The organism is Microvirga terrae, from assembly GCF_013307435.2.
Taxonomy (GTDB): Bacteria; Pseudomonadota; Alphaproteobacteria; order Rhizobiales; family Beijerinckiaceae; genus Microvirga; species Microvirga terrae.
In genome coordinates this window covers 3,647,847-3,759,671 of record NZ_CP102845.1, presented here as the reverse complement: position 1 = coordinate 3,759,671, position 111,825 = coordinate 3,647,847, and the positions used below count along the sequence as shown (strand labels likewise).

The following is a 111,825-nucleotide window of genomic DNA, read 5'->3' as shown; positions in this document are numbered from 1 at the left end:
AGCTTCCGGACGAATTCTCCCGGCTCGCCTCCAGCTCCCCGCCTCGGGACAAGACATCCGTGGCCTCCATGCTCAGCGGAATCATCCCGGTCTGCTCGCAGGACGAGGTCACCTGTCCGCTGCTGCTGAGGAGGCATCTTCTCGTTCCCGCCTTGCCGCATGTAGTGCCGACGGGAAGCCGCCCGCATATCTGAGGTCTGTTCTCTGATGCTTGAAGTGCTCCCATGCTCGAATGCGCCACGGACCGTTGCGGTCCTGCTCCATCCGAGCATCGTACCCGTCATCGACGTTTTCCGGTCGCTCGACCTCCTCGAGGATCAATATGACTTGGCTCTTCTCGACGGGCCCGAGCATGGACTGACCGCCCACACTGGGCCTGACGCCGCCAAGGCCATCGTCTCGGACGCCCTTCTGCTGGCCTTCGCCTTGACGCGCCAGCGCGGCAGACCGTTCTCCTATCGTCCTGTCGGATCCCGTCATGGGAGCCTGGACGAGTTCTGCCTGCTCACCCTGATCGCCTCCTCGCGCAACCTCGCGTCCGACTTGGCCGTCGACGCCGCGACGCTCCTGGATGTCGCGTCGCTCCATTTCATGGGAGCTCTGACCGGGGAGATCGTTCGACACATGGATGCAGGGGGGCTGGTGTTCGTGCTTCCGAGCCTGCCTGAATTCAGAGCCATGATGGGGACAGGATCTTCCGAGGAGGTCCTTGTCGAGGCCGCCCCGGGCAAGGTGGGGCGCAACCTGAGGCACTAGCCCAGGGTTCTGGCTCCAAACCGGTGTCTTCCTACAAAGACTCCTGCCGTCCATCTGTTCAAATCGTTCTCCCGCTGCCACGATAACGGTCTTCGCAGCCCAATCTTCCGGAATCAGGAATGGCCGTCATCGGGTCTCTCGCGTGAGGCGCATCGCAGCTTTCGCCCTGATGGCGCTCATCTGGGGTTTGACCTGGCTGCCGATGAAGGTTGCCTCGGAGGTGGTCCCGCCGATCTTTCTCGCGGCGATGCGCTTCCTCCTCGCAGCACCCTGCTTTCTCCTGGTCGCGCAGATTCAGGGCCTTCCTGTCCGGTCCGGCGGGTTCAGCCGCATCGTGGCTGCCTCCCTGCTGATCACGACCGGCTGCTACGGCTTCCTGTTCTGGGGCGTCGCGAGGGCGCCGAGCGGTTTGTCCGCCATCGTGAATCTGTCCCTGATGCCCATCTTCCTGGTGATCATCGGAGCGCTCTACGGGCAGGAGCGGATCACACTGCGAAGGGTCGCGGCTATCGGGTTCGGGATTGTGGGTCTTGCCCTTCTCTTCTCCGGTCGAACGGGCTCCGCTCAGGATGGCGCCACGCCGGTTTTCGGCCTCATCGCCGTTGCCATCGGGACCGTGTCCTACGCATGGGGTTCGGTGATCAGCCGGCCGCTGACCCTGGCCATGCCGCCGCTGATCCTCGCCTTCTGGCAGAGCCTCATCGGCGGCGTTGCGCTGGTCCCGGTCTCCTTCGCGATCGAGGGATATGATCCCGCATATTTCGCGGCGCTGTCCGACCCGAGGGCCCTTTCCGGCCTGGGGATCCTGGTGCTGGGCGGCTCGCTGGTCGCTTTCTGGATCTATCTGGGGCTCGTGCGTGACTGGGGCGCCTTTCGGGCGGGACTTTATTCTTTCATCAGTCCGATCATCGCGGTTGCCGCCGGAGTGGCTTACGCCCATGAACCGTTCGGCTGGGCGGAAGGTCTCGGCATGGGCATCATGCTGGCCGCTACGGCCCTGTCGCTGTTGGAGAAGAGGGCCGTGTCAGCGGCGCGATCCGGTTGAGATTGCGGTAAGCCAATGAAGACCTCAAAAAGTAAAGGGGCCGTCCAGCGGCCCCTAAACCAATCGTTGTCGGAAAAGAACTACTCCTGGTTGCCGCGGGTGTTGCCCGAGGCCTGACCGCCCTTGCGGCCAGCTTCCGAGGCGAGTTCGCGATCCTGGGAGAAAGACCGCTTCTCGGCCGGAACGCTTTTACCGCCTTTGCTTGCGATCTCGCGCTGCCGGTCAGAGTCCATCGACGCGAAGCCACGCTTCGAGGTCGAACCACCTGCCATTTATGCCTCCTTATCAATGGTGTCCGTGTTTCTTCAACCGCAAGGGGATTCGATGGTTCCGGTAGGTTTGATCGAACCTTTGCAAAAATTTTCACGAAAATATTCAAATGCGTCGAATTGTTACGCTTAGCAGAGAGATTTAAGCCGCGGAAACGTGGCAACAACTTGTCCGTGGGAATAAGAACCAAAAAGGTACTTACCTCGATACCAGTTCCTCCGATGCGTTCTATTTGCGAATAAGGTCGTGGCGAAGGTAAGTAGTAGATCCTCGCCTGTCCGGAACTGAGAAGGGTCCTTTTGCGCAAGACGGTGAGGACTCTCGGAGGGACCGTCCTCGCTGTGACCGAAAGAGATGATTATCACCCGTGATGCCTGTAAAAGGCTCGTCGCGGGTGTTCGTGGGCGGGCGCCTGCAACCTTCGTATCGCAGGAAGAGAGGGCGGGATGACCTACGACGACAGCAATGTGTTCGCGAAGATCCTACGGGGCGAGCTTCCCTGCCACAAAATCTACGAGACAGACCGGATCCTGGCCTTCATGGACGTCATGCCCCGAGGGGACGGGCACGTGCTGGTCATCCCGAAAAACAAGGCCCGCAACCTCTTCGACGTCGATCCCGACGATCTGGCCGAGCTGGCGAAGGCCGTTCAGATCGTCGGGAAGGCTGCCAAAACGGCGCTCTCGGCCGACGGCCTGACGATCCAGCAGTTCAATGAGAGCGCCGGCGGACAGGTGGTCTTCCACATTCACTTCCATGTGATCCCCCGCTTCGAGGGCGTGGCGCTGAAGCCCCATACGGGCCAGATGGAAAAGCCCGAGATCCTGACCGAACTCGCGTCCAGGATCCGTGCCGCGCTGCCCGCGGCGTGACAGGCGGCGGCCCTGCACGTCGTCGCTGCCGCTTGAACCCGGCCCGTAACAGCGCTCACTTCATGTCGTTGCCGGCCTTGTGCCGGTGATGCAGATACGACTGGCGGTGCGCGTCAGATGACTGGTGTGGCCGGGACAGCCCGGCCATGACAAGACAGGGCTCCAACAGGATGCTCGAAGCTCAGTCCGTCCAGTCGAGCGAGCGGGCGACGGCCCTGTCCCAGACGGCGTTCAGCCGCTCGCGCCGGGCCGCGTCCATGGCCGGATTCCACCGCCTGTCGACGGCCCAATTGCGCACCAATTCATCCGTCCCGCTCCAGAAGCCCGTCGCCAGGCCGGCCGCATAGGCGGCGCCCAGGGCCGTGGTTTCGATCACCCTGGGCCGCACCACGGGCACATTCAGGATATCGGCCTGGAACTGCATCAGAAGCTCGTTGACGACCATTCCGCCGTCCGTGCGCAGCTCCTTCACGGCGATGCCCGTGTCCTTCGTCATGGCGTCCAGCACCTCGCGGGTCTGGAACGCGGTCGCTTCCAGCGCCGCGCGGCCGATGTGACCCTTGTTGGCGAAGCGCGTCAGGCCGCCGATGAGGCCGCGGGCATGCGCGTTCCAGTGCGGCGCATAGAGGCCCGAGAAGGCCGGCACGATCGTCACGCCGCCATTGTCGTCGACGCCGCGGGCGAGGGTCTCGATCTCGGCACTCGACCCGATGATCCCGAGATTGTCGCGAAGCCACTGCACCAGGGCACCGGCGATCGCGATGGAACCCTCGAGGGCATAGACGGTCCTGGCCTGGCCGAACCGATAGCCCACGGTGGTGAGCAGGCCGCATTTCGAAGGGTAGGGGGTCTCGCCGGTGTTCATGAGCATGAAGCAGCCGGTGCCGTAGGTGTTCTTCGCCTCGCCCTGCCGGAAGCAGGCTTGCCCGACGAGGGCCGCCTGCTGGTCGCCGAGGATGCCCGCGATGGGAACGCCCGCGAGTCCGTCGGCCGCCTCCCCATAGACCTCGCTTGAGGAGCGGATCTGCGGGAGGCAGGCCCTCGGGATGTCGAAGAGGTTCAGGATCTCCTCGTCCCAGGCAAGGCTCCCGAGGTTCATGAGCTGGGTGCGGCTGGCATTGGTCACGTCGGTGATGTGGCAGCCGCCCCTGACGCCGCCAGTGAGATTCCAGACCAGCCAGGTGTCGATATTGCCGAACAGCACATCCCCGGCGGCCGCCCTCTCGCGCGCGCCCGGAACGTTGTCGAGCAGCCAGCGCAGCTTCAGGCCGGAGAAATAGCTCGCCAGCGGCAGGCCGGTCCTGTCGCGCAGGCGATCGTGCCCGCCGTCGCGGGCGAATTCCTCGACAACGGGATCGACACGGGTGTCCTGCCAGACGAGGGCGTTGTAGAGCGGCCGGCCGGTGCGCCGGTCCCAGATCAGCGTCGTCTCGCGCTGGTTGGTGATGCCGATGGCGGCGAGGTCGCGGGGCGACAGCCCTTTCCTCGCCAGCGCCTGCTCGATGACCCCCTGCGTGTTGCGCCAGATCTCGAGCGGATCGTGCTCCACGTGGCCGGGCCCGGGATAGATCTGCTCGTGCTCCTTCTGGGCGACCGACACGATGGACCCGACCTTGTCGAACACGATAAAGCGCGAGCTGGTCGTGCCCTGGTCGATGGCGCCGACGTAGTGAGCCATGTCCTTCCCCAACCCTTCTTGCCCCAACCCTTATTGCGCGGCGACGGAGGCCGCGTTCTTCGTGGTCAAGTAGGCATCGATCCTGGCTGGGGCGTCAACCGGCACATGCAGGCCGAGCTTGGAGCGGCGCCAGAGGATGTCTTCGGCCGTGCGGGCCCATTCGCGGCGCACGAGATAATCGACCTCCGCGGCCGTTAGCCCGCCGCCGAAATCCTCCCCGAGATCGCCCATGGACGTCGCGGAGCCCAGAAGCTCCTCGATTCGCGTGCCGTAGGCACGGGCCAGGCGATGGGCGAGGGGCTCCGGCAGGAAAGGCCAGCGCTGACGGACCGTGGCGAAGAAGCGGTCGAAATCCGCATTCGGCATGTCGCCGCCCGGCATCTTGGCGTCTTCCGTCCAGGCGGGCTTCATGGTCGGGAAATAGGCCTTCAGCTCGTCGAGAGCGTGCTCGGCGAGCTTGCGGAACGTGGTGATCTTGCCGCCGAAGATCGACAGCACCGGCGCCTGGCCCTGTGGAGCGTCCATGTCGAACACGTAGTCGCGGGTCACGGCGGAGGCGTTGGAGGATCCGTCGTCGAAAAGCGGCCGCACGCCGGAATAGGTCCAGACCACGTCGGCCGGCGTCACCTGCTTCTTGAAGAAGTGGTTTACCACGTTGCAGAGGTACTGGATCTCGTCCTGGCTGATCTCGACCTTCTTGTCCGGAACCGACTCGACCGGGATGTCCGTGGTGCCGATCAGGGTGAACTTCTCCTGGTAGGGGATCGCGAAGACGATCCGCTTGTCCGTGTTCTGGAGAATGAAGGCTTCCTTGGTGTCGAAGAGCTTCGGCACGACGATGTGGCTGCCCTTCACCAGGCGCACGTTCTTCGTAGTGTTGAGGCCGAGCTTGGCGTTGAGCACGTCGGCCACGAAAGGCCCGCCGGCATTGACGATGACCTTGGCGCGGATGTCCTGGACCTCGCCCGTGTCCACGTTCTGAAGCTTGGCGACCCAGAGATCGCCGTCGCGCCGGGCGGAGACGAGCTTGGTCCGGACCCGGATGTCGGCACCCTTTTCGAAGGCGTCGAGGGCGTTGAGCGCCACCATGCGGCTGTCCTCGACCCAGCAATCCGAATAGACGAAGGCGGTGTCGAAGCCGGGCTTCAGGGCTTGGCCGGCCGGGTGCCGGGTCAGCTTGATCCCCTCGGTGCCCGGCAGCTTCTTGCGCGGCGCCAGATGATCGTAGAGGAACAGGCCCAGGCGCACAAACCAAGCCGGGCGGATGCCCTTCTCGTAGGGAAGGATGAAGCGCAGCGGCCAGATGATGTGGGGGGCGGATTCCAGCAGGCGCTCGCGCTCGAACAGGGCCTCGCGCACCAACCGGAACTCGTAATATTCCAGGTAGCGCAGGCCGCCATGGATCAGCTTGGTGGAGGCGGATGAGGTGTAGCCGGCCAGGTCGCCCTGCTCGCAGAGCACGACCGAGAGTCCCCGGCCCACAGCGTCGCGCGCGATGCCTGCACCGTTGATGCCGCCGCCCACAATCAGAAGATCAGTCACTGTCGTCACGAAACTCGTCTTTCATCAAAGCCAAGCGATTCTGCCGCTCAGCACATGAGTTCTTTAGCCGTCTAACGCAAGGGGTTTCTCAGGGCTTTCAGGCCCCTTTTGAAACACCAATACAAGGATGAAGAAGCCGAGCGCAAGACAGGACATGCCCAGGCAGAGAGCCATCACGGCCGCATAGCCTCCCCACCAAGCCCAGAGCGCCCCGAAGACGAAAGGGGCGGCCGCCGTGGTCAGCCGGACCGGCATGGCGATCATGCCCTGGACCGTGCCGTAGCTCTCGCGCCCGAACAGCTCGGACGGCAGCAGGGCCCGGACGATCGTCATCATCCCGTTCGAGGCCCCGAACAGGAGGGCAAAAACCGCCACGAGCCAGAAGCTCACCGGAGTGAAGGGCAGAAGCGCGAAGGCAAGAAGGCCCAGGGTCAGCACGATGATGCCGAGACCCTTCATGCCGAAGGCGCGTTCCCCGAAGGCCATGGCGAACCGGCCGACGACCTGCGCGGGCCCGATGAGCGAGAACGCGGCGACGGCCATCTCCAGCGAGAAGCCCTTCTCGACGAGAAGTGGAATCAGGTGGATCGGCAATCCCGCCGCGATGACCCCCTGCAGGACGGACGAGGCGACAAAACACCAGAAGGACATTCGCCGGAGGACCCATCGGGCGTGTGCCGGAGAAGGATGGGCCGGTCCGGCATCCGGATGAGGCGGCGTCCTGGGCGGGGCGCTCGGGATCGTCAGGGCATGCAGGGCCGCGCAGATGACGATGTTGAAAGCGGCCAGAACGAGCAGGGCATTGCGCCAGCCCAGATGCTCGATCAGCAGATGCGTGATGGGAATGAAGACCGTGCTGGCGAAGCCCCCGACCAGGGTCATGAAGGTGATGCCGCGCCGGGCCATGAATCCGAGCCTGCGGGTCAGGACCGCAAAGCCCGGTTCATAGAAAACAGTGCTCATGGCAATCCCCATGCCGATCCAGATCAGCACGAAGGCGGGGTAGCTTCCGACCCATGACCAGAGCATCAGAAGGGTTCCGGCGAGGAGGGACCCGCCGGTCATCACCGCCCGGCCATAGCCAAGGTCGATGAGCCGTCCCACCGGCACGGCGCAGAAGGCCGAAGTCCCCAGCGCCAGGGAATAGGCCGCCATCAGCTCCGACTTGCCCCAGCCCAGCTCCCGGCCCATGGGTTCGACGAACAAGGCGAAGGCATAGAATATCGTGCCGTAGGAGATCAGCACGTTCAGAGACAGAGCGGAGACAAAGGCCCAGGGCATGCGGGCGGGGGCGGACATGAATCCAGTCTTATCCCTGTCGAGACCTCGGTGTCAGCCCTAAAGCATCAGACCCAAAAGTGAACTTTGGAACGATGGGATGCACCTTCTCAGGCCCGCGCCCGTCCTGGGCAGGCCAGGAGGGCCCGCCGGCGAAAACCGGATCCTTTTCCCTCCCGATGCGCCAGAGGTTGACGGATAGGCTTTTAGCCCCCATATGCACGGCAGGCGACGGCGTCCGGCAATCGGAACGCTTGAGCGGGACTGCGTGACGGATATTCGCGGAACGGCGAAGACCCCGGTCCCCTTCTTCAATCGCTCAATCATACGACGGCCCCATCACGCGGGCTCTCGCCTCAAGAGCCCTGAAGCGCCTTTGCTTTATCAAGCCGAACCTGCTTTGCGGCTCACCGCATCCGTTCGAAAGACGTTACCACTTTGACACTCTTCACCGATTTCGGATTGGCCCAGCCGATCCTGAAGGCCCTGGCGGCCGAGGGCTATGAGAAGCCCACCCCGATCCAGGCCCAGACCATTCCCTATGCCATGGACGGCCGAGACGTCTGCGGCATCGCCCAGACCGGCACCGGCAAGACGGCCGCCTTCGCACTGCCGATCCTCCACCGCCTGAACGCGAACCCGAAGCCGCGCAAGCCCAAGAGCCCCCGCGTGCTCGTGCTCAGCCCGACCCGCGAGCTCTCGGGCCAGATCGCCGACAGCTTCAAGGCCTATGGCCGGAACCTGCGCCTCACCACGGAAGTGGTGTTCGGCGGCGTCACCATCTCCCGTCAGGAGAAGGCGCTCGCCCAGGGCGTCGACGTGCTCGTGGCCACGCCGGGCCGCCTGATCGACCTGGTGGACCGTCGGTCCCTGTCGCTCCGTGATATCGAGATCCTCGTCCTCGACGAGGCCGACCAGATGCTCGATCTCGGCTTCATCCATGCCCTGAAGCGCATCGTGACCCTGCTGCCGAAGGAGCGCCAGAGCCTGTTCTTCTCGGCCACCATGCCGAAGACGATCTCGACGCTGGCCGATTCCTTCCTGCGCGACCCGGCCCATGTGGCCGTCACCCCGGTGGCGACGACCGCGGAGCGCGTGGAGCAGAGCGTCATGTTCGTGCAGACCAACCGCAAGCAGGTGCTGCTCGAAACGCTCCTGCGCGATCCGTCCATCGACCGCGTCCTCGTCTTCACCCGCACCAAGCACGGCGCGGACAAGGTGGTGCGCGGCCTCGACAAGGCCGGCATCGCCGGAGCGGCCATTCACGGCAACAAGTCCCAGCCGCAGCGCGAGCGTGCGCTCGCCGGCTTCCGCGACGGCTCCTGCCGGGTGCTGGTGGCGACTGACATTGCCGCGCGTGGCATCGACGTCGAGGGCGTGACGCACGTCATCAACTACGACCTGCCGAACGTGCCGGAGTCCTACGTCCACCGCATCGGCCGCACGGCCCGCGCTGGCGCGACGGGTCTCGCCATCTCGTTCTGCAACGACGAGGAAAAGGCGTATCTCAAGGACATTGAGAAGCTGACGCGGCTTAAGGTTCCGGTCATGCCGCTGCCGGAGGGCCTGCCGGCCGCGCCGGCGGCCGGCGAGGCGTCCGAGCAGCGTCGCGAGCAGCCGCAGCGCGGACGTCCGGCACCCCATGCCCGCGGGCATCAGGGCCACGGCCAGCCGCGCAGCGCCGACCCGAACGCCGAACGCGGTCCGAAGCGCCGTCGTGGACGCGGCGGAAAGCCGGGTGGCACCGCTCAGCCGCAGGGCGGACAGCCGACCGGGAATCAGCAGCGGCCCGCGCAGGGCCAGCGCCCGGCCCAGGGCCAACGACCCGCTCAGGGCAAGCCGGCCTCCAACCGCCAGGATGGACGCCGCGGTGACGGAGCCCAGGTGGCGTGGCTCGAAAAGAGCCCCCGCCGCCGGTAACAATCGTCAAAGGCGCCTTCGGGCGCCTTTTTCTTGCGCAATGGCCCATCGCGTCCAGCCCATGGCATAGAATCTGCGGTACGAGCCACGCCCAAAGGAGAGACACTTCATGGCCAAGCGCGCTGGAAGCGCCGATCTGCCGCTGCATTCCGGCCATGTGCCGAAATGGCTGGCCGACCGCATGACGCGCCTGGGCGGTGTGGTGAGCGAGGCCATCGTGCATCACTACGGACGCGACGAACTGCTGCGCCGGCTCGCTCATCCGTTCTGGTTCCAGTCGTTCGGCGCCGTGATGGGCATGGATTGGCATTCCTCGGGCATCACCACCAGCGTCATCGGGGCCCTGAAACGCGGACTCACGCCGCTCTCAAAGGAACTCGGGATCCATGTCTGCGGCGGGCGCGGCAAACACTCGCGCCAGACGCCCCATGAGCTGATCGCCATTGGTGAGCGCGTCGGCTTCGACGGCGCGGCTCTGGCGGACGCCAGCCGGCTCGTGGCCAAGGTCGATAGCGCGGCGATCCAGGACGGTTTCGACCTTTATCTTCACGGCTTCATCGTCACGGACGACGGCCGATGGGCCGTGGTCCAGCAGGGCATGAACGATGCCTCGCGGCAGGCTCGCCGCTACCATTGGCTGTCCGAGGATCTGGAGAGCTTCGTCGACGAGCCGCATTCGGCGATCGACGGCAAGGGGCAGGGCACGATCGTCAACCTCACCGACCGCCGCGCGGCGGCCTCCCGAAAGGCCCAGATCGACATTCTCGATTCCCTCGGACCCGACGGCATCGCCCGCAAGTTCCTGGCTCTCGAGGAGCGTGAGACGGAGCCTGCGCCACAACCCCTTTTGCCGCATCTGGTGATGCCCGAGCACCACGACGTTCGCGCCAAGGACGTGGTGCTGCGACGGCTGCACGGGAGCCTTGCGGCGGCAGCCGATCGAGGCCCGGCGGATTTTCCCGATCTTCTGATGACGCCGGGCGTCGGGCCGCGGACCGTGCAGGCGCTGGCCATGGTGGCCGAAGTCGTTCACGGCACACCCTGCCGCTTCAGCGATCCGGCCCGCTTCTCCTTTGCCCATGGCGGCAAGGACCGGCATCCCTATCCGGTTCCCGTCCGGGTCTACGATGAAACCATCCGGGTGCTGAAATCGGCCGTCCAGAAGGCAAAGCTCGGGCAGCAGGAGGAGCTGTTCGCCCTGAAGCGCCTCGACGATCAGGCTCGCGAGCTGGAACGCCATGCCAGCGGGCCCGATGTGGAGGAGCATATCCGGCAGGAGCGCGCCAAGTCGCATGCCTACGGCGGCCGCTCCGTGTTCGGGGACGAACCGCCGCCTGCATGATGCACTGGCTCACCATCCGGCGAAAAACGCGAAGTCCCGACGTATGGGTTTCCAGGTCTGGATCTGCCGCGGCTCGCGCAGAAGCTCGGGCAGCCGTTCCCAATAGGCCTTGCGGTAGTCCCGGTGCATCTGGACTTCGACCACGTCGTCGAGGTCGGACCAGGTCTCGTAGATCATGAACCGGGTCGGATCCTCGGGATCCTGATGCAGAACGGCATTGATGAAGCTCGTCTCGTGGCGCATGGCATCGAGCACCGGCATCAGAAGGTCGAGAAAGGCCTCTTCGCAATCGGGCTTCAGGCTGATCGTCACCACGAAGGTCACCGGATCACTCTGGTTTCCGCGATTGGCGGCCGCCTTGAGAGTGTCGCTGAGCTTCATCGTCGTCTCCTCCGCTTCGATTCTGATGACCAGAATGGCCGCGCACGGAAGCGAAGGAAATTACCCGGCAGGTAATGGAGTCCCTGAGGGATCAGCGCTGCGCCTTCTGCAGCAGGCTCTTGTCGAGCATCACGTGGACGCCCTTGTTGCCGTTGACCACCTGGGTGATGCGCAAGTCCGCCGCGAGGCTGCACAGGGCGTAGGCTTCGGCCTTGGCGATGCCCGTGCGGGCGGCGATCAGGTCGATCATGCTGCGCAGCGCGATGACCACGCAATCGTCGAGATCTGGGTCGAACGCCATGGTCATGACATGCGTGGGCGTCTCGGCCATGGGCCAGGTGAGATGCATGTCCTCCCGCAGGTGCAGCTCGAAGGTACCGATCAGGCCCGTCTCGATCGCCGTCACGCAGACCTCGCCGTCGCCCTGAACGCCGTGCCCGTCGCCGACGGAGAACAGGGCGCCGTCCATGTGGATCGGCAGGTAGAGGGTCGTCCCCGCAACGAGCTCTTTGTTGTCGAGGTTGCCGCCGTTGCGCCGTGGGGGCAGGGTGCTGAGCGCCCCCCAGGCGGCGGGCGGCGCGACCGCCATCACGCCGAAGAACGGTTTCAGAGGTAGGTCGAGGCCCCACGGCAGCCGGCCGGTCATCCGCCCCCGGTCGAGCGGGATATTCATCACGTGGATCTCGTCGAAATCGTCCGGCAGGGCTCCTTTCTGGGGCGCGGAATAGGTGAAGCCCCAATCGTAATGCAGCGCGATGTCCTTGATGCGGACTTCGAGAACCTGACCGGCCTTGGCACCCCGCACGGCGACAGGCCCCGTGCAGATATGGCCCGGCAGTTTCGGCCTGTGGGCCGCATGGATGTCGGTGAGTGCCTGCGGGATCACGAACGGCGCCGGTGGCATCGCCTCCGGGCCGCCCGACACGGTCGAGATCGTGACCGTGTCGCCGGGATCGACCGTCAGCAGCGGCTTGAGATTCGCGTCGAAATAACCCCAGTGAATGGTCTCCGGGGAAGCCTCAATCCGGTACTCGGCCACGAAACACCTCTGCCATCGCTATGGATTCAGGGTGTCTCGCATTCCTATACGTCAAGGACAACTGGCTAATGGTAGGGATCCGCCGCGTCCCTGAGGCCGTCGCCCATGAAGTTGAAGGCGAGCACCACGATCACGACCGGCACCATCGGGAAGAGCAGCCAGGGATGCAGCTGCACGGCTGCCAGGTTCTGCGCCTCGTTGAGCAGCACGCCCCAGCTCGTCACGGGCGGGCGCAGGCCCAGGCCCAGGAAGGAGAGGGCCGTCTCGCCGAGAATCATGGAGGGAATCGAGAGGGTCGCCGAGGCGATGAGGTGGCTCATGAAGTTCGGGATGAGGTGGCGCGCGATGATGCGCTGCTTGGACGCTCCCATCAGTTCCGCCGCCTTGACGAAATCCTCCTCGCGCAGGGAGAGCAACTTCGAGCGCACCGCGCGGGCCAGCCCCGGCCAGTCGAGCAGGCCGAGGATGATCGTGATGCCGAAGAACACCAGGATCGGGCTCCAGTTCGCCGGGAGGGCGGCCGAGAGCGCGAGCCACAGGGGCAGCTCCGGGAGCGAGCGCAGGATCTCGATCATGCGCTGGATGACATGGTCGACCCATCCGCCGAGATAGCCGGCAAGACCGCCGAAGAAGAGGCCGAGTGCGAACGACACCGCGATGCCGACGATCCCGATGGTGAGCGAGATTCGCGCCCCGTAGATGATGCGCGAGAGCAGGTCGCGCCCGAGCCGGTCGGTGCCGAGCAGGAACATGGTGCCGTTCTCAGGCGGGCAGACGACATGGACATCCATCTGCCAGAGGCCCCAGAACTGATAGGCGTCGCTCCTGCACAGGAACCGGATGGGCTGTGGCTTCGACGTATCGGGCGTGTAGACGCGCCGGAAGCTCTCGAGGTCGAAGCTGTAGCTGTAGGGATAGGTGAAGGGGCCGACGAAGCGGCCTTCATGCATCAGATGAATGCCCTGCGGCGGCGCGTACAGAAAATCCCCGTGGCGCTTGGTCTGGTTGTAGGGCGCGATCACCTCGACGAAGGGCACGATCGCGTAGAAGAACAGGAGCACGAAGGCCGCCGCCACCGCCACCTTGTGGCGACGGAACTTCCACCACATCAGCTGCCAGGACGAGGCGCGGTAGAAGCTCTCGTTCTCGGCCCCGACAGGCTCGGTCTTGCCGGGATCGAAGGGCGCCGGATCGACGTAATGGCGCTTGGAGGTGATGGCCGTGTTCATCGCCCGCCTCCCATCCGGATGCGCGGATCAAGCCAGGCGAGCAGGAGGTCGGAGATCAGCATGCCGACGACCGTGAGCATGGCGACGAACATGAGGATGAACCCGGCCAGGAACTGATCCTGGCTCTTCAGCGCGCTCAGCAGGATCGGCCCCACGGTCGGAAGACTCAAGACCAGGGACACGAGAACCGAGCCGGATACCAGATGCGGCAGGAGATTGCCGATATCGGCGATGAAGGGATTGAGCGACATGCGGAAGGGATATTTCAGCAGGGCCTTGGTGGGGCCGAGGCCCTTGGCCTTCGCGGTCACATAATATTGCTTGCCGAGCTCGTCGAGCAGGTTCGCCCGCATGCGCCGGATCATGGCGGCCGTTCCGCCGAGCCCGATCACGACGGTCGGGACAAGGAGATGCGAGAACAGGGACTGCGTCTTGGCCCAGGTCCAGGGCTCGCCCGCATATTCTGCGTCGTAGAGCCCGCCGATCGAAACGCCGAACCAGCGGTTCATGTAATAGAGCAGGATCAGCGCGAGCAGGAAGCTCGGGGTCGCAAGTCCGATATAGCCGATGAAGGTGGCGAGATAGTCGCCCACGGAATATTGCCGCGTCGCCGAGTAGATCGCGATCGGGATCGACACCACGTGGATGAAGATCACCACCGCGAGATTGACGAGGAGCGTCAGCCACAGGGCATCGCCGACCACCTCCACAACGGGCTTGTCGTACTCGAAGGACCAGCCCCAGTCGCCCTGAAGCAGGCCGGAGAAGCCGTTCGGTCCCGGCATGACGCCGACCCAGACCAGGTATTGCTGCCAGGCGGGCTTGTCGAGCCCGTACTGCTTGATGAGGAATTCGGCCTTCGCGACGGAGGCCGATTCGCCCTGGGCCCGCAATTCGGCGATCTGGTTGGACAGGAAGTCCCCAGGCGGCAGCTTGATGATGAAGAAGATCAAGGCCGATATGATCAGCAATGTCACCGCCATGGTGACGATGCGACGCAACAGGAAGCGGATCATCGGCGGGCCTCTTTGCCGGCGGCTTTGTTCCAATGGATCTCGTCCAGGCGATAGATGCCGAGCATCGCGGTCGGCTCCCAGCTGTAGAGCGCCTTGGCGGGGAGCCCCTGCAGGCCGTTGCGGACGACGATCGGCTGCAGGGCGCCGGAGATGGTGCCGATCGACCATTGGTTCTCGGCGTGGTTGCGCAGCATCTCGGTCCAGACGTCCCGTTGCACGGTCCGGTTCCCGGTGTTCATCCAGGTCGTGTAGAGATCGAGAAGGCGCTGCGCCTCCGGGATATCGACCTGCTCGCCGTTCTTGCCTTTCGTTTCCACGTGCTGGCCCCATTTCGGCCAGGTGTAGTTGTCCTGGCGCATGGGAGCGAGTTCGGTCGGCGGCATGATGGCCGTGGGGATCGCGTTGTCGAGGCCGGGGGCCGCGACCATGACGGTCAGGCCTGCATAGGAGCGGTTGCGCAGGACGGTCCGGTCCTGGGGCTTCACGAAGAGCCTGACGCCGATCTCGCGCCAGAATTCGCCGATCAGGGTCAGACCGTCGACCACGAGGCTGCTCTCGCCGTCGGTTTCGACGATGATCTCCAGCTCGCGTCCGTCGGGCAGCAGGCGGATGCCGGCGCCGTTGCGCTTCGTCAGGCCGATCTCGTCGAGAAGCCGGGAGGCCTCGCGCGGATCGTACCCGGCGTTCTCCGTGCGCAGCTCGGCCGAGAAGAGCGGGCTTTCCGCCACGATCGTATTGTTACCCTCGGTGCCGAGCCCGAACAGCAGCGCGTTGTTCAGGGTCCTGCGGTCGATGCCGAGCGACAGGGCGCGGCGGAAGCGGATGTCCCGGTTGAGCTGGCGCCAGACCGGATCCACCGTGTTGAGATTGGGATAGAGGGCAAGTTCCGTGCCGCGCGCATAGGGCCAGAGCAGGGTGGTGTATCCCTTGGCCTTCTCACCCTCCTTCAGGACCGGAATGTCACTCATGGAGAGGCCGCGGAACAGGAGATCGAGCTCGCCCGCATTGGCCTTGGCCGCGAACAGGCCGGGGGCCGAAACATCCATGATGAGCCGGTCGACATAGGGCAGCTGCTGTCCCTGGTGGTCGACCCGGTGATAATAGGGATTGCGCTCGAAGATGAAGCGGTTGGCCGGCGCCGCGTTCATGACGCGCCAGGGCATGAGCGTGGGCAGGGCCGGGTTGGTCTGCTCCTTCATGTCGTCCATGCGGTTGTGCAGGGCGGCCCAGGATTTCAGCTTCTGCTGCTTGGCCTTCTCGTCGAGGGCCGCCTTGTCGGCATATTTGGCGTGGAACTGCTTGAGATAGGTGGAGGCGCGGTAAATTCCCGGATCGAGGGATCCGGCGAGCTGCGGCAGGAATCGCGGATTGGGCTTGTCCCAGGTGAAACGCACCGTCCGTTCGTCGAGGACCTCGAAGCGCGGGGGCTTTCCGTCCACGAGCATGAATTCGGGCGGGCCGGCGGGCGAGAGATCCGCGTTCTGGGCCACGTCCTCCCAGTAGTAGCGGAAATCCTCCGCCGTGAAGGGCGAGCCGTCCGACCAGCGGTGACCGGCGCGCAGGGTGAAGGTGAAAACCCGGTCGTCCTCGTTCTCGTATTTTTCGAGCAGGTCGGGCTTGAGATGCAGGGTGCGGTCGTAGCCGACGAGCCGCGTGTAGGTGTAGGTCGAGATGTAGCGGATGTCGCGCGGCCGCGGCACCAGGGTGACCATGTCGCCGCCATACTGGCCCGCCGCGTCGACCACGATGGGGGTTTTCGGCAGCCGCTCGGCCAGAGGCGGCAGCTTCTTGTCCTTCACCTGCTCGGCGAAGAAGGGAGCGTCCTTGAAATCCTGCGCCAGGGCCGGCAATGCCAGCCATGCGAGAGCGGCAGCGAGGACGAACGGTCTTGGTCTGATACGGATCAGCATCACGCAGCCTCCCGGGCTGTCAGGTGCCCCAGACGAACCTTGTGGCCAGGTTCGATCTCTTTCATGTGGCCGAACTCGCCGGGTTTGATGCGGAACGGCTCGGGCCATTCCGACGGCTGCGAGAAGCGGCCGGTCCGCAGTTTGGCGAAGTCCAGCGGGCGATCGATGTCCGGATCCGGCACGGCGGCGAGAAGCGCCTGCGTGTAGGGATGAACCGGATTGCGGAAGAGGGAGGATTTCGGCGCCTCCTCGACGATATAGCCCCGGCACATGACCGCGATGGTATCGGCGATGTAGTCCACCACGGCGAGATTGTGGGACACGAAGAGGTAGGACAATCCGAGGGCCGATTGCAGATCCTTGAGCAGGTTGAGCACCTGGGCCTGCACCGACACGTCGAGAGCGGAGACGGGCTCGTCGCAGAGCAGCACGCGAGGCTCCAGGGCAAGCGCCCGCGCGATCCCGAGGCGCTGGCGCTGGCCGCCGGAGAAGGAATGCGGGTAACGTCTGAGCGAGCGCTGATCGAGCCCGACCATGTCGAGGAGCTGCTTGACCCGCTCGTAGCGCTGGTCCGAAGTGCCGATGTCGTGGATGCGCAGGGGCTCCGTCAGAAGCTCGTAGACCGTCATGCGCGGGTTGAGCGACGAGAACGGATCCTGGAAGATGAACTGCACCGAACGACGGTAGGCCGTCAGCGCATCGCCTTCCAGCTTGTGCACGTCTTTCGGACCCGTGCCGTCGTCGAAGAGGACGCGGCCCGCATTGGGCGTCAGGGCCCGCATGATCATCTTGGACACGGTGGTCTTGCCGCATCCGGATTCACCCACGAGCCCCAGGGTTTTCCCGGCAGGAAGGGTGAGATCGACTTCGCTGACCGCGCGGATCTGCTGCGTCTTGCCGGAGAACCAGCCCGACCGGAGCGTGAAGCATTTGGTGAGATGCTCGGCCTTCAGGATGGGGCCGTTGGGCTGGATGCGCTGCGGAGCGCCGGCGGATGCGAGAGCCGCGCTCTTCACCTCGCGGATCGGCGTCAGCCGCTCGTTCTCGCCCATGGCGAAGCGCGGGACGGCCCGCATGAGCGCCTGGAGATAGGCATGCTGCGCGTTGCGGAAGATGTTCTCCCGGGAGCCGGCCTCCATGATCTTCCCGCGATACATGACCACGACCTCATCGGCCACGTTGGCGACCACGCCGAGATCGTGGGTGATGAGGAGCACCGACATGCCCGTCTCGATCTGGAGTTCCTTGATGAGATCGAGGATCTGAGCCTGCGTGGTCACGTCGAGCGCCGTCGTGGGCTCGTCCGCGATCAGGAGGGCCGGGCGTGTGATGAGCGCCATGGCGATCATGGCACGCTGGCGCAGCCCGCCGGACAGCTCGAACGGGTAGGTCGTCAGGGCCCGCTTGGGATCGGGAAAGCCGACCCGGGCCAGCACGTCCACGGTCCTCTGGTTCGCCTTGGTCTGATCCACGTCCGAATGGATCATCAGCGCCTCGGAGATCTGGTCGCCGATGGTGTGGAGCGGCGACAGGGATGTCATCGGCTCCTGAAAGATCATGGCAATGCGCCCGCCGCGCAGGGCATGCATGGCGTCGCTCTCGGGCGCGAGCGCCGCGATATCGACGCTGCCCCCGTTCGCCGGATCGTTGAAGAGGATCGATCCGTTGGTGATCCTGGCCTTCTTCGACAGGATCTGGAGGATGGCCTGCGCGGTGACCGATTTGCCCGAGCCGGACTCGCCGACGAGCGCCACCGTCTTCCCCTTGGGAATGTCGAACGTCAGGCCGTCGACCGCGCGGAAGTCCCCGGCGTCGGTGTTGAAGTCAACTGTCAGCTGGCGAACCGACAGGAGTGGCGCTTCCATATGCTCCTCCAGGATCTATGAGCATAACGCATCAGATCCCATTAGATCTCAATTGTGATCTTGTTTCCAAGTCGAAACAGGCATCTGGACACAGGAAACGTATGCCTCTGGCGGCGAGATGGGCGATAAGCCTTTCGCATAACGACCAGATGACGTCGTCATGAGCGAGATGATGGGTCAGGAACCCGATCGGCTCGCCGCGGTCCGCCCGGCCCATCGCGCGCCGCTCGACCGCGTTGGCGAGATTGGCGATGATCAGGGCCGGATCGGCCAGGCTTCTCGTCCCGTGCCAGTCGATGGGATCCACGTGGGTGTTGATCTGAAGGAGACCTGACACGGGATAGGCGGACATCCGGTCGTTGAAGGTCGATATCGCCCGAAATCCCTGGCCCGGCAGGATCGCGACGAGATCCCGGGCGATCCGGTTCCAGGGTGGCACGAAGACGGGCAGGAGCCTCGATCCGAGGAGCTGGCGCGCCGCGTGCAGGGCCCGTTCCAGTTCCGCCGTCATCTCGTCCAGCGTGCGGTGAGGGCCGAATTCCGCCTTCTTCTCGCCCGCTGGCGCATGATCGGCATGGCTCCATCCGTGGACGAGCGCGAAGGCCTTGTTCTCCTCCGCCAGTCGGACCGCAAGGGAAGCCTCGATGCCGCTCGGGATGACCGCGAGGCCGATCCCGGCATCGTACCGGCGGGCAAGGCCGAGGAGCCGGTCGAGTTCGGGCGTATCGGCCACCGCATCGTCGTCCCGCCACCAGAAGCCGACGGGGCAATCCCGATCCTGGGCTCGGTCGAGCGCCTGGTCGAGAGGCGACCAGTCGATGGCCCGGTGAAGGGCTGGCCGGGACTGCACGAGGCTCTCGGCCAAGGCGACCGTCCGGCGGGCGCCGTCGCTGGACACGGCCGGCCTCCGGGACGATGGCCATGACAGCGCGCGCCCGATCGCCCGAACGAGGTTCGGCGGCGACAGATCCGCCTCGGGCAGGATTTCAGCCAAGCCCAGGGCCGCCAAGCGCTCGGCCCGCAGACGCTGTTCCGTCTCCTGGCCGGCCTCGAAAGGCACGAGGACCGACCTCACGCCGCACCGCAGCAGGTCGACGGTGGTGTTGTACCCGGCTTGGCTCACGGATAGTTCGGCGCCGGCGAGCAGAGTCCGGAAGTCGGGCCGCGCGAGCTCGACGGCGACATGAGCCGGAGCGCCGGCCCGAAGCTCACGGAAGTTGGAATCGGCGACGCTCCGGCCGACGAGGATACGCCAGGGCCGGTCGGTGATCTCCTGGGCTGCCTCGAGGGCGGCGCGGTAGAGCGGCAGGCTCGCCGCGCTCGACCCGCCTGAGACGACGATCCCGTGCCGGCGGGTCTCCGGCACCGGGCTCTCGTTCTCGTCCACGTAGCCGGTGTAGCGGATGAGGGGTCTGACCTGCTCGTCCAGGGGCCACGAGGCTTCCAAGGGAACCAGCTCCGGGTCGCCGTGGACGAGGACCGCGTCGTAATGCCGGAGCACGCGTTCATGGGCTTCGGCGATCCGCGACGCCTTGGAGGACGGCACCAGCACGTCCCGGATTGAGCACACGATCCGCGGGCTCGGATCCGCGCCGCGCGCAGCCTCGATCAGCGCGCAGAACTCATCGGCCAGAACGCGCCGCCCGAAGGGAAACAGTTCGGTGATGAGGATGTCGGGCCGGACGGTCGTCAGGGTGTCGAGAAGGAGGGTGCGGCGCCTTTCGAGATAGGCTGCATCCACGGGTTCGAGGTCTTCGTCGAGCAGCGTCCTGAAATCCGTTCCGACCGTTCGCACGGGAGGCAGCTGAACGAGGGTGACGGTGCCCAGATCGGGCAGCCGGGCTGGGCTTCCGCCCGTTACGAGGGTGGTTTCGTGCCCTTCCCGTGCGAAGGCCCGTGCGAGAGCGGCGGCCCTCGTCAGGTGGCCTGCGCCCAACAGATGCGTGACGGCGATCAGAACGCGCACGGTCATTCTCCCGCCTCATCCGTGAGCGGTTGGAGCGCATTGCGCAAGCGCAAAGAAGCATGATCGAGGCCGCGTTCCTGCCGGACGAACCGCAACGCGTTGGCGCCGAGATCCCGCAGCCGTCCGCGGTCCCCTAGAAGATCGCTCAACGCTCCCGCGAGGGCCACGGGGTCGCCCGGGGGCGTGAGAGTTCCGGTTTCGCCGTTCCGCACGACGCTGGCGACCCCGCCATACGCACCTGCAGCCACCGTGCAGCCCAGAGCCTGCGCTTCCAGCAGCACCATGCCGTAGGCCTCGTTGACGGCCGGCCAGACAAAGAGATCGGCCGCCCCGTAGAACGCCGCCAGATCGGCCTTGCTGTCGATCCGCCCATGGAAGCGCACGCGCTGCGCCATGTCGGAGAAAAGCTGTGCGACCTCGTCGCGGGCCTCGCCGTCACCGACGACGTCCAGGGTCCAGGGCAGGTGCCGGAGTCGCTCCAGGGCAACGGCCAGAATGCGGTAGGAGGCGAGCTTGTCGCCCTCCCGCATCATCGCCACCGTCAGGAGGCGCGGCGCGGCTTCCGGCAATGGGCGGGAGGGCGGTGCCGGCCAGTCCTGCAGGTCGAGAAACGGCGGCAGATCCACCAGACCCTGCCGCTGCGGCTTCGCCCGCTCCAAGGCCTCCCGATCATGCGCGGTCATCACGAAGACCACATCGGCCCGGTCGAGGGCCGCTTCCGCCCCTTCATGTCCGAGCGTCCAGGATCCCCGGGCGCGCTTGGCCGCCCGCGAGCCTTCGGCAACGGCGTAGGGAATGCCGAGAGCCTCGGCGACGCGTGGGCCGATCCAGTCCGGCGCCTTGTAATAGACGTGGTAGGTGAACCACAGACGCGGTCGCATCGCGCCGGGCATTGCCCTGTAGCGGGCGATGAGGCGATCGGCTTCCGCCAGCGAGCGCCGTCGGAGATCGTCCTGGCACTCCCGGTCGCCGGCCTTATCGAGGGTCCGCAGCTCGCTGGCGAGGAAAGGCGAAAAGCCCGCCCCGCCGAGAGCTTTCATCAGCAGGCGCGCCATGGTGCGGTCGCCCGAGGGCAGGGGGTGGTTCGGGCTCTTCAAGGGAGCGTAGAACGCAATGGGCCGCGCGGGGGTCACACGCGCTCCGGTTCTCGTGTCGGGCTCTGCGTCACGGCGCGCAGCCGGGCTTCCAGCACGTCGATCCCGCCTTCCATGGAAAACTCCCGCCGCAGGCGCGAGAAAGCCGCGTCGCCAAGGGATTTCCGGCGCTCGGGATCGCGGGCGAGGAGATTGACGGCGTTGGACAAGGCCTCCCAATCGCCCGGCGGCACGAGCCGGCCTTCCAGGTCGTCGCGGATGAATTCCGGGATGCCGGCGAAGTCCGTCGCCACGATGGCAAGCCCCTGGCTCGCCGCCTCCATGATCACGTTCGGCAGACCGTCCCGATCGCCCGATCGGGCTTCTTTGGAGGGCAGTACGAACAGGTCGGCCTCGCGCAGAAGGGAAATGATGTCGGGCTGCGCCTTCGCGCCCAGAAACGCCACCCTGTCGGCGATTCCGGCCTCCTGGGCCTGCTTCTTCAGGCTGGCGAGCAGCTCTCCGCCGCCCACATGCGCGAAGCGCCAGTGGAGGTCCTGCGGCAGGGCCGCGAGCGCCTTGATCAGGTCGCCGTAGCCCTTCTTCGCCACGGCCCGCCCGACGGACACGATGCGCACCGGATCGCGCGGGTTCACGCCGTTCCTGGCGGGGCGGCCTTCCGGAGGCGACGGAAAGCGCGAGAGATCGAGCCCGTGATAGACGAGCGAGACGCGCTCGGGCCGGGACAGCGATTGGAGATTGCCGGCACCCTGCGCCGTGCAGGTGACACCCCAGAGTGCCTCCGCGATCTTTTCGCGCTTCTCCCAGTCGGGGGTCGTCCAGATGTCCTTGGCATGAGCCGAGAAGGTCCAAGTCCGGCCCGTGAGCAGCGCGGCGTACCGGACGACGGACGCCGGCGTGTGCAGGTAATGCACATGCAGGTGACCGACATCCTCCGGCATCTCCCTGGCCATCACGAACGCTTGGCCGAGGCGGCGCACCCGGTTGGCGGTGAAATCGCGCTTCAGATCGCCCCAGAATGCCCTCATGGCGCGTCCGAAACCCTTCTGCCTCAGGCTCCAGACGCCGCCACGCAGCACGCGCAGGGGCTCCTCGTAGAGATATTCCGGCAGATAGGTCACGGGCGCCTTGATCGCCTTGTGCATCGGATGCACGGCCCGCTCCGTCGGATGGCGGAGCGACCAGATCTCAAGGTCAAGACCGCGCTGCTCCAGGGCCAGAATCTCCTGGGCGATGAAGGTTTCCGAGAGGCGTGGATACCCTTTCACCACGATGGCGATGCGCCGGGCTTTCATTGAGGCGAGCATGGGGGCGATTACTCGGCCGCCTGGTGATAGGTGGCGAACGGCGCCCGTGGATCCGTCAAGGCCCTGAGGCGTTCCTGGACCCGGTCGAGTCCGTCGAGAAGGCCCGGGACGGTCACCTCCGACGGGCGCGGCTGCGATGACAGGGATCGAAGGGCGGCGGCCATGCGCTCGGGCGTGCGCGGCTCCTTGTAGTCGCTGAGCATGCTCACCAGCCCGAGCCGCTCGCCTTCGACGGCCCGGATATACTGCTCGAGGCGGGGACGCGTGCGCGGAACGATGAGTGTGCGCTTGTCGAACGAAAGGGCCTCGCAGAAGGTGTTGTACCCGCCCATGGCCACGATGGCGTCCGCCTTCTTCATGAGCCGTTCGATCTTGTTGTCGAACGACATCACGTCGAGCTTCGGCTGCTTGGCGATGCGTTCCACGAAGGACCGGCGCTTGTCCCGGTCGATGAAGGGGCCGAACAGGATCAGAGCCGGCTGATCGAGCTCCGCGTCGGCCTCGTAGGCCGAGATCACCCAGTCGATCAGGTCGTCGCCATCGCCCCCGCCGCCGGTGGTCACCAGGACGAATGGCTGCTTCGTGATCTTGGGATAGCGGGTCAGGGACGGGGTCGGCGGCACGTCCCGGCGCAGATAGCCGGTATAGGTGATGCGCTCCTCCACGTGAGCGGGGAGGTTGAGGGCCTGGAGGGGCTGATAAACGTCCTTGAGGCCATAGACCCAGATCTCGTCGTAATAGCGGATGAGGGCGTCCTTGGCGTCCTTGCGCTCCCATTCCGGAACGAGAAGAGCCGGTTCGTCCATCACGTCGCGGATGCCGAGCACGAGGCGGCATCCGGCTGCCTTGAGGTAATCGAGCGCCGGCACGACCTCGCCGCGAAATCCGGTCGGCTCCTTGTCGACGATGAACACGTCCGGCTTGAAAGCCTTGGCGGCTTGAAGGATGAGGGCCTGGCGCAGGCCGACGGCCTCATCCAGCTCCACATTGAGGTTGAGGCTGCGGTAATCCCCGTCCGGCAGCTTCGTGACCCCCGGGATGCGGATGTAGTCGACGCCGCTGTCGAACTCGAAATTGCCGATGACCGGCGAGCCCGAGATGATGACCACCGAGGTGTCTGGATGGCTCTGGACGATGGCGTTCGCGATCGCCCGCGACCGGCGAAGATGCCCGAGGCCGAAGGTGTCGTGGCTGTAGATGAGAACACGGGTTCCGCGGCCGCTCACGGGCTGCACCGGGGAAGGACCTGCGTCCTGATCGAAGTCCTTCACCAGGTCTGCCATGCGGCTGCCCCTACGGTCAGTCTGCCGGGTCGAACGCCGACCCGTCCGCCTTCTCTACCTTCAAGAGTATCGGATCCAAAGGTGATTTTGCACGCTTGGGATGGATTCCGATGCTCCCTCCTATAAGTAGCACATCGCTGGGGGCGGACGACCGGATCCACTTTTCCGCACGACGCGCTAAGGTCCCTATCGATCAAATAAGGCATTGCCCGAGATCGGAAAGAGGTTCATCCAGGCGTACAGAAGTGGTAACCGTTGGGCAATGGAAAAGAGCCTCTTCAGGTATATTTGGACACATTCCAAGCGCGACCAGCTCATCGTCTGCGCCGTAGTGCTCGCTTCTCTGCCGTTCTACTTCATGTCCCTGGATCTGCCCCGGCAGATCGTCAACCAGGCCATCCAGGGCGAAGCCTTCAGGGACGGCAACGCCACCGCTCCGTTCCTCCATCTCAGCTATGGATGGCCGAAATGGCTCGGGGGCGGCACTCTGGAGATCTTCCAGGGCTTCCAGGTCGGCCGGCTCGGTCTGCTCTTCGGCCTCTCGACCCTGTTCCTGTTCTTCGTCATCGTCAACGGGGCGTTCAAGTACTGGATCAACGTGGCCAAGGGCGTGCTGGGCGAGCGGATGCTCCGGCGGATGCGCTTCGACCTGTTCTCCATGGTGCTCCGGTTCACCCCGGATGCCCTGCGCACGGTCAAAGCCTCAGAGACCGCAACGATCATCAAGGATGAGGTCGAACCGATCGGCGGCTTCATCGGGGATGCGTTCATCACCCCGATCTTCCTGGGCATGCAGGCGATCACGGCGCTCGCCTTCATCATGATCCAGAACGTGTGGCTCGGACTGATCGCCCTGGCGGTGATCGCCGTCCAGTTCACGATCATTCCGAAGCTGCGGCGCGAGCTCCTCCGCCTTGGAAAGCAGCGCCAGATCGCCTCCCGTCAGCTGGCGGGGCGCATCGCCGAGGTCCAGGACGGCATCGAGGTCGTTCATGTCCACAATGCCTACGATTGGGAGCGGGCGGAGATCGGACACCGGCTGTTCAATCTCTTCACCATCCGGCTCAAGATCTATAACCGGAAGTTCTTCGTCAAATCGCTCAACAACTTCCTGGCGCAGCTGACGCCTTTCTTCTTCTACGCCATCGGCGGCTATTTCGCCCTGCGCGGCACCCTCGACATCGGCCAGCTCGTCGCGGTCATCGGCGCCTATCGGGAGCTGCCTCCGCCCTTGAAGGAGCTGATCGACTGGGACCAGCAGCGTCTCGACGTTCAGGTGAAATACGATCAGGTCACCCAGCATTTCGCCGAGGAGCGGCTCGTGCCGCAGCTCGAGGCTCGCGAGGAGGCGGAGGAGGATCAGCCCCTGGTCGGCGAGCTCGTGGCCAAGGATATCCGCGTGGCGGGCCCCCATGGCGACATGATCATCGAAGGAGGCGCCTTCGCCGTCACTCTGCCTGCGAGCGTCGCCCTGATATCCAACGGCGGGGCGGCCGCGAGCTCCCTGGCGCGCATCCTGGCCCGCCGCATGTCGGAGTTCAGTGGGCAGATCCGGATCGGGGAGCGCGACCTCACCCAGCTGTCCGTTCCCGTGATCGGGCGTCGGATCGCCTATGCGGGGGTTGATCCCATCCTGTTTCCCGGCAGCATCCGCGACAACCTGATCTACGGCCTCCGGACGAAGCCCCTGGCCCGTTCGGAGGAGGAGAAGAAGGAGATGGACCGGCGGATCGCCGAAGCGTTCAAGACGGGCAATCCGATCGAGAGCATCGGCGACCGCTGGGTGGATTACGAGCGGGTCGGCGCAAGGGACGAGAACGATCTCGACCGCATCCTCCTCGATCTCCTGGACCGCATCGGCATGGGAGACACCGTCTACCTGTTCGGCCTCGCGGGCAGGATCGATCCCGAACGCCATCTGGCTCTCGCGGAGCGCGTCGTCGAAGCCCGGCGGCGCCTGCGCGAGACGTTCCTGTCGAACGGCATGGCCGATCTCGTGGAGCCCTTCGATCCGGATCGCTACAACAGCCAGGCCACCATCGCCGAGAATCTTCTCTTCGGGGTGCCGATCTCGGAGGAGTTCAGGGGGCGCAATCTCGCCGAGAACGGCCAGTTCCGCAGCGCCATCGACCGAGCCGGTCTGACCGACGATCTCGTCCGCATGGGCCTGCAGATCGCCGAGACCATGACCGAGATCTTCGAAGGTCTGCCCCCCGGCCATTCCCTGTTCGAGCAGTTTTCCTTCATCGGCGCCGACGAGCTATCCGAATTCGAGGCCATCCTGCGCCGGCACGGCAGGGGCGAGGGCACCCTGAGGCGGGAGGACCGGACGCGGCTTCTGGCGCTGCCGCTCGCCTATGTCGAGGCCCGGCACCGCCTCGGCCTCCTGGACAGCCAGCTGACGGCTCGGATCGTGGAGGCGCGGGCTCTTGTCCGCGAGGTTCTCGAAAAGGCCGGTTCCGATGGCGTGGAGTTCCTCGACCCCGAGCGTTACTGCGCGGCGGCGCCACTCCGGGACAACCTCCTGTTCGGACGCGTCAGCTATCAGGTGGCCAATGCCCGCGCCCGTGTCGCGGAGGCCATCGCAACAGTGGTCCGGGAGCTCGATCTTCTGGAGGGTATCGAGCGGATCGGCCTCGACTACCAGGTCGGCACGGCGGGCAGGCTCCTGTCGCCGCAGGAGCGGGCGAGCGTCAATCTCGTGCGCTGCCTGGTCAAGCGTCCGGACATCCTGGTCATCGACGGGGCCTTCGCGCCCTTCGATGAAGCCCGCAGCCAGCAGCTGCTCGAACTGCTGCTCGAGTTCCTCGACCAACAAAGCCTGTTCATGGTCCTTCCGAATGATCGACAGGCAGGCGCTTTCGATGTTCAGTTGCGCTTCCGCGACGGACAAATCATCACGGACAAGACGGCCGCTCCGGCTCCCAGGCCTGCCAGGCCCGAGTCGGCTGCCGCACAGAGGATAACAGGAGAGGTGGCATGACGCTTGAGACAGAGGTTCAGTCCTTGCGGCAGGTGCCCATGTTTCGAGATGTGGATCCGGCCCGCCTGAAGCTCCTCGCCTTCACGAGCGAGCGGGTGCAGTTCTCCAACGGGCAGCGCTTCTTCTCCCAGGGCGATCCGTCCGACGCCGCCTATGTGATCCTCGACGGCCGGGCGAGTGTCCTGCTCAACACGCCCGGTGGCGACATCCAGGTGGCCGAACTCGGGAGCAACGCCCTGGTGGGTGAGATGGGTATCCTGTCGGACACGCCGCGCTCCGCCACGATCATGGCGGCCGAGCCGACCACGGCCCTGCGAATCGACAAGCGCGTCTTCCTCGAGCTTCTGGCCCAGTTCCCGCAGATGTCCCTGGCGATCATGCGGGAGCTGGCGAAGCGCCTCGAGCGGACGAACGCGCAGCTTGTCGCGCAGTCATCCTAAATTTCCGGCCAACCCCTGAGATTTTTTCGGGGAAAATGCCGACACGGTTAGCAAAATCCTACTTCTTATGGCCAAGCTGACCGATTCTCGTCACATCTACCCGTCAACCCTTGTCCCAGAACGACACAAGGGAAGGCCCGGTCATCAGGTCGGGCTGTTGCGGGATTAGTGATGATGAGTAACGCGAGAACGCTGCTGTGCGCGGTTCCGCAGCCTGTTGCGGATGTGCGCAAGTCCGGACATCGCCGCTTCATTCACCTCACCTTGGCCGCGGGCCTGATGCTGGGCCTTCAGGGCTTGGCAGCCGGACCCGCGGCCGTCGCCACCCTCCCGAGCGCCCTTCTGGCAAGACCCGTCGCGGCCCCGGCCGAGCAGCCGCTCACCACCGGCTCGCTCATCACCGCGTCAATGGACTTCACCCCGAAGCTCCTGAAGGAGCCGGGCCTCTTCAAGGCGATCCTCGAGGGTGCGTTCACGTTCAAGAAACCCCACGCGGTCAAGCCGGCGCCGCAGGAACTGGCGGACGAGACAGCAGGCGATCCGGATGAGCTGATCCCCTTCAACGGTCGCACCGTGCCGCGCTGGCTCGTGCATTCCATCCTGAAGGCCGCTCATGCGACGGGGGTCGACCCGGTCTACATGATGACCCTGGCGGATGTGGAATCGAGCCTCTCTCCCGAGGCCAAGGCGCCGACGTCGTCCGCCCAAGGGCTGTTCCAGTTTATCGACAGCACCTGGATCGAGACCATCTACGCCCATGCGGCCGATTACGGGTTCGGGGCCGCTGCGGACGCGATCAGCTACGTCAACGGTGAGCTGGAGGTGAGTCCGAAGCACCGGGAGTGGATCATGAGCCTGCGCACGGATCCATATTTCTCGGCCCTCATGGCCGGCGAGCTGATCAAGGACGTGGAGCGGGCGTTGCAGGCGGAAGGCGAGCGGGAGCTGGCCGAGGCGGAGCTCTATCTGGCCCATTTCCTGGGCGCCTCCAGCGCCGTGCGCTTCCTCGAGGTCCTCGACCAGGACCCGAACATGAAGGCCTCCAAGCTGTTCCCGAGGGCCGCGAAGGCCAATGCCGGGCTGTTCACGGAAGGCAAGGGGCGCAAGCGCCGTTCGGTCAGCGTGGCGGAGCTCTACAACAAGATCGATTCGAAGATCGTCCGCCGCCTCGACCGCTACGAGGGCATCGGCCCCTATCTGGCCGAAATCTCCCGTCAGACCGAGCGCACCGAGGTGTCGGCCGACGCATCGCCGCTCGTGCAGTAAAGGCTGCGCCCGAACCTCATCCGACCGCGCTGATGGCCGACGACGCGGAGGCCGGCAGCGAGCGCGTGTGAACGAAATCGCCCTTGGCCAGGTAGGTCAGTTCCTCGGGGGTCGAGTGGCGTCCGAGGACTGGATTCCGGTGCGGGAAGCGGCCGAAACGGGCGATGATGTCGAAATTGGCCCGGGCCTGGCTGAGGGAGAACTGCCAGACCGGCTTGAGGTGCTCCGGAGCCTCGTCGAGGGCCTGTTCCGAGATGGCCACGATGCGCCTCATCCGCTCCAGATGGTCCGGACCTTCCGCATGGGCCAGCGGAAGGAAATAGAAGAACCTTTCGTAAGGGCTCGTCAGGGCGTCGTAGTGCCCGTTATCGAACCCTTCCTCGGCCAACCTCACCGTCTCCGGATCGGAGGAATAGGCGTCCGGCGCGCCGGCGAAGAGGCCGCGTGGGAACTGGTCGAGCACGATGATCAGGCACAGCCGACCGAGCGGCGTGGATCGCCAGCGGTCGAGTTCGCCGGCCCTGGCCGCACGCACCAGGGGGGCGAACCGATGCAGCTCCGCATTGGCTCCGCCGCGCATCCACCAGGCCAGCATCTGCCAGTGCGCCGCGACGTCGGCCTCCGAGAGGTCGACAGGAAACCAGAAGTCGTAGACCTCGCGCCAGTCCGTATGAGATGCCATCGGCTCCTCCTTGAAGGAGCCTCTATCCTATCGCGGGTGCCGTCTCCGGGCTGTGCTTGGAATCACCTGGCAGGGCCAGGGTTTCAGAACGCCTTGAACGTGATGATCGTATGCGTGTCGGCGATCTCCGGGATGACCTGCACGTTCTCCGCGATGAAATGGCCGATATCGACCCCGTCATCCACATGGAACTTAGCGAGAATGTCGTAATTGCCCGCCGTCGAGTAGATCTCCGACGCGATTTCCCGGTCGGCGAGGGCATTGGCGACCGCGTAGGTCTTGCCGAGCTTGCATTTGATCTCGACGAAGAAGGTCTGCATGGGGTCTCCGGAGCGTCGTCTGAAACGTGAGGATCAGGGAGATATGGCACGGGAGCACGCCGGTGAGAACCTCTGTGGTTCAACCTGACACGGCGTCATGGCCGGGCTTGTCCCGGTGAGGACGGGGAGGGCCCGGCCGGCCGAAGGTCCCAGGGGCTGCGCTCAGAGGCGTCCGATGCTGACATAGGTGAAGCCGTGGCGGCGCATCTCCTCGGGGCGGTAGACGTTGCGCAGGTCCACCACCACCGGGGCGGCCAGCGTCGCCTTCAGGCGCGACAGGTCCAGGGCCCGGAACGTGTCCCATTCGGTCACCAGCACCAGGGCGTCGGCCCCGCGGGCGCAATCGTAGGCATCCCGGGCATAGGCCACGTCGGTCAGCACCGACCGGGCCGCCTCCATGCCTTCCGGATCATAGGCTTTCACCCGGGCCCCGGCGTCCTGCAGCGCCGTGATCACGTCGATGGAGGGCGCATCGCGCATGTCGTCGGTGTTGGGCTTGAAGGTCAGGCCGAGCACCGCCACGGTCTTGCCGCGCACCGAGCCGCCGCAGGCGGCGATCACCTTGCGGCCCATGGCGCGCTTGCGCTGGCTGTTGACCGCCGCCACCGTCTCGACGATGCGCATCGGCGCCTCGTGGTCCTGCGCGGTCTTGATCAGGGCCAGCGTGTCCTTGGGAAAGCACGAGCCGCCATAGCCCGGGCCGGCATGAAGGAACTTCGCCCCGATCCGGTTGTCGAGGCCGATGCCGCGGGCCACGTCCTGCACGTTGGCGCCCACCTGCTCGCACAGATCGGCGATCTCGTTGATGAAGGTGATCTTGGTGGCCAGGAACGCGTTGGCGGCATACTTGGTCAGCTCGGCCGTGCGCCGGGACATGCTGAGCAGGGGAGACTGGTTGAGGTAGAGCGGGCGGTAGAGCTCGGTCATCACGTCCTTGGCGCGCTCGTCCTCGGTGCCCACCACGATGCGGTCCGGGCGCTTGAAATCGGCGATCGCTGCACCTTCGCGCAGGAACTCCGGGTTCGACACCACGGCGAACTCGGCCTCGGGCCGGGTCTCGCGGATGATGCGCTCGACCTCGTCGCCGGTGCCCACCGGCACGGTCGATTTGGTCACCACCACGGTGTAGCCGTCCATGGCGGCCGCGATGTCGCGGGCGGCCTGGTAGACATAGGACAGGTCCGCATGGCCGTCGCCGCGCCGGGACGGGGTGCCGACCGCGATGAACACGGCCTGTGCGCTCTTGACGGCCTGCGCCAGATCGGTGGTGAAGGTCAGGCGGTCCTCGCGCACGTTCTTGGCCACGAGATCGTCCAGGCCCGGCTCGAAGATCGGGATCGCGCCCCGGTTGAGCGCCTCGATCTTGGCCGGCTCCTTGTCGACGCAGCAGACCTCGTGCCCGAAATCAGCAAAGCAGGCGCCCGACACCAGCCCCACATAGCCCGCTCCGATCATCGCAACACGCATCAGAGACTCCCTGTTTGTTCCAACCTTGGGTTTAGAGTGGCGCGGGCTTCACAGCAACCCGCGCCGGCAGACCATTCCGGGGCACCATTTTTGGCTTTTGCAACAATGCCCCCTTTGACTTCTGGAATAAGTGCCTCCACAACACCGCCGCTTTTCAAACGGGGCATTGATGAACAATCCTTTTCTTGTCGAGGTCACCCGCGGGAACCTGGTCGAGTCGCGCCACAGGGGCAGCGTCTCGGTGGTGGATTCCGAAGGGGCCACAGTTCTGTCGATTGGCGATGTCGACAGGCGCGTTTTTCCGCGCTCCGCCGTGAAAGCGCTTCAGGCGATGCCGCTGGTCGAGAGCGGCATTGCGGACAAATACGGGCTGACCGACGAAGAGATCGCGCTGGCCTGCGCGTCCCATTCGGGCGAGCCCGAGCATGTGGCGACCGCCAAGGCCATGCTGGCCAAGGCCGGGCAGGATGCCGGCTGCCTGGAATGCGGCGTGCACTGGCCCATGGGTGAGGCGGCGAACCGGGCGCTCGCCGCCTCGGGCGGCACTCCGAGCGCGCTCCACAACAACTGCTCTGGCAAGCATGCGGGCTTCGTCTGCCTGGCTTGCGGTCAGGGGCAGAACCCGAAGGGCTACGTGCTGGCGGACCACCCGGTGCAGCGCAGCGTGCGCGAAGCCCTGGAGGAGATCACCGGCGCCTGCCACACGGTCGAGAAGAGCGGCATCGACGGCTGCTCGATCCCTACCTATGCGATCCCGCTGCCCTCGCTCGCGTTCGGCTTCGCCCGGTTCGGCACCGGGAGTGGCCTTCCGGGTGATGGAAGAGCCGCCTCCGCTTGGATCCGCCGGGCCGTGGCACGCCACCCCTTCATGGTCGCCGGCACGGGCCGCTTCGACACCAGGCTGATGGAGCTTCTCGGCGAGCGCGCCTTCGTGAAGGTCGGGGCCGAGGGCGTCTATTGCGCGTCCTTTCCCGACCTCGGCTACGGAGTTGCCCTGAAGGCCGAGGACGGCAACAGCCGCGCGGCCGAGGCCATGATGGCCGGTCTCGTGCTGCGCTTCCTCAACCTGGACACCGGGGAGCGCCGGGCCGTCGAGGAGCTGGCTCAGCCCGTGCTCAAGAACTGGAACGGGATCGAGGTCGGGCGGATCCGCCTGGCCTCCGAGGTCCTGGGAGCGATCTAAGCCGGGTCTCACGGTCTCGGATTCATCTGCTGGCGGGCGTGGAGGAGGTCGTCGGGCTTGAGCCCATGCGCGCCATGGAACGGCCGGTCGAGGACGCCCACCATGTAGACGACCAGCCCGACGAAGATCATGAGGACGCCTCCCAGCAGGAAATGCGTCGTCCGCTTCAGGTCGAACAGCCAGAGGATGAAGACGTTCAGGGCGGCGCCCGCCAGGACGACCGACCAGATCACTTTGGGCACGCTGGTCCCGGCCGCCTGGATGCGCAGGCGGCGCTGCTCGATGAAGTCCTCAAAGATCCGCAGGGCGGCCTGATGGATCAGGTCCTCGCCCGCATCCCGATTGGGCCTGAAGGCCATGAGTTGGCGACTCAGCTGGTCCACCAGCAGCGTTCCACGGGTCGATGCCTGGTTGCTGCGCTGGAACGACCAGCCCGGGCCGGTTTCCTCGTCCACATATTGGCGAAGATTGTCCGACAGGGCGGTACGGAGGGGTTCCGGATAGCCGCTGAAGGTGCGGTAGAGGGCGATGACGCTGGACGCCTCCCGCCCGACCGCATCCTCCGCCTTACCGTAATTGTCGAAAACCGCGATCGAGAGCAGCGCGAGGAGAACGCCGTAATAGAGGGTGAAGGCGTTCAGGAGCAGACCGACGATCGTGTTCGGGTCCCGCTCGTCGCGCAGGAGGCGTCCGACCGCAGGCTGCAGCAGCACCGAACCGATCAGGGTCGGCACCAGGAAGAAAAGGCACACGATGACGGCGCCCATGAAAATGGGCAGCTGATGCAGCCGATCGATCACGACGCGGTTCGCTCTTGCGGGTGCCCGTCGGGCACCTATCCAGTGAAGCGGTTTTCGCGCGCAAGATCAGGTGGAATTCCGGATAGGGGCGTCAGGATTCATCGGCTCGTCACGTCATGGCCGGGCTCGTCCCGGCTATCCCGCTCGGAAGAGTGCTGCGCCGGAGAGGTGCGGAGCCACCGGCATAAGGCCGGTGAGGGCGTGGACCTGTGAGCATGGCTGGCGCTAGAGTCCCAGCAGCGTCGCGATCTCGATCGCCCCAGCGGTCGGCGACAGGGTGCCGTCCGCGATGGCCCGTTCGAGCTCCGGCACGCGCCGGCGCAGAGCGGGATCGTGGTGCAGGCGCTCGTACAGGCGCTCATGGACGAGGGCCCACATCCATTTCGTGTCTTGTGCCCGGCGTTTGGCGGCGAGCTCCCCCGTGGCCTCCAGGCGTGCGCGATGGTCCTTCACCTTGTCCCAGACCTCGTCGAGCCCTTGGCCTGTCAGTCCCGAGATCGTGAGCACGGGCGGCGTCCAGGTGGCGGAGGCCGGCGCCAGGATGTGCAGCGCGGCCTTGTACTCGGCGGCGGCCGCCTTGGCCTTCGCGCCCGCGTCGTCCGCCTTGTTGACGGCGATCAGGTCGGCGAGCTCCAGGATGCCTTTCTTGATCCCCTGAAGTTCGTCGCCCGCGCCGGGCAGCATGAGCACGAGGAAGAAATCGGTCAGGTCCGCGACCGCTGTTTCGGATTGTCCGACCCCCACCGTCTCGACCAGGATCACGTCGAAGCCGGCCGCCTCGCAGAGCAGCATGGTCTCCCTGGTCTTGGCCGCGACGCCGCCCAGGGTGCCGGAGGACGGCGAGGGGCGGATGAAGGCGTTGGGATCGGCCGCGAGCCGGGCCATGCGGGTCTTGTCGCCGAGGATCGCGCCGCCCGTGCGGGTGGAGGAGGGGTCCACCGCCAGAACGGCAACCTTGTGCCCTCGTTCTGTGAGCATCGCCCCCAAGGTATCGATGGTGGTGGACTTGCCGACGCCAGGCACTCCGGTGATTCCGATGCGCACCGCCCGGCCGGTGCGGGGCATCAGCGTCTGCAGGAGCGCGCGGGCCGCCTCGCGATGATCCTGGCGGCGCGATTCCATCAGGGTGATGGCGCGCGCGAGCGCAGCGCGGTCGCCCCCTGCCACGGCTTCGGCCGTAATCTCCGTCTTTCGCTGCGAGCCCCCGGTCATGGGAGAGCTTTAGCGCATCGTGCGCAAAAGTGGACTCGGATTTCGCTGACGCGGCCCTCCGGGTCTGCGTCGAACGATGCGCTCAGCGAGACGGGAAGCGTCTCGGTGCCGCGTTCACCAGGTGATCGGGTCCATGCCGATTCGTCCCCAGGCGGGAATCTTGACGGCGGGGCGGCGCAGGTCGATGCCGGCGACGAGCCCCATGAAATCGATCTCGATGCCCTCAACCCAGCCGAGCGCGAGGCCCGCATAGCCGCCGAGCGAGATCTGGATGCCTGTGCGGCTTGGCGTCAGGCCGACCATGTCCCGCCACGGCTGCCAGTCCTTGCCGAGGGCCGTCGGCGGGAGCGCCGCGCCGAGTTCCGGGACAGACCGCATCACATGGGCCACGAAGGTGTTCGAGTTCGGACCCGGCCAAGCGTTGTAGGCGCCGAAGGTCTGGTAGGGATAGCTCGCCACCGCCTGGCGCACCTGCGGGATCAGCCGTTCCGCCGCCTCTCCCTCGATCAGGACGACCGGATGCGGCGCGTTGCCGAACCAGCGGCCGTCCGGCGCCCAGCCGTTGGTGCGGACCGGGCTGCCCCAGCCGACCTTGTCGTAGCGGGTATAGGTGCGTGCGCCGGCCTCCTTCACGACCACCCAGGTGTGGTGGGCGAAGATGCCGCGCCAGCGGCCGACCCGCGCCGCATAGACGGCCACAATGGCCTGAGGCGCTTCGGATGCGGCCGGCAGCAGCTTCGCGCTCGACCAATCCGCCGCGCGCCAGCTCGGCGCCACGTCGTCGCGCATCGCCCACCAGAGCGCATGAGCCCCGAGAGGCAGGACAAACAGGCCGACAATGACGAGGAGGACACGGGACAGGAAGGCAAGCATCACGCAAAAGTACGGATGCGCCGGCGCACCATCAAGGCGACACGGGGACGCCGTCGTTCACCATTGGTTTACCGTCTTCCTGCTTGAACGGGTCATCGACGGTCCTCTGCCTTGCGCATGCCATGATCGAGGACAAAACAGCGTTGCCCCCTTGTCTCTTGAAACCCGGCCTCATGCTCTTTCCCTTTTCGCGCCTTGCTCTCGTCTGCCTTGCCGGCCTTGCCCTGTCCGGATGCCTCGGAGAGGACTCGGCCCTCACCAGCCCGGTCTCGTCGCAGGTCGGTCTCGCCCGGGATCCGAAACTCCTCGTGGCGACCACGCGGCTGCCGGTGGGCGATCCGCCGAAGAAGCCCTGGTTCAGCAGCGAGCGCTCGGCGGACCTCGTCTTCGCGGAAGCGCGCCTGAAGCCGCCGTCGGATTCCTTCATCGGGAGCAGCGGCTGGAGCATCGCGAAGGTCGAGAACGTCGATCACAGCAATGCCGCTCAGGCCTTCGCCCAGGCGGCCTTCGGGCACAACCTGCTGCTCTACATTCACGGCTATCGCGAGAGCTTCGAGACGGCCGCGACGTCGACCATCGACCTGTCTGAGGGCATCAAGTTCGCCGGGGTCACGGGCCTGTTCACCTGGCCGTCCGCAGCCTCGACCTTCAGCTATGTGGCCGATCGCGAAAGCGCCATGTGGTCCCGCGACGCCCTCGAGGATCTGCTGACCGCCATCGCCAAGACCCCGAGCGGCGGGCGGATCCACATCGTGGCCCACAGCATGGGCACCCTGCTCACCCTCGAGACCCTGCGGATGCTGCGCGCCTCAGGCGGCGAGAACGCCATGGACCGCATTGGCGCCGTGGTGCTGGCAGCCCCCGACATCGACATCGACCTCTTCGCCCGCGGCCTCGAGCGTCTCGGTCCCGACGCGAAGAAGATCACCGTCATCAGCTCCACCAACGACCGGGCGCTCGCCGTTTCGAGCCGTCTTGCAGGCGGCATCATCCGGGCTGGCGCGGCCGATCGCGAGCGGCTCGAATCCCTCGGCGTGCGCGTGGCCGACGCCTCGGAGTTCGGCGGCGGCATCGTCAACCACGACCTGTTCCTGACGAACAAGGACGTGCAGCAGGTGATCAAGCGGGCGATCGAGCGGTCGTAGCACGACGCCGTGCCCGCCCGCGGCAAGGTCACACGATGAAGAAGTCGTCGTAACCGAGCTGCGCCTTGCTGACGCCCTCGAACGTGATCGAGCCGCCATCCGCCAGCTTGAGGACCGCATCGCCGGCCGGGTTGTCCTTGATCATCCGGTAGAGGCCGGAGAAATTCTTCTGGCCCAGGATGGCCTTCGTGACGCGAACCGCGTCGCCGATCATGGGGTCGAAGTCGACGATGACGTCGTTCCCGCTCGGCCCTGTCCGGTAGAGGAACGTGTCGGCCCCATGGCCGCCCGCCAGGGTGTCGTTGCCTCTCAGGCCCTCGAGCGTGTCGTTGCCGCTATAGGCGAAGACGATGTCGTTCAAGGCATTCGCATTCGCGTCGCCGACGAGAAGGTCGGCCCCGGAGGTTCCCTTCAGGCTGGGCGTGGTCGTCGGAATCGACGATGGCGTGTCGAGCGACCAGGCGCGGATGTAGTCGATCTTGAACTCCGCCGGGAACCGGGTCGTCTCGTCGGGCGCGCCCGGCCAGTTGCCGCCGACGGCCAGTCCGGCGAGCAGATACATGGGCTCGCTCATGCCCGCAGGCATCTGCATGGAGTAGACCGCCGTCCCGTCGAGATAGAAGGTGATGGAATCGGCCGTCCAAAGGGTGCCGTAGGCGTGGAAGTCCTGCGAAAGATCGACCCCGGCGGAGATGCCCTGCGTGTCGTAGAAATGGCCGCCGCGGCTGTCGGTCCAGTGAGACCCGACGTAGTAGGTTGCGGGATCGTGGCCGAGGAGTTCCAGGACGTCGATCTCCGGCGGCCAGTTGCCGCTCTGCGGCAGAAGCCAAAAGGCGGGCCATAATCCCTGGCCCGACGGCACCTGGGCCGAGATCTCGAAGTACCCGTAGGTCTGCGAGAAGGTGCCATGGGTGTTGATGAGGCCCGAGACGTAGGGGAGCCCGTCGGTCAGACCTGGATCGGGCGAGGGCCGCGCCGTGATCGTCAGGACGCCGTCCCCGGCTTCTCTCGGATCCGCCACGATGGAGAAGGGATCGAGTGCCGGGTTCTGCTGAATGACGGGCGTCGAGCGGTCGGCGAAATACTGCATCTCGCCATTGCTCGCGAGCGTGCGGCCACCCCACCAGTATTGCGTGCCCCAGATCGACGTATCGAGATAGGAGCCGGCGAATTCGTCAGAGAAGGTCAGTGAATATCCGTCGAGATTGAGCGACATCGGTGCTCCGCAAAGTAATCGATGAAAAACTTGGTCTTTGAGATATGTTTCTCACGGATGGGAGCACGGGCAATTAGGTGGAAGTACCTATTCGCGGTCGATGATGAAGGCAGTGTTAACGGTGAAGACGTGAGCGATCCGCCAATGCCTGCGGCACCGGGTGCGAGCGCGGTGACGATCCTCCCGGGGCGGCGCTACTCCGCCGCCTGCTTCGGCCCGTAGCCGAGGCGCCGGTTGAGATCGTCGATCAGGTTCACGGCCGCGTCGGCGATGACGGTGCCGGGCGGGAAGATCGCCGAGGCGCCGGCCTGATGAAGGGCGTCGAAGTCCTGCGGCGGGATCACGCCGCCCACCACGATCATGATGTCGTCGCGGCCGTACTTCGCGAGTTCCCCCTTGAGCTCCGGCACCAGCGTGAGATGGCCGGCCGCCAGCGACGACACGCCGATGATGTGGACGTCGTTCTCGATCGCCTGGCGGGCCGCCTCCGCGGGTGTCGCGAAGAGCGGGCCGATATCCACGTCGAAGCCGAGATCGGCGAACGCGGAGGCGATCACCTTCTGGCCGCGGTCGTGCCCGTCCTGGCCCATCTTGGCCACCAGGATGCGCGGGCGCCGGCCATCGTCGTGCTCGAACTGCTCGACCAGAGTGCGAACTTTCTCAACGGCTGGCGACGCCATGCCGACCTCCCGCTTGTAAACGCCCGAGATCGCCTTGATCTCGGCGCGGTGACGGCCCCAGACCTTCTCCAGCGCGTCGGAAATCTCGCCTACCGTGGCCTTGGCCCGCGCCGCCTTTACGGCGAGGTCGAGCAGATTGCCCTCGCCGGACGCCGCGACCGTGGAGAGGGCGGACAACGCCGCGTCCACGTCGGCCTGGCTGCGCTCGGCCTTCAGGCGCTTCAGCTTGTCGATCTGGCTCGCCCGCACGGCCGCGTTGTCGACCTTGAGAATGTCGATGGCGGCTTCGTCCGCGGTGCGGAAGGCGTTCACGCCGATGATCTTCTGGTGGCCGGAATCGATCCGCGCCTGCGTGCGCGCCGCCGCTTCCTCGATCTTCAGCTTCGGGATTCCCGCCTCGATGGCCTTCGCCATGCCGCCGAGTTCCTCGACTTCGCGGATATGCCCCCAGGCCTTCTGCGCCAGCTCGTGGGTCAGGCGCTCGACGTAATAGGAGCCGCCCCACGGGTCGATGATGCGGGTCGTGCCGCTCTCCTGCTGCAGGAACAGCTGCGTGTTGCGCGCGATGCGGGCCGAAAAGTCGGTCGGGAGCGCCAGCGCCTCGTCCAGCGCGTTGGTGTGCAGCGACTGGGTATGGCCCTGAGTGGCCGCCATGGCCTCGATGCAGGTGCGGGTGACGTTGTTGAACACGTCCTGCGCGGTCAGCGACCAGCCCGAGGTTTGCGAATGCGTGCGCAGGGGCAGCGACTTGTCGCTCTGCGGGTTGAAGCCCTTCACGAGCTTGGCCCAGATCAGGCGCGCGGCGCGCATCTTGGCGACTTCCATGAAGAAGTTCATGCCCACCGCCCAGAAGAACGAAAGGCGCGGTGCGAACTGATCGATGGTCAGGCCCGCGGCGATGCCGGCGCGGATGTATTCGACACCGTCGGCGAGCGTGTAGGCGAGCTCGAGATCCTGCGTCGCGCCGGCTTCCTGCATGTGGTAGCCGGAGATCGAGATCGAGTTGAACTTCGGCATGTTCGCCGAGGTATAGGCGAAGATGTCCGAGATGATGCGCATCGACCCTTTCGGCGGGTAGATGTAGGTGTTGCGCACCATGAACTCTTTCAGGATGTCGTTCTGGATCGTGCCCGAGAGTTTTTGGGGCGGCACGCCCTGTTCCTCGGCCGCCACGATGTAAAGCGCCAGAACGGGGAGCACCGCGCCATTCATCGTCATCGACACGCTCATCCGGTCGAGCGGGATGCCGGCGAACAGCGTGCGCATGTCGTAGATCGAATCGATGGCGACACCCGCCATGCCCACATCGCCGGCCACACGCGGATGGTCGGAATCGTATCCACGGTGGGTCGCCAGATCGAAGGCCACCGACAGGCCCTTCTGGCCGGCCGCCAGGTTGCGTCGGTAGAAGGCGTTGGAATCCTCGGCCGTGGAGAACCCGGCGTATTGGCGCACGGTCCACGGCTGGTTCACGTACATGGTCGGGTAGGGGCCGCGCAGGAACGGCGCAATGCCCGGCCAGGTGTCGAGGAAGTCCAGCCCGGCGCGATCCTCAGGCCCATAGGCTCCCTTGACCGCGATGCCCTCGGGCGTCAGCCAGGGCTCGGTGCCGGGCTGGGAGGAGGGCGCCAGGGGAGCGGCGGAGAAGGCGACGCTCGAGAAGTCCGGGATGCTGGTCATGGCCTTGAAACGGGTACCCTTGACGAATGAAACACGGTGATGGGCGTCATTTTAGGGCATCCGGCACAGGGATGCTATCGGCGCATGGTCGGAGACGGGACCGGTGGAGGAACGTCACCCCCGCTTCTCCGCGTTCCAATAGCCCGAGCAGACCCGTCCACCCGAGGTCGACCACGTGCCGCGGCCCGTATTGCCCGACAGACGGCCGGACACGTTGGCCCGGTCCTGGCCGCGCGAGATGCTTGCCGAGACCGAGCCGTTCGGCTGGACCTGGCCGTTCACGTTGAAGTTCTCCGGTCCGCCGTAACGGGCCCGGCCGTTCTGGACGACCACTGCGTAGCGGTAGGCCCGGTCGCAGGCGCCTTTTTCCGTCACGACCTCCACGCTCCAGTTGCCGTCGAACCGGTTGGCCTGTGCGCGGGCCGCGGGAGCGAGGGCAAGGGCGGACAAGGCCGCCGCGCCGAGCCAGGACATCATACGCATGGAACGCTCCACAGCAAGAAGGAATGGGCTGAACCAACGTGAGGCTTTTCAGCGGGTTCCGGCCTGGGGTTTCAGCTTTGCGCGAGGTCAGGAAACGTCCCGCCGCGTCAGGCGCCGGCCTCGTCGAGAGCCTGGCCCAGGATCGTGAGAGCATCGCACCCGGCGAAGATGAAGGTGGTCATCCCGGCCCGGGTCCAGGCATCCTCCCGCTCGCCCGGTCGTCCCGCCAGAGCCACGAGGGTCGATCCTGCGGCGCGCAGAGCTTCGGCCGCCGCGGCGGCATGTTGCTCGTAGATCTCGTCCGTCGAGCAGATGCAGGACAGCCGGGCTCCGCTTTGCGCGAAGGCGTGCCGGAGCCTGTCGTTGTCGGAGAAGCCGTCGTTCGTGACGGCTTCGATGCCGCCGGCCTCGAAGAAATTCTTGGCGAAGGTCGCCCGGGCCGTGAAGGCCGCGATCGGCCCGAGATTGGCGAGAAAGATCCTCGGGCGTTCCCCGGTCCGGGCGCGATAGGCGTCCGCGCGGTCGCGCAGGCGCTCGAACGGCTCGGCCGTCCGGATCGACGGCAGGGGCGCGATGGAGACGGGCGCCGGGCCGGCCGCGGTGCCGACGAGCTGGATCAGGGGCGTGCCCTGTCCGGCCATGGCGACGACAGATGCGAAGTCGGTCTCGGTCGACGCGGGAGACGAGGCCGACGCCGTGGGGGCCGGGTTCGCCTCGGCTGCGGGCATCGGCAGCAGCACGGCCACATCGGCCTCATGGATGTTCGGGAACTCGCTCGTGCCGGTGATCGGCTCCCGGCGGGTGGCGATGGCTTTTTCCCGCTGGGAGCACACGGCCGCGATGCGGGCCTGGAGCATGCCGGCCTTGAGACTTTCCAGAATGCCGCCCTCGCGCTCGATCTCCTGGAACAGGCTCCAGGCCTTCTCGCACAAGGCGTTCGTGAGCGTCTCGAAGCCGCCCGCGCCCGCGGCCGGGTCGGCCACGCGGGCAAGGTTCGACTCGTCGAGCAGGATCAGCTGCGTGTTGCGCGCGATCCGGCGGGCGAAGGCATCGGGCAGGCCCAGCGCGGCCGTGAAGGGCAGCACGGTGATCGCGTCCGCCCCGCCGATGCCGGCGGAGAAGGCGGCGATCGTCGTGCGCAGGATATTCACCCAAGGGTCGCGCCGGGTGGTCATGCGCCAGGCGGTCTCAGCGTGCAGGCGGATCGGCTTCGGCTCGAGGCCGCAGGCCTGCTCCAAGCGTGCCCACAGGCGGCGAAGCGCCCGCAGCTTCGCCACGGTGAGGAACTCGTCCGCATCGGCCACGAGGAGGAAGGACAGCGCCCGGCGTGCCGCATCGAGCGAGTGACCTTGCGCTTCGAGCGCCCGCAAGGTGGCGATGCCCGTCGCGAGCACGGCCGCGAGTTCCTGCGCCTCGCTGGCGCCGGCCTCGTGATAGACGCGCCCATCGGCCAGAAAGGTGCGTCCGGCAAAGCCCCGCGCGGTCAGATGCTCGAGCGTGTCGCCCATGCGCCGGGCCATGGCATCCCAGGACGCGGACATCCGCCCATGCGCCGCCATGGCCCCGATGGGATCGAGGCCGAGATCGAGGGAGAGGTGGGAGAGGTTGTGGCCGCGCCGCTCGGCGAGCGCCAGTATCAGCGCCGCAATCTGGCGGCCGTGGCCGCCCGCATCGACGCGCAGGTGAATGAGGTCGAGCATCACACCCGACAGCACCCGGTCGAGATCGTCGAGGCTCTCGATCCGCACGCCGAATCCGCGGCCCCCGGGAGCCTTGTGGGTCACGAGCGTCAGTGCATCGGCGCCGCCTTCGAGATCGAGGAGAGCCAGTTCGTTGGCCTTCGCGGGATCGGCATGGTCGATCCGCTGCGACACGAGCCAGCGGCCGGGCTGCTCGCGCATAACGGGCGTCGATCCTTCCGCCTTCGGATAGAGGGGCTGGATCGCGATCCCGTCATGGCTGCGCGAGACGAGCTTCTTCTCGAAGTCCGCGCCCTTGAGCACGCCCTCGACCAGCCTGAGCCATTGCTCGCGGTTCGCTTGCGGGAAATCGGCGGCTAAGGTGAGGTCGTCCATGGAGGCTCTCGTCCGGCAGCGGCGGAAATTTCGCGGGACGATACCGGGTCGCGACGGTGGTGGGAATGCCCAAAAGGACGATGAAGATGCGGAGTCGCCTCCGCCTTGTCATGGCCGGCCTCGTGCCGGCCATCTCGATGATGTGGAGCGCTACGCCCTGGTCCGTCGTCATCACCGGCACAGGGCCGGTGATGACGAAGAGGCAGCGTCATACGAACTGCGACAGGCCGGGGATCGAGCCGACGATGGGGCCCATCACGTCCTCGCCGGCCTTTTCGCGGCCATAGGCGAAAAGTTCCTTGCCCAAGGGCTGCATCTGGCCCATGGAGACGCCGACGCCCATGAGCTGGCCGCCGAGCGCCATCACGCCGCCGCCCATGGAGCCCACCATGCCCATGAGGCCGCCGCCGCCGCTCTTCGTCTCCTCGATGGCTTCCTGGGCGCCCGGCAGGGCTCCGATCAGCTGGTTGACCTCGTTCTGCGGCCCTTCCTTCTGAAGGTAGCCCAGGATGATCCCGATGGCCTTCCGGGCGGTCGCCTGGTCGAGGCCGGTCTTCTGGGTCACGCGAGCGATGAGTTCTTCCATCTGATTCTCCTGAGACTGGAACCGGGTCGTTAGTTCACAACTAAACCATTAAATCAAGAAACCCGACAGTGGAAACTCGCCACGGTCTATCTAAGATCCTTGGGAGGATACGGGAGAGACTCGATGCTCGAAGACGGGAAGATCTTCATCGGCAAAAGCACCAAGCCGGAATATCTGGAGCTGCGGCTTGCCAACCGGCACGGCCTGGTCACGGGCGCCACCGGCACGGGCAAGACCGTCTCGCTCCAGGTGTTGGCGGAAGGCTTCTCCAATGCGGGCGTTCCGGTCTTCGCGGCCGACATCAAGGGCGATCTCTCCGGCATGGCGGCGCCCGGCACCGGCAAGGAACCCCTGGTCAAGCGGGCCCAGGAGATCGGCATCGATTACGCGCCCGACAAGTTTCCGGTCGTGTTCTGGGACCTGTTCGGCGAGCAGGGGCATCGGGTGCGGGCGACGATCTCCGAGATGGGGCCGCTGCTCCTCTCGCGCCTCCTCGACCTCAACGACACTCAGGAGGGCGTGCTCAACATCGCGTTCCGCATCGCCGACGAGCAGGGATTGCTGCTGCTCGACCTGAAGGATCTAAGGGCGCTGCTGCAGCTCATCTCCGACAATGCGGGCGAGCTCACCACTACCTACGGCAACGTGTCGAAAGCCACCATCGGGACGATCCAGCGCCAGCTTCTCGTGCTCGAGAACCAGCAGGGCGACGAATTCCTCGGCGAGCCGGCCCTCGACATCAAGGACCTGATGCGACACGACCGTGACGGGCGGGGCGTCGTCAACATCCTGGCGGCCGACAAGCTCATGAGCAATCCGCGCCTCTACGCCACCTTCCTCCTGTGGCTGATGTCCGAACTGTTCGAGGAGCTGCCGGAGGTGGGCGACCTCGATCAGCCCAAGCTCGTGTTCTTCTTCGACGAGGCGCATCTTCTGTTCAACGATGCCCCGAAGGCCCTCGTCGACACCGTCGAGCGCGTCGTGCGCCTGATCCGCTCCAAGGGCGTGGGCGTGTATTTCATCACGCAGAACCCGGTCGACGTTCCCGAGAGCGTCCTCGCACAGCTCGGCAACCGGGTGCAGCACGCGCTGCGCGCCTATACGCCGCGCGAGCAGAAGGCCGTGCGGGTTGCGGCGCAAACGTTCCGGCAGAACCCCGCCTTCGACACCGAGAAGGCCATCACCGAGCTCGGTGTCGGCGAAGCCCTGGTGTCGACCCTGGAGGGCAAGGGGTCGCCGTCCATGGTGGAGCGCACGCTGATCGCCCCGCCCATGGCGCAGGTCGGGCCGATCGCGTTGTCCGAGCGCCAGCAGATCGTGGCTTCAAGCCCCTTGCGGGGCAAATACGACCAGGCGGTCGATCCGGAATCCGCCTACGAGATGCTCGCCAAGCGCGCCGAGCAGGCGGCGGCCGAAGCCAAGGCGGCCGAAGGGGGAGGCGGCATCCTGGACATGCTCGGCGGCCTCTTCGGAACGACCGGCCAGCGCAAGGGATCCATGACCGTGACGCAGCGCGTGACCCGCGAGGTGACGCGCACCATCGTCAACCAGACCGTGGGCAATCTCGCGGCCGAGATCGGCAAGTCCATCGGCGGCCGTCAGGGCAGCTCCATCGGACGCGCCATCGTGCGCGGCACCCTGGGCGGGTTGCTGAGACGCTAACGCCAGTTCGTGTCGCGATTGGCATGACGACGCAGATCATTCGCCTCGCGGTGCCTAGGGATCTCGCCGATGTCGAGGCGATCGTCCAGTCCACCTATGCGGGCTATATCCCGCTCATCGGGCAGAAGCCCGGCCCGATGAGCGACGATTATTCCGCCCTGATCGAGACGCGGTCGGTCCATGTCCTCGTCGGCGAGGGCAGGATTCTTGGGGTGCTCGTTCTGATTCCGGAACCGGACACCATGCTTCTCGACAATGTGGCGGTCAGTCCGGACGCGCAGGGGCGCGGGTACGGACGTCTGCTGATCGCCTTTGCCGAGAGGCTCGCCATCGAACGGGGATTGAAAGCTGTTCGGCTCTACACGAACGAGGCGATGAGCGAGAACATCCGTCTCTACGAGCGCCTGGGATTCGTCGAAACCCATCGCGCACAGGAGAAGGGCTTCCGCCGGGTCTACATGACGAAGCCGCTCGTCTCCTGATTCAGACCGGCAACCCGTACTTGCGATCACCCGGGGGATGAGAGTACGTCTTGGGGCGACCCCGTCACCAAGGCAGATGTTTTCCATGTCCCAGCTCGACCAAGTTCTGCAGCGTATCGATTCCGATCTCGACGCGTCGCTCGACCGCCTGTTCCAGTGGCTGAAAGTGCCGTCCATCTCCACCGATCCGGCCTACAAGGACCATTGCCGCAAAGCCGGCCAGTGGCTCGTCGACGAACTGAAGGGCCTCGGCGTCGAAGCCTCCCTGCGCGAGACCGGCGGCCATCCGGTGGTGCTCGGCCATGCGGGCGGGGAGGGGAAACTGCACGTGCTCTTCTACGGCCATTACGACGTGCAGCCGGTTGATCCGCTGGACCTCTGGGAGAGGCCGCCCTTCGAGCCGCGTATCATCACGCTTCCCGACGGCCGCAAGGCCATCAGCGCCCGCGGCTCGGCCGACGACAAGGGCCAGGTGATGACCTTCGTCGAAGCGTGCCGGGCCTGGAAGGCCGTGACCGGTTCGCTGCCGATCACCGTCACGTTCCTCGTCGAGGGCGCGGAGGAGGACGGCTCCAAGTTCCTGCCCGAGTTCATCGTGGCCAACAAGGACGAGCTGAAGGCCGACGTGGCGCTCGTCTGCGACACGGGCATGTGGGACCAGGATACGCCCGCCATCACGTCGTCCCTGCGCGGCATGGTCTACGAGGAAGTGATCGTGCGCTGCGCGGACCGCGATCTGCATTCCGGCTCGTTCGGCGGCGCGGCGCGCAACCCGATCCATGTGCTCTCCAAGATCATCGCGGCCATTCACGACGACAACGGCCGCATCACGATTCCCGATTTCTACGAGGGCGTGCCGGAAACGCCCACGCAGGTGCTCGAGCAGTGGAAGGGCCTCAACCTCACCGAGGAGGAGTTCCTCGGCCAGGTCGGCCTGAAGCATTCCGCCGGCGAGACGGGCCGCATGCTCATCGAGCAGATCCAGTCGCGCCCGACCTGCGACGTGAACGGAATCATCGGCGGGTATACGGGCGAGGGCACCAAGACGGTGATCGCGTCGGAAGCCCGCTGCAAGGTCTCGTTCCGCCTCGTGGGCGACCAGGACCCGGCCCTGATCTCCGAGAATTTCCAGGCCTTCGTGCGGGAGCGCATCCCGTCCGACTGCTCGGTGGAGTTCATCAAGCACAAGGGCTCGCGCGCTCTCGCCCTGCCGCACGATTTCCCGGCCATCACGGCGGCGAAGTCGGCGCTGCACGACGAATGGCAGAAGGATCCCATCGTCATCGGCATGGGCGGGTCGATCCCGGTCGGCGGTGATTTCAAGCGCACGCTCGGCCTCGATACGCTCTTCGTGGGCTTCGGCCTCGACGACGACCGCATCCACTCGCCGAACGAGAAATACGATCTCAAGAGCTTCCACAAAGGCACCCGCTCGTGGGCGCGAATCCTGGCGGCATTGGCGAGGTAAGTCGCTTTAGGCTCTGTGCTCCGCACGCGTCATCACCGGCCTTGTGCCGGTGATCCAGCTTTTATGGAGCGAAGCGCCCTTCTCATTGGGATGGCCGGGACAGGCCCGGCCATGACGGCGTTTCAAACCAGCTCGCCGAGCGACCCGATCACTGCGCTCGGCGCGAGTTCCACGTACTCGTCCGGCAGCCCGAGCCGGTTGACCCAGACCGCATGAAAACCGAATGCCGCGGCACCGGCGATGTCCCAGCGGTTCGAGGACACGAAGACGACCTCGCTGGCGGCCACCGACAGGCCCTGAAGGACGAGATCGTAAGTGCGCGGGCTGGTCTTGAACACTCCCGCGGCATCGACCGACAGCACTGTGTCGAGATCTCCGGTCAGACCGGCCGACGTAACGGCCGCGTCCAGCATGCCGGGATCCCCGTTCGACAGGATACCGGTCCTGAGACCGCGGCCGCGCAGAGCACGGAGCGTGTCCCGGGCGTCGGGATAGGCATCGAGACGGCGATAGGCGTCCAGCAGGAGCGGCCTGAGCGACCGGTCGACCTGGGGAAAGCACGCAAAGGCATAGTCGAGCGCCGCCTCGGTCAGGGTCCAGAAAGGCTCGTAGCGTCGGGCCAGCGACAGCACCCAGGAATATTCGAGCTGCTTGGCGCGCCAGATCTCGGAGAAGCGCGTCGCGTCCGGTCCGATCGCGGCGGAATGGCGGGCGACGGCCGAATGCACGTCGAACAGGGTTCCGTAAGCGTCGAAGATGACGGCCTTGGCGGCGGGCGGGAGGATCGTCGGGGACATGACGCAAGGGTTGCACCGGCCGCGCCCGATGGCAATCCGACCAATGATCAGTCCTCCTCATGAAATCCATCACAAGTCTTGATGTCCCTATGGCCGAAGGAACGATTGACGGGAACCTCCGCAAGGGATTCGATGCGGCAGGCTTTCTGACCTAAAAGGATTGAGACAAGTGGCTTGGCATTCGCAGACGTGGAACTGGTTCAACGGTGCGTGGCATGAGGGCAATCCGCCCCTGATCGGGCCCCGGTCGCACGTATCCTGGCTCGGCTCGTCCGTGTTCGACGGGGCACGGGTGTTCGAGGGTGTCGCGCCCGATCTCGACCGGCATTGCGCGCGCGTGAACCGCTCGGCCCCCACCATCGGCCTCAAGCCGACCGTCGACGTCGATGCCATGCTCGACCTCGTGCGCGAGGGCGTGAAGAAGTTCGCACCGGGCACCGCCCTCTACGTGAAGCCCATGTACTGGGGCGAAGCCGAGGGCCTGGCCACCATCGCGCCGGATCCGGAATCGACCCAGTTCTGCCTTTCGCTCTTCGAGGCGCCGATGCCGGTGCCGGGCGGGCTCTCGGTGATGAAATCGAGCTTCCGCAGGCCGACCCTCGAGTCGATGCCGACCGACGCGAAGGCCGGCGCGCTCTACCCCAACAACGCGCGCGTGCTGCGCGAGGCCAAGGAGAAGGGCTTCGACAACGCCCTCGTGTGCGACGCCCTCGGCAACATCGCCGAGACTGGCACGTCCAACGTGTTCATGGCCAAGGACGGGGTGGTCTATACGCCGTATCCGAACGGCACGTTCCTGAACGGCATCACCCGCCAGCGCGTGATCCAGCTCCTGCGCGACGACGGTGCGCAGGTGGTCGAAGGCACGCTGCGCTACGAGGATTTCGCCAGCGCCGACGAGATCTTCATTTCGGGCAACTACTCGAAGGTGATGCCGGTGCTGCGCATCGACAGTCGCGATCTCCAGCCCGGCCCGTTCTACCGCCGGGCGCGCGAGCTCTACTGGGCCTTCGCTCACGACAAGGGTCTCCTGAAGGCTGCCTGAGATCATGCCCGCGCGCACGGGCGGCACATGGTGAAAAAACAATGGGCCCGGGACGCTGGAAAAGCGTCCCGGGCCCATCCTGTTCAGGCCGTGCCGACTTCAGGCTCAGGCCGCCTTGACGTCGTGCAGGAAGCTGGACACCTCGCGGCCGAGGTCTTCCGAGTGACGGGCGAGTTCCTGCGCCACGCCCAGCACTTGCGAGGCCGCGGCGCCGTTCTCCTGGGCGGCGTGCTGCACGCCCACGATGTTGCCGGTGACCTGCTCGGTGCCCCGCGCCGCTTCCTGAACGTTGCGGGCGATCTCGGCGGTCGCGGCGCCCTGCTCCTCCATGGCAGCGGCGATCGAGGTCGAGATCTGGCTCATCTCGGTGATGGTGCGGGCGATCTCCTGGATCGCCGTTACCGTCTGGCCGGTCGCCTGCTGGACCGAGGCGATCTGCTGCGAGATCTCCTCGGTGGCCCGGGCGGTCTGCGTGGCCAGGTCCTTGACCTCGCTCGCCACCACGGCAAAGCCCTTGCCGGCCTCGCCGGCCCGGGCCGCCTCGATGGTGGCGTTGAGCGCCAGCAGGTTGGTCTGGCCTGCAATCGTGTTGATCAGCTGCACCACGTTGCCGATCTTCTCGGCCGAGGCGGCGAGCTCCTGGACGGTGGCGCTGGTGCGCTGGGTGCCGGCCACGGCGCGCTCGGCCACGGCCGAGGACTGGCTGACCTGGCTGGCGATCTCGCGGATCGAGATCGACAGCTCCTCGGTGGCGGCCGCCACCGTCTGCACGTTCGACGAGGTCTGCTGGGCGGCCGACGACACGGTGACCAGCTGATCGGCGGCCTGATCGACCCCTGACGACATGGTCTGGGCGGTGGCCTCCATCTCGGTGGCCGCTGAGGACAGCCCCTGCGTCAGGGCCGAGACCGTGGCGTCGAAGCGGCGGGTGAGCTGGTCGAGCACCTCGGCCCGGCGCATGCGGGCATCCGCCTCGCGCGACGCGGTTGCATCCGCGTCCTGCTTTGCGATGAGGGCATCCTTGAACACCTGCAGCACCCGGGCGAGCGTGCCGATCTCGTTCCTGCGATGGGCATCCGTGACCTGAACGGCGAGGTTGCCGCCGGCCAGGTCCTGCATCTGCTCGGTGATGCGGGTCAGCGGGCGGGACACGCCGGCGACGACCGACCAGCCTCCCACCGCGAGCGCGACCACGCCGAGGGCAACGACCGCCATGAACGCGATGGCGATGGTCCCGAACAGGCCGTCCGCCGCATCGGCGCGGGCCTTGGCCGATTCGAGCTGGACGTTCACCAGTTTCCCGATGGCGTCTGACACGGGATCGATGGCGGCATAGAGATCGGTCATCGTGAAGAACGTCAGGCTGACCTTGTCCTCCTCCTTGAGGAACCCGACGAGCTTCTCGACCGCGGCATCGGCTTTCCTCATCAGCGCCTCGGCGTCCTGGGCCGCCTTCTTCTCGGCCGGATCGTCGACCGCCGCCTTGTAGGCGGCCCAGTGCTTGGCGATGTCCGTCTTCGCGACCTCGACGCCCTTCAGGGCATCGGCCCATCCCATGTTGTCGTTGCGCACCTTGTGCGAGGTGTCCACGATGTTCACCGCGTAGAGATCGGCCACGACCTTCAGGTCCCGCAAGGGGACCACGCGGTCCGCATAGATCCTGCCGATGGAATCGTGCATCGACTGCGTTCCGAACCAGCCGCCGCCGACCGCGCAGACGATCAGCAGCGCCAGAACGCCGAAATTGAGAAATAGCTTGGTCCTGATGGACCCGGATCGTAGTGACAATGACACCGTTCTGCCCCGTGAGAATAATTTGCCCTCGCAGGACAATATTTCACGCATTGTGAAACATCCGGTTAACCGTGTTTGACGGATCCATGACGCAATTTCCGACACCGGGTCGACGCAGAACACGATCGGCCACCCGACGAATCAGGACATTCCGCTTCGGCAGGAAGCCGGGACGACATCCCGGCGTCATGAACCTGTCGCCGAAGTGTTAACGGGCAGACATGCGGCTCCTGCATGAGCAGCCTCGCTCGAACAAGCCAACGAGGTTCTCACCATGTCCGTCCGTCTTCTCGCGGCCCTGCCGCTGGCCGTGCTGCTCGGCACAAGCGCCCATGCGCAGCAGCAATTTCCGGCTGTTCTCGCCGGCCATGCCATCCTGCCCGCCCTGAGCTTCGTCGACGCTCCGGCGGATGCCCCGGCCGATCTGAAGGTCTCGGGCAAGTTCACTGCGGGCAAGCGCGTCGAGGCGCTCGGATCCATCGAGGGCACCTCGGGCGATCGCCCGACCGGCGTGAAGCTGCCGTTCCGCGGACAGCCGCTCCAGGGCCATTCCGGCATCAAGTCGAACGGCGACGGCACGTTCTGGGTCATCACGGATAACGGCTTCGGCTCCAGGGCCACGTCGCCGGATTCCATGCTCTATCTCAACCGCCACCGGATCGACTGGACCAAGGGCTCGGTCGAGCGTCTCGAGACCGTGTTCCTGCACGATCCCGACAGGAAGGTGCCATTCCGCATCGCCAACGAGGCGACGGAGAAGCGCTATCTGACGGGCTCCGATTTCGACACCGAAAGCTTCCAGCCCATCGGCGACACGATCTGGATCGGCGACGAGTTCGGCCCCTATCTGATCAAGGCCGACCGCTCCGGCAAGGTCCAGGCCGTCTACGAGACGCTGGTCGACGGCAAGCCGGCGCGCTCGCCCGATCATTATGCCGTGACGACACCTGCGGCTCCCAACGCGACCGTCAGCTTCAACGTGCGCCGCTCGAAGGGCTACGAGGGGATGGCGGCCTCGAAGGACGGCCAGTTCCTCTACGCGCTTCTCGAAGGTCCCGTGTGGGATGCCGACAAGAAGCAGTGGGAGACCATCGACGGGCGCGAATACCTGCGCATCCTCGAATTCGACGTGGCGGGCGAGAAGTGGACCGGCCGGCACTGGAAATACGTGCTCGACCAGAATGGTCTCGCGATCGGCGACTTCAACATGATCGACGGCACCACGGGCCTCGTCATCGAGCGCGACAACGGCGAAGGCACGGCCGATAGGGCCTGCCCGCAGGGCGAGAAGCGTCCCGACTGCTTCCAGGAGCCGGCGAAGTTCAAGCGCATCGTGAAGATCGAGCTGTCGGACGCCACCGTGAACGGCCCGGTCCGCAAGATCGGCACCACCGATCTCATGCAGATCGCCGATCCGGACAAGAAGGCGAGAAAGCCCCTCAACGACACCATGCTGACCTTCCCGTTCTTCACCATCGAGAACGTGGACGTGGTCGACGAGCGGCACATCGTCGTGGGCAACGACAACAACCTGCCGTTCTCGTCGAGCCGCGAGCCCACCCGGCAGGACGACAACGAGTTCGTCCTGCTCGACGTGGCGGACCTGCTGAAGGCCCGGTGAGTGTCTCGTGTGATCACCAGACTTCGATGCCGGTTCTGACCCTCTCCCGTCATCACCGGCCCTGTGCCGGTGAACTCGACTGCTTGAGGCGCGGTGCTCTTCCGATCGGGATGGCCGGGACAAGCCCGGCCATGACGGGGAAGGGCGTCGACCATCATGGGAGAGGCGCCAACAAACTTGTGATCGGCCCGTCGGGCCGTCTCCCCGTCGGAGTGCCCTAAATGGCTCCAGCATCGTGCCCGATCCTGGAGCCATCGATGCGTTGTCTTCTTAATAGCCTTGTCGCCCTCGGCCTTCTGACCGCGCCGGCCCTGGCGGAGCCGGTCGATCTGGAGCTGGTCTTCGCGGCCGACGGATCGGGCTCCATCGACGACGAGGAATTGCGCCTGCAGCGCCGGGGCTGGGCCGATGCGCTCACCAATCCCGACGTGCTCGCCGGCATCAAGGATGGCCCTCTCGGGGCCATCGCGGTCGCCTTCATGGAATGGGGCGGGCCGAGCTCCCAGGTTCTCATCGTCGACTGGCATGTGATCCGCGACGAGGCGAGCGCCAGAGCCTTTGCCGACAGGCTCGTGAGCGCGCCGCGCGGCGCCTACGGGTACAATTCCATCTCCAACGCCATCGACTTCTCCGTCCGCCTCGTGGAGACCAACGCCCATGAGGGCACCCGCAGGGTCATCGACGTGTCGGGCGACGGCCCGAACATGAACGGCCGGTCGCTCGAGCAGGCGAGGGCGGATGCGCTGGCCAAGGGCTTCACGATCAACGCGCTGGCGATCCGCCGCCCCGGCAGCGGCCGCCCGGGCGGTCCCGGCGGCATGGCGCTCGAGGATTATTACGGCCAGAGCGTCATCGGCGGCCCCGGCTCCTTCGTGGAGATCGCCGACGAGGCCCGCCCCTTCGCGGTGGCGGCGCGGCGCAAGCTTCTGACGGAGATCGCCGGAAAGGGCGGAGCCTCCCGTCACGCCAGCCGGTGAGCCGGCGCTCGCCGCTTGAAGACATTCCTGACCGCGATGCTAAAGTGCCCGCCATGGCGAATCTCGAAGACTGGATCATCGAACAGGGCCTGCGCGGCGCGGATGTCGGCTCATTGCTCTCCGGCTTCACGGAACGGCTCGTGGCCGAAGGACTGCCGCTGGTCCGGGTCTATCTCGCACTGCCCACCGTCAATCCGACGATCCGCGTTTACACCCATGTCTGGACCCGCTCGGCCGGCCTGATGGTGGAGGGCGTCTCCCACGAGCGCAACGCCCGCGCGTTCGACCGGAGCCCGTTCAACCATATGATGCAGACCGAGCAAACACGCTGCTACTGGCTGATCGACGATCCGGCGGCTCCTCAATTTGACGTGTTCGACGACGTGCGGCGGCAGGGCGGGACCGATTATCTGGCGCGCCTCTTCAGCTTCGAGAACGAGAGCGCCCCGGATCTGCGGGGGATCGGCCTGTCGTTTTCCAGCGACCGCCCTGACGGATTCCGGCCGGAGGAGGTCGAACGGATCGATTCCCTTCTGCCGCTGCTGGGCCTCGCCGCCTACCGCATGACGCTCTTCGACCTGACGGTGGCGATGCTCGACACCTATGTGGGGCTCTCGGCCGGCCGGCGGGTGCTGAGCGGAGAGATCCGGCGCGGCTTCGGCACGACGATTACGGCCGCGCTCCTGTTCGCGGATCTGCGCGGCTTCACGAGCCTGGCGGACACGGCCGGCATGGACCTGATCGCGCGGCTCGACCAGCATCTCGAGGCCATGGCGGACCCGGTGGCGGAGCAGGGCGGCGAGGTGCTCAAGTTCATGGGCGACGGCATCCTGGCGGCCTTTCCGATCACGGACGAGCGCTCCCGCGAGCAGGCCTGCGCGGCCGCGATCCGGGCCGCCCGGACGGCGCTCGAACGCAATGTGGCCGTGAACGCTCTCCATGCGGGCGAGCCGCCGCTGAGCCTCGACGTGGCGCTCCATTGCGGGGACGTGTTCTACGGCAATATCGGGGCCGCCGGTCGCCTCGACTTCACGGTGATCGGCCCTGCGGTCAACGAGGTCAGCCGCATGGAGGCCCTGTGCAACAGCCTCGACTGTTCCGTGATCGTCTCGGAGAGCGTGGCCTCGGCGAGCCCGGTTGCGCTCCGGTCCCTCGGCCGTCACCGGCTGCGGGGCATCGCGGCGGAGCGGGAGCTGTTCACGCTCGATCCCGTCAGCGTCTGGACGGCATGAATCCGTCCGGGCGGCGTGTCGGAACGGATCCTCAGGTTTCCAGGGTGTCCAGTCGTTCCAGAACAGCCTGCGTGATCCGCGCGCAGCGGGCTCCGGCGAAGGGAAAGGCGTCGCTGAGCGCAGTCGAGAGCGTCTCGTCGAGGCTTTGCCTGAGGAGGCGCCGGGCCCGGTGAAGCCGCGTCTTCACGGTCTCGGGACGCAGGCCGAGATGGGACGCGGTCGCCTCGACGCTCAGCTCCTCGATGTCCCGCAGAACGAACACGACCCTGAACGGGTCCGGCAATCGGTCGATGGCCCGTTCGATGAGGCGGCGGATCTCGGCGCGGGCGGCGGCGGCTTCAGGGTCGCCCTCCTGCCGGGCGCCGGGCAGGAAGATGATGCGGGCCGCCCCCTGGTCGTCGATGGCGTCGATCTTGTTCAGCTCGACGGAAGGGCGCCGGGTGCGAAGCCGGCCCAGGGCCTCGTTGAGCGCGATCCGCGTGAGCCAGGTCGCAAGACGGGCTTCGCCGCGGAAACTCTCGAGGTGGGTGAAGGCGCGAAGATAGGCCTCCTGAACCACGTCCTCGGCCTCGGCATCGTCGCCGAGGACGCTGCGCGCGATGCGATAGAGCCCACGGTTGTGCCGCTCCATAATCAGGCGCAGGGCGCTTCCGTCCCGTTGCCGGGCCCGCTGGACGAGAGCCATGTCGTCCAGGCCTTCAACCGATGGTGCCGCGGCGATCCTCGATGGCATGGACGATCTCCTGTGTCTTGCCCCCGGTGTCTTGCCTCCGGTGTCTTGCCGTTAGATGGCCGGCCGCCTCAAAGGTTCCCGGGTCTTCTCCATCGCGGTCACGCCCTGCGGACGATGCCCCGCTGCACGATCTCGTCGACCGACGGGAAGGCCTGCAGGACGATATCCGGGAGCGTCCCGGCACCGTCCGCAGGAGTGCGGCCCGGACGCCCGACGATGATCCGCCCGACCATCCCGGCGTGTTCGTGCGGGATGCAGAAGAAATCGTACACCCCTCCACCGTGAGCGTGACCGAAAAGGTCTCGTGCGGAAGCAGATAATCCGAGTTCCAGGGCGCCGCGCCCTCTGGGATGCGCAGCGGGTGCTCGTCGTTCTTCGGGTGGTAGGCCGTCGCCGTATGGGAGTTCCCGGGATCGAGATTGAGCCAGCGGATGGTCCGGCCCGGCTCGACGTGAAGGCCGACCGGGTCGAACCACACATGCGAGCCGTCCGCCCGGCCCTGCATCCGGATCTCGACCGGCTCATCCGCCCGGGCCAGGCGGGACCATGCCAGACCGGCGAGGAGACCCCCGCCGATCCGCAGGACATGCCGCCGCGACGGGCTCACTGTCCGGCCACCTTGGTTTCGTCGGCCTTGGGCACGTGCCACAGGACCAGATGGGCATGGGGCTTCTCGACCCCCGGATGGCCGGCGTTGAAATAGACGTCCACGTGGTCGACCTTGCCGCCGGGCGCCGCGAGATCGTCGAAGCGCTTGTCCTTGTTCGACAGGTCCTCGATGGGAAGCATGTAGACCGTGCTGACGAGACGTCCCTGACGGTCGTAGGCGAGGAACGGGCCCGCCGGAAGGGTCTTGGGGTCGACATAGAGCTGTCCAAGGCCCGGCAGGAAATCGGGCAGCTTCACGAGTTCGCTCACCTTCTTGTAGGCGCCGGTCGGGGGCGCCTTCTCGACCTGGTCGGCCGCCAGGGCCGGCACGGCAAGCGTCAGGATTCCAATCGCGGCAACGAAGCGGAAGATCATGATGTCATCCTCTCTCGGGCACCGGACCCAAAGGTGGATTTGCCCTTTGGGACCCATCCGGTGCTTCCTTCTGCATGAGCGCATCGTTCCTCGCGGAAATCCGGGTCCACGTCTCCGCACGATGCGCCGGCCGGGCAGGTCCCGGCACATCCGATTGGATGGATCCCCGACGGAAAGGTTCCCGCGCTATGCCGGTGTCAGCGCCGCGCCAGGCGAACGCCCATCCCCTTGAGACCGGCGAGAAGCACGCCGCCGTAGATAAGGGCCCCGGCCGCGCCGAGGAGCGCCAGCAGGATCTCGTTGCGCCAGGCGGGCAGGAGAGCGGTCCACCGCGCGAGCGGCGCGGGCGCGAACCAGGCGAACACGCCGAGCAGCAGGCTCGCCGCCGCAATGGCAAGGCAGGTTCTGCCAAGGGTGCGGTTCGGCGCCGTCCAGCCGCGCCGATAGGCCAGGACGAACAGCAGTCCCAGATTGACCCAGACGCCGATGGCGGTGCCGAGCGCCAGGCCCACGACCCCATAGGTCCGCATGAGCAGGATCTTGACCACGACGTTGACGCCGACCGCCGTGAGGGAGGCGATCAGGGGCGTGGCGGTGTCGGAGCGGGCGTAGAAGCTCGAGACCGCCGAGCGGATCAGCACGGCCGCGGGAAGACCCAGCCCGTAGGCCGCCAGGACGGCGCCGGCGCGTTCGGCCGCCGCCGCATCGAAGGCGCCGCGCTGGAACAGGGCCGACATGATGAGCTCGGGCATGACCATGAAGGCCACCAGGAAGGGCGCCGCGAGCGCGAGCGTCAGGCCGACGGTCCGGTTCTGCGCCGCATAGGCTCCCGCCTCGTCGCCGGCCGCGATGCGCCGGCTCATCTCCGGCAGCAGCACGGTGCCGGCCGCAATGCCGATGACGCCGAGAGGCAACTGGTAGAGCCGGTCCGCGTAGTAGAGGGAGGACACCGAGCCCGTCGGCAGGAACGACGCGATGATCGTGTCGGCAAAGATCGCGAGCTGCACGCCCGCGGATCCGATCACGGCGGGACCGAGCGCCTTGAAGAACCTCTTCATCGGCGCGTCGATGCGGGGACGCTCCAGCCCCGGCGCGGCGCCGATCCGCCGGGCGTCCCACCAGACCATGGCGAGCTGCAGCGCGCCGGACACCGTCACGCCCCAGGCGACCGCATAGCCGGCGTTGGGAAACAGGAAGACGAGGGCCAGACCCGCGATCATCGCGACGTTCAGCAGGATCGGAGCCGCCGCCGCCGCCCAGAACCGGTCATGGGCGTTGAGGATGGCCGAATAGATCGTCACGACCGTAATGAAGAGCAGGTACGGAAAGGTGATCCGCGTGAGCGTCACCGCGAGCTCGAACTTGGCCGGCTCGTCGGAGAAACCCGGGGCGAGCAGCCTCACGACCCACGGCATGCCCATGAACGCCACGACGAGAAGCGCGATCTGCACGATCAGCATCAGGGTCGTGATGCGGCTGGCGAACGACCGGGCCGGCTGCTCTCCCCCGGTTTCGAGCACCTGGGCGTAGGCGGGAAGGAACGCGTTGTTGAAGGCGCCTTCGCCGAAGATGGCGCGGAAGTGGTTCGGGATGCGGAAGGCCACGAAGAAGGCGTCGGCCACGGGCCCGATGCCCATGACGGCCGCCAGCACCACGTCGCGGATGAAGCCCGTGAGGCGGGAAACCAGCGTCCAGCCGCCGACGGAGAGGATCTTGCGGAACATCGGTCAGGCCCGGCGCGCGCGGTAGTTTTCGGGCACGAGGCCGCTCGAGACCTGCGCGGCGCCGCCGATCCGCTCGGCCACCACGTAGAGCGGCCGCCGCTTCACCTCGGCGAAGATGCGCCCGACATATTCGCCCACGACACCGAGCGACATCAGCTGGATGCCGGAGAAGAACATGATCGACACGATCAGGCTGGGAAAGCCCGGGAGGTCCGTGCCGAACAGGAGGGTGCGGATCATGAAGAACACCGCGGTGGCGATCGACAGGATCGAGATCAGGAAGCCGATATAGGTCCAGATCCGCAGGGGCACCGTCGAGAAGGCCGCGATCCCGTCGAAGGCGAAGCGGAAGAGCGTCCGGAAGCTCCATTTCGAGGTGCCGTACTGTCGCTCCTCCACCACGAAGGGCACGCCCGTTCCCTTGAAGCCGATCCAGGCATAGAGCCCCTTGGAGAAGCGGGCCTTCTCGCCCAGGGTCCGCAGCACCTCGACGCCCTTGCGGTCGATGAGCCGGAAGTCGCCGGCGCCCTCGGGCAGCGGGATCTCGCCGAAGCGGGCGAAGAGCTGGTAGAACAGATGGGCGAAGCCGCGCTTGACGCGGGTCTCGTCGGAGCGGTCCGTGCGCTGGCCATAGACCATGAGGTAGCCCTCGCGCCAGCGCTCCACGAAGGTCTCGATCATCTCGGGCGGGTGCTGCAGGTCGGCGTCCATGATCACCACCGCGTCGCCCTGGGCGTGGTCGAGCCCCGCCGCGATGGCGATCTCCTTGCCGAAGTTGCGGCTGAAGGAGACGGCACCGATGCGGGGCTCGGCGCGGCTGACCGCCTTGATCCGATCCAGGGTATCGTCCCGGCTGCCGTCGTCGACGAAGATCACCTCCCAGACCGACGTGATCCGGTTCAGGATGGGGAGCAGGCGCTCGCACAGGGGCGCGATGTTCGCGCTCTCGTTATGCACGGGGATGATGACGCTGAGCTGAGGCGACGCCACTGGAAAAAACCTTCGATGACCGGGCTGCATCAAGAGCCGAGTTTGCGCTCTTGCTCAAGGCCCCCCGGGCATTTTTCGATACGGGCGGGCCGGCTGGATCGGTCTCCTATTGCCGCATGATCGTGCCGACCCCGAAAGTGGATCCATTTTCTAGGCCGATGCTCTAGGGTGCGGCATCGCCGATTCTCAGGACGATCATGGGCTCCTCTCGTTCCGTCATCCTCTGCGCCGACGATTTCGGCCTCGCCGACGGGGTCAGCCGCGGCATCGTGGAACTGGCCGGGATGGGCCGCCTCTCGGCCACGGGCGCGATGACCAACATGCCCGGCTGGCGCCGGGCGGCCCCGGGCCTGAGGCCTCTGCGCGATCGGATCGCGGTTGGCCTGCACCTCAACCTCACGGCCGGATCGCCGCTGGGACCCATGCCGGGGCTTGCGCCCACGGGGACGTTCCCGTCCCTGAAGGATCTGCTGCCGAAAGCCTTGAAGCGACAGCTGCCCGCAGGTGAGATCGCCGGGGAGATCGGCCGCCAGATCGACGCCTTCGAGGAGACCTTCGGCGAGGCGCCCGCCTTCGTCGACGGCCACCAGCATGTCCATGTCCTGCCGGTGATCAGGCCGGCCCTGATCCGGACCCTGACGGCGAGGGGCCATGCCGGACGCGTGTGGCTGCGCGATCCGGCCGACAGGGCGACGGCGATCCTGCGCCGCCCCATCGGGCGCGGCAAGGCGCTGACCGTCAAAGCCCTGGCGCGCGGCTTCGCCCGGAGCGCCCATGCGGCGGGATTCCGGACCAACAAGGGCTTCTCGGGCTTCGCCCCGCTCGACCTGTCGGTGCCGGCGCAACGCGTCTTCGAGGAGGCTTTCTCGCATCTCGGAGGCCATCCGCTCGTCATGTGCCATCCGGGCTACGTGGATGATGAGCTGCGGGCCCTCGACCCGGCGCTGGAGAGCCGGGAGGCGGAGCTGGACTACCTGAAATCGGATGCGTTTTCGGAGCTGCTGCAGGAGCGGGAATTGCGGCTTATAGGCTCAGTGGCCTGACAAACCCGCTCACCCCGTCATCACCGGCCTCGTGCCGGTGATCCCGATCCGAAAGGCGCTGAGCCCCACCGTATCGGGATGGCCGGGACCAGCCCGGCCATGACGTCGAGGTTTGTTCACAACAGGCGGTCAAGCAAGAGGAATGGTCTCAACAAACGGGTCCTGAAGTGGCTCGTTCCACGCCTCGAGCCGCCTGACCGGCTCAACGAACGAGCAGGGCGCTCGCGTAGAGGCCCAGGCCGAACACGACGTGGCCTGCGATATTGAGAGCCCGGATCTGGTTTGCATTGGGACGCTTCGAAGCCGCGACGCCGGCACCCATGCCGGGCTGAAGCAGGAACCAGCCCGCGCCGACCGTCACCAGGCCGACCACGAGGGCGGGCATGAGCGTCGGCCGCTGCGGCCAGTCGGAGGATGTGACGGCCAGCAGGATGGCGGCGAACAGGACCCCGACCGCATAATGGCCGATCCAGCCCAAGGCGCGCTCGTAGGCGAGGGGGCGGGCCGTCGCGATGTCGTCATGATAGACGGTCCCGCCGGCCAGGTGGCCAAACCAGCGTCCGACCAGGCCCCAATTGGCGCCGGGCAGTCCGAAGGCGTGCTTCAGGAACAGCCCCCACAGGTCGAAAATCGCCGTTGCGCCAATCCCGATCAGAAGGGAGCGGTACAGGAACTCGGTCACGGTCATCTCTCCATGGGGGGGACATGAAACGGGCCTCCGAAGAGGCCCGCTCGATGGTTCGCTCCCGCGATTACTTGGTCGCGTTCTCGAACATCTCCTCGACATGCTCCCAGTTCACGAGATTGTCGAGGAACGCCTTGAGATAATCGGGACGGCGGTTGCGGTAGTCGATGTAGTAGGAATGCTCCCACACGTCGCAGCCGAGGATCGGCTGGGCGCCGTGAACGAGCGGGTTCTCGCCGTTCGGGGTCTTCATGATGGCGATCTTGCCGTCCTTGACGGCGAGCCAGGCCCAGCCCGAGCCGAACTGGCCGACGCCGGCCTGGATGAAGTCCTCCTTCATCTTGTCGACCGAGCCCAGGTCCTCGACGATCTTCTTCTCGAGCTTGCCCGGGATGGCGCCGCCGCCATTGGGCTTCATCCACAGCCAGAAATGGATGTGGTTGTAGTGCTGGCCGGCATTGTTGAAGAGGGCCTGGTTCTTGCCGTAGGAGCCTTTCACGACCTCCTCGACGCTCTTGCCTTCGAATTCCGTGCCCTTCAGCAGGTTGTTGCCGGTATTGACGTAAGCCGCATGATGCTTGTCGTGGTGAAACTCCAGCGTCTCCTTCGACATGTAGGGCTGCAGGGCATCATAGGCGTAAGGCAGTTCGGGCAGAGTGAACGACATCGGCGTCTCCTTTGGATTGAGCGACCCGGAACATCGAACCCGACAGTGAAGATCACTCCCGGGATTCGTTCGATGCCCCGCGTTGAACTGCGCATCGCCCGACGCGACCCGAAGGGCCGCGTCAGCGAAAAACCGGGGCCACATTTCCGCACGATGCGCCTGAGGCGTTAGTTAAAGCGCCATAGGCCCAAGAGCAACGGCCAAGCTCCGGACTTTTTTCTGCTCAAGCTTCCCAGCCGGTTGTCTTTTGCCTATAGAAGCATAGCTTTCGCTTGATTGTCCTGGCGCGTTGCGCGGACCCGTGGATCCCGTTTTCCACGCTCCGCCGCCCGCCAATCGATAGGAGGGAGCATCGGCCCTGCCTGACGAGTGGCCTCCACTGTCAGGTCCGATGCTCTCGGTTTGCGTATGATGGAGACGGCATGATCATCGCTCTTCTGGCCCTCGCTCTGGCGATGATCGTAGGTGGGCTTCTCACTGCGTTCTTTGGATGGGATATCGTTCTGGTCGAGCGCGGCTGGACGATGGTGATCGCCGGGAGCGTGATGGCGGCAAGCGGCGCGCTCCTGCTCGGGATCACGGCCGCCGTCTCGAAGCTGGCGAAGATCGAGGCCCGGCTGTCGCAGCTCCGCGGCGGCGTCGGCGAAGCGGCACTTCAGAGCGCGCCGAAGGGCTCGGGCGACCTTTCGCTGGCAACGCTCTCCGGCGGCCTCGTGGCCGGCGCGGCGACCGCCGAAGCCGATGAGGACAAGCGGCCCGACGAGGCCCAGCCCACCCTTCCACTTTTCGAGGAGGAGGGCGCCGGGGAGGAGGCCAAGGACGAGGTCAGGGTCGCGGCTTGGCCAGATGAGCCGCGGGCGACCGAGCCCGTCGTGCCGTTCCCGCCCCGGACGAGCCCGACGCCCGTGCCCATGCCCGACCGGGATGAGGACGAGCCCGACCTGAAGGTGCCCGACTTCCTCCTGGCGGACCGGGACCGCGACACGGACGAGGAACCGCGGGTCGTCGACGGCGCCGATCTGTATCAGCGCGATCGGAATCAGCGCGACTTGGACGAGCGCGTCCTCGAACCGCGCGATCTCGACGAACCCGTGGAGCCGAAGGAGCCGGTCGTCGAACCCGTCGTCGCCGACGATGACGCGGAGCCCGACCGGGAGCACGCCGAGGCGGCCGATGCCGCCCGGGAGGACGAGCCGGACGACGAGGCCGCCTCCGACGAGCCGCGTCCTCCCGTGGTCGTCGGAACCTATAATTCCGGCGACAACAAATACGTGATGTTCTCGGACGGCTCGATCGAGGCGCAGACCCCGAGCGGGGTGTTCCGCTTCAAGTCCCTCGACGAGCTGAAGGAGTTCATCGCCGCAGGCGGCGAGGGGAACTCGTCCTCCGCTACCTGAAGAGGGGAGACAGGGCGCGGAAATCGTCCGTGGCGGCCGCTTCCATCCATTCGAAGACCGCCATTTCGGTCGTCACCCAATGGCAGCCCGCGTGAAGCAGGCGCGCGCAGGCGGCCGCGACGCTGTGGGGCGAGCGGCTCGACACCGCATCCGCAACCACGAAGACATCCAGGCCCGTGCCTCGGAACTCCAGGGCGCTTTGCAGCACGCAGATATGGGCCTCGGTTCCGCAGACCACGAGCTGATTGCGGCCGCGGCCGCGCAGGTCTGCGACCCGCTCGGCGATCGGCGCGGTGCGGGCGGCGGAAAAGCTCGTCTTGGACAAGGTGGCCGCTTCAGGCGGCAGCGCCTCCTGGACCGGCGGCACGGTGGCGCCGAGGCCCTTGGGGTATTGCTCGGTCACCGTAACGGGAACGTCGAGGCGCTTGGCCGCTTCCAGGAGGATGTTGACGTTGCGCAGGACGGTCTCGCCATCATGAATGGCCGGCATGAGCCGGGCCTGGAGATCGACGACGAGAAGGTGGGAGCGTTTCGCGTCGAGCAGCATGGGAGACCCTACATGTCGGGGTTGAATGTCGGATGGCTGGTCGGGATCGGCATCTGCATGGAGAAGCGCAGCCCTTCCTCGAGGAACTCCATGGAGACTTCGGCCTGAAGCTGCGCGGCCAGCACGCGCTGGAGCAGGCGCGTCCCGAAGCCCTGACGGGTGGGCTTGCCCACGCGCGGCCCGCCATGCTCCACCCATGTGAAGTGCAGCGTCGGGTGCTCCTCGTTATGGATTTCCCAACGCACGTCGACCTGCCCGCCGAAGGTCGACAGGGCGCCGTGCTTGGCGGCGTTCGTGGTCAGTTCGTGGATCGCCATGCCGATCGGCACCGCCGCCTCGGAGGGCAGTTCGAGATGCGGCCCCTCGATGGTGATGCGGTTGCGCGCCTCGTCCTCGTAGGGGCCGAGTTCCGTCTGGACGAGGTCTTCGAGGGCCGCCTTCTGCCACAGGTCCTCGGTCAGGAGATTGTGGGTGCGGGCGAGCGACACGATGCGGCCGACGAAACCCTGATAGAATTCGTCGATGCTCGAAGCCGTGCGCGCGGTGGAACCCACGATCGCCTGAACGGTCGCCAGCGTGTTCTTCACCCGGTGGTGGAGTTCGCGGATGAGAAGGTTCTGGCGGTTCTCCGCCTCCTTGTAGCGCGTGATGTCGATATTCACGCCGACCATGCGCAACGGAGCGCCTGTGTCGTCATAGAAGAAGAGCGCGATCGTATCGATGGTGCGGACCGTCCCGTCGGGACGCCGGATCCGATAGGCCAGGTTGATCTCGGGGTCATGGCGCGCGAGCGCCTCGCCGATGGCCTTGTTGGACGGCGCCAGGTCCTCCGGGAGAACCGCCTCCTCCCAGCTCGAGAAATCCTCCCCGAACGTGCCTTTCTCGAGGCCGAACAGGCGCTCCTGCTCCTCGGTCCACGTGACCTTGCCGGACGGGACGTCCCAGTCGAACACGCCGATTCCGGCAGCCCGCTGCGCCAGGGCCAGGCGTTCCTCGCTGACGCGCAGGGCCGCTTCGGTCAGCTTCAGGTCATGGATGTCGACGCTCGTGCCGACCCATCCCCTGAACTCTCCCGTGGCGGCGTTGTGCACGGGGGCGGCCCGGATGATGTGCCAGCGGAAATCGCCCTCCTTGGAGCGGTAGCGGACCTCCGTCGTATAGGGGGTCTCGTTCGCCATGACGGGCTTCAGCTCTTCGGTCATCCTCACCCAGTCGTCCGGGTGGATGGCCGCCGTCCAGCTGTGTCCCAGGGCGTCCTCGGGCGGCAGGCCCGAATAGGCGACCCACCGTTCGTTCGTGTAGGTGAGTTCGAGATTGGGCTTGACGATCCACACCAGCGCCGGGAGCGATTCCGCGATGAGCTTGAACCGCGCTTCGGTCTCGCGGAGCTTCGTCTCGGCCCGGACTTTCTCGATGGCCAGCCAGGTGCGTTCCGCCACGTCCTCCACGAGAGCGACCTCGTCGCTCGTCCAGTCGCGGGGCGTCGACGAATAGACGTAGAATTCGGCGATGAAGCGCCCGTTCTTGTGAATGGGCACGAGGAAGCCCGAACGCGCATTGATGGTGCTGTAGAAGGCCTGCAGGGCCGGTTCGCCGAGGCGAGGATCGCTTCTCACGTCGTTGATGACGGCCGGCTCCCCGTGCCGGAGAGCATCGATGATCGGGCCGGCATGCTGGTCGATCTTCTCGACCTTGCCCTCGTTGGTGATGAGCCCCCAGGACCACTCGCGTTCGACGATGATGACGCCGCGATCCTCGTAGACCTCGCCATAGCCTGCCGTGTCGACCTTCAGGAGCTTGCTCACGTTGCGCGACGCGATCTCCATGATCTCGTATTCGTCGTCGATGCTGCTGATCTGGTCGTTGAGCTTGAGGAGGAATTCCTGACGGCGCTGCGCTTGGTCCATTTCCTCCCGGAGCCTCTGCCGCTCCCGGATGTCCTGCAGAACGCCCACGAAGCGGACCGGCTTCGTGCCCTCGAAGACGATGCCGCCGCGCACATGGACGTGGCCGATGCTTCCATCCGCCTTCAGGATCCGGTGCTCGATGTTGAAATCCGTCCGGGTGCGGAGCGCGTAGGCGATCGCCTGATTGATGCGCTCGATGTCGGCCGGGTGGAACATGGCCTGAAGGTCGGGATAGGTGAGCTTCGCCTCGGGCGGAAGCCCTAGATACAGCTTGAAGGCCGGTGTGCCGGTCACCTCGCCGGTTTCCAGGTCCCGCTCCCAGGCGCCGAGCCGGCCGATCTCGAGAGCCATCCTCAGCTTCATATTGCTCGACCGCAGCGCTTCCTCGGCCTGGGCCAGCCGGGTCTCAAGCTCCGCGACGCGTTGCCTGTCGCCCTCTCGCGGGGCGACGACGTCTTCAACGGTCAAACTGCCGCGCTCGGTCATCTGTCGGTACTTTCAAGGTCACTCTGCACGCTCTGCGGCCTGCCGCGCCGCTGCTCCCGCTGTGTTACGTTTTCACATAGCGCGTCGGATCAATTCTGGAACCCTTGAACGCATCGGATCGCGAACGCATAGGCGAGGGCGACTTCCTCGAGGCGGTCGAACCGGCCGGCCGCGCCCGCATGTCCCGCCTCCATGTTGAGCTTGAGCACGACCGGGCCCCCGCCGGTCATGGCGGACCTGAGCCGCGCGACCCATTTCGCAGGCTCCCAATAGGTGACCCGCGGGTCCGTAAGCCCGGCGAGAGCCAGGATCGCCGGATAGGCCTGCGGCCTCACATTGTCGTAGGGCGAGTAGGACAGGATCGTCCGGAACGCGGCCTCGTCGGCGCCCGGGTTCCCCCATTCGGGCCATTCCGGCGGGGTGAGGGGCAGGTCGCTGTCGAGCATGGTGTTGAGAACGTCGACGAACGGCACCTCGGCGATGATCCCGGCGAACAGGTCCGGCGCCAAGTTGGCCACGGCCCCCATGAGCATGCCGCCCGCGCTGCCGCCATGGGCCACGATGCGCCCGCGGGACGTATAGCCGGCCTGGACCAGAGCCTCGCCGCAGGCGATGAAATCCGTGAACGTGTTCGGCTTCTTCTCGCGCTTGCCGTCCATGTACCAGCGCCAGCCCTTTTCCGTGCCGCCGCGGATATGCGCGATGGCATAGACGAAGCCGCGGTCGACCAGGGACAGGATCCCGGTGCGGAAACCTGCCGGCATGGACATGCCGTAGGAGCCGTATCCATAGAGCAGGCACGGGGCGGAGCCGTCGAGCGCCACCCCGCGGCGGTGGACCAGCGAGACGGGAACCTGTTCGCCGTCGGGCGCCGTCGCGAACAGCCGTCGCGTCACGTAGTCGGCCGGGTTGTGCCCGCTCGGCACCTCCTGGCGCTTGCGCAGGACGCGCTCGCCGGTCCGCAGGTTGTAGTCGGTCACCTCGCTCGGCGTCGTCATCGACGAGTAATGGTAGCGGATGACGTCCGTGTCGAATTCGTAGCCGGCCGAGAAGCCCAGCGAATACGCCTCCTCGGCGAACGCGACGGAGTCCTCCCGGCCGGTGGCGAAGTCCCGCAGCACGATGCGCGGATTGGCGTTCTCCCGCTCCAGCCGCACCAGATAGCGGGCGAGCGCGACGACGGACAGGATCATCGTGCCGGGCCGGTATGGCACGAGATCGGTCCAGAAGGCACGTCCCGGCGTCGCGACCGGGGCCGTGACGATCTTGAAATCCTCTGACCCGTCCGCATTGGTGAGGATGATCAGGCGGTCGCCGTGATGCTCGACGTCGTACTTCAACTGCGGCGTGCGCGGCTCGACGAGCCGGGGCGAGGCCGAGGCATCAGCCCGGTCGAGCAGCCAGACCTCCGAGGTCTCATGGTCGCTCGCCTCGATCAGCACGAAGGCGTTCGACTGGGTGACGCCGAGCTTCACGAAGAAGCCCGGGTCCTTCTCCTCGTAGACCACCTGATCCTGCTCGGACCCGGTACCGAGACGATGGCGCTTGACCCGCACGGGGCGGTGGTTCTCGTCGAGTTCGACGTAGTAGAAGCCGGACGAATCGTTGAGCCAAACGGCGCCCCCGGAGGTCTGGAGCACCGCGTCCGGGAGGTCCACGCCGCTCGCGAGGTCGCGCACGCGGATCGTGAAATACTCCGAGCCCTTGAGATCCGCCCCCCAGGCCATCAGCCGGTGGTCGGGCGAGTGATCCGCCCCGCCCAGGTCGAAGAAGGGATGGCCTTCCGCCTCCCTGTCGCCGTCGAGCATGATCGTCTCGGGGCCGCCCTCGCGGGGCTGCCGGCAGACGAGGGGGTGCTGTCCGCCCTCCCGGAAGCGGGTGAAATAGGCGAAGGGCCCGTCCGGCTCGGGAACGGTTGAATCATCCTCCTTGATGCGCCCGCGCATCTCGGCCACGAGCCGGGCCTGGAATTCCTCCGTTCCGGCAAAAACCTCCGCCGCGTAGGCGTTTTCCTGTTCCAGGACGGCTCGGATGGAAGCATCCAGGGTAGCGGGGTCCTTGAGCACGTCCCGCCAGTTGTCCGCCTTCAGCCACGCGTAATCGTCATGGACCCGGATTCCGTGCAGGTCGACGACGTGCGGCCGCGCCGGGACCGACGGCGCCGCGGGCAAGGGACGAGTGGCAAGGCGTTCGATGTTCATGAAAGTGTCCGGGCAAATCATCAAGAGGCGGGATTATGCACAGATAACGATAATTTCCCATGCTGGGTCCCGTTTGCGCCCGTGGGCGTAAGCTCCGTGCAAAGACAAGCGCCTTTCTAGTTACTTCTTCAGATCGGAACGATGAAAATTCTGTGACGAAAGCCTTAAACTGCCGCCAAAGGCATTAACTGTTCAGCGTAGGTTTATTGCATAGTGAAAGTTGATACGAAGTTTTCCAAAGTTTTCCTTTTGCACATCTTGCAATGGGGCTGGATTTGACATACTTGGACGAGCGAGCACGATTTCTGTGCAAGTACGGTGCGGCTCAAGGAAGAAGCAAGCATAGCTTCAGACAAGAATGCTCAATTGTAGGCTGAAATGCTTTTTTGAGTCATTCCAAAGAGCCGGAAAGGAAGAAAATCAAAATGAGCGACAACATCGCTGCTTCGAACTACATTGAGTTGGCTGCAGATATCGTTTCGGCCTATGTGAGCAATAACTCTGTTCCTTCGGGCGATCTGCCGACGCTGATCAACGACGTTCATTCGGCTCTTCTGCGTGTCGGGGGCGGCACCGTGGAAGCGCCCGTCGAGGCTCCGAAGCCGGCCATCCCGGTGAAGAAGTCCGTGACGCCGGATTACATCGTCTGCCTCGAGGACGGTAAGAAGTTCAAGTCGCTGAAGCGCCATCTGCGCACGCAGTACAACATGACGCCCGAGCAGTACCGCGAGAAGTGGGCCCTGCCTGTCGATTACCCGATGGTGGCTCCCAACTACGCGAAGGCCCGCTCGGAACTCGCCAAGGAGATGGGCCTCGGCCAGCAGCGCCGGAAGCGCCGCTCCTCGCGCAGCAGCAGCTAAGCCGGACCGCGTCCGCGCTGACATTAGCCGCCCCGAGGGGCGGCTTTTTGCTTTTTGAAGCCGGCCGGATCCGTCGCGCGCGCCCTTTCGGGCGCGAATCGGCTGCGGTAGGCCGCCGGGCTCGTGCCGAGCCGCGTCCTGAAGTGGTGGCGCAGGGTCGCGGCGGATCCGAACCCCGTCGCGCCCGCGATGTCCTCGATGGACCAGCCCGTGGATTCGAGCAGTTCCCGGGCGCGGGCCAGGCGCTCCGCCAGCAGCCATTCCCCCGGCGGCAGGCCGGTCGCTGCCTTGAAGCGCCGCAGGAAGGTGCGCACGCTCATCCCGGCCTCGGCCGCGAGCCGCGCGACCGGCTGCTCCTCGCCGAGCCGCGCCCGCATGCGGTCGAACAGGGGGGCGAACCGCAGACCCTCGCGGGCCGGCGGCACGGGACGCTCGATGAACTGCGCCTGTCCGCCTTCGCGATGGGGCGGCACCACGAGGCGCCGGGCGAGCCGGTTGGCGATCTCGGGCCCGAAATCGGTTCGCACCACATGCAGGCACAGATCGATTCCCGCCGCACTGCCCGCCGAGGTCAGCACCCGGCCTTCGTCCACGTAGAGAACATCCGGCTCGACGATGACGTCCGGGTAGAGCCGCGAGAGGTTCTCGACGTGGTGCCAGTGGGTCGTCGCGCGCCGGCCCGACAGCAGCCCCGTCGCAGCAAGAGCGAAGACACCGGAGCAGATGGACATGAGGCGTGCTCCTCTTTCGTGAGCCAGCCTCAGGGCTTCCACGAGCGCCGGTGGAACGGGCTCCGCATGGGCGCCCCGCCAGCCGGGAATCACGATGGTGTCGGCCTCATCGAGCAATTCGAGCCCGCCATCCGCCGTGATCTGAAAGCCCCCGACAGCCCGCAGCGGTCCGGGCTCGATGGCGCAGACCGCGAAGCGATACCAGTCCGGGCCCATTTCCGGTCTCGGCAGGCCGAAGATCTCGACGGCAATGCCGAATTCGAATGTGCTCAGCCGGTCATAGGCGAGGGCGACGACGAAGCGGTTTGGCATGATGTTTACGTCTGTTGGCAATGGCGCCACTTCTCACCATGACGGTTTCGCGGAACTCTGGCGATGGCTTTTCCAAAGGAGGTTGCCATGCCAACGAGCCCCGTCGCGGCCATTCCGGCCGCCGCTCCGCCACGGGCGGCGGAGCATTTCGCCAGTCGTCTCGCGTTCGAAACGGATTGTTCCGACGTGCACGAATCCCTGTCGGCCGGAAGTGAGGACTTCGTGCTCCTCGACGTGCGCGGGCCCGGCGCCTACGCGCGCGGCCACGTGCCGGGGGCGCTCCATTGTCCTCATCGCGAGATGTCGGCGGACCGCATGGCCGCCTGGCCCGAAACCACGCTCTTCGTGGTCTATTGCGCCGGTCCGCACTGCAACGGCGCCGACCGGGCGGCTCTGAAGCTGTCCCGGCTCGGGCGCCCCGTCAAACTGATGCTCGGCGGGGTGACAGGTTGGGCCGACGAAGGATTTGCCTTCGCTCAGGGGACGGATCCCGGGTCTCTGGCGATGAGTCCCGCAGCCTGATGCTGGCAGGGTCCTCGGTCGTCCAGGCCGAGGACCCTTTTGCGGCGTTCGTGCGGTTGGCGGACCGGCCGTCCGAGTTATCCTCAGTCTTATCAACAGGTTTGAATCTTCGTTGACAACTAGGAATATGCCCCCACTATCAGGCTGGAGGGAGAGAGACCCTCCTTAATTTGTTTATAGGAACAAAACATGAACATTGACGATCGCGATGAGGTTCATGAAACGATTGCAGAGCAAGGGATTCCTGCCTCCAACAGCACCCGTGCCGGGAGGCGCTCACGCAAGCAGGCCCGCCGGGACGGGACGGTCGGTGGACAACCTACAGGCGAAATTCTGTCCAGGGAGGCTTGGCGGCTTCTGACGGCGCTCAGCCAGCCGGAGACCTGGGCTATGGTCGACCCGACGGATATGGCGAAGGTGCTTGTCCACAGGCGGCGCTCGGGGATCTCCGTGGGGGCAGGGAGCTTCGCCGCCACGGCCGCCGAGGCTCTCGTGCGTCACGATCTCGCCCGCTGGGAGCCGTCGGCGTCCGGACGCAGGGCCCTGGCGCGGACCGCAGCCGGTGAGGCCTACCTGCGCCGCGTGAGCGCGCCGGATGCCGAAATGGCCTTCCTTCACCAGCATCACGAAACGGAACTCGCCACCGTCGCGACCGACGCGGGACCGGCGCGGGTGAGGGTCGATTCCGAGGAAAGTCCGCTCGACTGGCTGCGCCGCCGCAAGGGCCGCAACGGCGAGCCGCTGATCGACGAGGCGTCCTATCAGGCGGGCGACCGCCTGCGGACCGACATCATGCTGGCGGGGCTTCTGCCGGGCGTGACGGCACGCTTCGACGGCATGCCGAAGAGCGCCGGCCCGGTCACGCCGGGCGAGGCCACGGACCGGATGGTCGCGGCGCGCCAGCGGCTGCGGAACGCCTTCGATGCGCTCGGGGGCGACTTCAGCGACCTGCTGCTCGACCTGTGCGGCTTCCTGAAAGGCCTGGAGCAGATCGAGCGCGAGCGCCAGTGGCCGGCGCGCTCCGCCAAGGTCGTCGTGCGCTTCGCCCTCGCGCGGCTCGCGGAGCATTACGGGATCGAGGCCTCCGCCCGCGGTCCCGCCGCTTCGCGGGGCATCCGGGCCTGGCAGGCGGTGGTGATCGACGGCGGACGGCTCTGAGGGAGCCCGGTCAGGCTCCCGTCATGGCCAGCCCCGTCCCGTATCTGTCCCACCAGGGCCACCCTCCGCCCGTGCTGACGCCCTCCACGTCATGGCCGAGCTTGTCCGGACCATCCCAGGGTCGTTCCGTCACCCTCGACGTCATGGCCGGGCTTGTCCCGGCCATCCCGATCGGAAGAGCGTGGCGCGTCTCGATCGGGATCACCGGCACAAGGCCGGTGATGACGTGGAAGTGGTGGACAGGTGTGGGTGCGATGATGTTCCACCTTTGTTCTTGACAGCAGGTGCAAGCTAAGCTATATCGTTGTTCAGATCGGTTCCTTCGAGGGGCGCGCTCGCGAGGCGTCGCAAGTGTGGGAGCCGGCACGGTCCTGCGACAGGCTTCGCACCCCTGGGCGCGCAGGAGGCCGACCTTGGGCTCTGCCCAGCTGGTCCGCCTGAAAAGAACCGTGCGCGACGAGCAGCTTGGCTCTCGCTTATCACCTCAGACATCGAGCCGGGCTGCCACTCGCGCCACCCTCGATCATCCTGCAGGCTCGCAGCGCAAGCTGCGGGCCCGCTGGTGCTGCTCTTTGACAGCGCACAGATCACAAACCGGCACCGCAGCGTGACGCTCCCCCGTCCCACCAACCTCTCACGTCATGGCCGGCCCTGTGCCGGCCATCCCGATCCGGGAGAGCGCGGCGTTCCAAACGATCGAGATCACCGGGACAAGCCCGGTGATGACGAGGAGGGTGTCAGGATCGAGAGTGTCAGGACCCACAATGCCGATCCGGACGGGCACATCGCCTCACAGGGGCGGAACCACCGGTCCAGGGCCGGGAGCGGGTTGTCCGGTCGACCGCCGCGTATCGGCCCTCAGGTGGCCGCCAAAGCCATCTGGGCGTCGCGGCGGATGCGCTCGACCATGGACCTGACGCCATTGGAGCGCTGCGGGGTCAGGTGCTCCGACAGGCCGAGTTCCTTGAACAGTCCGAGCGCGTCCGTCGCGAGAGCGTCCGAGGCCGTCTTGCCGCTGTAGAGGGAAATCAGGAGCGCCACGAGGCCGCGCACGATATGGGCGTCGCTGTCGCCGCGCAGATGCAGGACGGGATTGCCCTCCTGTGGGTCGAGATCGGTCTGGAGCCAGACTTGGCTGGCGCAGCCCTGCACCTTGTTGACGTCGTTATGCGCCTCGTCGGGCAAGGGCTCCATGAGCCGGCCGAGCTCGATGAGGTAGCGGTAGCGCTCCTCCCACTCGTCGAGCAGGTCGAAGTTGGAAACGATGTCGTCGATGGTCGGCAGCATGGCGATCCTGCGGTGTCTGCCGGACATATAATCATCGCCGGTCCGTTTGGCGACCGAGGGCGCCGCCTTTACATGCGAGGCTTGGACGCAGCCGGCGCCCGATCCTCCGGCCGCAGGGTGTCCGTCGGCTTGGTGGGACCGGCCGCCGGGAAGCCGGAGGTGGTCAGGATCTTGTCGACAACGGCCTGCTTGGCGCTGTCGGGAAGGGCCTTCCAGACGGTCTCGAGATGTCCGGGCCGATTCTCCGCGGTCGACTTCTCGGGAGTGGCTTCGCTCGTCTTCGGGGCGAGGAGGGCCTGGAGATCGGCCGTTCCCTCGCCGTGCTGGCGCACGGGCGAGTAGTAGAAAATGGCCCCGACGATGAGGATGAAGCGCAGAATCGAAAACATGAGGCGGTCGGGTGCTGAAACGAGGATCGATGCAGCATCATAACGGAGTTGGGCCGGCTGCGCCCGGGAGGCGCGCGAGGAATCTGGAAACAGGATGAACGAAGTCTTGCCGGGCCAGCGCTGCGCCAAGTCTCTGAAAACAAAGTCGAAATTTTGGGCGCCTGAGGGCCGGGCCGGGCCGGCCGCTTGGGCCGGGCCCCGTTTCGGCCGCACGGCCGAGGCAATTAGGTTTCGCTTAAACCGGCTCTGTCAGGCTTTGCCGTGAGAAAGACAGAAAACGGTGCCTGGACGCCTTGCCTTGCGGGACGTGAAGACCAGAACGACATCCATCTTCGAAGACGGAAACGACTGCCTTGCGTGAAGCTTTTGTCGACCATCCCGATGACGACCTCGACCTGCCGGCCGTCGTGCGCCGGAAGGCTCCGGCCCGACCGACCCAGAAGCGCGCGGCCAGGCCGCCGCGCAGGCCGGGCCTCGGCGAGAGGGCCGCGTCCTTCGTGGTCGAGCATCCGCGTCAGATCCTGGCGGCCCTCTTCCTCACCGGATGCGGCGGCATGATCGCCTGGAACGCCCTGGCGCTCCAGATCAGCCGCCATCCGGCGCCGCTCTTCACCACCCGGGAGGTCGTGCTGGCGCCGGAGCCGGACACCGAAGCCGGAATCGCCCGTCCGCTGCCGCCGGCCCGTCCCGGCTCCAGGCCCGCCGACGAGCCGGCACAGGCGGCCGCGCCTCATGAGGCAGTCGCCCATGCCCCTCCGGAGGCGGCGCCGGCCGCCGTGCCGAAGCCGCCCGCCCGCAGTCCCATCGCCGAGATGATCCGCAACGGCGGCCAGCCCGTCGCAGCTGCGCCTGTGCCGGCGCGAGCCCCGCAGGCCTCCGCTCCCGCCGCGCCGGTCCCGGCCGCACCCGCGCCTGCCGCCCCACCGGTGCGCAGTGCCGCGCGCGATCCCATCGCCGACATGATCCGCATGGGCGGCCCGGTCCCGGTTCCGCCCGGCAACGTGGGCAGGCCCGACCAGGGCGACGTGGTTCTCGCCGGCCAGCGTGCCCTCGCACGGCTGGGTTACAGCGTGAAGGTGGACGGGCTGATGGGCTCGGGCACGCGGCAGGCCATCGAGCGCTTCGAGCAGGACCGCCGGCTGCCGGTCACCGGCGAGCTGAACGCCAGGACCGTCCGCGAGCTCTCCGCCGCCTCCGGCGTCGCGGTCCCGTAGTGTCCCGGCTCCGCTCGGACTTCTGGGTGTCCGCCTATCTGCGCCGGTGCTCGGTGGAAGGTGTCGACGCCGCTCTGCGCAAGCGCGGCGCCGCCGAGGCCGGTGCGATCTTCATCAAGGTCGATCAGCTCGACGGCACCGCGAGCCTTTACGGTCCCGCGCCGCAGCTCTTCCTCGACGAGAGCGGCGAGCGCCTGTTCGCGCCGATCCTGCAGGGCGTGATGCCCCTCGACGTGGAGGAGCGCATGGCCCGCGAGCTCCGCTTCGACCCGGACCTCTGGCTGGTCGAGGTCGACGACCGGGCAGGGCGCCATTTCCTCGACCTTGCGGCAGACGATTAGGCGACTGGCCAAAGCCTGCAGGTCGCACCGGCCGCCGGCTTCAGCGAGGGCGTCGACGATGCGTCGAGCGCGCTGCCGAGCAGGGGAGAGAACCCGGGTGCAGTCGCCATGGCGACCATGGTCAGCGACAGGGCGTTCGACAATGCTTCGCCGTCGAAGACATGCGGCGATTTTCTCACTCGCTTCGTCCAGATCGTAGAAATGCCGGCGGGGCGGTCCGACGCTGTCAGAGAGGGCGGCCGACGCTCATGGTCGCGCGGAATTCGGCATCGTCGTCGATGAACATGTCCTCGGTGCCGGCGCCCATCGCGTCGAAGAAGCGGCTGACGAAGCAGCGGAAGGCGGCGCACAGGGCGATGTCGCAGATCTGCCGGTCCGAGAACCCGGCCGTGCGCAGCCGGTCGATGTCGGCCGCGGTGACCTGGGAGGCCTCCTGTACGACCTTCTCGGCGTAGGCCAGCATCGCCACGTCCCGGTGGGGCAAGCCCGCGGTCCGGAAATCGCGCTGAACCGCCAGGACGGTCTCCTTCGAGCCGAGATCGGCGATGAGCTGCTTGCTGTAGACATGGGAGCAATAGGTCGACGGGATGTGCTTTGCGGCGATCAGCGTGATCAGCCGCCATTCCCGCAATCCGAGCGAAAAGCCTGCGCGGATCCGGTCCGAGAAATCTGTATAGATCGGCAGGAGATCCGGCCGGGCCGTGAAGCATTTCGCGGCTTCCATCACGAAACCGAGCTGCGCTTTCTGCTTTTCGTAGATTTCCGCGACCTGGCCGGTGGCTTGCTCTTCCTCGATCGTGTGCAGGTACATTCGACCCTCCGGGCAGATCGCCGATGCAGGCAATCTAGCAGAATGCCGGTCGGTCCGGCAGTCATTCCCATGGCGTCGTGGGACGATGGGCGCGAATCTCTTCGGACACTACGCGAGGACTTCCCCGGAGAATACCCTGACATCCAGGATGGACTCGACGACCACGAGCGCGACGGGAGCGGGAACGTCGCGCAGCTCCCGGATCAGCTCCCGGATCGTGGAGAGTGGATAGGACAGAGCCGGGTGCAGGGTGAGGAAGATCCTGATCGCGTCCCTTCGCGTCACTCCGAGGGCCTTCAGCGCGAGAGCAAGAATCCGATGGCGTCCGATTTCGAGGAGACGCCATTCCGTCGAGGCGGGAAAGCCGAAAAGCGTGGTGAGGAGATGCTCGAGCCGACGGTCGTCGCCCTTGAGACATGTGGCCAGCAGATCGGCCAGATCCTGCTCCGTCAACGTGAACGCCACCGTGGCGCGCCGGTGGGCCAGGGCCTGTGCGACCCGGTCCCGGATGACCTTGCGACGCTCCGGATCGGCCGTGAGATAAAGGGATGCCAGAGCTGACGTCGGGAGGTCGGCGCGTGTGAGAAGAAGGGACGCGAGGGCGGGACGGCAGCGGGCACGCCGCAGGAGATCTGCGAAAGACGCGGTGTCCGGAGCAAAAGCCGGGTTGGCCGCGAGCGCGTCCTCGACCGCGCTCTCACGCAATGCGAGCAATCGCGGGATGGCTGCCGCATCGATGTCCGGCTGCGATGCCAGGGCGAGGCGTCCCTCGGGCGTCGCCAGCTGCTTCGTGCCAAGCGCCGGCGGCAGCCGTGCCGCGTGCCGGAGCACGATCGCGCGCACATCGGGTGAATGCCGCGAAAGGTAGTCGAGCACCGAGATTGGCGTATCCGGGCATGGTGCGAGGATGCGGGCCAGCTCGAGAAGGGTCGCAGAATCGGCCTTCGGCAGGAAGCCCAGGACGAGGGTCTCGAACGTTTCGATGCTCTCGCGGTCGCGCGTCGGCGCGGCAACGAACATGTCCGCGTTCACTTTTAGGAGAGCAGAGCACGCATCGGATCGGCCCGCCGAGGACCCGAAACCGGACAGGTCCGACCACAGATCGGGATTGGCAGAGGGCACCATGCTCACACTCGCTTCAACGCAGCCGAGCGAAGGCTAGGAGCCCTTCCTTAGCGCATCTTTAATGGGAGGCGGCCACCCGGTTCTAGGCGTCCTCCTCAGGGAACATAAGCGCGGCAGTGATTGTTGTTTTCATGTCAGGGCAAGCAATTTTCTGCAGCGCAGAGCCCCGCGGAAACGAACTGTTAACCATAGGTCACTTTTTGTGAGTCAGTCATAGAGGCAGTCAGTGGCACGATAGAGGAGGGCACAATGCGAGACGTCTGGACCAGATCACCGGGAGTGGTGATCGCCTTTCCGGATCATTCCGAGCGTCCACAGCGCCCAGTTCTGTCCGCCGGCGAGCCTCGAGGCGAGATCCTTCTCTTCACCGGCGTGCGCTATGAGCGGCCTTCTCCCAACCCCGGTCCTTCCCGTCCCCTGGCCTCCAACAGCCCGGGACGTCGCCGCTCGTAGTCCATCCTGATTTTCATGACGATGAGGCGCCGTTAGGCGCCACGCGGCGGGCTTGCCAGACGGTGCATCATGAGCGCCGCATCCGGCCCGTAGCTCGCAAGTTTCGCCTTCAGGCCTTCTGCGGCCAGCACGCGAAAGCCAGCTTTCTCCCAGAACGTCTGAGACTTGTTGACGGCGACGAGCGACAGATTGTCGAAGCCGGCCTCCCGGGCGTGAGCAATCAGCCTGTCCGTCACCTGCGCGGCGTAGCCCCTGCCGCGCGCGGTCGGCAGCAGGGCTACGTCGTGGATGTAATAGGTCGTCGGGCTGGACGGGAGTTCCCCCAGCATCCTGTTCAGCCGTGGCGGCTCCCCGAGGTGCCAGGGATGGGTGAACGCGTACCCGATGGCGTGTTCATCCTCGGTCAGCATGAAACACCCCGTTGGATAAAGACGCTGACGTTCGGCCAGCACGGCCCTGTCTTCCGGGTGGTCGACATGGATCATGTCCGCGAGAACCTGCACCTGGGCGAGATCCTCGGGCGTCATGAGGCGCCAGGCCATAGGGTCAGGGGTCCTGCTCGGCCGTGCAGGACACGGCCTTGGCGGCTTCCTCGGCCTGCGGCCGCAGACTCGGGCTGGGAGCCGCCACGCGCACGATCACGAAGCCCTGCTGTTCCGGGGCGACGATCCGGACGTCGCGCGACGGGTCGTTCTCATCCTCGGCGGCGCGTGCCTCGTCGAGCTGACGGGCCGTCATGGCGACGATCTCGAGTTCGCCCCGCACGGCGGCACGATCGGTGACGGCAAAGAACACGCCGCCCGACTCCTTGTGAAACGAGAAGGATAGCGGGAGCGACCCGGTCTGAGCCGCAACGCGCATGGGGCCGTTGCGCAGGTCGAACGCGCAGGCCGCCACGGCGACGGCCGGATCCGGGCGCGGCAGCCAGGTGCTCTCGCCGCCCGGTGCGCTGATGATCTGCGCCTTGTCGGCGGTCAGCGTGCTCTGGACCTTGGCGAAGGCATCCTGTTCGGCAAGGTACGGACTTGCGAGGATGGCCGCGATATGAACCCCCGCGGCGATCACGATGCCGCACAGCGTGGCGATGAAGAAGCGACCGAAGCCTCTCATGATCCGCACCCCAGGCGCTGGATGACGGGAAAATCCACCTCTTCCAGGTTGGCGCCGGCGGCCCCGGGGGGATCGTAGAGCCGCAGGGCGATCGCGAAGGATCCCGAGGCGGGAAGCTGGAGCCAGTTGCCAGGCTGGAGCGTGCGGGACAGGACGATGCTGAACCGGTCCTGCGTGTCCCGAAGCAGTTCAGCCGAGGTGAAGCTCCGGCGTCCGAGCTCCGTCACCGGAAGCCGCCCGTCTCCGTCGTAGAGGGTGAGCGTCCAGACCCGCGCGACGGGGGCGACAGCCCCGACCGCGTAGGTGCAGGCAGAGTCGAACGGCATGCCGTCGCTGTCGGTCCGGGCGGTGAAGCCGAGCCCCTCGCCGGTGGCGAGAGGAATGTCGCCGCGCCGGGCGAGGATCGCGCGCATGTAGGGATCAGCCTCCGGCGATCCGAGCTTCGGCCAGGCCTGCCAGGGGCCGAGACGCAGGCTTCCGAAAGGCGGGTCGCCGTTGATGGCCCAATAGGCGGAGCCCAGCCCCAACCCCAGCGCCAGAAGCAGCGCATAGACGACGAGAAAGGCCGTCGGGACACGTCTGACGGTCAGGGATGACGCCGAGCGCGATGGCGCACGCATGGACGCGGCCGGATGGGCGTTCGTCAAGGGAGCCTCGGTCTGCATCGTTACGGCATGGCCACTTGGCGACGGCCATTGACGGCGGAACTGCTCGGCGTCTCCGGAGCCTTGCCCATCGTGGCGGAGCGGTCGATCGACTGGAACAGGCTGCCGATGCCGCCCAGAACCTCATAGGACTTGCGGGAGAGCGTGCCGGCCAGGAACGCTTGCGTCGGGGCCTGGGCCTGATCGGCCGCCGGACCCTTGGCGGAGGCCACCCGGGAGGCATTCGCCGGGCTTGCGCCCGGGATGGGGCGGATCTCAAGGTTCTGGTGAGCGACCCCCATCACCTCATGCCATGTCATGGCCGGAAGGGTGCCGCCGGTCATCTCGTTCATGGGGCTCGAATCGTCGTTGCCGTACCAGACGCTGGCGACGAGGTTTCCGGTGAAGCCCACGAACCATGCATCCTTGTACCCGTTCGTGGTGCCGGTCTTGCCCGCGACCGGAATGCCCTCGAGCGCCGCGCGCTTGCCGGTGCCTTCCTCGACCACCTTGTTGAGCATGAAATTCATGTCGTTCACCACGCGGGTGTCGAGCACCTGCTTGGGCGGCGTATCCCGGTCGTGGCGGTAGATGACCTCGCCCGACGAGTTGCGGACCTCCCAGGCGGCATAGGGGTCGGCGCGCTTTCCGCCATTGGCGAAGACCGCGTAGGATGCCGCCATGTCGATCGGGGTGACCTCGGCTGCGCCGATGGGCAGCGAACTCGAATCCGTCAGCGGGTGGGTCAGGCCCATGCGCTTGGCCGTGTCGATGATCACCGCCCGGCCGGCCTTGGCATTGCCTTTGCCGATTTCGAGCGACATGCGGACCGGGATGGAGTTGATCGATCGCGCCAGGGCCGAGACAAGGGGCATGGAGCCGGAGAAGGAGCGGCCGTAATTCTGCGGGCACCAGTTGCCCAGGCAGATCGGCTGGTCGACGACGACCGAGTTGGGGCGCAGTTTCGGATTGGTCGTCAGGGCGGCGGCATAGACGAAGGGCTTGAACGACGAGCCGGGCTGCCGCAGGCCGGCCGTGGCGCGGTTGAACTGGCTCTGGCCGTAGTCCCGCCCGCCGACGATCGTGCGCACGGCGCCGTCCACGTCCATGACGACGATCGCGCCCTGGCCGGCCTTGTACTGGCGGCCGTGCTGGCGAAGCATGTTCTCCAGGGTCTCTTCCGTGTGCCGCTGGAGGGCCGTGTCGAGGGGCGTCTTCACGATCAGCACGCGCTCGTGACCGAATTTCTTCTGAGAGGCCAGACCCTTGACCTGGTCATAGGCCCAGTCGAGGTAAAAGTCCGGGGTCGTCTCGCGCTCCCGGTTCACCGGCGTCGCAGGGTTCCGGCGGGCCGTCTGGATCTGGCCCTCGGTCAGGAACCCGGCCTCGACCATGTTGCGCAGGACCTCGTTCGCCCGGGCGCGGGCGGCGGGCAGGTTCACGTGCGGGGCGTATTTGGTCGGAGCCTTGAACAGGCCGGCCAGCATGGCGGATTCGGCCAGGGTCAGCTCCTTGGCGGGTTTGCTGAAATAATAGTCGGCCGCCGCTACGACGCCATGGGCGCCACCGCCCATATACGCCCGGTCGAGATAGAGCTTGAGGATCTCGTCCTTGTTCAGATGGAACTCCAGCCACACCGCCAGGAAGGCTTCCTTGATCTTGCGCTCCAAGGAGCGCTCGTTGGTGAGGAAGAGGTTCTTGGCCAATTGCTGGGTGATGGAGGAGCCGCCCTGCACCACGCCGCCGCCCTGGGCATTCACCACGACGGCCCGGAAGGTGCCGATCGGATCGATGCCCCAATGGTCATAGAAGCGCCGGTCTTCCGTCGCCAGCGCGGCCTTGATCATGTAGTCCGGGAAATCCTCCAGCTTGTAGGAATCGTCGAGGTGCAGGCCGCGCCGCCCGACCTCCTGTCCGTAACGATCGAGGAAAGTGACGGCGAGATCCTGTGTCTTGAGCCAGTCATCCTCGGTTTCGCGGAACGCCGGCAGGGCGAGCGCCAGCATGAGGACCGCGCCCAAGGAGCCCAGGGTCGTGGCCTCGCTGGTCAGATCCAGGATGACCCGAAGGGGGCCGCGGAACCGCAGGCACTTCATCTTCTCCGAGTACCAGCCCCAGGCACCCGCCAGTCCACGTCCGCTCTGGAACAGCGCGGAGTTGAGCCACGCATCGAACCAAAGCGCCGCGCGCTTGATCCGCGTCGTAAAAGGGATGGGGGGCTGCTGGCTCACGGTGGTCCTTTGGGCAGTCAGAGACCTGACATGCCTCGATTATGATCTTTGAATTCCCTAGAGCATCGGTCCCAAAAGAGGAATGCACTTTCGGGATGCATCCGAGGCTCGGCCTTCTCGGTAACGCCTCGCGCGGAAAGATGAGCCCGGTCCCCTTTGTGCTGACGCGGACTTCCCGTTCTGCCCGATACGCTGGCGGCGACGCCGAAGCGTGGCGCTGCTGATATATATAACTCAGAACCTTGTTTGTAGGTTCACAGAGATTTACCTCTTAGGAAGTAAGGGCGGCCTTCCGTGCGGATTAGCACGTTCCTTCAAACCGCCTCAATGAGACGTCAAAGCGCCCCTATGCCAAACGCCGCACCCGTCATTCGCCCTCTGCCGGAGGAGCAGCCCTTCTGGCGCGCGAAGTCGCTCGAAGCCATGAGCCTCGATGAATGGGAGAGCCTGTGCGACGGATGCGGACGCTGCTGCCTGGTCAAGCTCGAGGACGAGGATACGGCCGAGGTGATGTACACGGACGTGGGCTGCACTCTTCTCGACGACCAGACCTGCCGCTGCCGCGACTATCCAAACCGTCAGGCCAAGGTGGCCGATTGCGTCCGTCTGACGCCTCAGGCGGTGCGCAGCCTCTCGTGGCTGCCCGAGACCTGCGCCTATCGCCTTCTCGCCGAGGGTCACGACCTCTACTGGTGGCACCCGCTCGTCTCGGGGGACCCGGAGACGGTGCATGCGGCCGGGATCTCTGTCCGTGACCGGGTCGCAGGACCGGAGGAGGAGTTCACGATCGCCGAACTCCTGGAGCGCATCACCGACTGGCCGATGGAAGACCCGGGCGCCAGAAACGAGTGACCGCTCGGCGGTCGAATCGCAAGGCCGCCGTTCCAGGGGGCGTCCTTGGCGCGTGCCAGCCCACGCACCCCTCCGTGCAGCGTTCGAAGGTCCTGTTCATCCTGCAGGACAAACCGCCGCAGATCCCGTGCTCTCAAGCCTCTGACGTATTCCTCCGCACCCTGGGAAAGCGCGGCGACCCGGTCTCGCCACCGGCGCCTGGGAGCCTGAGGCATCGGGTGCGACGCGCGATTCTACCCCTTTAGAGTCACCCTCATCTCTTTCGGGTAATTGCCACGGTCGCGCCTAAAGGCAAACCTCATCGACCCCGCAACAGCTCTGATCCCACTATTCTTCAGAATAATTTCCAAACAGGGTGGTTCTATGCCTGCTATTGCTACTTACGGCATGACTGGAAATGCGTATATCGATGGTGTTCTCGGCGATTATAAATGGGCGTCTAACAGCTTAATCTATAGCTTTCCTACGAATGGTTCCGACTACGGAAATTCTTACGGTACAGCGGAGAACATTACGAATTTCGGCAGCCTCAGTGCAGTTCAGCAGACGACCGCACGCAATGCTCTGAAGACATATGCGGCAGTCGCGAACCTGGCATTCACCGAAAGCGGCGAAACCGCAACGCAGCACGCCGACATCCGCTTTGCGATGTCCGACAAGACCGAGTCGGCCTGGGCCTACCTCCCCAATACGGCGGCCGAAGGTGGGGATGTCTGGTTCAACAGCTCAAACGGCTATTTCACCAGCCCCGTGAAGGGCAACTACGCCTTCATGGTGTTCCTGCACGAGCTCGGGCACGCGCTCGGGCTCGAGCACACGCATGAAGGCAACGTCATGCCGCAGGACCGAGACTCGCTGGAGTATACGGTCATGAGCTATCGCTCCTATGTCGGGGCCTCGAACACGGCAGGCTACACGAATGAAACCTGGAGCTATGCGCAGTCGCTGATGATGTACGATATCGCGGCCGTGCAGCAGATGTACGGGGCAAACTACGCCACCAATGGCGGCAACTCGACCTATGCGTGGAGTCCGACGACCGGAGAGATGTCCATCAACGGGGTCGGCCAGGGGAGGCCGGGCGCCAACAAGGTCTTCCTCACGATCTGGGACGGGGGTGGAAACGATACCTACGACCTTTCCGCCTATACATCGAACCTCACTATCGATCTCCGTCCCGGTGAATGGATCAAGACGTCCACGGCTCAACTGGCGAAACTGAACTGGGAGGGCACGAAAACGGCCGCCGGCAACATCGCCAATGCCTTGCTTTTCCAGGGCGATGCCCGGTCGCTCATCGAGAATGCCGTCGGCGGATCGGGCAATGATTCCCTGACCGGTAACGATGGCGCCAACCTGCTCAGAGCCGGTTCCGGCTCGGACAGGCTGTACGGCATCGGAGGAAGCGACTCACTTGAGGGAGGTGCGGGAGCCGATACGCTCGCCGGAGGCGCCGGGGCTGACATCTTCGATTTCAACTCCGTCAAGGATTCTCTCCCAAACGCGCGGGATACGATCCAGGACTTCCTGCGGGGCTCCGACCGCATCGATCTGCGCACCATCGATGCCAACACGGCGGCCGGCGGGGATCAGGCATTCTCGTTCATCGGCAACAAGGCGTTCACGGGTGCGAGCGGACAGCTGGCCTTCTCCGGCAGCGTGCTCTCCGGGGACGTGAACGGCGACAAGATCGCGGATTTTCGCATCAATGTCGCAGGAATCACAACCCTCGCCGCGAGCGACTTCCTTCTCTGATGGAGGTTCGAGGAGATCCGCCGATGAGTGACTGGATCGACTTCGATCGGTGGCCAAGCTGCGCGCAGCTGGAGCGGCCCGGCTTCGTGTTCGAGGTCAGGAACGGGGAGGGCCGCAACCTGCTGACCACCTGCTCCGTTCCCCTCCAACTGCCGTTCGACTGGACGTCGCCCCCAGTGCAGTTTCGCCTCGTCGCGGCGCCAAAGCCGCGCCGCTCCAATCCCATTCCGCCACCACAAATGTGAGATTGTCTGGTCCAGAGCTCGCCCGAGCGGTTTACTGGCCGGGCTTCCGGCGACGCGACGTCAGGGTCGGGCTCGTTCCCTGGGCGACCTGCAGGCAGGTGAGCATGTCCACATAGCTGGGCGTCCCGCCGATCTGCGCTTCCTGCCCGCAGGTCGTGCGCGTGCCCTCCGGCGCGCTGCTCCAGATGTCTCGGAGCTGGCGTTCGGCTGCCGTCTCGTCCCGCATGCAGCTCTCGTAAGGATTCGTATCCTGTGGAGTGAGGGGCTGGGCCTCCTTGCAGGTTGCCTCGACATTGAAACGGGGGAGCTGCTGCGCCGCAGCTGGCAGGCCTGACAGGGTTCCGAACAGCGCCAACAGACCGAGCTTATAAGCCTTCATGCCAGCCTCCTTCATGTATCGATTTCGTCGGACCCCAACTTCGAACGATCATTCCTGGACTCAAAACGATGCGGGACCTGTCTGGCGAGAAGGTGCAGGACGCGCAGGATCTCATTCCGCCGCATAGAAGCTAATCATAGTGTAAGGCATATGCTCATGCGCTCAAGGGCGTGTTCCTCGGGATTGCAGGCGGCCGTGGGCCTTGTCGGCCTCGCGTGTCTCGCTTGGTCTCACGCCTTCGAATCGGCCTCCCGTCGACCGCCATGGCCCGGCTCGCCCGGGACGTCGGTCTGCTCCCCGAGCGTCTCGCGCACATAAAGCTTCTTCACCAGCACATAGGTGACCACCGCGAGGGGGAAGCCGAAGATCAGCCCCAGGGTCCCGAACAGGACGCTCCCGATCAGGATGGCGAACAGCGCCAAAGCCGGAGGTATGCTGATCACCCGTCGCGCAACCATCGGGAAGATCACGTTGCCCTCGATCTGCTGGATCGCGATAACCGCGACCACGGTCCAGAGCGCCGCCTCGCCGCTCACGCTGAAGGCGATCAGGACGGCCGGCAGCGCTCCCAGGATCGGGCCGAGAAACGGGATGAAATCGGCCATGCCCGCAATGAGGCCGAGCGCAAGCGCGGAGGGCAGGCCGATCAGCCAGAACGCGATGGTCGACAGCACCGCCACACAGGCCATGGCGATCAGCTGCGAGGTCAGCCACAGCTTCAGGGCTTGGCCGGATGCCTGCAGCGAGCTTTCGACCCGCCCATGATGCCTTACGGGAAACAGCTTGACCAAGCCTTGGCGGTAGACGCGCGGCGCGGCCGCGATGTAGAGGCCTGCAATCACCACCAGGATGAAGTCCGCCAGCCCATCCAGAATGGCGCCGCCGATCCCGGCGAGCCGAGCCGCCATTCCGCTGGTCGGCGCATTGTTCACGATCTCCGATAGATCGTCGCTCACTGGTCCGATGCCGAGCTGCTTGCTGAAATTGTCGATTGCCGAAGGCAGCCGCTCGACCACGTTGGAGAACTGGGCCCGAACCTGCGTTCCGAACAGCGTAATGATGGCCAGGAACAGGATGAAGATGAGCAGACTGGCAACGGTCAAGCTCCAGCGGCTGGGCACCCTGAGAAAGCGTTCGAGAGCCTCCGAAGCCGCATGCAGAAGAATGGCCACCAGAACGGCCCCGAAGGCGAGAAGAAGAACATCCGACAGCTTCCACAGGAGGAGGGCGAGCGCCGCTATGCCTAGAACGATCAAGGTCTTACGGACGAATTGCGCGTCGTCCATGTTGCCCCACCCGGAACGGTCCTGATCCATCATCGTTTACGCCTCACGCTGTCTGTTGTGACAATCGAGGTGGCGGGGCTCGGTTCCCTCAATCGATGTCGACGTAGATCCAAGATATTTCAGACTACATCCTTGTGGTTCCGCGGGAGCTGTTTGCGCAGTTTCGTAGTTCGGGGGAACGTATTTTAATGTTACCGGTTATCGTGCCATGGAGGGATTCAAATGACTTCGCAAGTCATCTGTTTTATTCTTGGCACTGTGTTTCCGCTCGCAATGGTGGGGTGGCTATTCATCCACTGACCAACGTTTTGAATACTGTTCTTCATCGATGAGGACTGTTTAGGGATTGTTTTAGTCCCGCGTAGCGAAAAGCCCGCCTGGTTTCCCAGGCGGGCTTTTCGGCATCTCTGATCGACTCTCCCGCTATCGAACGACCTCCGTGCAGGCTTGATTGCCGTAGGCGTCCACCGTGCATGTCCGCTGCCGGATCGACCCGGTCGTCGCGGCATCGGGGACCACGACGACGCCCGGGGCGTTCTGCATCTTCGCGTTCTGCTCGGCGAGACCACCCGCGATGCCGCCGACCCCGGCGCCGACGACCGCGCCCACCGGACCTCCGACGATGGCGCCTGTCACAGCGCCGGTTGCGACGCCTGCGGCGGTGCCTTCCTGTGCCGAAGCAAGGTGAGGCATGATCAAGAGGGAGGCTGCGGCGATCCCGAAAGCAAACTTACGCATAACTTGATCCTTCATCAGATAATCGTCTGATGGGTAACGCCCCTTTTATGCTTAAGGTTCCAGCATTAGCCTTAGAGCCTTGGCCTAGACTTCGTTGCGGCCGTCGCGCGCTTGATCAATTCTTCCCGAAGCGGATCGGGAAGTTCGATCCCCGTCAGCCGCCAGGTTGTGCCACTCAGGCGCAGGGTGATCTTGAACTGTCGCTCCTTCGGTTCATCGGGCGGGAGCGGGATGGTGACCGAGCGGAAGCCTTGCGATTCCGAAAAGATGAAGGTGCGCCACCCGTTCTCGAGCGACGAAGCATCGAAGCCGACGGGGAAAAAGAGGGCGCCGCGGCCCTGCGGGCCGGCCACCTGCTGCAACTGCCCGTCGTCGAGAAGGTCGATGACGGCTTGCGGCGTGATGAGTTCTTCGAGAACCGGGTTCAGGACGGCGGTGCCGGCCTGTGCGGCAGCCTGCTGGCCAAGTCCGTCGAGGTCCTGGCTCTTCAGGTACTCGCCCAGGATCTGACGGGCCAGGGAAGCGCGGAGCGCATTGAAGTTGACCCGTTCGGTGATCCGACCGATGTCTCGGGCTTCGACGGCCTTCGAGAGATCGTAGAGCGCGACGAAGGGCGAAACCATGAAGATCGCCCAGGCGAGGAAAAGGAGAAAACTGATCCGGAACGTCCAACGCATCGTCTGTCGGTGCCCCTTGATACTCAGGCGATGGCCCAGCGCCCGCCGAGTCGCGAGCGCACGAGGTCCGTTGCGGCGAGCGTCTTATCTGGGCACGAAGGGGGCGAGAAAAAAGGGCGACCTTTCGGCCGCCCTCTCTACGGTGATGGCTCTGAACGGATCAGCCGCGGGCGCGGGCGCGGATCATGAAGGTATCGTAGGCGTATTCCGCCACTTGGAACCAGAGATATTCCTCGTTCCGGAAGCCCTTGACCGCGTCGACGACTTTCTTGAAATCCGCGTTCTTGGCCGAGACCTCGTCGAAGACCTCGTTGGTCGCCTTGTAGGCGGCTTCGAGGATTTCCTGCGAGAACGGACGCAGTTGCGTGCCGGCGCCGAGGAGGCGGCGCAGGGCGGCCGGGTTGCGGGCGTCGTACTTGGCCAGCATGTCGTTGTTGGCATAGGCGGCCGCCGTCGTCAGGATCGCCTGGTATGACTTCGGGAGTTCCTTCCACTTGCCCTGATTGACGAACAGGTGGATCGCCGGGCCTCCTTCCCAGAAGCCCGGATAGTAGTAGTACGGGGCGACTTTCGAGAAGCCGAGCTTCTCGTCGTCATAGGGGCCGACCCACTCGGCGGCGTCGATGGTGCCGCGCTCGAGAGACGGATAGATGTCGCCGCCGGGAATCTGCTGCGGCACGGCGCCGAGCTTCTGCATCACCATGCCGGCGATGCCGGCGATGCGGATCTTCAGGCCCTTCAGGTCGTCGACCGTCTTGATCTCCTTGCGGTACCAGCCGCCCATCTGCACGCCGGTGTTGCCGGCGGGCATGCCGTAGAGGTTGTGCTTGGCATAGAACTCGTTGAGCAGATCGTTGCCGCCGCCCTGATAGAGCCAGGCGTTCATCTGACGGGCGTTCAGGCCGAACGGCGCCGCCGTGCCAAGGGCGAAGGTCGGATCCTTGCCGAAGTAGTAGTAGGAGCAGGTGTGCCCCAGCTCGACCGTGCCGTTGCCGACCGCGTCGGCGATCTGCGGCTGCGGGACGATTTCGCCGGCCGCGAAGGGCTGGATCTGGAACTTGCCGTCCGTCGCTTCCGAGACGTATTTCGCGATCACTTCGGCGGCGCCGAAGATGGTGTCGAGGGACTTGGGGAAGCCCGATTGCAGGCGCCACTTGATCTCCGGGCTGGACTGGGCGATCGCCGGGGCGGCCACCGCGGTGGCGGCGGCGCCGACCGTTGCGGCCTGCAGGAACTGACGACGTTTCATTGCTTTTTTTCCTCTCTGGCTCGTGACTTCCGTCACTTGGCGCCACTTGACACTAAATTCGGTTCCCTTCGCAAGAAGCCTGGCGGTACTATCGACTAATGATCTATGCGTCCGCCCCTCAGAGCCTTGATCTTGCTCGGGAAAGACGCAGGGAGCGCCCGTCAGCGCCGGCGCCGGACGGCACTTGGCGCGCGGCGCTTCGTCCAGGACATGATCCGGCGCGGGCCCATGGCGGTTTCGAGGGTCGCCCATGAGACGAAGCCTGGAGCGACGGCAGCGACGACGTCCGGCCGAATGGCGGAGCCCCCGGTCTCGCCAGGCGGCTCGGCCCCGTGCCGGCAACGTCCCGCCGCATCGCGCAGGGCAACGCCGAGGTCGGCGCCGTGAAGGTCCGGATCGAACGAGGCAGGGGCGGTCGGGTCGGGCATGCTCATGCCGCGAGGATTAGCACGACCTGCAGCCTATGCAAGGATTTATCGTAACATTATTCGCAGAACAGCCGTCCCCGGCACGGTCCGTCGGGCGGCGGCAGCCGGTCAGGCTTCGGGGGTCGGAGATCCCTTGTCGAAGGTCGACCCCTTCGGGATGCTGAAGACCTCGGCGGCGCAGACCAGGGTGAACAGGGCGACGACGCCGCCGATCTCCGCCAGGCTGACGAGGGCCGAGGGCAGGGCCGAAGAGAGGTCGCCGACATAGACGAATGCGCCCACGACGAGCGCAACAACAGCAGCCCAAAAGATCATGGGCTTCCTCCCGGCAAAGCTTGATGCGCACATATAACGGGCTTGGCATAAAAAAGTTCCTAAAGGTCACGCTGAAAAATTCCTGAATCCCGACGCTCCGGCCGGGGCGAAGCGCCCTATCTGGCGAAGGACCGAGATCCTGTTTCTGAGAGAAGCGCGCATCATGCGGTCCGTCATCGACAGGGTCGTGCCGAACCTCGCCGTTCCGGACCAAACCATCCTGGACGAGGCCCGAGCGGCATCGCGGCGCGGCGAGGATATCCATGCGCGCCTGCTGCGGCGGATCCCGGCCTTCGCGGCGATCGAACAGGGTCCGCCCGACCGCGTCCGGGCCTGTCCGGCGACCCTTCGGATCGCGGCCTTCAACAGCGAGCGTCTCGGGAACCGGCCGGCGACTCGCCTTCTCCTGGAACGGGCCGGCGCCGACATCGCGCTCCTGAGCGAGGTCGATTGCGGCATGGCGCGATCGGGCAACGCGCACAACCTGCGCGATCTCACCGCCGCCTCCGGAGAGGGCTATCTGTTCGGCGCCGAGTTCGTGGAACTCGATCTCGGCGATGCGGGCGAGATGCGCGAGCATGCCGGCGAGCGCAACGTGGCGAGCCTCCATGGCAACGCCATCGTGACCCGCCTCGCCCTTGAGGCGCCGCACCTGATTCCGCTGGAGGAGGGCGGCCTGTGGTTCTCCGGCTTCTCGGGCGCGCAGAGGCGGATCGGCCGGCGCATGGCGCTCGCCGCCCGTATCGGCGATGCGCCGCAGCCCCTCTGGGTCGTGAGCACCCATCTCGAAAGCAAGACCGATCCGGCCGACCGGCAGGCGCAGATCCGCGCCCTGCTGCAGGCGCTCGATGCCCTCGCGCCGGACGCGCCTTGCGTGATCGGCGGCGACTTCAACACCAAGGCGCTGCCGCGGGCCGAGGACGAACTGCATCTCCTCCTCGAGGCGCCGGAGCGCACCGAGCCGCTCTTCGGCGATCTCGCGCAGGCGGGCTTTACCTGGGCAGGCGCCAATCTCGCGCGCCCGACCCAGACGCCGGGGCCGAAGACCAAGCACGAGCCGCCCTTCGGCAAGCTCGATTGGATCGTCGTGCGCGGGCTCGAGGCGGCGAACCCGCGGATCGTCCCGGCCCTCGACCGGGAGGGCAGGGCGGTGTCGGATCACGAGATGATCGCCGTGGATGTCAGGCTCGCCTGACCGGCGATCCCGCCGCTCCGGCCCGCGCCGCCAGCCTCAGAGCAAGCCGCTGGAGATGCCGGCGATCAACCGTTGATCGCCGGCTCGCTGCCCGGCGAGCCCGGCCTCCTCCCGGGCCGGGCGCAGGAGCGCGCGAAGGCGCAGGACATTGACCGGGAGCAGGATGACGTGCAGGGCGAGAACCGGGATGAACGGGCCCATCGCCCCGTAGCCGATGAAGCAGACATTGGCCCCGATGGCCATGACGCGCATGGGCAGCATGGTGCGCTGGGCGAAAGTCGCCAGCGTCAGGCCCGACGCGGCATAACCCATGAGGTCGATCCAGCCCACGATCATGTCCGAGGTCCTCCGATGGTTGCCGCCCTGGCGGCCAGCGGCCGGGGCGCGGCGGCGTCACCGCCGGTCCGGGAACGCCCTGGGGTACGGAACCGAACATTCCTGTGCCCGGCGCCGGGCGTAGTCCTGGCGCTTCCAGACGGTCAGGGTCACGATCAGCACGCAGCACAGGGTGTTGCCGGCGAAGACCGTCGCCATGCGCCAGTCATCCACCACGAGCACCGCGTAGGCCACCGTGGACAGATGGGAGACGCCGAAGAGGGTCCAGGTCGTGTACGAGATGGCGGCCGCGCCCTGCCGGTCTCGGCTGATCTTCACGATCTGCGGCAGATAGGCCAGGATCCTGGCCGTGTTGCACGCGGTGAACACCAGGAGCGCCGCATCGGCGGTCGTGACCGGCATGGTCAATCCGCGACGTGCACGCTGATGGGGCAGTAGGCGACCACATCGTCGCGCGTGTCCAGGATCCGAGACGCGACCCTGTTGAGGGTCTCGGCGCCGAAGCGCTCGTAGAGCACGGACGCCGCGGAGCGCGGCTCGCTCACGTAGCTGCGCGTCACCAGGTGCAGAGCCGCCGCGCCGTCCTCCGGTCCGAACCGGCTCGCGAAATAGCGTCCCTGGCAGCCGCACCCGGTCCCATCGGCGTCGGCGATGGCGCCGCATTCGCCCTCCACGTTCAACGCCGCCGAACCGGCCATCGCCGGTGGCGCCGCTGCGACCAGGAGGGCGGTGAGGGCCAGGTGTGCATGTCTCATCGGCTGTCCCTTCGCGGTTCCAGTCTGGGATCGGGAAGCCGCCCGCAGGCCGCTCCCGATCCGGAGGATCGAATCGAGGATGAGCGCTCGTGGGTCAGGATGAATCGGACGAAACGCGCCGTCCTCCGCCATTTGGCGGAGGGCCGGCGATTCGGCGTCGGTTACGCTGTGGGGATGTGCTCGCGCGCACGTCGTCGTTCACGTCGCCCCGGGGGATTCCATGAAGCCGGACCAAGCCTTCTCGGACCTGATCGGCCGCATCTACGACTGCGCTCTCGACACCTCGGCCTGGCCGGCGGTTCTCGGTGAGATCACGCAGGCCTTCGGCGGTGTCATGGCCGACCTGATGGTCCACGAGCCGTTCGAGCCCAGGCAGATCATCGCGGCGGTCCACAACTGGCCCGACGAACTCGTCGCCAAGGTGCAGGCCAACGTCCACATCAATCCTGCGCTTCCGATCGGTCTGGCCGCCCCGGTCGGGCAGCCCCTCTGCACGACGCGGGATTTTCCGGAGCTCCATCGCAGCCGGTTCTGGCGCACCTGCTTCATGGACCGCGGCATCTTCGATTACATCACGACGCCGCTCACGCGAACGGTGACGAGTTTCGCCACCTGGGGCGTCGTGGGCAGCGAGGCCCGGGGAGCCTTCGGGGACGAGGATCTCGAACTCGCCCGGCTCCTCTCGCCGCACATCAAGCGCGCGGTGGACATCTCCGGCGTCATCGGTCATCGCCGCGTCGAGGCCGGAACCCTGCGCGCGGCCCTCGATGCGCTCGCGACCGCGGCGCTGATCGTCGAGCCCGACGGCACCGTGCTGTTCCGCAACCGGGCGGCCGACCAGGAGCTCGCTTCGCAGAAGCTGCTGCGCGACCACAACGGCCGCCTGGTCGGGGTGACCCCGGAGGCCGTGCGGCTGCTCGGCACGCTCGGATCGTTCAGCACCGGCAGGACGCATCACGGCATCGACGCCTTCCTGACCGACTCGGCGGGACGAACGATGCACGCCACCGGGGCCGCGCTGGACCAGGCCGGGGAGGAGATCGGCAGTCCCATCCTGGTGCTGCTGCGCGAGCCGGAGGCGGCGTTCACGACACCGCTCGCAAGCGCCGCCTCGCTCTATCGGCTCACCATCGGCGAGCTGCAGGTGCTCGGCCAGGTGCTCCAGGGACATACCCTGGCCGACGCCGCCGACATCCTGGGCCTCGCCCGCTCGACGGTGAAGACCCACCTGGAGGGGATCTACCGCAAGACGCAGACGAATCGGCAGGCCGAACTCGTGTCGCGAATCATGAGCCTCGCGTCGCCGCTCGGAGGCCGACGGGACTGACCGGCACCGGGCCGGAATTCACCTGCCGAATGCGGCCATTCCCGACTTGCATGGAACGGAATCGAGGTTTCCCGTTCATTGGCCACTTGTTCTGATTCCGTCCAGGAAACCTGTGACACTATCCTTAAATTCCTGGCCATTCCGGAACATTCGCGAACGCTCCTTGACGTCTCTATCCGGATCATCGCTGGGCGCGTCCCACCTTCGACGTCATCACCGGCCTTGTGCCGGTGATCTCGATCGTCGTGAACGCCGAGCCTCACCGCATCGGGATGGCCGGCACGAGCCCGGCCATGACAGGCGGAGGGGGCGCAGGGCGGGGAGCGTCACGTTGCCGAGAGGGCTGCTATGCTCTGCCGTTATCACTTGGCTCGTTCCTCCCTCCCACGTCATCACCGGCCTTGTCCCGGTGATTCCGATCGATTGGAACGTCGAGCCTTTCCGGATCGGGATGGCCGGCACGGGGCCGGCCATGACGGAGGAGGGTGTCGTCACCGGCCCGCACCATCCTCCACGTCATCACCGGGCTTGTCCCGGTGATCCCGATCATCTGGAGCGCCGCGCCTCACCGGATCGGGATGGCCGGTCATGAGGCCCGGCCATCCCGTGGAAGGTCGCAGGACGAGGAAGGCGGCCTTCTCCAGGAGCGCATGCCCCTGGCGTCCGATTCCGGACAGGAATTTTCCCCTTGACAGCGCGACGCTCTTAGAGTACAAAACGTGAACACTGACGAAGTGTGAATCAAGCCCCCGCATTCACCGCTCGGTGCAACCTCCGCCGCTCAAGCGCCCCCGCTTGGGCGGTTTTTTATTGGCATGATCCATGGGCCAGAGAATCGACATTTCCGACGAGCAGAAGCAGCAGGCCTGGGAGATCTATGCCCGCCAGCCGGACAAGCATCTGCCGGACATCCAGGCATTCCTGGGCATCTCGTCGAGCAGCTTCGCCCGGAAGCGCGATCTCTGGGGCTGGCCGCCGCGTTATGCCGCGCTGAACGAGAACGCGCTGAGCAAGGCTGCGAAGGACCAGGGCGGAATCGCCGGTCTCCACAAGGCCGCCACGGCGTCCGTCAACGATGCGGCGCGCGCGCTCGCCCAGGCGACCAGGGCGCAGATCGACACGCTCATGGACGAGCAGCGCACCGGACGCGCCAAGGACCACGACAGGACGGCCCGCCGGCTCGCCGCCTATGCCAGAACGCTGGCGGCGGCCCGGGCCCTGCTGCAACAGGAAGGCTCATCGCTCGATGTCACCGAGCCTCGCGATCAACCAAGGCGCAGCCTCCACGAGCTGCGCGACGAACTTGCTCACCATCTTGACCGGGTTATCGCGGAAGAGGAGGCTCGCGGACGCGACGGCATCCTGGTCTGACGACGATTTCGACCAGGTCCTGCGCCATTGGCCGGTCCGCTGCCGGCCCGAGCAGCGCCTGCCGGGGCTCTCCCGCGCGCATGCTCCGTGGTCCGTCTGGCTCATGCTCGGCGGGCGCGGCGCGGGCAAGACCCGCACCGGCGCCGAATGGGTTCGCGGCATCGCCCTCGGGGCTCCCGATTTCGCCCATCAGGCGTCCGGGCGCATCGCGCTGATCGGCGAGACGTTTTCCGACGCCCGCAACGTGATGATCGAGGGGCCGGCCGGAATCCTCGCCGTCCACGCGCGCCATGAGCGCCCCGCGTGGTCGCCGTCCTTGCGCAAGCTCGAATGGGCGAACGGCGCGGTCGCGCAGGTGTTCTCGGCCGAGGATCCGGATTCGCTGCGCGGCCCGCAATTCGATGCGGCCTGGGCGGACGAACTCGCCAAGTGGCGGCACGTGGAGGAGACCTGGGACATGCTGCAGTTCGGCCTGCGCCTCGGGGCGCATCCGCGCCAGATCGTCACCACGACGCCGCGTCCGATCCCGCTCATCAAGCGCTTCCTCGCCGATCCGACCGTGGCGGTGTCGCGCATGCGCACCGCCGACAATGCGGAGAACCTGGCGCCGGTCTTCCTCGACACGGTGATGCGCCGCTATGCGGGCACGCGTCTCGGCCGGCAGGAACTCGACGGCGACATCATCGAGGACCGCCCGGATGCCCTGTGGACGCGCGACATGATCGAAGGCAACCGCGTTGCGTCGGCACCGCCGCTCGCGCGCATTGTCGTGGCGGTCGATCCGCCAGCCTCGTCGTCGAAGCGGGCGGATGCCTGCGGGATCGTCGCGGCGGGCGTGGACGATGCCGGCACGGCCCATGTGCTGGAGGACGCGACCGCGTCGGGCCTGAAGCCGCCGGACTGGGCCGCGAAGGCGGTGGCGCTCTATCGCAGGCTCGAGGCCGATGCGCTCGTGGTCGAGACGAACCAGGGCGGCGAGATGGCGACCGGCGTGATCCGCGAGGTCGATCCGTCCGTGCCGGTGGTGAGCGTGCGCGCCACGCGCGGAAAGTATCTGCGCGCGGAGCCGGTCTCGGTGCTCTACGCGCAGAACCGCGTGCGCCACGTGGGCGCGCTGCCGGAGCTCGAGGACGAGATGTGCGATTTCGGCCCCGGCGGCCTCACCTCCGGCCGCTCACCCGACCGCCTCGACGCGCTCGTCTGGGCCCTGACGGAGCTGATGCTGCGCGAGCGGCGCGAGCCGCGGGTGCGCGTGCTGTGAGGGGGAGGTTGTCGCGCGAACCCGTCGATCAACCTCCACGTCATCACCGGGCTCGTCCCGGTGATCTCGATCCGAAGGGCGTTGCGCTTCGATCAATCGGGATGGCCGGCACAGGGCCGGCCATGACGTGGGAAGGGTGCGATGGCCGGCCCGAAGCATTCGAAAAAAACGCCCCAGCCGAAGGACGGTGTTCACGCACGCATCGGCCGGGGCGCCGTGACTCCCGTAGGGGCAAGAGATGGAGCCACAGCCGTTAAGGTAAGCGGCGCGCGGCGATGCTCAACGTCTCCTGATGGGGTGAGCCTTTCGGGCGAGCGTGTCTCCAAAGGAGCATGGCGCCGGAACGGACGGGCGCCCGGGTCCGGCTGCAGGGCCGGGGCGGATGGCAGTCCATCCGTGCCGCTCCGCCCCGCCATCTGCCTCATGCCGTCCCGAATAGGAGAAAGGACGGCCGAGCCCGAGAAACTGTTGGTCGCGCCAGCCGAGGAGGGGGACCCGCTCGGCTGGCGCGTGAATGTCGCCGGAAGCCCCTGCAACGGTCAAAGATTACCGCAGGGTCTGTGACCGTCCAATGACAACCGGGCGGAAACTGCCGCCTTCTTCGGCATCCGCTGCGGAAGTTGTCGCCAGCGTGGAGAACCGGCAGGCATTTTCGTATCACCCACCATACCCTCGACGTCGTCACCGGGCTCGTCCCGGTGATCCCGATGCCTTGAAGCGCCGTGCCTCACCGTATCGGGATGGCCGGGACAAGCCCGGCCATGACGTGTCGCGCTGATGTCATGTCCCACCTCTGCATGCCCCATTCCGGGCAGGAGCTTTTCATGTTCGATCGATTCTTCCGCAGGCCCCGGGCGCCGTCCGAGGCCAAGGCGTCGCGGGTGCAGCGCGCCGTCGCGCTCTATGGGGCGGGGCGCGCCGTGTGGACGCCGCGCGACTATGCGGCGCTCTCCCGCGAGGGGTTCCAGAAGAACGCCGTGGTGCATCGCGCCGTGCGGCTCGTGAGCGAGGCGGCGGCCGCGCTGCCCCTGGTGCTCAAGGACCAGGGCCGCGAGCTTGCCGCCCATCCTCTCCTCGCCCTGCTGGCGCGGCCCAACGCCCGCGAGGGCGGGCAGCGATTCCTGGAGGGCGTCTACGGCCATCTCATGGTGTCCGGCAACGCCTATGTGGAGGCGGTGAGCGTCGACGGGGCGCCGCAGGAGCTCCACGCGCTGCGGCCCGATAGGATGCGCGTGGTGCCCGATGCGGATGGCTGGCCGGCCGCCTACGAATACGCGGTCGGCGCACAGACGATCCGCTTCGCGACCGGCGGCGACGAGGCGCCGTCGCCGATCCTGCACCTCAGCCTGTTCCATCCGGCGGACGACCATTACGGCCTCTCGCCCATGGAGGCGGCCGCGACCGCGCTCGACATCCACAACGCGGCGGGCGCCTGGAACAAGGCGCTCCTCGACAACGCGGCCCGGCCGTCCGGCGCCCTCGTGGTCGGCGGCCCGAGCCTGACGGACCAGCAGTTCGACCGGCTGAAAGGGGAGCTCGAGGCGAACTACCAGGGCGCCGGCAATGCGGGCCGTCCACTGCTCCTCGAAGGCGGGCTCGACTGGCGGCCCCTGTCGCTCTCGCCGAAGGACATGGACTTCGTCGACGCGAAGGCGGCGGCCGCCCGCGAGATCGCGCTCGCCTTCGGGGTGCCGCCGCTGCTGCTCGGCCTGCCGGGCGACAGCACGCATGCCAACTACGCGGAAGCCAACCGCGCCTTCTACCGCCAGACGGTGATCCCGCTCGTCAAGCGCACGGCGGAATCCCTGGCGCACTGGCTCGGCCCGGCCTACGGCGATGCGCTTGCGCTCGAACCCGACCTCGACGCCATCGAAGCGCTCGCCGACGAGCGCGAGAGCCTGTGGCGCCGCGTCTCGGCGGCGGCGTTCCTGTCGGACGACGAGAAGCGCGAGGCGGTCGGCTACGGGCGCGCGGCTTCGGGGCAGGAGCGGCAACCCTAGAGGGCGCCCGCTCGTCCGTTGTCACCGGGCCCGTCCCGGTGATCCCGATCGTCGGAGGCACCGTGCCTTTCCGAGCGGGATGGCCGGGACAGGCCCGGCCATGGCGTGGGAGGGTGTGATCACCGCCTCACGCACCCTCCACGTCATCACCGGCCTTGTGCCGGTGATCTCGATGCTGTGAGACGCGGTGCTCTTCGGATCGAGATGGCCGGGACAGACCCGGCCATGACGTCGTGGAGTGACCGGCAACGGTCGCCGACCTCCCGCCATCTCTTGCAGCGACACGCGGGGACCGCCGCGCCCGCCGCCCGGGCCCGCCGCCTGGACCGCGCCGGCCCTCGGCCCATCCAACGGAGTTCTTTTGCGAGAACAGATCATGAACATGTTCGACCAGATCGCCGAGGCCGTCATCCGGCGCGGGGATCTTGCCCATCTGGCCCTCTTCGTCTGGGCGAGCGGGGCGTCCGCCCTGCTGGCCATGACCCTGCGCGACCTCTTCGCGGCGAACCGCCGGTTCGACGAGTTCGTGCGCGAATTGTCCCTCTTCAACCGCCGTCACTCGGGAGACCTCTCATGACCCGCCCCGCAATCCGCTCGATGGTCCGCCCCACGGTCCGAACGCCGCGCGCGCCGAAGGCGGCGCGGGACGGGCAGTGCCGCCCGGCGCTCGTGTTCCGCGACTTCGTGCGCCAGCTCGAGAAGCTCGATGCGACAGCCGGGACTCCTTCTAGGGTCCTTCGCGGAGCCGTGCGATGAAGCCCGGCACCGCGACGATCCATGAGCGCAAGTTCCTCCCCGAGCCGCCGGGCGCGGTCGATCAGGATGGGGTGTTCGAGGGCTATGCCAGCCTGTTCGGACAGCCCGATCTCGGCAAGGACGTGGTCGTGCCGGGCGCCTTCGCCGAGTCCCTGCGCAGGCGCGGCGCCCGCGACGTGCGGCTGCTCTGGCAGCACGATCCGGGCCAGCCCATCGGACGCTGGCTCCGCATCGCCGAGGACCGGCGCGGCCTGCGCGTGCGCGGCAAGCTCAACCTCGCGGTCGAACGGGCGCGCGAGATCCATGCGCTCATGCGCGACGGCGCGGTCGACGGGCTCTCCATCGGGTTTCGCGTCGAGCGCGCCCGCGCCGAGCGTCCCACCGGCCTGCGCCGGCTGGAGAAGCTCGACCTGTGGGAGATTTCCGTCGTGACCTTCCCGATGCTGCCCGACGCGCGGGTCGAAGCCGTGAAGGACGCAAGCCCGGACCTTGCCGCGCGCATCCGCCGGGCGGCACTGCGACTATTGTCCTGAACCTTGTCCATGGGCGCGCGTTAGTTGAACGCCCCCGCGGATGCGGAAGCGGCGGGCCCTTCTTGGACGGGAAGGCGTCGGATCTCCGCGTATCTTGGGAGGTTGTCATGAAGAAGCTTGCTTTCGTCGCGCTGATCGGCCTGGCGGCCGCGGCCTGCACCACCACGGAAGAGCGCGTCGGCGGCGCGGCCGTCGGAGCGGGCGTGGGTGCGGTTGCCGGTCCTGTCGGCGCAGTGGCGGGCGGCGCCATCGGGGCGGCCACCGGACCGACCGTGACCCGCACGGTGCAGAAGAACACCCGCCGTCGCTGAAGCGGCGCGTCGAGACAAGGCCGCCGCGCCAAGCGCCGTCCTGTGGAGCGAGCCCGCTCGCGTCCCGCAGAGCCGGGCGTCTGCGCGCTCCGGACGGTCCTTCGAGACGCCCGCCGCCGAAACCGTTCCCTCACGGGAAATAAACGGGCCCGCCCTCCGGCGGGCCTTTTTCGTTGAAGCCCTTTTCGAGATCGATTGATTGATATGATTCACGCTCCAGACACCAAAGCCGTATCCGACGACGTCGCCTCGGCGTTCGAGGATTTCGCCCGTGCGTTCGAGGCGTTCAAGGACGCCAACGACACGCGCCTCGCCGAGATCGAGACCAGGCTTTCGACCGACGTGGTGACCGACGAGAAGCTCACCCGCATCGACAGCGCGCTCGACAACGCCAAGCGCCGCATCGACCGGCTCACCCTCGAGCGCGCCCGCCCGCCGCTGTCCGCCGGTCATGACACCGCGCGCGATCCCGCGCAGGCCGAGCACAAGGCCGCGTTTCACGCCTATATCCGGACCGGCGAGGCCTCCGGGCTGAAGCGGCTCGAGGAGAAGGCCCTGTCGGCCGCATCCGGGCCGGACGGCGGCTATCTCGTGCCCGACGCGGTCGAGAGCGAGGTGCTGCGCCGTCTCGCGAGCGTCTCGCCGATCCGCGCCATCGCGTCGGTGCGGGTGATCTCCGGCGGCCAGTACAAGCGCGCCGTCTCGGCCACCGGTCCGGCGACCGGCTGGGTCGGCGAGACCGCGTCCCGTCCGCAGACCGCCAGCCCGACGCTCGCCGAGATGAGCTTCCCGGCCATGGAGATCTACGCCATGCCGGCCGCCACCCAGACCCTGCTCGACGACGCGGTGGTCGATGTCGACCGCTGGATCGCGGAAGAAGTGGAGGCGGCTTTCGCCGAGCAGGAGGGTGCCGCCTTCGTGAGCGGCGACGGCCTCAACAAGCCGAAGGGTTTTCTCACCGTCGACACGGTCGAGGAGGAGATCTGGCAATGGGGCAAGCTCGGCACGGTGCGCACCGGCGGCGCGGCCTTCCCGGCGGAGAACCCGTCAGACGTGCTGGTCGACCTGATCTATGCGCTCAAGAGCGGCTATCGCCAGAACGCCTCCTTCGTGATGAACCGCAAGACGCAGAGCGCGATCCGCCGGTTCAAGGACGACAACGGCCAGTATCTCTGGGCGCCGCCCGCGAGCCTCGGCCAGACCGCGACCCTGATGGGCTTCCCCGTGGTGGAGGCCGAGGACATGCCCGACATCGCGGCGAATGCATGCGCGGTGGCCTTCGGCGATTTCAGGCGCGGCTATCTCGTGGTCGACCGCACCGGCATGCGCGTGCTGCGCGATCCGTATTCCGCCAAGCCCTATGTGCTGTTCTACACCACCAAGCGAGTGGGCGGCGGCGTGCAGGACTACACGGCGATCAAGCTGTTGAAGTTCGCCGCTTAGAGCGGCATCCGTTCCACCCGCCACGTCATCACCGGGCTTGTCCCGGTGATCCCGATGCGAAAGGCGCCGAGCCTCACCTTATCGGGATGGCCGGCACAAGGCCGGCCATGACGGTGCGTGGCTGAACCTTCCCCACGTCATCAGCGGCCTCGTGCCGGTGATCTCCATGAAGAGATGCCCCGCGCTCAACACGATCGGGATGGCCGGGACAGGCCCGGCCATGACGGGGAGGGTAGCGCGCGTCAGGCGTTCAATTTCCCGACCAGGCGCTGTTCAGCCCGCTGAGGCCGCGCATGGTCGAGGCGATCCAGCCGAGATGCTCGACGAGCGGGGTGACGGCCGTGAGGCCCCCGCAGGCGCTCGGCTGGCGGCTGCGCAACGGCCCGCTCGACCAGCTCGTGATTCCGTAGAGCAGATAGCCCGTCTGCGTGGCGGCCAGGATCGGCCCGCCGGAATCGCCCCGGCACGCGCCTGCGCCCGCCGTCTCGGCGAGCCGGTCGCGATCCACGACGATCAGCACCCGGTTCGCGACCTCGATGGGGCCGAGCGACACCAGGTTGGTCTGGCGCAGGGTCCGGGCGGTGCCTCTCGCCCGCTCGGTCAGAACGCCGAAGCCCGCGATCGTCACGCCGTCGCCTACGTCGATCCGGCCGGCCTGCGTCGGGTCGAGGGCGAGGAACTCGGGCCCGACCGGCCGATTGAGCTTGAGAAGCGCGAGATCGATGCCGGGCTGCGTGCGCGGCGTCGTGCCGGGCACGAAGGTCGGGTGGATGGCGAGCGCCGCCACGTTGAAGCGCTGCTGCCGGAAGGCGCGGCTGAGCCCCGTCACCCGATAGGCGGCGCGGTCCGTCATGCAATGCGCCGCGGTGAGCACGACATCCGGTGCGACGATCACCCCCGAGCAGAGCTCGCCCGTGGAGCTCTCGATGGAGACCACGGACCGCCGCAAACCGTTCGGATCGCGCGAGGCGGAGCCCTGCAGGATGGCCCAGGCGGGAGTGGCAATGAGGGTGAGAACCGCAAGGGCGAGGGTTGGCAGAGCGCGCATGGGATGATGATGCCGTGAGGGGGGTGATTTTTTCAAGGCAAGATCTGGGCGCTCGCGATGGTTCCGGACGTTTATGAATTTCCCGGGCGTCTCCTCTGCGCGTCATCACCGGCTCATACCACCCTCCACGTCATCACCGGGCTTGTCCCGGTGATCCCGATACGAAGATCGCCGCGCTTCACACGATCGGGATGGCCGGGACAGGCCCGGCCATGACGGGGGAGGGTGGGAAGCCCTACTCGCCGGCCCATAGGGCCGTGCGGCTCCAGCCTTTCAGGATGCGGTCGATCCACGCGCGTTGCGGGCCGACGAGAATGCCCTGCGTGACGCCTCCGCATTGCCGGCCCTTGGCCGGCGACGACCAGCTCGTGATGGCCGCGATGGTCTCTCCGGACGCCATCGGGCCGCCGGAATCGCCCTGGCAGGCGCTGGCCGTGCCGGAGCCCTCGGCCCAGAGCAGGATGCGGCTCGGACCGAACGGCTCGACGGCGGTCAGGGACGCGGTGCGGAAGGTGCCCGAGGTCTTGGCATCGCCTTCGCGCGCCAGCCCGTACCCGCCGACGGTGACCGGATCGTTCTCCGCGATTGTCGTGGTCGCGAGGGTCGCGCGCTCGAACCGCGCCGGCAGGGCCTCGGGAATGCGCAGCAGGGCGAGATCGATGGAACGCTGCCGGGTCTCGATGGCCTTCGCATTGTAGCCCGGATGCACCGCCTTCGCGGCGGGGACGATCAGCACGGGCGCGCCGGTCTCGTCGCGGAAATGAACTCGGTGCTCGGCCGCGCCCGTCACGCAATGGGCCGCGGTGAGCACCACGTCGCGCGCCAGCACAACGGCGCTGCACACGCCGCCGTTCGAGCTCAGCACCATCACGCTCCGACGGGCGAGGGGGCCCGCATCCTCGCTGCCTCCCACGATGGCATCCGCCCGTGTCGCGGCGAGCGACAGGGCAAGACCGAGCATAACCACACGTTGCATCACTTCAAAGGATCCCTGTTCGAGATGATTCCCATATTCATCAGCGGGCCCGCCGTCGAGCCCGTCACGCTCGACGACATGAAAGCCTATCTCCGCGTCGATGGCGACGACGGCACGCAGGACGACCTGGTCGCGGGCCTCGTCAAGGCGGCACGCCTCATGGTCGAGGCGGCATCGCGGCGGATCCTGATCGAGCAGCGCTGGCGCGTGGTGCTGGACCGATGGCCGTCCGGCGGCACGATCCTGCTGCCGCTCGCGCCGCTCATCGCGGTGGACGGCATCACCCTGACCGATGCCGCAGGCAACCCGTCCGGCGTTCCGGCGAGCGCCTTCGAGGCGGACCTGGTGAGCGATCCGCCGCGCATCGCCGTGACGGGCGCGCCGGAGCCGGGCCGGGCGCGGCACGGGATTTCCATCGCGGTGCGGGCGGGCTTCGGCACGGGGCCCGAGGCGGTGCCGGGTCCGCTGAAGCTCGCGGTCCGCATCCTTGTCGCGCATTGGTTCGAGAACCGGGGCGACGTGACCGGCGCGCAGATCCTCCCGCCCGAAGCGCTCGCCCTCGTGGCGCCGTTCCAGCGGGCGCGGTTATAGGCCGGGGTCATTGCTACCCTCTACAGCCTTCGCGTCATCACCCGTCCGGTCCTGTCACTCTCGACGTCATGGCCGGGCTTGTCCCGGCCATCCCGATGCTGTGAAGCGCAGCGCTCTTCATATCGAGATCACCGGGACAAGTCCGGTGATGACGGGAAGCGCGAACGCCCGATCCCTGCCCACGTCGTGGTCGGCACAGGGCCGGTGATGACCCGGCGGGAACCGTTCCCTTCTTTCACCCTCGCATTCCCTCTCAAAGACATTGCCATGAGAACCAGACCCATTCGCATCGGCGCGCGGGCGCGCCGGTTCGTGCTCGAACTGCCGCTCGAACGACCCGACGGATTCGGCGGCGTCATCCGCACCTACACGGCGGGGCCGCAGCTCTGGGGCGCCATCGAGATGCTCTCGGGCGTCGAGCGCGTGCGCGCCGACCGGCCCGAGCAGAGCCTGACCCACCGCATCACCCTGCGCTACCGCGAGGGCGTGACCGGCGCCATGCGCCTGAGCGCGGGCTTGCGCCGCTTCGCGATCCGGGCGGCGTCCGACCCGGACGGGTCGCGGCGCGATCTCGTCTGCCTGGTCGAGGAGATGCGGCCATGACGAGTCCCGTTTTGGCCTTGCGCGGCGCGATCCTCGACGCGGCGGCCGCGGATGCGGAGCTGTGCGCGCTCATGGGCGGCTCGTTGCGCCTCTACGACGAGCCGCCGCGGGGCGCCGCTCCGGTCTATGCGCTGTTCTCGGACGTGCGTGCCGCCGATTGGTCGACGGATCGCGAGCGTGGGCACGAGCAGAGCCTCGGCATCGTCGTGTGGTCCGAGCCCGGCGGTGCCCGCACGGCGCTCGCCGTGGCCGAACGCCTCGACGCGATCCTCGATGACGCGGCGCTGACCCTCGACGGGCACCGCCTCGTCAACCTGCGCGTCACGGAGATTTCCGGCGAGCGCGACAAGGACACGCGGCTCACCCGCGTCACCCTGCGCCTGCGCGCGGTCACCGAGGTGGCGTGACCGGGTCCGTTCCTCCCGTCATGGCAGTGTCGCATATCGTGCCGGTCTCTCACGTCATGACCGGCCCTGCGTCTCCCCTGTCACCACCCGCCACGTCATGGCCGGGCTTGTCCCGGCCATCCCGATCCGGTGAGGCGCCGCGCTTCACAGAACTGAGATCACCGGCACGAGGCCGGTGATGACGTGGGGGTGTCGTTCCCGCCTGCAAAGGGCCTCTTTCCTCATTCGACAAAGGACATCCCATGCCTGCTCAGAAGGGCAAGGACCTGCTCATCAAGATCGGCGACGGCAGCAGCGGCTTCGTCACCGTGGCGGGGCTGCGCACGCGCCAGATCGCCTTCAACGCCGAGACCGTGGACGTCACCCATGCGGAATCCGCCGGGCGCTGGCGCGAGCTGCTCGCCGGCGCCGGCGTGCGCCGCGCGTCCATCTCCGGCTCCGGCGTGTTCAAGGACGAGGCGTCCGACACGCGCATGCGCCAGGTCTTCTTCGACAGGGACATTCTGATCTATCAGATCGTCATCCCGGATTTCGGCCGCATCGAGGGGCCGTTCCAGGTCACGAGCCTGGAATATCGCGGCGACCATGCCGGCGAGGTGACGTTCGAGATGGGCATCGAATCCGCCGGCGCGCTCGCGTTCGTGGCGCTGTGAGCGGGCGGACCCTCCGCATGCATCTCGCTACCGACGTCATCACCGGCCATGACCTGACAGGGACGATAATCCACACCAAGGAACACACGATGCCCAACAGACGACGGGGCGAGGTGGCGCTGCAGATCGGCGACACGTGCTACACCCTCTGCCTGACGCTCGGCGCGCTCGCGGAGCTCGAGGACGCGTTCGGCGTCCAGGACCTCACGGCGCTGGCCGAACGCTTCGGCGCCGGACGCCTGGCGAGCCGCGATCTCGTCACCCTGCTCGCGGTCGCGCTGCGCGGCGGCGGTCACGCGATGAGCGACCAGGAGGTGGCGCGGCTGCCGCTCGACGGCGGCATCGCGCCGGTCGCCGCGGCGCTCGCCGATCTTCTGCTCGTGACCTTCGGGGGAGGCGAGGAAACGCCAAACCCTCCCTAGCGCATCGCCCGGTCGCGGACGATGCGCTTGTCGAAGACACGAGCACCGGCTCGTCCGCTGCCCGTCCGGACGCTCCCGCAGGATGCGCGCCGCGCGCCTTCCCCTGGGACGACGCGATGGCCCTGGGTCTGAGCCTGCTGCGCTGGAGCCCGGATGGGTTCTGGCGCGCGACGCCGCGCGAGCTCGCGGCCGCCTGGGAGGGGCTGCACGGCGCACGGCGGACGGAGCCCGCCTCGCGGGGCGATCTCGGACGCCTGATGGAGGCGTTTCCGGATGGCGACGCGATCAGGGACAGGGAGTCCCTTCCGCGCCAGACGACATCATCGTGAAAAACCGTGCACGCCAGCTCACTGCGCTCATCGGCCTTTCCGATAGTGTCGCGGATCGTCATGCATCCGGGAAATCGTTTGTCGTTCCGAGGTGCTTTGCACCTCTCAGCGCCAAGCATTTGAAGAAGACGTTCCGCCAATCCAAATGGCGGACCGGACCTGGCTTCTGCGATGCGACGGCCTTTGTCGCTTCGTAGTCGCATTCGTTCTGCATCTTCGACCATTGCGCGGCGCTGATGCTTCCGATGTCGAAGACATCGTCAGGTGGACGGCTCGGCACACAGGCTGGTGCAGTGAGCGTCAGACCTGCGCAGAGGAAGATCAAGGAGGCTCGTTTGAGCGACAACCCTGCCAAAAGCCCCATCGCGGCCAACAATAGCGTAGAGGACGACCGCAAGCGCCAGCTCACCACTCTCATAGGCCTCTCCGACAAATTCGGCGATTCCCTGTCCAATGCTTTCGCCAAGAATGTCGCGGAAGGCAAGAAATTTGATAACGTTCTCAAGTCCGTGCGCCAATCCCTTGTGGAAACGGGGTTGCGCCTGGCGCTCGCGCCCCTGCAGACGGCCCTGAGCCAGAGCGTGAAGGGCATGATGACGGGGGCGCTCGGGAGCTCGCTGCCCCTCGACGGGGGCGGGCTCATCGGCGGTCTCACCAAGGGGCTGGGCTCGATCCTGGGCTCGCTCTTCGGCGGCGGCCCGGCCTTCGCGCAGGGCGGCGTGGTCTCGCGCGGCCTGGTGATGCCGTTCGCGCAAGGCGGCGTGGTCGGCGCGCCGACCTATTTCCCAATGGGACGCGGTCTCGGCCTCATGGGCGAGCGCGGCGCCGAGGCGGTGATGCCGCTGGCGCGCGGGCCCGACGGGCGGCTCGGCGTGCGCGCGGGCGGGAGCGGCGGGCGGCCGGTCTCCGTGACGGTCAACGTCTCGACCCCCGACGCGGACAGCTTCCGCCGCTCCGAGGCCCAGGTCTCGGCGGCGCTCGCCCGGGCCGTGGCCCGCGGCCAGCGCGGCATGTAGGGGCTCTCGGGGCCTCCGCCCGTCATGCTCGGTCCTGTCCCGGCCATCCCGATCAGGAAAGCGCCGCGCTGAAGAGTGTCGGGCTCACCCGCCCGCGCCGTCGAGCATCGCCATGATCTCGTCCTTGATCTTCAGGCGGCGGCGCTTGAGCTCCTCCTCGGCGTCCTCGGACTGGGGCTCCACCCGGGTCTCGATCCGGTGGATGGTGCGGTTGAGCTCATCGTACTCGTCGTAGAGCCGCGCGAAGTGGTTGTCGCTCGTCTTGAGCTGGTGGATCCGCTCGCGCTTGTCGGGGAAATCCTCCGCGAGGTCGTTGGGAGCGTTGCTCATCGCCAGTGGCCTCCGTGCCGTTCGGGGTTCGCACCGTCAACGCCACCCCGGTTCTTTCGTTTCACATTGCAGCAGGACCGACCATGGCCTCAGACTTCCACGAGGTCCGCTTTCCCCTCGACGTGGGCCTCGGCGGCCGCGGCGGGCCGGTGCGGCGGACCGACATCGTCACGCTCGCGTCCGGCCGCGAGCACCGCAACAGCCGCTGGGCCGGGTCCCGGCGCCGCTACGATGCGGGTCTCGGCGTCCGGACCGTCGACGCGCTGCACGCGGTGATCGCCTTCTTCGAGGAGCGGCGCGGCCGGCTCTATGGGTTCCGCTTCCGCGACCGCACCGACTGGCGCTCCGGCCCGCCCTCCAAGGAGCCGACGCCCCTCGACCAGCGCATCGGCACCGGCGACGGGCAGACCGCCGGCTTCCCGCTGGTGAAAATCTACGGGGCGTCGTTTGCGCCCTACAGCCGCCCCATCGCCAAGCCGGTCGGCGGCACCGTCCGGGTGGCGCTCGACGGGATCGAGCAGGCCGTCGGGTCGGGCTTCAACTGCGATCCGACCACAGGTCTCGTGACCTTCACGGCGCCGCCGCGCGCCGGCGCCATCGTGACGGCCGGCTTCACCTTCGACGTGCCGGTGCGGTTCGACACGGACGAGCTCGACATCGACCTCTCGGCCTTCGAGGCCGGCGACATCCCGCAGATCCCGCTGGTCGAGATCGTGCCTTAGACACCCTCCACGTCATCACCGGCCCTGTGCCGGTGATCCCGATCCCGATGGGTGCGGCGTTTCAATCGATCGGGATGGCCGGCACAAGGCCGGCCATGACGTGCTGAGATCGCGGACATCGCCCCAATAAAGATCAGAATCCCCATGCGTCCCATTTCCCAAAACCTCTCCGCCCATCTGGCCGGCGGGGCCACGAATCTGTGCCATTGCTGGAGGCTCGTGCGGCGCGACGGCGCGGCCTTCGGCTTCACCGATCACGACCGCGACCTCGCCTTCGGCGGGACGATCTACGCGGCCCGCACCGGGCTCGAGGCCGCCGAGGTGACGGCGGAGCTCGGCTTCGCGGTCGGCGGCGGCGAGGTGTCGGGCGCGCTCGTGTCGGCCGGGCTCACCGAGGACGACATCGCGTCGGGCCTCTACGACGATGCCGGCGTCGAGACCTGGCTCGTCAACTGGAGCAACGTGGACGAGCGCCTGCTCCTCGACGTCGGCTCCATCGGCGAGATCCGCCGCGCCGATGGCGGCTTCGTGGCCGAGGTGAGGGGCCTCATGCACCGGTTCGACGAAGAGCGCGGGCGCCTGTTCCGCGCCACCTGCGCGGCCGATCTCGGCGATGCGCGGTGCGGGATCGATCTGTCGTCGTCGCGCCATTCCGCGACCGGCGCCGTCGCGGCGACCGACGGGGCCCTGACCCTCGCGGCCTCCGGCATCGGTTTCGCCGACGGATGGTGCACGGCGGGCCAGCTCACGTGGACGAGCGGCGACAATGCCGGTCTGTCGGTCGAGATCAAGGTCCATCGCGCCACGGGCGGGACAGATACATTCGACCTGTGGCAGCGCGCCCCACAGCCCATCAGGATCGGCGACACGTTCCGGGTCACGGCCGGCTGCGACAAGACCCATGGGACATGCCGGGCGAAGTTCCGGAACGCGGTGAACTTCCGCGGCTTTCCGCACATGCCCGGCAACGACTTCATCATCCGCATGCCGCAGCAGGGCGAGCCCGGCCTGGACGGCGGCAGCTTCTTCCGGTGAGGGGCGTCGCCGGGTCGCAACCTGCCCGTCATGGCCGGCCTCGTGCCGGCCATCTCGATACGGAGGGGCGCGGCGCCTCAAGCAATCGGGATCACCGGGACAAGCCCGGTGATGACGTCGAGGGTTCAGGGCCGGTGATGACGCGAGGGCGTCGTTGGCGGCGACCTGAATCAGCGCATCCTTCTTCGTTCGTTCGAACAGCTGTTGCGAATATCACGATGCCCCAACCCCATCTCATCCTCGCCGAGGCCCGCTCGTGGATCGGCACGCCGTACCGCCACCAGGCCTCGCTCAAGGGCGTGGGCTGCGACTGCCTCGGCCTGCTGCGCGGCGTCTGGCGCGGCGTCATGGGCCGCGAGCCCGAAATGCCGCCGCCGTATTCGCCCGACTGGGCGGAGGCGGGCGCCGACACGCTGCTTGCCGCCGCGCGACGACACCTCGTCGAGATCGACCGCGACGCCCTCGCGGCCGGCGACGTGCTGCTGTTCCGCTGGCGCGCCGCTATGCCGGCCAAGCACTGCGCCATTGCCGCTTCACGCGACACGATGATCCACGCCCATGACGGCGCGTCGGTCGCCGAGGTGACGTTCCATCCCTGGTGGCGGCGACACCTCGCCCATGCCTTTCGCTTTCCGGATACGAACTGATGGCCACAATCGTTCTGCAAACCGTCGGCGCCGCGGTCGGCGGCATGATCGCCGGACCCCTCGGGGCCATGGCCGGGCGCGCGCTCGGCGGGCTCGCGGGAGCGGCCATCGACAACGCGCTGTTCGGGGGCGACACCACCAAGCATGTGGAGGGCCCGCGCCTCAAGGACATCGACGGGCTCACCTCGACGGAGGGCGCTCCGATCCCGCGGGTCTACGGCCGCGCGCGCATCGGCGGCCAGCTCATCTGGGCGACGCGCCTCGAGGAGGCGGTGAACACCGATGTCGACCGGGGATCCCAGGGCGGCAAGGGCATGAGCGGGCCGAAGACCGTCACCACCACCTATTCCTACTTCGCCAATCTCGCGGTCGGCCTGTGCGAGGGGCGCATCGCCTTCATCCGCCGCGTCTGGGCCGACGGGCGCGAGATCGATCTGAGCACCCTCACCATGCGCGTGCATGCGGGCAGCGAGACGCAGAGCGCCGATCCGCTGATCGTCGCCAAGGAGGGCGCGCAGAACGCGCCCGCCTATCGCGGCCTCGCCTATGTGGTGTTCGAGCGTCTGCCGCTGGCCGATTTCGGCAACCGCGTGCCGCAATTCTCCTTCGAGGTGGTGCGGCCGGTGGACGGCCTCAACCGCATGGTGCGGGCCGTCTGCCTGATCCCCGGGGCGAGCGAGTTCGGCTACGACACGCTGCCCGTCATGCGGGTGCTCGATCTCGGCAAGACCCGGCCGGAGAACCGCCACCAGATGCGGCGCGACACCGACGTGGCCGCCTCCCTCGATTCGCTCGAGGCTTTGTGCCCCAACCTGAAGCGCGTGTCGCTGGTGGTGAGCTGGTTCGGCGACGATCTTCGCGCCGGGTCGTGCCTGATCGAGCCGCGCGTCGACGTGAAGACCAAGACGACCGACGGCGCCGCCTGGTCGGTCGCGGGCGTGACGCGCGAGGCCGCGAAGGCGGTGTCGCTCGCCGGCGGGTCTCCCGCCTATGGCGGCACCCCGTCCGACGAGACGGTGATGCGCCTGATCCGCAACCTGAAGGCGCGCGGTCTCGAAGTGGTGCTCTATCCCTTCGTGATGATGGACGTGCCCAAGGACAATGACCTGCCCGACCCTTACGGCGGCACCGGGCAGGCACCCTATCCCTGGCGCGGTCGCATCACCTGCCATCCCGCGCCGGGCCGCGGCGGCTCGCCCGACGGCACGGCCGCCGCCGCCGTGCAGGTCGACAGCTGGTTCACCCGCTCGGCGGGCTTCAACCGCATGGTGCTTCATTACGCGAACCTGGCCGAAGAAGCCGGCGGCGTTCACGGCTTCATCCTCGGCAGCGAGCTCGTGGGCCTGACCCGCGTGCGCTCCGCATCGGGCATCTATCCGGCCGTGGCGCGGCTCAAGGCGCTGGCCGGGCAGGCGCGCGATGTCCTGCGCGCCTCCACGAAGATCGTCTATGCGGCCGACTGGACGGAATACGGCGCGCATGTTCTCGACGGCGGCGACGAGGTGCGCTTTCCCCTCGACCCGCTCTTCGCCAGCTCCGCCATCGATGCGGTCGGCATCGACTACTACCCGCCGATTGCGGACTGGCGCGACGGTCCGGGTCACGCGGATCTCTCCGCCGCCCGCAGCGTCTACGACGTCGATTACCTGCGCGCGCGCCTCGGCGGCGGCGAAGCGTTCGACTGGTACTATGCCGATGCGTCCGAGCGGGCCGCGCAGGTCCGCCGGCCCATCACGGACGGCGCGCACGGCAAGCCGTGGGTCTTCCGCGCCAAGGATCTCGTCTCGTGGTGGTCGAACCGGCACGTGGAGCGCGTGAACGGCGTCGAGACCGGCGCGACCCCGTGGCAGCCGCACGCGAAGCCGATCTGGCTCACCGAGATCGGCGTGCCCGCGGTGGACAAGGGGCCGAACGGCCCCAACGTGTTTCCCGATCCGAAATCCTCGGAATCCGCCTATCCGCCGTTCTCCCGCGGCGTGCGCGACGATCTCGCTCAGGCGCGTACGCTCGAGGCCATTCTCTCGCGCTTCGATCCGGCCCAGAGGGGCTTCTCACCGGAGTACAATCCGACGTCCCCGTTCTATGGCGGGCGCATGGTCGATCCGGACAGCGTTTTCGTCTGGGCCTGGGATGCGCGGCCCTATCCGGCCTTTCCCGATTTCGACACCGTGTGGTCGGACGGCCGAAACTGGGAGACGGGTCACTGGATCACCGGACGGATCGAGGGCGCGACTCTCGACCGCCTCATCGCGCGCATCCTGCGCGATTACGGGTTTGCCGCTCCGGGCACCATTCCCGTCGACGGTTTCGTCGACGGCTACGTGATCGACCGGCCCATGTCCGTGCGCGGCGCGCTCGAGCCGCTGCTGCGTCTCTTCGGCGTCGATGCCGTGGCGCGCGGCGGTGCCGTCGCGTGGCAGGGGCGCGGCGGCCGGGCCGTCGTCCAACTGACCAAGGACGATCTCGTGCTCGGCGAACGGGGGCCGTCGCTCACGCTCACCCGCGCCCAGGAAACCGAGCTGCCGCAGCAGGTGGAGATCGGATTCATCGAAGGCGACACCGACTATCGCCGCGCCTCCGTGGCGTCGCGGCGCCTGTCCGGTGCGAGCCGCCGGGAGGCGAGGGCGGACAGCGCCGTCGTCACCCGCCGGGCGGAGGCGCAGCGCCTCGCCGAGACCTGGCTTCAGGACCTGTGGGCCGGGCGCGAGGGCGCCGAGTTCGAGCTGTCGCCGCGGCGGCTCGACCTGGAGCCGGGCGACGTGATCGCGCTTCCCACCGATGCGGGTCCCAAACTGCATCGCATCACGCGCATCGCCGACGGGGCGACGCGCAAGGTCAGCACGCGCGCGGTCGAACCCGCCGTGTTCGAGCGGCCGGGCGCATCCGCCGAGAAACCGGTGAGGCGTCCGCCGCCGGTTCCCGGCAAGCCGCAGGTCGTGGTGCTCGACCTGCCGGCGGCCTTCGGCGATCCGGCGCCCCTGCAATACGTGGCGGTCGCGGCCGATCCCTGGCCCGGCGCCATGACGATCTGGCGTTCCGGCGATGCCGCCAGCTTCGCGCCCGTCCGGGTGATCGGCCTGCCGGCCGTGATCGGACGGACCGGGACGGCGCTCCCGCCGGGTCCGCTCTGGCGCTGGGACCCGCGCGCCACGCTCGACGTGGAGATCTCCTCGGGAGCCCTGAGCAGCCTCGACGACGAGGCCGTGCTCGGCGGCCGCAACCTCTTTGCCCTGCAGGGTCCGGACGGCCGCTGGGAGATCGTCGCCGCCGCGCGCGCCGAG

Annotated in this window: 112 protein-coding genes (2 of these 112 running past the window's edge); 50 read left to right on the top strand and 62 right to left on the bottom strand. The window is 66.6% G+C overall.

All coding sequences use genetic code 11. The features are described 5' to 3' along the window. The 3 genes from HPT29_RS17705 to HPT29_RS17695 form a co-directional block, all read left to right on the top strand. On the top strand, window positions 1–194 hold the 3' portion of the coding sequence (locus HPT29_RS17705; RefSeq protein ID WP_173948519.1) for a hypothetical protein. The gene continues 43 nt to the left of window position 1, outside the view; only the last 194 of its 237 coding nucleotides appear in the window; its start codon lies off the left edge, out of view; its stop codon occupies window positions 192–194. A 13-nt stretch (window positions 195–207) separates the two neighbouring features. After that, window positions 208–756: a hypothetical protein gene (locus HPT29_RS17700; protein WP_173948518.1), complete on the top strand. Its 549-nt coding sequence runs from the start codon at window positions 208–210 to the stop codon at window positions 754–756. A 142-nt stretch (window positions 757–898) separates the two neighbouring features. Next, window positions 899–1,801 (top strand): DMT family transporter, encoded by a 903-nt coding sequence (locus HPT29_RS17695; RefSeq protein WP_259060139.1) that lies wholly within the window; start codon window positions 899–901, stop codon window positions 1,799–1,801. Between the two features lie 80 nt (window positions 1,802–1,881). On the opposite strand, the gene HPT29_RS17690 is transcribed toward HPT29_RS17695, so the two are convergent. Further along, window positions 1,882–2,073, bottom strand: a complete 192-nt coding sequence (locus HPT29_RS17690; protein WP_009494027.1) for a con-10 family general stress protein — start codon at window positions 2,071–2,073, stop codon at window positions 1,882–1,884. A 444-nt stretch (window positions 2,074–2,517) separates the two neighbouring features. Here HPT29_RS17690 and HPT29_RS17685 point away from each other — a divergent pair, with 444 nt between their 5' ends. Further along, window positions 2,518–2,943: an HIT family protein gene (locus tag HPT29_RS17685; RefSeq protein ID WP_173948517.1), complete on the top strand. Its 426-nt coding sequence runs from the start codon at window positions 2,518–2,520 to the stop codon at window positions 2,941–2,943. Between the two features lie 181 nt (window positions 2,944–3,124). Here HPT29_RS17685 and glpK read toward each other — a convergent pair whose 3' ends face one another. Genes glpK through HPT29_RS17670 form a run of 3 tightly spaced genes read right to left on the bottom strand, consistent with a single transcriptional unit; the run spans window position 3,125 to window position 7,462 of the window. Further along, window positions 3,125–4,621 carry a glycerol kinase GlpK gene (gene glpK, locus HPT29_RS17680; RefSeq protein ID WP_173948516.1) on the bottom strand — a complete coding sequence of 499 codons (1,497 nt, stop codon included), beginning with the start codon at window positions 4,619–4,621 and terminating at the stop codon, window positions 3,125–3,127. A 30-nt stretch (window positions 4,622–4,651) separates the two neighbouring features. After that, window positions 4,652–6,172 carry a glycerol-3-phosphate dehydrogenase gene (locus tag HPT29_RS17675; protein ID WP_173948515.1) on the bottom strand — a complete coding sequence of 507 codons (1,521 nt, stop codon included), beginning with the start codon at window positions 6,170–6,172 and terminating at the stop codon, window positions 4,652–4,654. A 54-nt stretch (window positions 6,173–6,226) separates the two neighbouring features. Beyond that, window positions 6,227–7,462 (bottom strand): MFS transporter, encoded by a 1,236-nt coding sequence (locus tag HPT29_RS17670; RefSeq protein WP_173948514.1) that lies wholly within the window; start codon window positions 7,460–7,462, stop codon window positions 6,227–6,229. A 417-nt stretch (window positions 7,463–7,879) separates the two neighbouring features. On the opposite strand from HPT29_RS17670, the gene HPT29_RS17665 reads away from it, so the two are divergent. After that, the gene (locus HPT29_RS17665) at window positions 7,880–9,361 is read left to right on the top strand and encodes a DEAD/DEAH box helicase (protein ID WP_173948513.1); all 1,482 of its coding nucleotides are present in this window, start codon (window positions 7,880–7,882) and stop codon (window positions 9,359–9,361) included. A 109-nt stretch (window positions 9,362–9,470) separates the two neighbouring features. After that, a complete protein-coding gene (locus HPT29_RS17660) occupies window positions 9,471–10,703 on the top strand; it encodes a DUF763 domain-containing protein (protein WP_173948512.1) in 1,233 nt (410 codons plus the stop codon). A 9-nt stretch (window positions 10,704–10,712) separates the two neighbouring features. Here HPT29_RS17660 and HPT29_RS17655 read toward each other — a convergent pair whose 3' ends face one another. From HPT29_RS17655 to HPT29_RS17610, 10 genes are all read right to left on the bottom strand, one after another. Beyond that, window positions 10,713–11,084: a putative quinol monooxygenase gene (locus HPT29_RS17655; protein ID WP_173948511.1), complete on the bottom strand. Its 372-nt coding sequence runs from the start codon at window positions 11,082–11,084 to the stop codon at window positions 10,713–10,715. A 91-nt stretch (window positions 11,085–11,175) separates the two neighbouring features. Then, window positions 11,176–12,123, bottom strand: a complete 948-nt coding sequence (locus HPT29_RS17650; RefSeq protein WP_173948510.1) for an acetamidase/formamidase family protein — start codon at window positions 12,121–12,123, stop codon at window positions 11,176–11,178. A gap of 65 nt (window positions 12,124–12,188) precedes the next feature. Continuing rightward, window positions 12,189–13,352 (bottom strand): ABC transporter permease, encoded by a 1,164-nt coding sequence (locus tag HPT29_RS17645; RefSeq protein WP_173948509.1) that lies wholly within the window; start codon window positions 13,350–13,352, stop codon window positions 12,189–12,191. Beyond that, complete coding sequence (locus HPT29_RS17640) at window positions 13,349–14,368, bottom strand: ABC transporter permease (RefSeq protein WP_173948508.1); 1,020 nt, start codon at window positions 14,366–14,368, stop codon at window positions 13,349–13,351. Before HPT29_RS17640 ends, HPT29_RS17645 begins: the two co-directional genes overlap by 4 nt. After that, on the bottom strand, window positions 14,365–16,278 hold the full coding sequence (locus HPT29_RS17635; protein ID WP_173948507.1) for an ABC transporter substrate-binding protein: 1,914 nt from the start codon (window positions 16,276–16,278) through the stop codon (window positions 14,365–14,367). Before HPT29_RS17635 ends, HPT29_RS17640 begins: the two co-directional genes overlap by 4 nt. Next, window positions 16,278–18,143: an ABC transporter ATP-binding protein gene (locus HPT29_RS17630; RefSeq protein WP_173948506.1), complete on the bottom strand. Its 1,866-nt coding sequence runs from the start codon at window positions 18,141–18,143 to the stop codon at window positions 16,278–16,280. Before HPT29_RS17630 ends, HPT29_RS17635 begins: the two co-directional genes overlap by 1 nt. Before the next feature lie 31 nt (window positions 18,144–18,174). Beyond that, window positions 18,175–20,115: a glycosyltransferase gene (locus tag HPT29_RS17625; RefSeq protein ID WP_173948505.1), complete on the bottom strand. Its 1,941-nt coding sequence runs from the start codon at window positions 20,113–20,115 to the stop codon at window positions 18,175–18,177. Continuing rightward, on the bottom strand, window positions 20,112–21,242 hold the full coding sequence (locus HPT29_RS17620; protein WP_259060138.1) for a glycosyltransferase family 4 protein: 1,131 nt from the start codon (window positions 21,240–21,242) through the stop codon (window positions 20,112–20,114). The genes HPT29_RS17625 and HPT29_RS17620 overlap by 4 nt, the downstream gene beginning before the upstream one ends. Then, window positions 21,239–22,510 (bottom strand): glycosyltransferase family 4 protein, encoded by a 1,272-nt coding sequence (locus tag HPT29_RS17615; RefSeq protein ID WP_259060137.1) that lies wholly within the window; start codon window positions 22,508–22,510, stop codon window positions 21,239–21,241. The genes HPT29_RS17620 and HPT29_RS17615 overlap by 4 nt, the downstream gene beginning before the upstream one ends. Window positions 22,511–22,518: 8 nt before the next feature. Next, window positions 22,519–23,793, bottom strand: coding sequence for a glycosyltransferase family protein (locus tag HPT29_RS17610; protein ID WP_173944998.1), 1,275 nt, complete (start codon window positions 23,791–23,793; stop codon window positions 22,519–22,521). Window positions 23,794–24,055: 262 nt separating this feature from the next. On the opposite strand from HPT29_RS17610, the gene HPT29_RS17605 reads away from it, so the two are divergent. From HPT29_RS17605 to HPT29_RS17595, 3 genes are all read left to right on the top strand, one after another. Beyond that, window positions 24,056–26,776 (top strand): ABC transporter ATP-binding protein/permease, encoded by a 2,721-nt coding sequence (locus tag HPT29_RS17605; protein ID WP_210812130.1) that lies wholly within the window; start codon window positions 24,056–24,058, stop codon window positions 26,774–26,776. After that, window positions 26,773–27,216 carry a Crp/Fnr family transcriptional regulator gene (locus HPT29_RS17600; protein WP_173945044.1) on the top strand — a complete coding sequence of 148 codons (444 nt, stop codon included), beginning with the start codon at window positions 26,773–26,775 and terminating at the stop codon, window positions 27,214–27,216. The genes HPT29_RS17605 and HPT29_RS17600 overlap by 4 nt, the downstream gene beginning before the upstream one ends. A 174-nt stretch (window positions 27,217–27,390) precedes the next feature. Next, window positions 27,391–28,482, top strand: a complete 1,092-nt coding sequence (locus HPT29_RS17595) for a transglycosylase SLT domain-containing protein (RefSeq protein WP_173945043.1) — start codon at window positions 27,391–27,393, stop codon at window positions 28,480–28,482. 16 nt (window positions 28,483–28,498) lie between these two features. Here the strand turns inward: HPT29_RS17595 and HPT29_RS17590 are convergent, their stop codons facing one another. The 3 genes from HPT29_RS17590 to HPT29_RS17580 form a co-directional block, all read right to left on the bottom strand. Next, window positions 28,499–29,164, bottom strand: coding sequence for a DUF924 family protein (locus HPT29_RS17590; protein WP_173945042.1), 666 nt, complete (start codon window positions 29,162–29,164; stop codon window positions 28,499–28,501). Window positions 29,165–29,247: 83 nt separating this feature from the next. Further along, window positions 29,248–29,484, bottom strand: a complete 237-nt coding sequence (locus HPT29_RS17585; protein WP_009494007.1) for an Lrp/AsnC ligand binding domain-containing protein — start codon at window positions 29,482–29,484, stop codon at window positions 29,248–29,250. Between the two features lie 162 nt (window positions 29,485–29,646). Beyond that, window positions 29,647–30,951 carry a UDP-glucose dehydrogenase family protein gene (locus HPT29_RS17580; RefSeq protein WP_259060136.1) on the bottom strand — a complete coding sequence of 435 codons (1,305 nt, stop codon included), beginning with the start codon at window positions 30,949–30,951 and terminating at the stop codon, window positions 29,647–29,649. A gap of 169 nt (window positions 30,952–31,120) precedes the next feature. Here HPT29_RS17580 and HPT29_RS17575 point away from each other — a divergent pair, with 169 nt between their 5' ends. Continuing rightward, on the top strand, window positions 31,121–32,134 hold the full coding sequence (locus tag HPT29_RS17575) for an asparaginase (protein WP_173945368.1): 1,014 nt from the start codon (window positions 31,121–31,123) through the stop codon (window positions 32,132–32,134). An 8-nt stretch (window positions 32,135–32,142) separates the two neighbouring features. Here HPT29_RS17575 and HPT29_RS17570 read toward each other — a convergent pair whose 3' ends face one another. The 3 genes from HPT29_RS17570 to HPT29_RS17560 all read right to left on the bottom strand — a co-directional run bounded on the left by HPT29_RS17570 (window position 32,143) and on the right by HPT29_RS17560 (window position 35,019). Then, the gene (locus HPT29_RS17570; RefSeq protein WP_173945369.1) at window positions 32,143–32,934 is read right to left on the bottom strand and encodes a bestrophin-like domain; all 792 of its coding nucleotides are present in this window, start codon (window positions 32,932–32,934) and stop codon (window positions 32,143–32,145) included. 225 nt (window positions 32,935–33,159) lie between these two features. Beyond that, a complete protein-coding gene (meaB, locus tag HPT29_RS17565; RefSeq protein WP_173945370.1) occupies window positions 33,160–34,146 on the bottom strand; it encodes a methylmalonyl Co-A mutase-associated GTPase MeaB in 987 nt (328 codons plus the stop codon). 114 nt (window positions 34,147–34,260) lie between these two features. After that, window positions 34,261–35,019 carry a DUF3750 domain-containing protein gene (locus tag HPT29_RS17560; protein ID WP_173945382.1) on the bottom strand — a complete coding sequence of 253 codons (759 nt, stop codon included), beginning with the start codon at window positions 35,017–35,019 and terminating at the stop codon, window positions 34,261–34,263. 173 nt (window positions 35,020–35,192) lie between these two features. Between HPT29_RS17560 and HPT29_RS17555 the strand changes: the two genes are divergently transcribed. Then, on the top strand, window positions 35,193–36,164 hold the full coding sequence (locus HPT29_RS17555; RefSeq protein ID WP_173945371.1) for an alpha/beta hydrolase: 972 nt from the start codon (window positions 35,193–35,195) through the stop codon (window positions 36,162–36,164). A gap of 28 nt (window positions 36,165–36,192) precedes the next feature. Here the strand turns inward: HPT29_RS17555 and HPT29_RS17550 are convergent, their stop codons facing one another. The 5 genes from HPT29_RS17550 to HPT29_RS17530 all read right to left on the bottom strand — a co-directional run bounded on the left by HPT29_RS17550 (window position 36,193) and on the right by HPT29_RS17530 (window position 42,884). Then, window positions 36,193–37,380, bottom strand: coding sequence for a family 16 glycosylhydrolase (locus HPT29_RS17550; protein ID WP_210271904.1), 1,188 nt, complete (start codon window positions 37,378–37,380; stop codon window positions 36,193–36,195). Window positions 37,381–37,574: 194 nt separating this feature from the next. Then, window positions 37,575–39,740 (bottom strand): methylmalonyl-CoA mutase, encoded by a 2,166-nt coding sequence (gene scpA / locus HPT29_RS17545; RefSeq protein WP_173945372.1) that lies wholly within the window; start codon window positions 39,738–39,740, stop codon window positions 37,575–37,577. A 114-nt stretch (window positions 39,741–39,854) separates the two neighbouring features. After that, the gene (locus HPT29_RS17540) at window positions 39,855–40,223 is read right to left on the bottom strand and encodes a hypothetical protein (RefSeq protein WP_259060135.1); all 369 of its coding nucleotides are present in this window, start codon (window positions 40,221–40,223) and stop codon (window positions 39,855–39,857) included. Between the two features lie 107 nt (window positions 40,224–40,330). Further along, window positions 40,331–42,298: a methylmalonyl-CoA mutase subunit beta gene (locus tag HPT29_RS17535; RefSeq protein WP_173945373.1), complete on the bottom strand. Its 1,968-nt coding sequence runs from the start codon at window positions 42,296–42,298 to the stop codon at window positions 40,331–40,333. A gap of 208 nt (window positions 42,299–42,506) precedes the next feature. Continuing rightward, window positions 42,507–42,884, bottom strand: a complete 378-nt coding sequence (locus tag HPT29_RS17530; RefSeq protein WP_173945374.1) for a DUF2267 domain-containing protein — start codon at window positions 42,882–42,884, stop codon at window positions 42,507–42,509. Window positions 42,885–43,007: 123 nt separating this feature from the next. Here HPT29_RS17530 and HPT29_RS17525 point away from each other — a divergent pair, with 123 nt between their 5' ends. From HPT29_RS17525 to HPT29_RS17515, 3 genes are all read left to right on the top strand, one after another. Then, window positions 43,008–44,546, top strand: a complete 1,539-nt coding sequence (locus tag HPT29_RS17525; RefSeq protein ID WP_173945375.1) for a helicase HerA-like domain-containing protein — start codon at window positions 43,008–43,010, stop codon at window positions 44,544–44,546. A 23-nt stretch (window positions 44,547–44,569) separates the two neighbouring features. Continuing rightward, window positions 44,570–45,028 carry a GNAT family N-acetyltransferase gene (locus tag HPT29_RS17520; RefSeq protein WP_173945376.1) on the top strand — a complete coding sequence of 153 codons (459 nt, stop codon included), beginning with the start codon at window positions 44,570–44,572 and terminating at the stop codon, window positions 45,026–45,028. Between the two features lie 85 nt (window positions 45,029–45,113). Continuing rightward, a complete protein-coding gene (locus HPT29_RS17515; protein ID WP_173945377.1) occupies window positions 45,114–46,496 on the top strand; it encodes a M20/M25/M40 family metallo-hydrolase in 1,383 nt (460 codons plus the stop codon). 122 nt (window positions 46,497–46,618) lie between these two features. On the opposite strand, the gene HPT29_RS17510 is transcribed toward HPT29_RS17515, so the two are convergent. Next, window positions 46,619–47,293 carry a haloacid dehalogenase type II gene (locus HPT29_RS17510; protein ID WP_173945378.1) on the bottom strand — a complete coding sequence of 225 codons (675 nt, stop codon included), beginning with the start codon at window positions 47,291–47,293 and terminating at the stop codon, window positions 46,619–46,621. A gap of 169 nt (window positions 47,294–47,462) precedes the next feature. Here HPT29_RS17510 and HPT29_RS17505 point away from each other — a divergent pair, with 169 nt between their 5' ends. After that, entirely contained in the window at window positions 47,463–48,338 is an 876-nt protein-coding gene (locus tag HPT29_RS17505) for a branched-chain amino acid aminotransferase (protein WP_173945379.1), read from the top strand. Window positions 48,339–48,443: 105 nt separating this feature from the next. Here the strand turns inward: HPT29_RS17505 and HPT29_RS17500 are convergent, their stop codons facing one another. After that, window positions 48,444–50,126: a methyl-accepting chemotaxis protein gene (locus HPT29_RS17500; protein ID WP_259060133.1), complete on the bottom strand. Its 1,683-nt coding sequence runs from the start codon at window positions 50,124–50,126 to the stop codon at window positions 48,444–48,446. 280 nt (window positions 50,127–50,406) lie between these two features. On the opposite strand from HPT29_RS17500, the gene HPT29_RS17495 reads away from it, so the two are divergent. From HPT29_RS17495 to HPT29_RS17485, 3 genes are all read left to right on the top strand, one after another. After that, a complete protein-coding gene (locus HPT29_RS17495) occupies window positions 50,407–51,753 on the top strand; it encodes an esterase-like activity of phytase family protein (protein ID WP_173945560.1) in 1,347 nt (448 codons plus the stop codon). Between the two features lie 257 nt (window positions 51,754–52,010). After that, window positions 52,011–52,730, top strand: coding sequence for a DUF1194 domain-containing protein (locus tag HPT29_RS17490; RefSeq protein ID WP_173945559.1), 720 nt, complete (start codon window positions 52,011–52,013; stop codon window positions 52,728–52,730). Between the two features lie 53 nt (window positions 52,731–52,783). Beyond that, window positions 52,784–53,962 carry an adenylate/guanylate cyclase domain-containing protein gene (locus HPT29_RS17485; protein WP_173945558.1) on the top strand — a complete coding sequence of 393 codons (1,179 nt, stop codon included), beginning with the start codon at window positions 52,784–52,786 and terminating at the stop codon, window positions 53,960–53,962. Between the two features lie 31 nt (window positions 53,963–53,993). On the opposite strand, the gene HPT29_RS17480 is transcribed toward HPT29_RS17485, so the two are convergent. From HPT29_RS17480 to HPT29_RS17460, 5 genes are all read right to left on the bottom strand, one after another. Next, entirely contained in the window at window positions 53,994–54,695 is a 702-nt protein-coding gene (locus HPT29_RS17480) for an RNA polymerase sigma factor (RefSeq protein WP_173945557.1), read from the bottom strand. Further along, window positions 54,661–55,302, bottom strand: coding sequence for a cupredoxin domain-containing protein (locus HPT29_RS28845; protein ID WP_259060132.1), 642 nt, complete (start codon window positions 55,300–55,302; stop codon window positions 54,661–54,663). Before HPT29_RS28845 ends, HPT29_RS17480 begins: the two co-directional genes overlap by 35 nt. Continuing rightward, window positions 55,299–55,718, bottom strand: coding sequence for a DUF5602 domain-containing protein (locus HPT29_RS17470; protein ID WP_173945556.1), 420 nt, complete (start codon window positions 55,716–55,718; stop codon window positions 55,299–55,301). The genes HPT29_RS28845 and HPT29_RS17470 overlap by 4 nt, the downstream gene beginning before the upstream one ends. 197 nt (window positions 55,719–55,915) lie before the next feature. Further along, entirely contained in the window at window positions 55,916–57,442 is a 1,527-nt protein-coding gene (gene murJ, locus HPT29_RS17465; RefSeq protein WP_173945555.1) for a murein biosynthesis integral membrane protein MurJ, read from the bottom strand. A 3-nt stretch (window positions 57,443–57,445) separates the two neighbouring features. Further along, a complete protein-coding gene (locus HPT29_RS17460; RefSeq protein WP_259060131.1) occupies window positions 57,446–58,432 on the bottom strand; it encodes a glycosyltransferase family 2 protein in 987 nt (328 codons plus the stop codon). 197 nt (window positions 58,433–58,629) lie between these two features. Here HPT29_RS17460 and HPT29_RS17455 point away from each other — a divergent pair, with 197 nt between their 5' ends. Continuing rightward, complete coding sequence (locus HPT29_RS17455) at window positions 58,630–59,475, top strand: ChbG/HpnK family deacetylase (RefSeq protein ID WP_173945554.1); 846 nt, start codon at window positions 58,630–58,632, stop codon at window positions 59,473–59,475. Window positions 59,476–59,677: 202 nt separating this feature from the next. Here the strand turns inward: HPT29_RS17455 and HPT29_RS17450 are convergent, their stop codons facing one another. Together HPT29_RS17450 and HPT29_RS17445 are read right to left on the bottom strand one after the other, a co-directional pair. Then, window positions 59,678–60,157, bottom strand: coding sequence for a DUF2938 domain-containing protein (locus HPT29_RS17450; protein WP_173945553.1), 480 nt, complete (start codon window positions 60,155–60,157; stop codon window positions 59,678–59,680). A 70-nt stretch (window positions 60,158–60,227) separates the two neighbouring features. Next, window positions 60,228–60,827, bottom strand: coding sequence for a superoxide dismutase (locus HPT29_RS17445; RefSeq protein ID WP_173945552.1), 600 nt, complete (start codon window positions 60,825–60,827; stop codon window positions 60,228–60,230). Between the two features lie 422 nt (window positions 60,828–61,249). Here HPT29_RS17445 and HPT29_RS17440 point away from each other — a divergent pair, with 422 nt between their 5' ends. Next, window positions 61,250–62,224, top strand: coding sequence for a hypothetical protein (locus tag HPT29_RS17440; protein WP_173945551.1), 975 nt, complete (start codon window positions 61,250–61,252; stop codon window positions 62,222–62,224). Here the strand turns inward: HPT29_RS17440 and HPT29_RS17435 are convergent. The 3 genes from HPT29_RS17435 to HPT29_RS17425 form a co-directional block, all read right to left on the bottom strand. Continuing rightward, window positions 62,217–62,771, bottom strand: coding sequence for a hydrolase (locus HPT29_RS17435; protein WP_173945550.1), 555 nt, complete (start codon window positions 62,769–62,771; stop codon window positions 62,217–62,219). The genes HPT29_RS17440 and HPT29_RS17435 overlap by 8 nt on opposite strands. A gap of 8 nt (window positions 62,772–62,779) precedes the next feature. Further along, window positions 62,780–65,146 carry a PAS domain-containing protein gene (locus HPT29_RS17430; RefSeq protein ID WP_173945549.1) on the bottom strand — a complete coding sequence of 789 codons (2,367 nt, stop codon included), beginning with the start codon at window positions 65,144–65,146 and terminating at the stop codon, window positions 62,780–62,782. 107 nt (window positions 65,147–65,253) lie between these two features. Further along, complete coding sequence (locus HPT29_RS17425) at window positions 65,254–67,365, bottom strand: S9 family peptidase (RefSeq protein WP_173945548.1); 2,112 nt, start codon at window positions 67,363–67,365, stop codon at window positions 65,254–65,256. Between the two features lie 425 nt (window positions 67,366–67,790). Between HPT29_RS17425 and HPT29_RS17420 the strand changes: the two genes are divergently transcribed. Further along, a complete protein-coding gene (locus HPT29_RS17420) occupies window positions 67,791–68,225 on the top strand; it encodes a Ros/MucR family transcriptional regulator (protein WP_036352441.1) in 435 nt (144 codons plus the stop codon). A 23-nt stretch (window positions 68,226–68,248) separates the two neighbouring features. Here the strand turns inward: HPT29_RS17420 and ftrA are convergent, their stop codons facing one another. Then, window positions 68,249–69,289, bottom strand: a complete 1,041-nt coding sequence (gene ftrA, locus HPT29_RS17415) for a transcriptional regulator FtrA (RefSeq protein ID WP_432807256.1) — start codon at window positions 69,287–69,289, stop codon at window positions 68,249–68,251. Window positions 69,290–69,355: 66 nt separating this feature from the next. Here ftrA and HPT29_RS17410 point away from each other — a divergent pair, with 66 nt between their 5' ends. Both HPT29_RS17410 and HPT29_RS17405 read left to right on the top strand, forming a co-directional pair. Then, window positions 69,356–69,790, top strand: coding sequence for a rhodanese-like domain-containing protein (locus HPT29_RS17410; protein ID WP_173945546.1), 435 nt, complete (start codon window positions 69,356–69,358; stop codon window positions 69,788–69,790). A gap of 189 nt (window positions 69,791–69,979) precedes the next feature. Then, window positions 69,980–70,948: a DUF6456 domain-containing protein gene (locus tag HPT29_RS17405; protein WP_259060130.1), complete on the top strand. Its 969-nt coding sequence runs from the start codon at window positions 69,980–69,982 to the stop codon at window positions 70,946–70,948. A 10-nt stretch (window positions 70,949–70,958) separates the two neighbouring features. On the opposite strand, the gene HPT29_RS17400 is transcribed toward HPT29_RS17405, so the two are convergent. The 4 genes from HPT29_RS17400 to HPT29_RS17385 all read right to left on the bottom strand — a co-directional run bounded on the left by HPT29_RS17400 (window position 70,959) and on the right by HPT29_RS17385 (window position 72,624). Continuing rightward, a complete protein-coding gene (locus HPT29_RS17400) occupies window positions 70,959–71,093 on the bottom strand; it encodes a hypothetical protein (RefSeq protein WP_259060129.1) in 135 nt (44 codons plus the stop codon). Between the two features lie 489 nt (window positions 71,094–71,582). Continuing rightward, the gene (locus HPT29_RS17395; protein WP_256439503.1) at window positions 71,583–71,711 is read right to left on the bottom strand and encodes a hypothetical protein; all 129 of its coding nucleotides are present in this window, start codon (window positions 71,709–71,711) and stop codon (window positions 71,583–71,585) included. A 95-nt stretch (window positions 71,712–71,806) separates the two neighbouring features. Beyond that, window positions 71,807–72,262 (bottom strand): SufE family protein, encoded by a 456-nt coding sequence (locus HPT29_RS17390; protein ID WP_259060128.1) that lies wholly within the window; start codon window positions 72,260–72,262, stop codon window positions 71,807–71,809. 41 nt (window positions 72,263–72,303) lie between these two features. Next, window positions 72,304–72,624 carry a hypothetical protein gene (locus HPT29_RS17385; RefSeq protein WP_173947031.1) on the bottom strand — a complete coding sequence of 107 codons (321 nt, stop codon included), beginning with the start codon at window positions 72,622–72,624 and terminating at the stop codon, window positions 72,304–72,306. Window positions 72,625–72,977: 353 nt separating this feature from the next. On the opposite strand from HPT29_RS17385, the gene HPT29_RS17380 reads away from it, so the two are divergent. Both HPT29_RS17380 and HPT29_RS17375 read left to right on the top strand, forming a co-directional pair. Next, window positions 72,978–73,838 (top strand): peptidoglycan-binding domain-containing protein, encoded by an 861-nt coding sequence (locus tag HPT29_RS17380; protein WP_173947030.1) that lies wholly within the window; start codon window positions 72,978–72,980, stop codon window positions 73,836–73,838. Further along, on the top strand, window positions 73,838–74,179 hold the full coding sequence (locus HPT29_RS17375) for a DUF1491 family protein (protein WP_173947029.1): 342 nt from the start codon (window positions 73,838–73,840) through the stop codon (window positions 74,177–74,179). Before HPT29_RS17380 ends, HPT29_RS17375 begins: the two co-directional genes overlap by 1 nt. On the opposite strand, the gene HPT29_RS17370 is transcribed toward HPT29_RS17375, so the two are convergent. The 7 genes from HPT29_RS17370 to HPT29_RS17340 form a co-directional block, all read right to left on the bottom strand. Beyond that, complete coding sequence (locus HPT29_RS17370) at window positions 74,176–74,358, bottom strand: hypothetical protein (RefSeq protein ID WP_173946974.1); 183 nt, start codon at window positions 74,356–74,358, stop codon at window positions 74,176–74,178. The two genes, HPT29_RS17375 and HPT29_RS17370, sit on opposite strands and share 4 nt — an antisense overlap. Before the next feature lie 47 nt (window positions 74,359–74,405). Continuing rightward, entirely contained in the window at window positions 74,406–74,990 is a 585-nt protein-coding gene (locus HPT29_RS17365) for a carboxymuconolactone decarboxylase family protein (RefSeq protein WP_173947028.1), read from the bottom strand. Window positions 74,991–75,098: 108 nt separating this feature from the next. Beyond that, the gene (locus HPT29_RS17360) at window positions 75,099–76,010 is read right to left on the bottom strand and encodes a hypothetical protein (protein WP_173947027.1); all 912 of its coding nucleotides are present in this window, start codon (window positions 76,008–76,010) and stop codon (window positions 75,099–75,101) included. 590 nt (window positions 76,011–76,600) lie between these two features. Beyond that, the gene (locus tag HPT29_RS17355) at window positions 76,601–77,110 is read right to left on the bottom strand and encodes a GNAT family N-acetyltransferase (RefSeq protein WP_173947026.1); all 510 of its coding nucleotides are present in this window, start codon (window positions 77,108–77,110) and stop codon (window positions 76,601–76,603) included. Window positions 77,111–77,114: 4 nt separating this feature from the next. Next, window positions 77,115–77,678: a DUF1254 domain-containing protein gene (locus tag HPT29_RS17350; RefSeq protein ID WP_173947025.1), complete on the bottom strand. Its 564-nt coding sequence runs from the start codon at window positions 77,676–77,678 to the stop codon at window positions 77,115–77,117. Beyond that, window positions 77,675–78,325: a DUF1214 domain-containing protein gene (locus HPT29_RS17345; RefSeq protein ID WP_173947024.1), complete on the bottom strand. Its 651-nt coding sequence runs from the start codon at window positions 78,323–78,325 to the stop codon at window positions 77,675–77,677. The genes HPT29_RS17350 and HPT29_RS17345 overlap by 4 nt, the downstream gene beginning before the upstream one ends. A 20-nt stretch (window positions 78,326–78,345) precedes the next feature. Beyond that, window positions 78,346–80,553: a transglycosylase domain-containing protein gene (locus HPT29_RS17340; RefSeq protein WP_173947023.1), complete on the bottom strand. Its 2,208-nt coding sequence runs from the start codon at window positions 80,551–80,553 to the stop codon at window positions 78,346–78,348. Between the two features lie 348 nt (window positions 80,554–80,901). On the opposite strand from HPT29_RS17340, the gene HPT29_RS17335 reads away from it, so the two are divergent. From HPT29_RS17335 to HPT29_RS17325, 3 genes are all read left to right on the top strand, one after another. Continuing rightward, entirely contained in the window at window positions 80,902–81,405 is a 504-nt protein-coding gene (locus HPT29_RS17335) for a YcgN family cysteine cluster protein (RefSeq protein ID WP_173947022.1), read from the top strand. 363 nt (window positions 81,406–81,768) lie between these two features. Beyond that, window positions 81,769–83,160, top strand: a complete 1,392-nt coding sequence (locus HPT29_RS17330; RefSeq protein ID WP_173947036.1) for a M10 family metallopeptidase — start codon at window positions 81,769–81,771, stop codon at window positions 83,158–83,160. 23 nt (window positions 83,161–83,183) lie between these two features. Further along, window positions 83,184–83,405, top strand: coding sequence for a hypothetical protein (locus HPT29_RS17325; protein ID WP_173947021.1), 222 nt, complete (start codon window positions 83,184–83,186; stop codon window positions 83,403–83,405). A 31-nt stretch (window positions 83,406–83,436) separates the two neighbouring features. Here HPT29_RS17325 and HPT29_RS17320 read toward each other — a convergent pair whose 3' ends face one another. From HPT29_RS17320 to HPT29_RS17290, 7 genes are all read right to left on the bottom strand, one after another. After that, window positions 83,437–83,784, bottom strand: a complete 348-nt coding sequence (locus tag HPT29_RS17320; RefSeq protein WP_173947020.1) for a hypothetical protein — start codon at window positions 83,782–83,784, stop codon at window positions 83,437–83,439. Between the two features lie 230 nt (window positions 83,785–84,014). Then, entirely contained in the window at window positions 84,015–85,103 is a 1,089-nt protein-coding gene (locus tag HPT29_RS17315) for an AI-2E family transporter (RefSeq protein WP_173947019.1), read from the bottom strand. A 390-nt stretch (window positions 85,104–85,493) separates the two neighbouring features. Then, window positions 85,494–85,808, bottom strand: coding sequence for a glycine zipper domain-containing protein (locus HPT29_RS17310; RefSeq protein WP_210272057.1), 315 nt, complete (start codon window positions 85,806–85,808; stop codon window positions 85,494–85,496). Between the two features lie 71 nt (window positions 85,809–85,879). Continuing rightward, window positions 85,880–86,485, bottom strand: coding sequence for a DUF2939 domain-containing protein (locus tag HPT29_RS17305; RefSeq protein ID WP_173947018.1), 606 nt, complete (start codon window positions 86,483–86,485; stop codon window positions 85,880–85,882). A 160-nt stretch (window positions 86,486–86,645) separates the two neighbouring features. After that, on the bottom strand, window positions 86,646–87,734 hold the full coding sequence (locus HPT29_RS17300; RefSeq protein WP_173947017.1) for a TRAP transporter substrate-binding protein: 1,089 nt from the start codon (window positions 87,732–87,734) through the stop codon (window positions 86,646–86,648). Between the two features lie 161 nt (window positions 87,735–87,895). After that, window positions 87,896–88,162: a hypothetical protein gene (locus HPT29_RS17295; RefSeq protein WP_173947016.1), complete on the bottom strand. Its 267-nt coding sequence runs from the start codon at window positions 88,160–88,162 to the stop codon at window positions 87,896–87,898. A 108-nt stretch (window positions 88,163–88,270) separates the two neighbouring features. Next, window positions 88,271–88,477, bottom strand: coding sequence for a hypothetical protein (locus tag HPT29_RS17290; protein ID WP_173947015.1), 207 nt, complete (start codon window positions 88,475–88,477; stop codon window positions 88,271–88,273). A gap of 163 nt (window positions 88,478–88,640) precedes the next feature. Between HPT29_RS17290 and HPT29_RS17285 the strand changes: the two genes are divergently transcribed. Continuing rightward, the gene (locus HPT29_RS17285; RefSeq protein WP_173947014.1) at window positions 88,641–89,672 is read left to right on the top strand and encodes an endonuclease/exonuclease/phosphatase family protein; all 1,032 of its coding nucleotides are present in this window, start codon (window positions 88,641–88,643) and stop codon (window positions 89,670–89,672) included. 36 nt (window positions 89,673–89,708) lie between these two features. Here the strand turns inward: HPT29_RS17285 and HPT29_RS17280 are convergent, their stop codons facing one another. Genes HPT29_RS17280 through HPT29_RS17270 form a run of 3 tightly spaced genes read right to left on the bottom strand, consistent with a single transcriptional unit; the run spans window position 89,709 to window position 90,763 of the window. Then, a complete protein-coding gene (locus HPT29_RS17280; RefSeq protein WP_173947013.1) occupies window positions 89,709–90,008 on the bottom strand; it encodes a hypothetical protein in 300 nt (99 codons plus the stop codon). A gap of 57 nt (window positions 90,009–90,065) precedes the next feature. Then, window positions 90,066–90,410: a hypothetical protein gene (locus HPT29_RS17275; RefSeq protein WP_173947012.1), complete on the bottom strand. Its 345-nt coding sequence runs from the start codon at window positions 90,408–90,410 to the stop codon at window positions 90,066–90,068. Between the two features lie 2 nt (window positions 90,411–90,412). Beyond that, entirely contained in the window at window positions 90,413–90,763 is a 351-nt protein-coding gene (locus HPT29_RS17270; RefSeq protein ID WP_173947011.1) for a hypothetical protein, read from the bottom strand. A gap of 220 nt (window positions 90,764–90,983) precedes the next feature. Here HPT29_RS17270 and HPT29_RS17265 point away from each other — a divergent pair, with 220 nt between their 5' ends. The 10 genes from HPT29_RS17265 (at window position 90,984) to HPT29_RS17220 (ending at window position 99,765) form a co-directional block, all read left to right on the top strand. Further along, a complete protein-coding gene (locus HPT29_RS17265; protein ID WP_173947010.1) occupies window positions 90,984–92,090 on the top strand; it encodes a helix-turn-helix transcriptional regulator in 1,107 nt (368 codons plus the stop codon). Between the two features lie 485 nt (window positions 92,091–92,575). Continuing rightward, window positions 92,576–92,782, top strand: coding sequence for a hypothetical protein (locus HPT29_RS17260; protein ID WP_173947009.1), 207 nt, complete (start codon window positions 92,576–92,578; stop codon window positions 92,780–92,782). 130 nt (window positions 92,783–92,912) lie between these two features. Then, the gene (locus tag HPT29_RS17255; protein ID WP_173947008.1) at window positions 92,913–93,461 is read left to right on the top strand and encodes a hypothetical protein; all 549 of its coding nucleotides are present in this window, start codon (window positions 92,913–92,915) and stop codon (window positions 93,459–93,461) included. After that, window positions 93,406–94,722 carry a DNA-packaging protein gene (locus tag HPT29_RS17250; protein WP_490722748.1) on the top strand — a complete coding sequence of 439 codons (1,317 nt, stop codon included), beginning with the start codon at window positions 93,406–93,408 and terminating at the stop codon, window positions 94,720–94,722. Before HPT29_RS17255 ends, HPT29_RS17250 begins: the two co-directional genes overlap by 56 nt. Before the next feature lie 824 nt (window positions 94,723–95,546). Beyond that, window positions 95,547–96,722, top strand: coding sequence for a phage portal protein (locus HPT29_RS17245; protein WP_173947007.1), 1,176 nt, complete (start codon window positions 95,547–95,549; stop codon window positions 96,720–96,722). A 376-nt stretch (window positions 96,723–97,098) separates the two neighbouring features. Then, the gene (locus HPT29_RS17240; RefSeq protein ID WP_173947006.1) at window positions 97,099–97,299 is read left to right on the top strand and encodes a hypothetical protein; all 201 of its coding nucleotides are present in this window, start codon (window positions 97,099–97,101) and stop codon (window positions 97,297–97,299) included. Next, a complete protein-coding gene (locus HPT29_RS17235; RefSeq protein ID WP_173947005.1) occupies window positions 97,296–97,478 on the top strand; it encodes a hypothetical protein in 183 nt (60 codons plus the stop codon). The genes HPT29_RS17240 and HPT29_RS17235 overlap by 4 nt, the downstream gene beginning before the upstream one ends. Then, complete coding sequence (locus tag HPT29_RS17230) at window positions 97,475–98,011, top strand: HK97 family phage prohead protease (RefSeq protein ID WP_173947004.1); 537 nt, start codon at window positions 97,475–97,477, stop codon at window positions 98,009–98,011. Before HPT29_RS17235 ends, HPT29_RS17230 begins: the two co-directional genes overlap by 4 nt. 107 nt (window positions 98,012–98,118) lie before the next feature. Continuing rightward, window positions 98,119–98,322: a hypothetical protein gene (locus HPT29_RS17225; protein WP_173947003.1), complete on the top strand. Its 204-nt coding sequence runs from the start codon at window positions 98,119–98,121 to the stop codon at window positions 98,320–98,322. Between the two features lie 204 nt (window positions 98,323–98,526). Then, window positions 98,527–99,765, top strand: a complete 1,239-nt coding sequence (locus tag HPT29_RS17220; protein ID WP_173947002.1) for a phage major capsid protein — start codon at window positions 98,527–98,529, stop codon at window positions 99,763–99,765. A gap of 250 nt (window positions 99,766–100,015) precedes the next feature. On the opposite strand, the gene HPT29_RS17215 is transcribed toward HPT29_RS17220, so the two are convergent. Both HPT29_RS17215 and HPT29_RS17210 read right to left on the bottom strand, forming a co-directional pair. Beyond that, window positions 100,016–100,813 carry a S1 family peptidase gene (locus tag HPT29_RS17215; RefSeq protein ID WP_173947001.1) on the bottom strand — a complete coding sequence of 266 codons (798 nt, stop codon included), beginning with the start codon at window positions 100,811–100,813 and terminating at the stop codon, window positions 100,016–100,018. Window positions 100,814–101,048: 235 nt separating this feature from the next. After that, complete coding sequence (locus HPT29_RS17210; protein WP_173947000.1) at window positions 101,049–101,789, bottom strand: S1 family peptidase; 741 nt, start codon at window positions 101,787–101,789, stop codon at window positions 101,049–101,051. 24 nt (window positions 101,790–101,813) lie between these two features. On the opposite strand from HPT29_RS17210, the gene HPT29_RS17205 reads away from it, so the two are divergent. From HPT29_RS17205 to HPT29_RS17175, 7 genes are all read left to right on the top strand, one after another. Next, window positions 101,814–102,380 carry a head-tail connector protein gene (locus HPT29_RS17205; RefSeq protein WP_173946999.1) on the top strand — a complete coding sequence of 189 codons (567 nt, stop codon included), beginning with the start codon at window positions 101,814–101,816 and terminating at the stop codon, window positions 102,378–102,380. A gap of 267 nt (window positions 102,381–102,647) precedes the next feature. Further along, window positions 102,648–102,983 (top strand): phage head closure protein, encoded by a 336-nt coding sequence (locus HPT29_RS17200; protein WP_173946998.1) that lies wholly within the window; start codon window positions 102,648–102,650, stop codon window positions 102,981–102,983. Next, the gene (locus HPT29_RS17195) at window positions 102,980–103,390 is read left to right on the top strand and encodes a DUF3168 domain-containing protein (RefSeq protein WP_173946997.1); all 411 of its coding nucleotides are present in this window, start codon (window positions 102,980–102,982) and stop codon (window positions 103,388–103,390) included. Before HPT29_RS17200 ends, HPT29_RS17195 begins: the two co-directional genes overlap by 4 nt. Before the next feature lie 242 nt (window positions 103,391–103,632). Further along, on the top strand, window positions 103,633–104,043 hold the full coding sequence (locus HPT29_RS17190; RefSeq protein WP_173946996.1) for a phage major tail protein, TP901-1 family: 411 nt from the start codon (window positions 103,633–103,635) through the stop codon (window positions 104,041–104,043). A gap of 89 nt (window positions 104,044–104,132) precedes the next feature. After that, window positions 104,133–104,465: a gene transfer agent family protein gene (locus tag HPT29_RS17185; protein WP_173946995.1), complete on the top strand. Its 333-nt coding sequence runs from the start codon at window positions 104,133–104,135 to the stop codon at window positions 104,463–104,465. Window positions 104,466–104,581: 116 nt separating this feature from the next. Continuing rightward, window positions 104,582–104,794, top strand: a complete 213-nt coding sequence (locus HPT29_RS17180) for a phage tail assembly chaperone (RefSeq protein ID WP_173946994.1) — start codon at window positions 104,582–104,584, stop codon at window positions 104,792–104,794. A gap of 335 nt (window positions 104,795–105,129) precedes the next feature. Next, window positions 105,130–105,810 carry a phage tail tape measure protein gene (locus tag HPT29_RS17175; protein ID WP_210272056.1) on the top strand — a complete coding sequence of 227 codons (681 nt, stop codon included), beginning with the start codon at window positions 105,130–105,132 and terminating at the stop codon, window positions 105,808–105,810. A gap of 84 nt (window positions 105,811–105,894) precedes the next feature. Here the strand turns inward: HPT29_RS17175 and HPT29_RS17170 are convergent, their stop codons facing one another. Continuing rightward, entirely contained in the window at window positions 105,895–106,140 is a 246-nt protein-coding gene (locus tag HPT29_RS17170) for an HP1242/YdcH family protein (RefSeq protein ID WP_173946993.1), read from the bottom strand. Between the two features lie 83 nt (window positions 106,141–106,223). Between HPT29_RS17170 and HPT29_RS17165 the strand changes: the two genes are divergently transcribed. From HPT29_RS17165 to HPT29_RS17150, 4 genes are all read left to right on the top strand, one after another. After that, the gene (locus HPT29_RS17165) at window positions 106,224–106,862 is read left to right on the top strand and encodes a DUF2460 domain-containing protein (RefSeq protein WP_173946992.1); all 639 of its coding nucleotides are present in this window, start codon (window positions 106,224–106,226) and stop codon (window positions 106,860–106,862) included. A gap of 144 nt (window positions 106,863–107,006) precedes the next feature. After that, complete coding sequence (locus HPT29_RS17160) at window positions 107,007–107,897, top strand: DUF2163 domain-containing protein (RefSeq protein WP_173946991.1); 891 nt, start codon at window positions 107,007–107,009, stop codon at window positions 107,895–107,897. A gap of 218 nt (window positions 107,898–108,115) precedes the next feature. Next, on the top strand, window positions 108,116–108,544 hold the full coding sequence (locus HPT29_RS17155; protein WP_173946990.1) for an NlpC/P60 family protein: 429 nt from the start codon (window positions 108,116–108,118) through the stop codon (window positions 108,542–108,544). Further along, window positions 108,544–111,825: the 5' portion of a baseplate multidomain protein megatron gene (locus HPT29_RS17150; protein ID WP_173946989.1), read on the top strand. 576 nt of this gene lie beyond the right edge of the window; 3,282 of the gene's 3,858 nt are visible here — the first part of the coding sequence; the start codon lies at window positions 108,544–108,546; its stop codon lies off the right edge, out of view. Before HPT29_RS17155 ends, HPT29_RS17150 begins: the two co-directional genes overlap by 1 nt.

Bases quoted from the DNA above. Each gene is read 5' to 3' on its own strand.
- HPT29_RS17445 (WP_173945552.1), bottom strand. From the start codon at position 60,827: ATGTCGTTCACTCTGCCCGAACTGCCTTACGCCTATGATGCCCTGCAG.
- HPT29_RS17470 (WP_173945556.1), bottom strand. From the start codon at position 55,718: ATGATCTTCCGCTTCGTTGCCGCGATTGGAATCCTGACGCTTGCCGTG.
- HPT29_RS17320 (WP_173947020.1), bottom strand. From the start codon at position 83,784: ATGAAGGCTTATAAGCTCGGTCTGTTGGCGCTGTTCGGAACCCTGTCA.
- HPT29_RS17300 (WP_173947017.1), bottom strand. From the start codon at position 87,734: ATGAAACGTCGTCAGTTCCTGCAGGCCGCAACGGTCGGCGCCGCCGCC.
- HPT29_RS17480 (WP_173945557.1), bottom strand. From the start codon at position 54,695: ATGCCATCGAGGATCGCCGCGGCACCATCGGTTGAAGGCCTGGACGAC.
- HPT29_RS17440 (WP_173945551.1), top strand. From the start codon at position 61,250: ATGATCATCGCTCTTCTGGCCCTCGCTCTGGCGATGATCGTAGGTGGG.
- HPT29_RS17420 (WP_036352441.1), top strand. From the start codon at position 67,791: ATGAGCGACAACATCGCTGCTTCGAACTACATTGAGTTGGCTGCAGAT.
- HPT29_RS17540 (WP_259060135.1), bottom strand. From the start codon at position 40,223: ATGCGTATGATGTCCTGGCTCGGCGCGGCGGCCTTGTCCGCCCTTGCC.
- HPT29_RS17185 (WP_173946995.1), top strand. From the start codon at position 104,133: ATGCCCAACAGACGACGGGGCGAGGTGGCGCTGCAGATCGGCGACACG.
- HPT29_RS17220 (WP_173947002.1), top strand. From the start codon at position 98,527: ATGATTCACGCTCCAGACACCAAAGCCGTATCCGACGACGTCGCCTCG.
- HPT29_RS17400 (WP_259060129.1), bottom strand. From the start codon at position 71,093: ATGACGTCGAGGGTGACGGAACGACCCTGGGATGGTCCGGACAAGCTC.
- scpA (WP_173945372.1), bottom strand. From the start codon at position 39,740: ATGACCAGCATCCCGGACTTCTCGAGCGTCGCCTTCTCCGCCGCTCCC.
- HPT29_RS17520 (WP_173945376.1), top strand. From the start codon at position 44,570: ATGACGACGCAGATCATTCGCCTCGCGGTGCCTAGGGATCTCGCCGAT.
- HPT29_RS17295 (WP_173947016.1), bottom strand. From the start codon at position 88,162: ATGCCCGACCCGACCGCCCCTGCCTCGTTCGATCCGGACCTTCACGGC.
- HPT29_RS17165 (WP_173946992.1), top strand. From the start codon at position 106,224: ATGGCCTCAGACTTCCACGAGGTCCGCTTTCCCCTCGACGTGGGCCTC.
- HPT29_RS17160 (WP_173946991.1), top strand. From the start codon at position 107,007: ATGCGTCCCATTTCCCAAAACCTCTCCGCCCATCTGGCCGGCGGGGCC.
- HPT29_RS17410 (WP_173945546.1), top strand. From the start codon at position 69,356: ATGCCAACGAGCCCCGTCGCGGCCATTCCGGCCGCCGCTCCGCCACGG.
- HPT29_RS17155 (WP_173946990.1), top strand. From the start codon at position 108,116: ATGCCCCAACCCCATCTCATCCTCGCCGAGGCCCGCTCGTGGATCGGC.
- HPT29_RS17580 (WP_259060136.1), bottom strand. From the start codon at position 30,951: ATGCGTGTTGCGATGATCGGAGCGGGCTATGTGGGGCTGGTGTCGGGC.
- HPT29_RS17390 (WP_259060128.1), bottom strand. From the start codon at position 72,262: ATGTCCGGCAGACACCGCAGGATCGCCATGCTGCCGACCATCGACGAC.
- HPT29_RS17265 (WP_173947010.1), top strand. From the start codon at position 90,984: ATGAAGCCGGACCAAGCCTTCTCGGACCTGATCGGCCGCATCTACGAC.
- murJ (WP_173945555.1), bottom strand. From the start codon at position 57,442: ATGTTCCGCAAGATCCTCTCCGTCGGCGGCTGGACGCTGGTTTCCCGC.
- HPT29_RS17200 (WP_173946998.1), top strand. From the start codon at position 102,648: ATGAGAACCAGACCCATTCGCATCGGCGCGCGGGCGCGCCGGTTCGTG.
- HPT29_RS17425 (WP_173945548.1), bottom strand. From the start codon at position 67,365: ATGAACATCGAACGCCTTGCCACTCGTCCCTTGCCCGCGGCGCCGTCG.
- HPT29_RS17515 (WP_173945377.1), top strand. From the start codon at position 45,114: ATGTCCCAGCTCGACCAAGTTCTGCAGCGTATCGATTCCGATCTCGAC.
- HPT29_RS17305 (WP_173947018.1), bottom strand. From the start codon at position 86,485: ATGCGTTGGACGTTCCGGATCAGTTTTCTCCTTTTCCTCGCCTGGGCG.
- HPT29_RS17525 (WP_173945375.1), top strand. From the start codon at position 43,008: ATGCTCGAAGACGGGAAGATCTTCATCGGCAAAAGCACCAAGCCGGAA.
- HPT29_RS17535 (WP_173945373.1), bottom strand. From the start codon at position 42,298: ATGGACGACCTCACCTTAGCCGCCGATTTCCCGCAAGCGAACCGCGAG.
- HPT29_RS17405 (WP_259060130.1), top strand. From the start codon at position 69,980: ATGAACATTGACGATCGCGATGAGGTTCATGAAACGATTGCAGAGCAA.
- HPT29_RS17325 (WP_173947021.1), top strand. From the start codon at position 83,184: ATGAGTGACTGGATCGACTTCGATCGGTGGCCAAGCTGCGCGCAGCTG.
- HPT29_RS17310 (WP_210272057.1), bottom strand. From the start codon at position 85,808: ATGCGTAAGTTTGCTTTCGGGATCGCCGCAGCCTCCCTCTTGATCATG.
- HPT29_RS17560 (WP_173945382.1), bottom strand. From the start codon at position 35,019: ATGCTTGCCTTCCTGTCCCGTGTCCTCCTCGTCATTGTCGGCCTGTTT.
- HPT29_RS17555 (WP_173945371.1), top strand. From the start codon at position 35,193: ATGCTCTTTCCCTTTTCGCGCCTTGCTCTCGTCTGCCTTGCCGGCCTT.
- HPT29_RS17235 (WP_173947005.1), top strand. From the start codon at position 97,296: ATGACCCGCCCCGCAATCCGCTCGATGGTCCGCCCCACGGTCCGAACG.
- HPT29_RS17455 (WP_173945554.1), top strand. From the start codon at position 58,630: ATGGGCTCCTCTCGTTCCGTCATCCTCTGCGCCGACGATTTCGGCCTC.
- HPT29_RS17605 (WP_210812130.1), top strand. From the start codon at position 24,056: ATGGAAAAGAGCCTCTTCAGGTATATTTGGACACATTCCAAGCGCGAC.
- HPT29_RS17365 (WP_173947028.1), bottom strand. From the start codon at position 74,990: ATGTACCTGCACACGATCGAGGAAGAGCAAGCCACCGGCCAGGTCGCG.
- HPT29_RS17670 (WP_173948514.1), bottom strand. From the start codon at position 7,462: ATGTCCGCCCCCGCCCGCATGCCCTGGGCCTTTGTCTCCGCTCTGTCT.
- meaB (WP_173945370.1), bottom strand. From the start codon at position 34,146: ATGACCGGGGGCTCGCAGCGAAAGACGGAGATTACGGCCGAAGCCGTG.
- HPT29_RS17270 (WP_173947011.1), bottom strand. From the start codon at position 90,763: ATGAGACATGCACACCTGGCCCTCACCGCCCTCCTGGTCGCAGCGGCG.
- HPT29_RS17585 (WP_009494007.1), bottom strand. From the start codon at position 29,484: ATGCAGACCTTCTTCGTCGAGATCAAATGCAAGCTCGGCAAGACCTAC.
- HPT29_RS17350 (WP_173947025.1), bottom strand. From the start codon at position 77,678: ATGAGAGGCTTCGGTCGCTTCTTCATCGCCACGCTGTGCGGCATCGTG.
- HPT29_RS17615 (WP_259060137.1), bottom strand. From the start codon at position 22,510: ATGCTCGCCTCAATGAAAGCCCGGCGCATCGCCATCGTGGTGAAAGGG.
- HPT29_RS17690 (WP_009494027.1), bottom strand. From the start codon at position 2,073: ATGGCAGGTGGTTCGACCTCGAAGCGTGGCTTCGCGTCGATGGACTCT.
- HPT29_RS17495 (WP_173945560.1), top strand. From the start codon at position 50,407: ATGTCCGTCCGTCTTCTCGCGGCCCTGCCGCTGGCCGTGCTGCTCGGC.
- HPT29_RS17335 (WP_173947022.1), top strand. From the start codon at position 80,902: ATGCCAAACGCCGCACCCGTCATTCGCCCTCTGCCGGAGGAGCAGCCC.
- HPT29_RS17485 (WP_173945558.1), top strand. From the start codon at position 52,784: ATGGCGAATCTCGAAGACTGGATCATCGAACAGGGCCTGCGCGGCGCG.
- HPT29_RS17225 (WP_173947003.1), top strand. From the start codon at position 98,119: ATGAAGAAGCTTGCTTTCGTCGCGCTGATCGGCCTGGCGGCCGCGGCC.
- HPT29_RS17575 (WP_173945368.1), top strand. From the start codon at position 31,121: ATGAACAATCCTTTTCTTGTCGAGGTCACCCGCGGGAACCTGGTCGAG.
- HPT29_RS17355 (WP_173947026.1), bottom strand. From the start codon at position 77,110: ATGGCCTGGCGCCTCATGACGCCCGAGGATCTCGCCCAGGTGCAGGTT.
- HPT29_RS17190 (WP_173946996.1), top strand. From the start codon at position 103,633: ATGCCTGCTCAGAAGGGCAAGGACCTGCTCATCAAGATCGGCGACGGC.
- HPT29_RS17275 (WP_173947012.1), bottom strand. From the start codon at position 90,410: ATGCCGGTCACGACCGCCGATGCGGCGCTCCTGGTGTTCACCGCGTGC.
- HPT29_RS17510 (WP_173945378.1), bottom strand. From the start codon at position 47,293: ATGTCCCCGACGATCCTCCCGCCCGCCGCCAAGGCCGTCATCTTCGAC.
- HPT29_RS17210 (WP_173947000.1), bottom strand. From the start codon at position 101,789: ATGCAACGTGTGGTTATGCTCGGTCTTGCCCTGTCGCTCGCCGCGACA.
- HPT29_RS17330 (WP_173947036.1), top strand. From the start codon at position 81,769: ATGCCTGCTATTGCTACTTACGGCATGACTGGAAATGCGTATATCGAT.
- HPT29_RS17215 (WP_173947001.1), bottom strand. From the start codon at position 100,813: ATGCGCGCTCTGCCAACCCTCGCCCTTGCGGTTCTCACCCTCATTGCC.
- HPT29_RS17385 (WP_173947031.1), bottom strand. From the start codon at position 72,624: ATGTTTTCGATTCTGCGCTTCATCCTCATCGTCGGGGCCATTTTCTAC.
- HPT29_RS17550 (WP_210271904.1), bottom strand. From the start codon at position 37,380: ATGTCGCTCAATCTCGACGGATATTCACTGACCTTCTCTGACGAATTC.
- HPT29_RS17240 (WP_173947006.1), top strand. From the start codon at position 97,099: ATGAACATGTTCGACCAGATCGCCGAGGCCGTCATCCGGCGCGGGGAT.
- HPT29_RS17635 (WP_173948507.1), bottom strand. From the start codon at position 16,278: ATGCTGATCCGTATCAGACCAAGACCGTTCGTCCTCGCTGCCGCTCTC.
- HPT29_RS17180 (WP_173946994.1), top strand. From the start codon at position 104,582: ATGGCCCTGGGTCTGAGCCTGCTGCGCTGGAGCCCGGATGGGTTCTGG.
- HPT29_RS17595 (WP_173945043.1), top strand. From the start codon at position 27,391: ATGAGTAACGCGAGAACGCTGCTGTGCGCGGTTCCGCAGCCTGTTGCG.
- HPT29_RS17640 (WP_173948508.1), bottom strand. From the start codon at position 14,368: ATGATCCGCTTCCTGTTGCGTCGCATCGTCACCATGGCGGTGACATTG.
- HPT29_RS17245 (WP_173947007.1), top strand. From the start codon at position 95,547: ATGTTCGATCGATTCTTCCGCAGGCCCCGGGCGCCGTCCGAGGCCAAG.
- HPT29_RS17655 (WP_173948511.1), bottom strand. From the start codon at position 11,084: ATGAAGCTCAGCGACACTCTCAAGGCGGCCGCCAATCGCGGAAACCAG.
- HPT29_RS17630 (WP_173948506.1), bottom strand. From the start codon at position 18,143: ATGGAAGCGCCACTCCTGTCGGTTCGCCAGCTGACAGTTGACTTCAAC.
- HPT29_RS17290 (WP_173947015.1), bottom strand. From the start codon at position 88,477: ATGATCTTTTGGGCTGCTGTTGTTGCGCTCGTCGTGGGCGCATTCGTC.
- HPT29_RS17435 (WP_173945550.1), bottom strand. From the start codon at position 62,771: ATGCTGCTCGACGCGAAACGCTCCCACCTTCTCGTCGTCGATCTCCAG.
- HPT29_RS17590 (WP_173945042.1), bottom strand. From the start codon at position 29,164: ATGGCATCTCATACGGACTGGCGCGAGGTCTACGACTTCTGGTTTCCT.
- HPT29_RS17625 (WP_173948505.1), bottom strand. From the start codon at position 20,115: ATGACCGTGCGCGTTCTGATCGCCGTCACGCATCTGTTGGGCGCAGGC.
- HPT29_RS17205 (WP_173946999.1), top strand. From the start codon at position 101,814: ATGATTCCCATATTCATCAGCGGGCCCGCCGTCGAGCCCGTCACGCTC.
- HPT29_RS17660 (WP_173948512.1), top strand. From the start codon at position 9,471: ATGGCCAAGCGCGCTGGAAGCGCCGATCTGCCGCTGCATTCCGGCCAT.
- HPT29_RS17490 (WP_173945559.1), top strand. From the start codon at position 52,011: ATGCGTTGTCTTCTTAATAGCCTTGTCGCCCTCGGCCTTCTGACCGCG.
- HPT29_RS17600 (WP_173945044.1), top strand. From the start codon at position 26,773: ATGACGCTTGAGACAGAGGTTCAGTCCTTGCGGCAGGTGCCCATGTTT.
- HPT29_RS17360 (WP_173947027.1), bottom strand. From the start codon at position 76,010: ATGTTCGTTGCCGCGCCGACGCGCGACCGCGAGAGCATCGAAACGTTC.
- HPT29_RS17255 (WP_173947008.1), top strand. From the start codon at position 92,913: ATGGGCCAGAGAATCGACATTTCCGACGAGCAGAAGCAGCAGGCCTGG.
- HPT29_RS17280 (WP_173947013.1), bottom strand. From the start codon at position 90,008: ATGATCGTGGGCTGGATCGACCTCATGGGTTATGCCGCGTCGGGCCTG.
- HPT29_RS17700 (WP_173948518.1), top strand. From the start codon at position 208: ATGCTTGAAGTGCTCCCATGCTCGAATGCGCCACGGACCGTTGCGGTC.
- HPT29_RS17285 (WP_173947014.1), top strand. From the start codon at position 88,641: ATGCGGTCCGTCATCGACAGGGTCGTGCCGAACCTCGCCGTTCCGGAC.
- HPT29_RS17610 (WP_173944998.1), bottom strand. From the start codon at position 23,793: ATGGCAGACCTGGTGAAGGACTTCGATCAGGACGCAGGTCCTTCCCCG.
- HPT29_RS17170 (WP_173946993.1), bottom strand. From the start codon at position 106,140: ATGAGCAACGCTCCCAACGACCTCGCGGAGGATTTCCCCGACAAGCGC.
- HPT29_RS17315 (WP_173947019.1), bottom strand. From the start codon at position 85,103: ATGATGGATCAGGACCGTTCCGGGTGGGGCAACATGGACGACGCGCAA.
- HPT29_RS17195 (WP_173946997.1), top strand. From the start codon at position 102,980: ATGACGAGTCCCGTTTTGGCCTTGCGCGGCGCGATCCTCGACGCGGCG.
- glpK (WP_173948516.1), bottom strand. From the start codon at position 4,621: ATGGCTCACTACGTCGGCGCCATCGACCAGGGCACGACCAGCTCGCGC.
- HPT29_RS17530 (WP_173945374.1), bottom strand. From the start codon at position 42,884: ATGGAAGAACTCATCGCTCGCGTGACCCAGAAGACCGGCCTCGACCAG.
- HPT29_RS17645 (WP_173948509.1), bottom strand. From the start codon at position 13,352: ATGAACACGGCCATCACCTCCAAGCGCCATTACGTCGATCCGGCGCCC.
- HPT29_RS17685 (WP_173948517.1), top strand. From the start codon at position 2,518: ATGACCTACGACGACAGCAATGTGTTCGCGAAGATCCTACGGGGCGAG.
- HPT29_RS17230 (WP_173947004.1), top strand. From the start codon at position 97,475: ATGAAGCCCGGCACCGCGACGATCCATGAGCGCAAGTTCCTCCCCGAG.